The sequence below is a fragment of the Bradyrhizobium sp. USDA 4474 genome, from assembly GCF_054057515.1.
Genome location: NZ_JBSRZJ010000002.1, coordinates 7,146,035 through 7,260,445 on the forward strand (window position 1 = coordinate 7,146,035; position 114,411 = coordinate 7,260,445).

Below are 114,411 nucleotides of genomic sequence, written 5' to 3' on the forward strand. Positions count from 1 at the left end.
TAACGGCGGCAGGATGATCGGCGCGGTCATGAGAATGATCGAGACCGGCGGCAGGAAGAAGCCGAGCACGACCACCATGACGAGGATCGCAAACAGCAGCCCCCAGCGCGGCAGGTGCATCGCGACGACGGATTCGGCCGCCGATTGCGAGATGTGCAGATAGCTCATCACGTAGGAATAGAGCAGCGACATGCCGATGATCATCATCAGCATGGTCGATTCCCGGATGGTCGATTTCATGATGGGCGCAAGGTCGCTCGGCCGCCAGACGCCGTAGATCGCAGCGATCAGCCCCAAGGCGAGAAGCCCGCCGAGGCCGGCCGTCTCCGACGGGGTGGCGTAACCGCCATAGAGTGCAGCCATGACGCCGGTGAGCAGCAGCACGAACGGCATCACGCGCGGCAGCACGTTGAAGCGTTCGGCCAGCGTGTACTCGTCACGGCTCAGGATGGCCGCTTGCGGCCCCCCTGTCCTGTAAGCGGCTTCGGCCGCGGCATATTCTTGCCGGAAGCGGACCACGGCGTAGCCGCCGAACAGCGAGACCAGCAGCAGGCCAGGGCCGATGCCGGCGAGAAACAGCCGTCCCAGCGACTTTTCAGCAGCGACCGCAAACAGGATCATGGTGATCGAGGGCGGCAGCAGGATGCCGAGCGTGCCGCCGGCCGCGATGATGCCTGCGGCAAAGCCGCCGGAATAGCCGCGCTTGCGCATCTCGGGAATGCCGGCCGAGCCGATGGCCGAGCAGGTCGCGGGCGAGGAGCCCGCCATCGCCGCAAACAGCGCACAGGCGAAGACGTTGGCGACGCCCAGGCCGCCGGGCACCCGGTGCAGCCAGGCGTGCAGTGCCGAGTAGAGATCCTGGCCGGCGCGCGACTTGCCGATCGCCGCGCCCTTCAGGATGAAGAGCGGGATCGAGAGCAGCGTGATCGAGGCCATTTCCTCGTAGACGTTCTGCGTCACCGTGTCGAGCGAGGCCGAAGGCATATAGATGCCCATGAACACGACCGCGACCGCACCCAGCGCGAACGCGATGGGCATGCCCGAAAACATCACGACCAGCGTCGCGACGCCGTAAGCGATACCGATGCCGAAAACGCTCATGGACGCCTGGCTCCCGCGAATGGCAGCGCCAACTGCACGAGGATCTGGATGCAGAGGAGGCTCATGCCGAGCGCCATCAGGGAATAGGGAATGGCGAGCGGCGGCGACCACATCGAGTTCGAGACCTGGCCGTCGACGTAAGCTTCATGCGTCAGCGTCCAGGATTTCCAGGTGAAGAACGCGCAGAACAGGAGCGTCAAGGCATCGACCAACCAGAGTCTGATCCTGTTCGCCTGCGGTGACAGCAGGCCGACAAAGGCCTCGATGCCGATATGGCCGCGGTTCTGCTGCACGTACGCCGCCGTCATGAAGGTGGCGCCGACCAGCAGGAACACGGCGGCCTCGTCCTGCCAGTAATTGGCGGCCTTGAACAGCGCGCGGCTGAGCACGCTATAGCTCAGGATGGCGCAAGCCGCGACCAGCGCCAGCGCGGCGAGAACGACGATCATGCCATTGAGGATGGCGAGGCCACGATCAAGCGCTGCCGCAAGGCCGGTCCTTGCGGCAACATTGTTCGTGTCCTCACGATCCGGAAACGGACCGTGGCTCATGCGGCGACGTCGGAGGCGAGCTTGAGCAGGTTCGCAGCGGTCGCAGTCTTGGCGCCATAATCCTTCCACGCGGTGTCGCGGGCGATGTCGCGCCATTTGCCGACGGTGGCGGCATCGAGCGCGCTCACCTTTGCGCCGGCCTTCTCATAGACCTTGGCGACCTCGACGTCGTCATCCTGCGCGCCCTTGCGGCCGAAGGCCTCCAACTCCTCGCCGACGGCGAGGAGGATGTTCTGCTGGTTCTTCGGCAGCTTGTCGAAGATCGCCTTCGACATCATCAGCGGCTCGAGCATGAACCAGTAGGAGGCGCCGGCGCCCGAGGTCAGCGATTTCGCGACCTCTTCGAGGCGGAACGAGATCAGGCTGGTGGAGGACGTGATGCCGGCGTCGCACGCGCCGGTCTGCATCGCCGCGTAGATTTCGTTCGAGGGCACCGACAGCACCGAGGCGCCGGCGGTCTGCAGCACCATGTCCATCTCGCGCGAGCCGCCGCGCACCTTCATGCCCTTGGCGTCTTCAGGCGATATGATCGCCTTGGAGCGGCTGGCAACGCCGCCCGCCTGCCAGACCCAGCTCAGGAGGATAATGCCCTTGTCGGCGAGGAAGTCCGTCAGCGCCTTGCCGACCGGCTCCTTCTTCCAGCGCATGCCCTGGTCGTAGGTGGTGACGAGGCCCGGCATCAGGCCGATATTGGTCTCCGGCAATTCGCCGCCGGCATAGGGCATCGGATAGAGCGAGATGTCGAGCGCGCCCTTGCGCATCGCGGAGAACTGCGCGTTGGTCTTGATCAGCGAAGAGTTCGGATAGATCTCGGCTGCGATGTCGCCATTGCTGCGCTTCGCAACTTCGGCAGCGAACATGCGGCAGAGCCGGTCGCGGAAATCGCCCTTGTCGATGGTGCCGCCCGGAAATTGGTGCGAGATTTTCAGCGTGGTTGCGGCGTGCGCGGTGCCGAGGCCGAAGCGCAAGATGGCGGGTGCGGCGACTGCGGTCGCGAGCAGATGACGGCGCGTGAACATGGATGATCCCTTGAGCGGTTCTTCGAAGCGGTTCTTGTTTGACGTGATCTGGGCGGGTCATGAGACCGGCGTGAGGGCCCATCCTAGCCGGTCTTCGACGTCGAGTTCTCTCAATCTGATAGTTCGAGACGGAATGCCGCGGCAAGGGCTGGCCTTGCTGCGCTGCACACCGGGCCTCCCTGTTTCAATCGTGAAGGCTGCGTCTCGGGCGAGGATCGCGCGAGACGCGCCCCATCCGAAAAAATCTACAGCCTGGCGTAACAAGAACGGGCGTCGATCCGTCGAGATTGTGTAGCGGCACACGTCGCTGACATACACCATCTCGAAGGGATTATTTCTCATGACCATTCGCACCCGCATCGTGCTCGGCGTCTCCGCTGCCGCACTCTCGCTTGGCCTCGCGCTGTCGCCGGCCGCCTTCGCTCAGGACAAGATGGGCAAGGACGACGGCATGATGAAGAAGGACACGATGTCCAAGGACGGCATGAAGAAAGACACCATGTCCAAGGGCGACGGCATGAAGAAGGACACGATGTCGAAAGACGGAATGAAGAAAGACGACGGGATGATGAAGAAGAACTGATCTTCCACCGGCGTCGCCGCGTTTAGGGAAGCCAGGCGTTTACGAACGTTCCGGGGCGGCATATCGGCCGCCCCGAACGTGATGTCTCGGCTCAAATTCAATTGAACGTGATGCGTTACTTCCGCTTGGCCTTGCGCGCGGCGTAGCGGGCGTCGCGCTTCGCCTTCTGCTCGGCTTCCAGCTCAGCCTGCCTGGCGATCGCTTCTTCCGCCTCCCGGGCGATCCGCGCCGCCTCCGCGGCAGCAGCTTCTTCCGCGATGCGCTTCTGCTCGGCCTTTTCAGCCTCGCGCGCAGCCTTTACTTCGGCGCGCTTGGCCGCAAGCGCCTCGCGCTCGGCACGACGTGCCGCGACCGCAGGGTCGTCGTGCCCCGGCTGCGACTTGAATTTGTTCAAAAGATTTTTGCGTGCTTCCTGAGCGGCCTTTTGCCGGTCGGAGAATCCTGGTTCCCTGAAACTCATCTAACGAACCTTGTCATCCTCGCTTTCGATCCTACATCACTGCTGTTGGTACGTCGGCTGGGCACAAGCAGGCGCCACGCGACGCAGAAGCGTGTACATCGCCGCGCGCCGCGAAGCCACCCATAATCGCAGCCGATCAGGTCAACGAAATCGCTTATCCAGCCGATCCTTCGTAGCCCGGAAAAACTGCCGAATTGTGATGCCCCTCATAAGGGCACCCAGCGGCGGCGCCTAGCGTCCGCCCAGCGAGAGACGGAGCACGGGCATGATTATTTTCCGGCTGAGCCTGAAGGCCCTTGCAATCACGGCCACGGCAGCGGTTGTCGCGGGTGCGGTGCTGTTGGCCGCCCGCCCACAACCGATCGAGAGCACCGCTCTCGGGGCTGCATGGGAGTGCACCCAGACCGCGTTCATCCTGACGAGCTGCGCGCCGCGCACTCAGCACGCCGCCCCGGCGGTCGAGAGCCTGCGCAAGGAAGCGCTGAGGCGTCCGACGAGCGGGTGAGGGCCAGGAATCGCGCGGGATGTGACGCGTGGCCGCACAGGTGGTAAACCGCCTCACCAAGCGATAGCGTCCCCATGTCCGAGCCCGAATCCAAGCGTTCTAAGCCTTCCAAGTCCAACCCTTCGCCGAGACCGCAATCCGGCGACAGTCGTCGCGGGGCGATCGCGGGCCTGATCATCGCTGCGGTCATTCTGGCCATCGGCCTGTGGCTCGCCCGCGACCTCACTGCCGCCAGCAAGATGCAGGATTGCGTGATGTCGGGGCGCAGCAATTGCAATGTGATCGAGCCGGCACGCTAGACCCGCTCGGTTCGCAGGGCCCAAAAATTGCCGCGATCTCAAACGTCTGCTGCGGGACCCAGCCGACTCGGCAGGTCAGTTATGTCAGCCGGCACCGGCCGGGCGCGATCCGAATCGTCTATGGCGCTTGGACCACGGCGATTTGCGAAAGTTGAGGGGGTAGGCACCGATGAGTGCGTTCAGCCGCATGAAGATCATTATTCCCATGGTTTCGGCCATATCGTTGCTGGCGATGTCCGCGCAAGCGCAGGACGCAGCGCCGCCGAAGGGAGCTGGCCAGCCGCCAGGGCAGGATGCCGGTGCGCCGCGCAAAGGCCCTCCGCCGCAGGCAGGGCGGACCGGGCCGCAGCCGGGCGGGCAGGCCCATGTGGCTCCTGCACCCGGAGCAGGTCCCGGCCCGCATGGCCCTGGCCCGCGCAATGCCGGTGGGCCATCCCCGGGACCACATCGTGCCATGGCGCGCGGTCCGGCGCCCATGCACGATTGGGGCGGTCACTCCTATCGCGGCAATCTGGCCTGGGACGGCGGACGCTGGCGCCACGAGGTCCACAACGGCCGCGCCGGCTGGTGGTGGGACGTCGGCGGCGTCTGGTACTATTATCCGCAGCGGATGGAGGGCCCGCCTGCCTACATCTCCGAAGACTATATCGACGACGTGCCGGTGGCCTATGCGCCGCCGGGACCGCCGGTCGCCTACGAACCTCCGCCGCCTCCACCGCCGCCCGCGGATCCCGGCGCCAGTGCGCTGGGCGGAGCCATCGTCGGCGGTCTGCTGGGTGGCCTGATTTCTGGCAACGCCTCGGGTGCGGCCGCAGGCGCCGTGATCGGCGGTGCGACCGGCGCCATCGCCGGCGCCACCGCCGCGTCGCGCCCCGGCTACTATCTGGCCCAGGGCAACTGCTATTACCGCTATCCCAGCGGCCAATATGTGCAGACCGATCCCCGCGCCTGCTACTGAACTTCTCTCGCGCAAGAGCCGATGTGAATGATGGATGAGGCGGGCCCGGTGCCCGCCTCGTTGCGAACCGGAACCCGGCTGTGATTGCAATTTCACGGCAACGAAACCTGGTCTCACTGCTTTGTGCGCGCGGCGTTTAGAACGATCGCGCGGCGGCGCGTTTAGCCCCTCTGCGAGCAAACGATCAGAGGATTATTTCATGAAACTTGCAGCGATCACCCTGGGGCTTGCGTTGGCCGTTTCGTCGACGGCTGCTTTTGCACAAGGTGCCGGCGGCTCTGCTGGCGGCGGTGCTTCGACAGGCGCGTCCCCGGGCGGCGTCGGGACGTCCGGCGGCGTGTCATCCGGCACCAGCGGAACGACGACCGGGACAGGGACGGGCGGCGCAACCGGCGCCACAGGCGGGATGAACACGACGATCAACCCGTCCGGCAACACCTTGTTGCCAAGCGGACAAAATCCGTCACAACCGGCGACGGGTCCGAACAACTCGACGGGTCGCTAGGGCTCGCCGGACCGAGTACACAGAATACGAAGACCGGCCCGATCGATTCCGTCGCGGCCGGTCTTCGCGTATCTGCCAACACGGCTCTCTTTGCGCGCAAATTCCATTCCGGTAACATCGTGTTGGGTTGCGCGAAGGCCCGACTTTCGTCCTCCGCAATCATACGGACGAAATTGCCACGCACTTGTCCTTATCGGCCGGCTAAAATTGGCCGCATGTGTACGCCCTACGACCCACAGCACGAGGCCGAGGCTGCGATGAAGCGCGCCGCGGCATCCGAAGGTCCCGACCGGCAGCGACTCATCGAATTGGCGCTGGCTTGGCATCAGCTTGCGCGCGATCGTCGCGAAACGAGCGGACGCGCTGATTTCTGCCTGACAGAAGAGACCGCGCGGTTCGGGCCTGGTCGCCGGCCATGAGAAAGCCCCGCGCTCGCTGGACAAGCACGGGGCCTTTCAAAGCCGCCCCGGGGCTGGCGGGTCGGCACCACTCTATTTCGTCGCAGACAACATGGTGGCCGTGATCTTGTTCCGCGCGGCCGTCGCCTTTGTGCGCGCCGGATTCGGCCCTGGCTCATATTGTTGAATGCATGAACAATCCACGTCCGCGCAAGGCGGCGTTAAGACTTGCGCGGTTCTGCTTTGCGCGGCTGCGATTCGTGTTTCGGGAACGGACCGGAGTCGGACCGTGAACAAACGAATCGCGGGTCCGTTCAAGATCAGCTCTTGAGCATTATTCGATCGCAGAGGGCGATCGCTTCTGATGGCCTCGATGCGCCAACGCATGAACTGCGGCGGCGAGTTGATGCCGGCTCATGGCGACCTCCGCAATCGAGGCCTGCGCCACCTCGATCCGCTTTGCGATCAGGCCTGAGTTGACGTCCACGAACGCGTCGAGTGCCACAAACGACATCGCGACGATCGCGATCGCACAGGCGATTGCCATTTTCGTCAGCTCGGCTCGCGGCATCGGTTGTCCGTTATCATGGGCGCAATTCGCCCGCCGCCGCTAGATAGGGTGAATCTGTCTGCTTCAAAGCCGGCGCCGAGGGTTACCCACGCGTTCGTGAGAGATGACAGAGTCATGATGAACGCCGGGGCATTCGGCAGGATCGAGGCTCTGGCGATCCCGGCAGGAATCGAACCTGCAACCCTCAGAGTAGAAATCTGATGCTCTATCCAGTTGAGCTACGGGACCGTCCTGTGCCACCCCGTTTGGGAGGCTGATCGTTCATACCACATGCCAATAAGAAAAATCTGGCCGTTCGCCAAGTCTGAACCGAACCGTTTTCCTCTGAGCCGCGACAAACCGGAACGGTGGAGTGTCAGGGTGCCGGGTTGAGCGGCAGCGGACCGGACGACGGATCACGTCGCCGGCAACGCTGAGGAGCTTCCGGGACACGGCCGCCGGTCGATCGGTCCGATATTGCTGCGCCCCAGGACGGCGTGCGCGGCGGTAGCGCGATTGGTCTTCTCTGGGCGTGGCTTGCCATGACGAATGCGACGTTTTGCACCTTGTGGTTCCATCGCCACGAGTCCGTCACCTTTCCGCACACTTTATCGCCGCCGCGGCGCTCGTCCGCGATTTCCGGGAGTCCATTCATGATTGGTCTGGTTCGCGCCTTTGCTCTCTGCGCCACGCTGGCGTTTGGCCTGAGCGCAGCACAAGCCGCAGACAAGGCGTTCAAGCGCGATGATCTCGCCGATTCCGCGGTCAAGTTGGAGGCGCAGATCAAGAGCGAGGCCGGACCGGTCGCCAAGACCGGTACGAGCCTGCGCAGCGACGCGGATTCTGCCTTCAGGCGCAATGACTTCCGCACCGGGCTTGCCGTCCTCGGCCAGATCGCCGCCACGACGCCTGATGATGCGGGCAACTGGCTGCGGCTCGCAAAGGCCATCTTCCAGATCACGCCGAAGAGCTCGAGCGAGCAGACCTTCCTGCTGGAACGCGCCTCGACCGCCGCCTACATCGCCTACCAGCGCGCCGGTAATCCCGGCGAGGAGGCGGACGCACTCGCCGTACTCGGCAGGTCGCTCGCGGAGCGCAGGCTCTGGCGTCCGGCGCTGGACGCGCTGCGGCTGTCGCTCGACATGCGCGAGGTCGCCGACGTCCGCGGCCAGTATGAGAAGATGCGCGACGAGCACGGTTTCCGGCTGCTCGACTACACCGTAGATTCGGATTCGGCGAGCCCGCGCGCCTGCTTCCAATTCTCGGAAGAGCTCGCCAAGCGCACCGACTTCGCGCCTTTTCTCGCGCTTGCAGGCCAGGACAAGCCGGCGCTGTCGGCCGAGGGCAAGCAGCTCTGCGTCGACGGGCTGAAGCACGGCGAGCGCTACAACATCATTCTGCGCGCCGGGTTGCCGTCGACCGTAAAAGAAGGCCTGCCGAAATCGGCCGAGTTCAACATCTATGTGCGCGATCGCAAGCCGTTCGTGCGCTTCACCAGCCGGGCCTATGTGCTGCCGCGCACCGGCCAGCGCGGCATTCCCGTGGTCAGCGTCAACACGCCGGCGGTCAATATAAACGTTTACAGGATCGGCGATCGCAATCTGATCAACACGGTGGTCGACAGCGACTTCCAGAAGACACTGTCGAAATATCAGCTCAGCGATCTCGGCGACGAGCGCGGCGTGAAAGTGTGGTCCGGCGAGCTCGCGACCGCGATGAACCTGAACCAGGACGTCATCACTGCATTTCCGGTCGACGAGGCGCTCGGTGAGCTTCAGCCCGGCGTTTACGTGATGACCGCAGCGGCCAAGGGGCCGGGCGCGGACGATGACTACCAGCTCGCCACCCAATGGTTCATCGTCTCCGATCTCGGCGTATCGGCATATTCCGGCAATGACGGCATCCATGTCTTCGTCAATTCGCTGGCCTCGACCGAGCCGGTCGGGAAAGCCGAGGTCAGGCTCGTTGCCCGCAACAACGAGATCCTGGCGACGCGCAAGACCGACGACGCTGGCCATGTGCTGTTCGAGGCGGGCCTGGCGCGCGGTGAGGGCGGTCTGTCGCCGGCGATGCTGACGGTGACCGGTGAGAAAGCCGATTACGCTTTTCTCAGCCTCAAGACCTCGGCGTTCGATCTGTCCGACCGCGGCGTTGCCGGCCGCGCAGTGCCTGCGGGCGCCGACGCCTTCGTCTATGCCGAGCGCGGCGTGTATCGCTCCAACGAGACGGTCTATCTCACGGCACTGCTGCGAGACGGGCAGGGCAATGCCGTCAATGGCGGGCCGCTGACCCTCGTGATCGAGCGTCCTGACGGCGTCGAATTCCGCCGTGCCGTGCTGGCTGACCAGGGCGCCGGCGGCCGTACGCTTGCGGTGCCGCTCAACTCGGCTGTTCCGACCGGAACATGGCGGGTGCGCGCCTTCACCGATCCCAAGGGCTCTTCGGTCGGCGAGACGACGTTCATGGTCGAAGACTATGTCCCGGACAGAATCGAATTCGACTTGTCGGCCAAGGACAAGCTGATCAAAGCCAACGCGCCTGTGGAGCTAAAGGCGGATGGCCATTTCCTCTATGGCGCGCCTGCATCCGGCCTCAGCCTGGAAGGCGACATGCTGATTGCTCCGGCCGCCGAGCGGCCGGGTTTCGCCGGCTACCAGTTCGGCGTTGATGACGAGCAGACCACCTCGAACGAGCGCTCGCCGCTCGAGAACCTTCCCGAGGCCGATGCCAATGGCGTTGCGACCTTCCCGGTGACGCTGGAGAAGCAGCCGGCCTCGACCCGTCCGCAGGAGGCGCAGATCTTCATCCGCATGGTCGAAACCGGCGGCCGCGCCGTCGAGCGCAAGCTGGTGTTGCCGGTCGCGCCCGCGACCGCGCTGATCGGCGTCAAGCCGCTCTTCGGCGACAAGAACGTCGCGGAGGGCGACAAGGCCGAGTTCGACGTCGTGTTCGTCTCCCCCGATGGCAGGACGATTGCCCGCGACGGCCTGCGCTACGAACTCCTGAAGATGGAGTCGCGCTATCAGTGGTATCGCCAGAACAATTACTGGGAGTACGAGCCGGTCAAGTCGACCTCGCGCGTCGCCGACGGTGATGTCACCATCGCTGCCGACAAGCCGTCCCGCATCTCGCTGGCGCCGCGCCCCGGCCGCTACCGGCTCGATGTGAAGTCGAACGATGCCGACGGCCCGGTGACCTCGGTGCAGTTCGACGTCGGCTGGTATTCCGACGGCAGCGCCGACACGCCGGACCTGCTGGAAACCTCGATCGACAAGCCGCAATATTCCTCAGGCGACACCATGACGGTGTCAGTCAATGTCCGCGCCGCCGGCAAGCTCACCGTCAACGTGGTCGGCGACCGGCTGCTGACGACACAGACGATCGACGTCAAGCAAGGCACTGCGCAGGTGAGACTGCCGGTCGGCAGGGACTGGGGCACCGGCGCCTATGTGGTGGCGACGCTGCGCCGTCCGCTCGATGCCGCCGCGCAGCGCATGCCGGGCCGTGCGATCGGGCTGAAGTGGTTCGGAATCGACAAGCAGGCCCGCACGCTTCAGGTCAAGCTGACGCCGCCCGATCTGATCCGGCCGAATTCCACGTTGAAGATCCCGGTCAAGCTCGACGGGCTCAATCCGGGCGAGGACGCCAAGATCGTCGTCGCCGCGGTCGATGTCGGCATCCTCAACCTCACCAACTACAAGCCGCCGGCGCCGGATGATTATTATCTCGGCCAGCGTCAGCTCAGCGCGGAGATCCGCGATCTCTATGGGCAGCTGATCGACGGGATGTCCGGTACGCGCGGCCAGATCAAATCCGGCGGCGACGCCGGCGCGGCCGAACTGCAAGGCTCGCCGCCCGCGCAGAAGCCGCTCGCGCTCTATTCCGGCATCGTCACGGTGGGCGCCGAGGGCACTGCGGAAGTCAGCTTCGACATTCCGGATTTCGCAGGCACCGCGCGCGTCATGGCGGTGGCATGGACCGCTACAAAACTCGGCCGCGCCAACACCGACGTCGTGATCCGCGATCCCGTCGTGCTGACCACCACGGTGCCGCGCTTCCTGCTCAATGGCGACCACGGCACGGTCAATCTCGAGATCGACAATGTCGAGGGGCAGGCCGGCGACTACGTCATCAACGTCAAGACCGGCGGCCCGGTGAAGATGTCAGGCAATCCCGCCACCACGGTCAAGCTCGCCGCCAAACAGCGCAACGCGTTCTCGCTGGCGCTCGATGCGACCGCGGCGGGGCAGGCGACGCTCGACGTCGACATCAGGGGACCGGACGGACTTGCGCTCGCAAGGCACTATGCGTTCGACGTCAAGGCGGCGCAGGTGTTGGCGCGGCGCTCGATCCGCACGTTGGCGAAGGGCGAGAGCCTGACGCTGACCTCGGACATGTTCTCCGACCTCGTGCCGGGCACCGGCAGCGTTTCGGTTTCGGCCAGCCTGTCCACTGCGCTCGACGCGGCGACGATCCTGAAAGCGCTCGACCGCTATCCCTATGGCTGCTCGGAGCAGATCACGAGTCGCGCCATGCCGCTGCTCTACGTCAACGACCTCGCGGCCGGGGCGCATCTTGCGATGGACACCGAGGTCGATCAGCGCATCCGCGATGCCATCGAGCGGCTGTTGGCCCGTCAGGGCTCCAATGGCTCGTTCGGCCTGTGGTCGGCGGGCGGCGACGATGCCTGGCTCGATGCCTACGTGACTGACTTCCTCACCCGCGCCCGCGAAAAGGGCTTTGTGGTGCCTGATGTGTTGTTCAAGAACGCGCTGGATCGTATCCGCAATTCCGTCGTCAACGGCAATGAGCCAGAGAAGGACGGCGGGCGCGATCTCGCCTATGGGCTCTACGTGCTGGCCCGCAACGGCGCGGCACCGATCGGCGATCTCCGTTATCTCGCGGATACCAAGCTGAACAATCTGGCGACGCCGATCGCCAAGTCTCAGCTTGCAGCGGCGCTCGCTCTGGTCGGCGACCGCAACCGCGCCGAGCGGGTCTATGGCGCGGCGCTGGACTCGCTTGCGCCCAAGCCGGTGCTGGAGTTCGGCCGTAGCGACTACGGCTCGCAGCTCCGCGACGCCGCTGCTCTGGTCTCGCTCGCGAGCGAAGGCAACGCACCCAAGGCGACGCTGACGCAGGCCGTCGCACGGGTCGAGACCGCGCGCGGACTGACGCCCTATACCTCCACGCAGGAGAATGCGTGGCTGGTGCTCGCGGCCCGGGCTCTGGCCAAGGAAAACCTCTCGATCGAGGTCGATGGCCAGCCGATCAAGACGGCGCTCTATCGCAGCTACAAGGCGGACAGCCTGAGTGGCAAGCCGCTCAAGATCACCAACACCGGCGATGCGCCTGTGCAGGCGGTGGTCTCGGTGTCGGGCTCGCCGGTGACGCCGGAGCCGGCCGCGTCCAACGGCTTCAAGATCGAGCGGAACTACTTCACGCTCGACGGCAGGCCCGCCGACATCAGCAAGGTCAAGCAGAACGATCGCTTTGCCGTGGTGTTGAAGATTACGGAGGCGAAGCCTGAGTACGGCCACATCATGGTGTCCGATTATCTGCCTGCGGGTCTGGAGATCGACAATCCCAAACTGGTGTCGTCGGGCGACAGCGGCACGCTGGACTGGATCGAGGACGGCGCGGAGCCCGAGGATACCGAGTTCCGTGACGACCGCTTCACGGCGGCCGTGGACCGCGCCGCGGACTCAAAGGCGGTGTTCACCGTCGCCTATGTCGTGCGCGTGGTTTCACCCGGCAAATACGTGTTGCCCCAGGCCTATGTCGAGGACATGTACAACCCCTCGCGCTATGGTCGCACCGGTACAGGCACAGTCGAGGTGCGGGCGGCGAAGTGAGTGGTGAGATGAGCGAGGCGCTGAGCAAGAACGTGGATGGCCGGGCCAAGCCCGGCCCTGACGGAACGAGGAGCAGGGGGCATCGTGCCCTCTCCATCGCCGCCTTCGCGTTCATCCTCGCCGTCATCGGTTTCGTCGGCTGGGTCTATTCACTCGGCCCATTGCCACTCGACGAGGCGCGCCGCGTGTCGACCACAATCGTCGACCGCAACGGCAGGCTGCTGCGCGCCTATGCGATGGCCGACGGGCGGTGGCGGTTGCCGGTCGACGCCGAAGCCAACATCGATCCGACCTATCTCAAGCTGCTGTTCGCCTATGAGGACCAGCGCTTCTACGCCCATGACGGCATCGATCCGCTGGCGCTCGGCCGTGCGGTCTTGCAGCTTTCGACGCGCGGCCACATCGTGTCCGGCGGCTCGACTATCTCGATGCAGCTCGCCCGGCTGATGGAGCCGCGGCGGCAGCGTTCGCTCTACGCAAAACTGCACCAGATCGTGCGCGCGATCGAGTTGGAGCGGACGCTCGACAAGGACGAAATCCTCAACCTCTATCTGGCGCTTGCGCCCTATGGCGGCAATCTCGAAGGCATCCGCGCCGCCTCGATCGCCTATCTCGGCAAGGAGCCGAAGCGGCTGTCGCTGGCGGAAGCAGCGCTTTTGGTCGCGCTGCCGCAATCGCCGGAAACACGCCGGCTCGACCGCTATCCCGAAGCCGCACGCCTCGCCCGCGATCGGGTGCTCGACCGCATGGTCGAGGAGCATGTGGTCAGCCTCGATGACGCGAAGCAGGCCAAGGCCGTGCCCGTGCCGAAACTGCGCAAGCCGATGCCGATCCTGGCACCGCATGCCTCCGATAACGCGCTGGCGACGGTCAAGGACGTCCCTGTCATCAAGCTGACGCTGGATTCCAATCTGCAGAAGGTGCTGGAGCCGCTGGCGCGCGACCGCGCCATTGCACTGGGGCCGAACATCTCGGTCGGCATCATCGTCATCGACAATGACAGCGGCGACGTACTCGCCCGCGTCGGCTCGGCCGACTATTTCGACGACATCAGGGCCGGGCAGGTCGACATGACCCGCGCCATCCGCTCGCCTGGCTCGACGCTCAAGCCGTTCATCTATGGTCTCGCGTTCGAGGACGGTTTTGTCCATCCCGACAGCCTGATCGACGATCGCCCGGTGCGCTTCGGCTCCTACGCGCCGGAGAATTTCGACCTGACGTTCCAGGGCACGGTGCCGGTTAAGAAGGCACTGCAGCTGTCGCTGAACGTGCCGGCGATCGTGCTGCTCGATCGTGTCGGCTCGAGCCGGCTGGCCTCGCGGCTACGGCAAGCCGGCGGCAATCTGGTTTTGCCCAAGGATGAGGCACCGGGGCTCGCAATGGGTCTCGGCGGCGTCGGCGTGACGCTTCAGGACCTCGCCCAGCTCTATGCGGGTTTCGCCCGGCTCGGTACCACCAAGCCGCTGCGTGAGATCATCGCAGGCAAGGACGATCGCGAGCCGCTGCGGCTGCTGGATCAGGTGGCGGCCTGGCAGGTCGGCAACGTGCTGCTGGGAACCCCGCCGCCGGAAAATGCCGCCCATAACCGGATCGCCTTCAAGACTGGCACCTCCTACGGCTATCGCGATGCCTGGTCGGTCGGATTCGACGGCCGCATGACCATTGGCGTCTGGGTCGGCCGGCCCGATGGTGCGCCGGTTCCCGGCCTGATCGGCCGCGTCGCCGCTGCACCCATCCTGTTCGATGCCTTCGCGCGGACGGGCAAGACGCTGGTTCCGCTGCCGAAGCCGCCCAAGGGAACCCTGGTGGCCGGCAACGCCAAGTTGCCATTGCCGCTAAAGCGGTTCCGCCCGGTCGGAGAGCTGGTGCGGACCGGCGGCGAGCAGGCGCTCCACATCCAGTTCCCCCTCAACGGCTCCCGGATCGACGTGGACCGTTCAGGCGGAACGGAAGCGGCCGCGATGCCGGTCAAGGTCGCGGGCGGGGTGCTGCCGATGACGGTCATGCTCAACGGAACGGCTCTCGGCGAGATCGACGGGCGGCGCCAGCGGCTGATCGATCCGCCCGGCCCAGGCTTTGCACGGCTCACCGTGATCGATGCCGTTGGCGCAGCAGACACAGTCGTCATTCGAATTCAATGAGAGCGGCTTAAGCGGTTGTGGCGACGGCGGTTTCAGCGTAAGCGGAACCAATGGCCGAGACCTATCCAACTCCCCGTTTTGGAGCACCCCGAGAGCCGAAAACGCCCGTGAATCCGGGCAGCCGGCTCGTGCTGATGCTCGACTTTGTCACCACCAGCCACGCGCGCGCTGTGGGCTTCCTGGTGCTGTGCGCACTGTTGCTGTTCTTGCCCGGCTTCTTCACCATCCCGCCGGTCGATCGCGACGAGGCGCGCTTCGCGCAGGCGACCAAGCAGATGGTCGAGAGCGGCGATTATGTCGACATCCGCTTCCAGGAGGACGTCCGCTACAAGAAGCCGGTCGGCATCTACTGGTTGCAATCGGCGGCCGTCGAAGTCGCGACGGCGCTGAAGCTGCCCAAGGCCGAGCTGCGGATCTGGGTCTACCGGCTGCCCTCGCTGATCGGGGCGATCGGCGCAGTGCTGATGACCTATTGGACGGCGCTCGGCTTCGTGACGCGGGCGCGCGGCTGTGCTTGCCGCGCTGCTCATGTCCGCCTCCGTGCTGCTCGGCGTTGAAGCGCGGCTCGCCAAGACCGACGCCATGCTGCTGTTCTGCGTGACCGCAGCCATGGGCGCCATGGCGCGGGCCTATCTGTCCTGGCAGCGCGCCGAGGACGAGACCCATCCGCCCTGGAGCTGGCCCGCGATCTTCTGGACCGCGCTCGCCGTCGGCATCCTGATCAAGGGCCCGCTGATTCTGATGTTCGCAGGTCTGACCATCGTCGCGCTCGCGATCCAGGACCGCGATTCCTCCTGGCTGTGGCGCTTGCGCCCCGTCTGGGGCTTGATGTGGATGTTGGTGCTGGTGTTGCCCTGGTTCATTGCGATCTTCTGGCGCGCCGGCGATGCCTTCTTCGCTGATTCCGTCGGCGGAGACATGCTGAGCAAGCTCAGTGCGCAGGAATCCCATGGCGCGCCGCCCGGGGTTTATCTGGCGCTGTTCTGGATCACCTTCTGGCCGGGTGCGCCGCTCGCGGCGATGGCGGCGCCTGCGGTGTGGCGGGCGCGACGCGAACCCGGCGCGCAATTTCTGTTGGCCTGGCTGATCCCGTCCTGGATCGTGTTCGAAGCGGTTCTGACCAAGCTGCCGCACTACGTGCTGCCGCTCTATCCGGCGATTGCGATCCTCACGGCCGGCGCGCTGGAGCGGAACGTGCTGTCGCGCTCGTGGCTCGCGCGCGGCTCGGCCTGGTGGTTCCTGATCCCGGCAGGCGGCTCGATCATTGCGGTGGTCGGCGCGGTGATGCTGACACGCCAGCCGGCGTTCGTCGCCTGGCCGTTCATCGCGGCTTCGCTGATCTTCGGCCTGTTCGCCTGGTGGCTGTTCGACACCAACCGCGCCGAGCGTTCGCTGCTCAACGCGCTGGTCGCGGCGCTGATGCTCGCCGTCGTGGTCTACGGCATCGTGCTGCCATCGCTGACGCCGCTGTTTCCGAGCATCGAGATCGCACGCGCGCTGCGCAACGTCACTTGCGTTGGGCCAAGGGCGGCCTCCGCCGGCTATGCCGAACCGAGCCTCGTGTTCCTGACCGGCACCCAGACGCTGTTGACGGACGGGTCGGGCGCTGCCGATTTCCTCAGGCAGGGAAGCTGTCGCTTCGCGCTGATCGAACAGCGCTCGGAGCGCAGCTTCGTGCAGCGCGCCGAGGCGATCGGACTGCGTTACAAGGTCGGGGCGCGCATCGAAGGCTACAATTTCTCGCAGGGACGCGCGATCTCGATCTCGATTTTCCGCTCCGAAGGCACCGAATAGGATGGCCGGCTCGACCACCCTCGCGCCGCGCGCGAGCTATCCCGCGCAGCTGCTTGCCGTCGCGGGGCACGCGCTGGCGCAGCTCGCGCGCTCACCCTCGCATTCGCGCCGCGCTGCGGCTGCGCGAACTCTGGCGCGGCATTCGCTGTGGCTCGGCGCAGCGGGTGCAACGCTCGTCATCGTGCTGATGCTCGCTTTCGACCGGACCGAAATCCAGCTGATGCCGGCGCGTGGCACGCCGGCGCTCTGGCCGATCCGAATCCTCACCGATTTCGGCAAGGATGTGAATGTGCTCACGGCGCTGGGCGTTGCACTGGTGATCGTCGCGCTTCTGGCTGCCGGAACGCACGGTACGCGCCGCGCGCTCCTGCTCGGGTTCGGCACAAGGCTGCAGTATCTGTTTCTGTCCGTAGCCCTGTCGGTGTTCGTGGCCGAAATCCTGAAATATCTCATCGGCCGCGGACGTCCCTTCGTCGGCGGCAAGGCCGATCCGTTCAACTTCATGCCCCTTGATGGCTCGGGGGCATATTCCAGCCTGCCGTCGGGACATGCGGTGACGGCGTTTGCACTGGCATTTGCCGTCGCGGCGCTGTGGCCGCGCCTGCGCGTGGTGATGTTCACTTACGCGATCGTGATCGTGCTGACCCGCCTGGTGCTGCTGGCGCACCACCCGAGCGACGTCACGGCCGGTGCTCTGGTCGGCATGGTCGGCGCCATGGCGGTCCGTTACTGGTTTGCGGCGCGCCGGCTGGCCTTTGGCATCAGCGCCGACGGCACCATCGTGCCGCTTCCGGGGGCGCTTCCCGGTCGGCTCAAAAGGGTTGCCCGCGGGGCATCCGCCCCATAAAAGCGGCTGCTTCCCGGGAAGCGGGTTCCCAGGATGCAAGGCCAAATCCAACCACGAGCTTTCGATTTGTCGTCGTCCCAGCCTTCGGTTTCCATCGTCGTTCCCGTGCGCAACGAAGCCGACAACATTGCACCCCTGATCGAGGAGATCGCGGCCGCGCTCGATGGCCGCTGGGCCTATGAGATCATCTATGTCAATGACGGCTCGACCGATGCGACCGGCGAGCGGCTCGTAGGCATCATGGCGCAGCGGGACAATCTGCGGCAGTTGCGTCACGCCAAATCCGGTGGCCAGTCGGCGGCGGTGCGCAGCGGCGTGCGGGCGGCGCGCGGCGCGATCGTGGCGACGCTCGATGGCGACGGCCAGAACAATCCCGTCTTCCTCCCGGACCTGATCGCGGCGGTCGAGAAGGGGGCCAATATCGGCCTCGCCGCGGGACAACGCGTCGGGCGCAAGGACACCGGCTTCAAGAAACTCCAGTCGCGGGTGGCCAACAAGGTCCGCAACGCAATCCTGCAGGACGGCACGCGCGACACCGGCTGCGGACTGAAGGCGTTCCGGCGCGAGGTCTTCCTGTCGATGCCCTATTTCGACGGGCTGCACCGTTTCCTGCCGGCGCTGGTCCGCCGCGAAGGCTTTGACATCGCCTATGTCGACGTGATCGACCGGCCACGCCATTCCGGCGTGTCCAATTACGGCTTCTTCGACCGGCTGTGGATCGGGATCATGGATCTCGCCGGCGTGTGGTGGTTGATCCGCCGCAAGAAGCCCACTCCAGACGTGACTGAGGTAAAGGCATGATCATTCAATTCGGTCAGGCGTTGCACAACTATTTCTACGACGTCTTCGTCGCCAAGTTCGATTTCTGGCTCGCCTTCGGCCTGGTCGCGCAATTGTTCTTCACCGCGCGTTTCCTCGTGCAGTGGATCGCGAGCGAGCGCGCCGGCAACAGCGTGGTGCCGATGGCGTTCTGGTTCTGCTCGATGGGCGGCGGCCTGATGACACTGGTTTACGGCGTCGTGAAGCGCGAGCCCATCATCATCCTCGGACAGGCGCTCGCGACGATCATCTATGTCCGCAACATCATGCTGATCATCAAGAACCGCGGCCGGACGTCGAAGACGCTGGAGCGCTGATCAAGGGGCGCGTGGACATGCAAATCTCCGCATGCGCAAGCTACCGGTAATTCTGGTCGTATCGGTCCTTCTGGTCGGGCTGATCCTGCTCGGGCTCGGCCTTTTCGATCTCGGCAGCACGGTTGCGTTCCTCGCGAGAGCGGAGCAGACCGAGGCGCGCTTCGCCGGCGCCATCGCGCGAAGCGGGGGAAATCATGGCGGGACCTTTCTCTATCCGACGTTTCAATTCGTGACGCGTGACGGACGCGCGATAACCATCACGTCCTCATCGGGCTCGACGGCACAGCCCTATGCCGATGGCGAGCAGGTCAGGATCGCCTACGATCCGCAGCAGCCCGAAGGTGCGCGCCTGCTCTCGTTCCTGACGCTGTGGATCGCCCCGACGCTGCTTTGCGCGGCGGGGCTCCTGCTTTCGGGAGGAGCGGTTCTGGTTCGCGCGGCCCTAACGCGGCAGCGCCGTCGCGCCTGAGGCGGGCAGGGCGGCTTCCGCCTCGGTCCGGCGATAGGGCTCGCCGGCCGCATCCAGCACGGGATAGGCGACCGAGCAGATGTGCGAATGGATGCGGCGCAGATCGCGCAGCACGTCCAGATGCAGCGAGGTGGTCTCGATCGTCTCCGGGCGGCCCTCGCGCAGGCGGTCGAGATGGCGTTCGACGGCAGCGAGCTCGGTGTTCTTCAGCGCGGTCTTTTCCACCAGCAGCTTCCGGGCCTCGTTGGCATCGCCCGACATGAACACGCCGAAGGCGATCCGCAGCGAATCCATCGTGCGCTTGTGGAACGCGGCCAGCTCCTCGGCGCCCTCGGCCGAGAACTGGAAGCGCCGCTTGATCTTCTTGGTGGCGAGCTCGCTCAGATTCTTGTCGATGATGTCGCCGATATGCTCCAGATTAATCGCGAAGGAGATGATCTCCATCGCACGCCGGCCCTCGCTCTCGTCGAGGCTGCCGCGGGTCAGCTTCGTGACATAGAGCCTGATGGCCTCGTCGAGGCTGTCGACGATGTTGTCGGTCTTCGAGACCTGGTCGACCAGGGAGCGATCGCCGGTCATCATCGCGGCCATCACCTTGCGCAGCATGGTTTCGACGAGGTCGCCCATGCGCAGCGTTTCGCGCGCGGCATCGGCCAGCGCGAGCGACGGTGTCTCCAGCGCGCTTTCGTCGAGGTAGCGCGGCCGGGCTGGGTCGGTTTCCTCCACGCGATCAGGCAACAGGCGGGTCAGCAGGCGCGACATGATGTCGAGCAGGCCGACGAAGAGGATGGCCGTGCCGACGTTGAAGGCGGTGTGGAAGGCGGCCGTCATCCGGGCGAGATCCGGCTGCCAGGCATGCATGAGCTGCGTGATCGTAGCCAGGAACGGCAAGACCAGCGCAATGCCGACCACGCGGTTGATGAGATTGCCGATCGGCAGGCGGTAGCTCGCGGGATCGTCGCGCTTTGCGCCTTCGAATACCGGGTTGATGGCGCTGCCGAGATTGGCCCCGAGCACCAGGGCGAGCGCCGCGGAGGGCGTGATGAACTGCGAATAGGCCAGCGACATGACCAGCAGCACGCTGGCGACGCTCGAATGCACCGCCCAGGTCAGGAGTGCGGCGACGACGATGCACAGAATGGGGTCGCCGGTAATGGCCGACATCACGACGCGTACGCCGGGAGCGTTCTCCGCCGGCGCCAGCGTGTCGAGCAGGATGTGCAGCGACAGCAGCATCAGGCCGAGACCGATGCAGACGCGGCCGATATCCTTGATCCGCGAGCGGGGACCGGCGCGGAAGGCGACGAGGCCGAGCACGAACAGCACGGGAGCAACGGCTGCGATGTTGAACGACAGCGCCTGCACGATCAGCGTCGTGCCGACATTGGCGCCCAGCATGATGGCGAGCGCGGCGACGAGGCTGAGCAGGCCCTCGGCGGCAAAGGAACTGGTGAGCAGCGCGGTCGCCGTGCTGCTCTGGAGCAGCGCGGTGAGGCCGAGGCCCGCGGCAAACGCGCTGAAGCGGTTGCCGAGTGCCTTGCCAAGCACACGTCGCAAGTCGGGACCAAAGGCGCGCAGAATGCCGCTTTGGACCATATGCAGGCCCCACAGCAGCAGCGCTACGCCGCCCATCAGATCGAGCAGAACCAACGTTCCCATGCTCCGTGTCCGGATCAGAGTCGACTGGTGAGGCTAGCGCCAAATGATCGGGGATCAAACCCTTTGTTGGCACGTCGGCGTCAACGTCTCCGCGGAGTGCTCGTTCCCCCGCGGCGCGGCTGCGCGTCCCCCGCGGCGCGACTGCGCGTCCCCGCGGCGCGGCTGCGCGTCCGCCGCGGCGCGTCTTGGTGCGTCCGCAGGCGCATTGCCTCGTAACAGAGTCACATTGCCGCTTTGAGGGCAGCAAAGCCGCGATCGAGATCGGCCCTGAGATCGTCGACGCTCTCGAGTCCGATGTGAAGTCGCAGCGTCGGGCCGCCCGGCGCCCACCTGGTCGCGGTGCGATAGGTATCGCAATCGAAGGGAATCGCCAGGCTCTCGAACCCGCCCCATGAGAAGCCCATGCCGAACAGCTCGAGCGTGTTGAGCATTGTGTCGACGGCGCTCTGCGGCGCCGGCTTCAGCACGATGCTGAACAGGCCGGAGGCGCCGGTGAAATCGCGCTTCCAGATCGCGTGGCCCGGATCGGTCTCGAGCCCCGGATGCAGGACGCGCGCGACTTCGGGACGCGCCGCAAGCCAGTGCGCCATGTCGAGGCCGGAGCGATAGTGCTGCGCGAGCCGCACCGACAGCGTGCGCAGGCCGCGGAGCGCCAGGAAGACGTCATCGGGGCCGGCGCAGACGCCGAGCAGGCGGATGCCTTCGGCAATCTGCGGCCAGGCCTTGGCGTTGGCCGAGATGGTGCCGAACATGATGTCGGAATGGCCGCCGATATATTTTGTGGCGGCCTGCATGCTGATGTCCACACCCTGCTCGAGCGAGCGGTGATACAGCGGCGTCGCCCAGGTGTTGTCGTCGATGACGAGCGCGCCACGCGCATGCGCCACTTCGGCAATGGCGCGGATATCAGGCATCTCGAACGATTGCGAGCCCGGCGCCTCGACCAGCACGGCACGGGTGTTGGGCTTGAGCAATTTTTCGATGCCGGCGCCGATCAGCGGATCAAAGTAAGTGGTCTCGACCCCGTAGCGGGCGAGCATGCCGTTGCAGAAATTGCGCGAGGGTCGATAGATGTTGTCGACGACCAGTAGATGGTCGCCGGTCTTCAGCACCGAGAGCAGAGTGGTGGAGATCGCCGACAGGCCCGACGGTACGATGCCGACACCCGCGCATTGCGGTCCTTCCAGTGCCATCAGCGTGTCCTGGAACGCACGCGTGGTCGGGGTGCCGTGGCGGCCATAGGTGAACTCGCCCCGATGGGCGTGCAGGTCCTCGGCGGTCGGATAGAGCACGGTGGAGCCGTGGAACACCGGCGGATTGACGAACCCCTTCTGCGCCTTGGTGTCGCGGCCGGAGGTGACCAGCCGGGTATCGGCATGCTGCTGTGCGGGGTGCGAGGAATCCATGCGTCTGCTTTCAAAACAGCGTTTCCGCCGGGCGCGGATCGCACGGCCGGGGCGGCCCGGAGGCCGCGGACGTTAATAACAGAACACAGAAGAGTCCCGTCAACCCCTTGACCCGGCTCGCCAGTCGTTCTGTGATGCGCAGGTGCTATTCAGTCGCCGCATGTTGAGGGGCCTGCCGCGACCTTCGATCCATCGTTTGACCGAACCTTGCGTCACAGCCACAACGGCGGGCGCCTTCGGCGGGGATTAAGGTATGGCCTCCCAGGATCGGCGAGTGTTCGGCAAGGTTTTCCAGCATGACTCTTGCAAGGCAGATCCCAAGTAGGATTGCCCTGGCGGAGACGATCCTGAGACAACGTTCCTGACCTTGAGACGACTTTGAAAGGCCTGAAACCATGAAACGCGTAACCCTGGCTCTCTCTCTTGCTCTCGCCGCCGGCCTCTCTGCCCAGGCCGCCAACGCGCAAACGCTCAAGACCGTCAAGGATCGGGGCATGCTGTCCTGCGGCGTCAGCCAGGGCCTGCCGGGCTTCTCGTCGCCAGATGACAAGGGCAACTGGACCGGGCTGGACGTCGACGTCTGCCGCGCCGTTGCCGCCGCGATCTTCAACGACCCGACGAAAGTGAAGTTCGTGCCGACCTCGGCCAAGGACCGCTTCACCGCACTGCAATCTGGCGAGATCGACGTGCTCTCGCGCAACACCACCTGGACCCTCTCGCGCGACACCTCGCTCGGCGCCAATTTCACCGGCGTGACCTATTATGACGGGCAGGGCTTCATGGTGAAGAAGTCGCTCAAGGTGAATTCCGCGCTGGAGCTCAACAGCGCATCTGTTTGCGTGCAAACCGGCACCACCACCGAGCAGAATCTGGCCGACTACTTCAAGGCCAACAACATGAAGTACGAGGTGATCGCGTTCGGCACCAACGACGAAACCGTCAAGGCCTACGAAGCCGGGCGCTGCGACGTCTTCACCACCGACCAGTCCGGCCTCTACGCCAACCGTCTGAAGCTCGCCAACCCCAACGACCATATGGTTCTCCCGGAAATCATCTCGAAGGAGCCGCTCGGACCGATGGTACGCCACGGCGACGACCAGTGGTTCGACCTCGTGAAATGGACGCTATTCGCCATGGTGACCGCCGAGGAACTCGGCATCACCTCGAAGAATGTCGACGAGAAAGCCAAGATGGAGAATCCGGAGCTGAAACGCGTCCTCGGCACCGACGGCAATTTCGGCGAGCAGCTCGGCGTGACCAATGATTGGGTGATCCGTATCGTGAAGGCCGTCGGCAATTACGGCGAGATGTTCGATCGCAATGTCGGCTCCGGCTCGCCGCTCGCCATCAACCGTGGTCTGAACAATCTCTGGAACAAGGGTGGTCTTCAGTACGCGCCGCCGATCCGCTGATCCCGCTCGATCAGCCGGCACACGGCAATGAGCACCGAGGCTCGTAAACCGCCGCTCCAGATCGCCCTGAAGATCAGGCGCCTTCTGGGTGGCAAGGCAGGCTGGAACGGCGTTGCCGTCCAGTTTGCTTTTGCGGCGGTGTTGGGCTGGGTCGCCTACGAGATCATCTCGAATGCGCGAGCCAACCTTGAAAAACAGCACATTGCAGCCGGCTTCGGCTTCCTTGCCAACAACGCCGGCTTCGACGTCAACCAGACCCTGATTTCCTACACCGGCTCCGACACGTTCCTGCGCGTGTTCGTGGTCGGGCTTCTGAATACGGTCGTGGTCTCGGTGGTGGGCATCGTGTTCGCCACCTTGATCGGCTTCGTCGTCGCGCTGTGCCGGCTCTCGCCGAACTGGCTGGTGTCGCGCGTCGGCGAGATCTATGTCGAGATCATCCGCAATTTGCCGCTGCTGTTCCAGATCCTGTTCTGGTACCTGGCCGTGCTCGCGGCGCTGCCCAATCCCAGGCAGAGCATTTCGTTGCTGGGCATCGCCTTCATCAGCAATCGTGGCCTCGTCATTCCTCAGCCGATTGGCCAGCCCGGGCTGGAGCCGTTCGTGGCGGCCCTGGTGTTCGGCATCGTCGCGGCGCTGGGCTTGCGCATCTATGCGCGCCGGGCGCTGTTCCTGCGCGGGCAGTTGATCCGCATCTGGCCTTACGTGCTGGGCCTGTTGATCGGGTTGCCGCTCGTCACGATGGCGGTGTTCGGTCTGCCCTTCACGGTCGAGCTGCCGCAGCTCAAGGGTTTTAATTTCGCCGGCGGCGCGCGCATCATTCCGGAATTCGTGGCGCTGACGCTGGCGCTGTCGACCTACACGGCTGCCTTCATCGCCGAGATCGTGCGCGCCGGTATCCTGTCCGTCCACACAGGGCAGATGGAGGCGGGAGCCTCGCTCGGCCTTTCCCGTGGCAACACGCTGCGGCTGATCGTGGTGCCGCAGGCCATGCGCGTGATCGTGCCGCCGCTCACCAATCAGTACCTCAATCTCACCAAGAATTCCTCGCTCGCGGTCGCGATCGGCTATCCCGACCTGGTATCGGTATGGGCGGGCACGTCGCTGAGCCAGACCGGGCAGGCGATCGAGATCATCGCCATGACAATGGGCGTCTATCTCCTGATCTCGCTCTTCACCAGCGCCCTGATGAGTATCTATGGCTGGCGACTTAGCCGGAGTCTCGGCGCATGAGCGACATCACCGCCTCGTCCTTCGTCCGCCAGGACCTGGTCACCGAGCGTCCCGCGCCGATCAAGACATCAGGGCTTGTCGGCCTGCTGCGCACCCGCCTGTTGAACTCGCCGACCAATATTCTGCTCACCATCGTCGGCCTCCTGCTGCTCTGGTTCACGATCATTCCGTCCGTCCGATTCCTTGTCGTCGATGCGGTCTGGACCGGCAGCGACCGCGGCGCCTGCCTGACCGAGAACGCCGGTTCCGCGGTCGGCGCCTGCTGGCCCTACATCCAGGCCAAGCTGCCGCAGCTGATCTACGGCTTCTATCCCGAGGCCGAGCGCTGGCGGGTCAATCTTGCACTGATCTTGGCTGCAGCCCTGCTGCTGCCGCTGCTGATTCCGCGGCTGCCGGCCAAAGGCCTCAACGCCGGCCTGTTCTTCCTGGCCTTTCCTGCCGTGGCGTTCTTCCTGCTCCATGGCGGCGGCATCACCGGATTCGGCCTGAGCTGGACGGCCGGCCTGCTTGAATTGTTCGATGACAGCATCGTCAGCGCCGGGCAGGTCGTGCTCGGCCTGAGTGGGACGTCGGCCATCGCGCCGCTCCTGTGGCTCGTTGGTCATCTCATCGCGCTGCTCGGAATCGCGTTTCACTGGCTGATCTTCCCGCTGAGCTGGCTGCGCGACCAGATCCAGCAGACAGGCCAGCCGGTCTGGGTCGACCTCGTCCTCACGGCCGCATTCGTCTCGCTGACCGGCTTTGTCCTCGGTGGCGGCATGCGCGGCGGCTGGCGCGCGCTCGGGTCCTGCATCGCCACCTTTGTCGCCGTCGCGATCATCATCAAGCTGATGGGCCTCGACCGCGGCGGGCTGCCGATCGTCGCCACCAATCTCTGGGGCGGCCTGCTGGTGACACTGGTGGTCTCGGTCACCGGCATCGTCACCTCGCTGCCGATCGGCATCGCGCTGGCGCTCGGCCGGCGCGCTTCCATCCCCCTGATCCGAATCTTCTCGATTGCCTTCATCGAGTTCTGGCGCGGCGTGCCGCTGATCACCGTGCTGTTCTTCGCCACCTACATGCTGCCGCTGTTCCTGCCGGGCAATTTCTCCGTCGATGGTCTGGTGCGCGCGCTGATCGGCATCGCATTGTTCACCGGGGCCTACCAGGCCGAGAACGTTCGCGGCGGGCTCGCTGCGATCCCGCGCGGGCAGAGCGAGGCGGCGGCGGCGCTCGGGCTGTCGTGGTGGAAGACGACCTCGCTGATCGTGCTGCCGCAGGCCCTGCGTCACGTCATTCCGAACCTCGTCAACAGCTTCATCTCGCTGTTCAAGGACACCTCGCTGGTCTCGATCGTGGCGCTGTTTGACCTGTTGGGCTCGCTCCGGGCCTCGTTCTCGGACCCGAAATGGGCGACGCCGTCGACGGCGTTCACCGGCTTTGCCTTCGCCGGCATCATTTATTTCCTGTTCTGCTTCGGAATGTCGCGCTACTCACTTTTCGTCGAGCGCCGTCTCAACGCCCACCGCCGCAACTGATCGAGGCCGTCATGCCTGCTGACCCCATCGTCAACATTTCCGGCCTCAACAAATGGTACGGCGAATTTCACGTGCTGCGTGACATCGACCTCGAGGTCGTCAAGGGCGAGCGCATCGTGATCTGCGGCCCGTCAGGCTCGGGCAAGTCGACCCTGATCCGCTGCATCAACGCGCTGGAGGAATTTCAGGAGGGCCAGATCGTCGTTGACGGCATCGAGCTCGGCCCGAACTTGAAGCATGTCGATGCCGTGCGGCGCGAGGTCGGCATGGTGTTCCAGAGCTTCAATCTGTTCCCGCACCTGACCGTGCTGGACAATTGCACGCTGGCGCCGATCTGGGTGCGCAACATCCCCAAGAAGGACGCCGAAGAAACCGCGATGAAATTCCTGGAGCGGGTGAAGATCCCGCACCAGGCCAACAAGTTTCCCGGCCAGATGTCGGGCGGCCAACAGCAGCGCGTCGCCATCGCGCGCGCCCTCACCATGAATCCGAAGGTGATGCTGTTCGACGAGCCCACCTCGGCGCTCGATCCTGAAATGGTCAAGGAGGTCCTCGATACCATGGTCGATCTTGCCGGGGAGGGCATGACCATGCTGGTCGTCACCCACGAGATGGGCTTTGCCAAGGAAGTCGCCAACCGCGTCGTGTTCATGGACGCCGGCCAGATCATCGAGGCCAACACGCCGAACGAATTCTTCGCCACCCCGCAGCACGCCCGCACGAAGCTGTTCTTGAGCCAGATCCTGCGCTGATCTCGCAGATTTCCGCAGGCGGTCGTGACGACCGCGATCTGCCTTGCGATCGCAATGGCGCAGAGCGAGCGCCTTACACCAACCCCTTTCGAGCCGCCCGTGCGCGCCGCCAACAAGAAGTCCACGTCGGACCACCGCCTTGCACGCGTCTCGCAAGGCAGGGCGCGTCCGACCTGGAGCCGGCGCCTGACTGTCCGGACCTAGACGAACGGCAATTTGATGTTGCTGCGCTTCTCCAGCCATTCCGGCACAGGAAGGTTCTTGGCGCGCATGAAGTCGGCGTTGAACAGTTTTGACTGATAGCGGCTGCCGGAATCGCAGAGAATGGTGACGATGGTCTTGCCCGGCCCGAGCTGCTTGGCGAGGCGCATCGCGCCCACAATGTTGATGCCAGTCGAGCCGCCGAGGCACAGGCCTTCGTGCTGGAGCAGCTCGTAGATCACCGTAACAGCTTCGGCATCGGGAATGAGGAAGGCATCATCGACCTTCGCACTCTCGACGATTGCGGTCGCGCGACCGAGGCCAATGCCTTCCGTGATGGAGTCGCCGGGGCTCGCCTTGGCGGTGCCGGTCTTGAAATATTCGAACATGGCGGCGCCGTGCGGATCGGCGCAGGCAATCCGGACGTCCTTGTTCTTCTCTTTCAGATAGCGGCTGGTGCCGGCGAGCGTGCCACCGCTGCCGACTGAGCAGACGAAGCCGTCGACCTTGCCGCCGGTCTGCGCCCAGATCTCGGGGCCGGTCGACTCATAATGCGCCTTGGCGTTGTCGAGGTTGTTCCACTGGTCGGCGAACAGGACGCCGTTCGGCTCGGTCTTGCGCAGCTCATCGGCAAGGCGGCGGCCGACATGCTGGTAATTGTTCGGGTTGGAGTAGGGCAGCGCGGGCGATTCCAGCAGCTGGGCGCCGCACAGCTTCAGAAAATCCTTCTTCTCCTGGCTCTGCGTCTCCGGGATCACGATCAGCGTGCGATAGCCGCGCGCGCTCGCCACCACCGCGAGGCCGATGCCGGTGTTGCCGGCGGTCGCTTCCACCACGAGGCCGCCCGGCTTCAGCTCGCCGCGCTTCTCGGCTTCCTGAATCATCCATTTGCCGGCGCGATCCTTGACCGATTGGCCAGGATTCATGAACTCGGCCTTGCCGAGGATCGTGCAGCCGGTCAGTTCGGACGCGCGCTTGAGCTTGATGAGCGGGGTGTTGCCGATGGCTTGGACAACGTCGTTTTTGATGGTCATGTCAGGCAATACCGGCTGGTTCGCGATTGGACGCGACCCTAAAGTAGGGTCGCAGGACACACAAGGCGAGGGCGCACACTCATATTGCTGAATTGCGAAGGTGGCTTGCCCCAACGGATCGGCTTCGTCCCACCGGATCGAAGGCGACGATCGAAAGGCTCACAATCGCAGGATAGCGAAGCGGGCGAGAACGATGTGGCTGCAATACCACATGAAATCTTCGTAAGCTTGGTTGTGTTTCTGAGCCTGTTGGAAGCTGAAAAAAGTCTGCAAGACAGGCACTTCTTACATTTCGAGAGCCCCTGCGCCGGCGCGTTCGGCTGTGCGTTTCGCAGGTGCGGGACTGTCCCGCGGTTCCGCGCCCGGCTAGTATTGCTTCCAGGTTCTGCAGAAAGCATCACGCTGTGAACGAGTTGGATCAACGCCTCCTGCCGTCTGCCCGCGAATCGGCTAATCCGGCCGCGCGGCGGCGGCATGTTCTGCCCGGCGGGGGGTGGATGTGACACAGCGGGTTCCGGCCGTTGCCGTCAGGCAATTCCTTGGTCGCGCGTTCCGCACGCTGCGAGCGGTCGCAGTCGTGTGCCTGGCGTCGAGCTCGGGCGCCTGCGTGCTGACCCAGGACCTTCCCGATCCCGCGCTCGATGTCCCCGCGCAATACAAATATGCCGGCAAGACGGATGCGCCGCCGACTCTGGATTGGTGGCGCGGCTTCCGCTCGGCGGAGCTGACACAGCTGATGGAGGAGGCGCAGACCGTCAACCTCGATATCGCAGGCGCGGTCTCGCGCATCGTCGAGGCCGACGCCCAGGCGCGGCAGGCCGGCGCGGCGCTGCTGCCGAGTTTGTCGGGCAGCGGGCAGGAAACCTATTCGCGCACCTCGGGCTCGAGTTCGTCGGGCCTGACCAACGGCGGCCGCGAGGTCGTCAACTACTCCGCGTCGCTCAGCGCCAGCTACCAGCTCGATTTCTGGGGCCAGAACCGCGACGCCCTCCAAACGGCGGAGGAGACCGCCAAGGCCAACCGCTTCGACCGCGACACCGTCGCGCTGACGACGCTCGCAGCGGTCGCCAATGCCTATTTCCAGGTGCTGTCGTCGCAGGATCGGCTGCGCACCGCCCAGCGCAACATCGCCAGCGCCCAGCGCATCCTCGATGCCATCCGCGAGCGCCGCAAGGCCGGCACGGGTACCGATCTCGACGTCGCCCAGCAGGAGAGCGTGCTGGCCAATCAGAAGGCGCTGGTGCCGCCGCTGCGCCAGACGCTCGACCAGAACAGCAACGCGCTCGCGGTGCTGGTGTCGCGTCCGCCCGAGAGCGTCCGCCTTGCGGGTGGCTCGCTGGACAGGATCGCCATCCCGCGCGTGACGCCCGGGCTGCCGTCGGAGCTGCTGACGCAGCGGCCGGACATCCGCCGGCAGGAGGCGCAGCTGGCCTCCGCCACCGCCAATATCGGCAACGCCCGCGCGCAATTCTTCCCGACCATCCAACTCACCGGCAATGGCGGCTACCAGAGCTCGGCACTGGTCTCACTGTTCCAGCCGCACGCAGCGTTCTTCCAGCTTGTCGGCAGCGCGACGCAACCGATCTTCGACGGGGGCAAGATCCTCGGCAATTTCGAATATGCCAAGGCGCGGCAGGAGGAATTGCTGCAAACCTACCGCAAGACCATCGTCCAGGCCTTCACCGACGTCGACAACGCACTATTTTCAATCAAGCAGACCACGATCAAGCTGCAACTGCAGCGCGATGTCGTCAACGCCTCGCGGCGCGCCTTCGATCTTGCCGAGCAACAGCTGCGCGCCGGCACGGCCGATATCGTGACCGTGCTCAACACCCAGCTGACGCTGTTCCAGGCCGAAGACACACTGTCGCAAGCGCAGCTCGCACGCCTTCTCGCCATCGTCAGCCTGTATCAGGCACTCGGCGGCGGCTGGGAGCCGCGAATGGAGAAACCGGTCAATGCTCTTTAAGCCGGATATGAAGGTCAACGCGAAAGACGGGACGGCGAAGAAGTCGCGCGGCCGCGGCTTCGTCATGACGCTGATCACGCTCGCGATCCTCGGCGGCCTCGGTTATCTCGGCTGGTCCGTGATGCATCAGCAGCCGCAGCAGCAGGCGAACGGACGCGGCCAGCAGCGCCCCGATCTGCCGGTGCCGGTGCTGGCGGCGACGCCCAAGGTTCAGGACGTGCCCGTCTATCTCGACGGCGTCGGCGCGATCCGCGCGCTCAACACCGTCACTGTCCGCTCGCAGGTCGACGGCAAGCTGATCGCGGTGAATTTCACCGAAGGCCAGGACGTCAAGAAGGGCGACGTGCTGGGTGAGATCGACCCCGCGCTCTACCAGGCGACCTACGACCAGGCGGTCGCCAAGAAGGCGCAGGACCAGGCCCAGCTCGCCAACCAGCGCATCGACCTGACGCGCTACGAGCAGCTGGCTGCCTCCAATGCCGGCTCCAAGCAGCAGGCCGACACCCAGCGCGCGGCGGTCGCGCAGACCGAGGCGCTGGTCAAGGCCGATCAGGCCGCGATCGACAATGCGGCCGCGACGCTGAGCTATACCAAGATCGTGGCGCCGCTGTCGGGCCGCGTCGGCCTCCGTCAGGTCGACCAGGGCAACATCATCCACGCCTCCGACACCACCGGCCTGGTCGTCATCACCCAATTGCAGCCGATCGCGGTGTGGTTCAGCCTGCCGCAGCAGCAGATCATGCGGGTCAATGCCGCCGCGGCGAAGGGCGCGCTGTCGGTCGACGTGTTCGGCAATGACGGCGTGACCGTGATCGACACCGGCAAGCTCACCGGCATCGACAACCAGGTCGACCAGACCACGGGCACCCTCAAGCTCAAGGCGGAATTCCCCAACGCCAACTACCAGCTCTGGCCGGGCCAGTTCGTCAATGTCCGCCTCAAAGTCGAAACGCTGAACCAGGCGCTGGTGGTGCCGACTTCTGCGGTGCAGCGCGGACCGATCGGCACGTTCAGCTATGTCATAGGCGAGGACAACGTGGTTACGGCCAAGCCCGTGACGGTGACGCAGCAGAACGAGCATGATGCAGTCATTGCGAGCGGCCTGACGGCGAACGACAAGGTCGTTACCACGGGCTTTGCCAATCTGTCCGATGGCTCCAAGGTCATCATCGGCCGCGACGAGCAGACGCCGTCGGCCGACCTCGCCCCGCGCAAGCGCACGCGCGCTCCGCAGGCTGACGGGAAGGGCGGTCAGGCCAAGGATGGCCAGAAGGATGGCCAGAAGGATGGCCAGAAGGACGGACTGGGCAGGGACGGTGATTTCCGCGCCAAGCGGAAGAGCAGCGAGGGCGATCAGAAGGGCCAGACTGGGCCTGCGCCGGGGCCGGGGGCTCAACCATCGGGGGCTCAACCATCCGGATCTGGAGCCAAGCAGCCATGATCCCGGCAACAGCCGCCTGAGCGGCAGGCGCATCACATGGGTGTCTCCGAACCCTTCATCCGCCGTCCGATCGCGACCTCCCTTCTTGGCATAGCGCTGCTGATCGGCGGGCTGCTGGGTTATTTCGCGCTGCCGGTCTCGGCGCTGCCGCAGGTCGACTTTCCCACCGTGCAGGTATCGACGCAGCTGCCAGGCGCGAGCCCCGACGTGATCGCCTCGCTGATCACGGCGCCGCTGGAGCGGCAGCTCGGCCAGATCCCGTCGCTGACGGCGATGAACTCGACGAGTTCGTTCGGCGTCAGCCAAATCTCGCTCCAGTTTGATCTCAACCGCGACATTGACGGCGCCACCCAGGACGTGCAGGCCGCGATCAACGCCGCTGCCGGCGTCTTGCCAAAGACGCTGCCTTATCCGCCGACTTACGCCAAGGTGAATCCGGCCGACGCGCCAGTGATGACACTGGCGCTGCGCTCGGACACGATCTCCCTGCGCGCGATGAGCGACATCGCCGACACGCTGCTGGCACAACGGCTCAGCCAGATCTCCGGGGTGGGGCGCGTCTCGGTGCTTGGCGGGCTGAAGCCGGCCGTGCGCATCCAGGCCGATCTGGCGCGGCTTGCCGCCTACGGCATCGCGATGGAGGACTTACGGGCCGCGATCGCCAACGCCAACGTCTCCGGTCCGAAGGGCTCGCTCGACGGGGCGCAGCAATCCTACATCATCGCGGCCAACGACCAGATCGCCGCCGCCGACGCCTACAGGCCTGTTATCGTCGCCTACCGCAACGGCTCGCCCGTGACGATCGGCGACGTCGCGCAGATCGTCGACGGGCTCGAGAACGACCGCACCGGCGGCTGGTACCAGGGCACGCCGGCCGTCATCATCGACATCCAGCGCCAGCCCGGCGCCAACGTCATCGATGTCGTCAGCCAGATCCGCGCCGAGATCCCGAAGGTGCAGCGGGCGATTCCGGCCGGCGTCAAACTGACCATCGTCTCCGACCGCACCGTCACCATTCGCGCTTCCGTCCATGACGTGCAGTTCACGCTCGTGCTTGCCGTCGTGTTGGTGACGCTGGTCGTGCTGCTGTTCCTGCGCTCGCTGCGCGCAACGGTGATTGCCGGCGTGGCGCTGCCGCTGTCGCTGATCACGAGCTTTGGCATCATGTATTTTGCCGGGTTCAGCCTCGACAATCTCTCGCTGATGGCGCTGACGATCGGCACCGGATTCGTGGTCGACGACGCCATCGTGATGATCGAGAATATCGTCCGCCATATGGAGAACGGCGACAATGCGATGCAGGCGTCGCTGAAGGGCGCCAGCGAAATCGGCTTCACCGTGATCTCGCTGACGGTGTCGCTGATCGCGGTGTTCATCCCGCTATTGTTCATGTCGGGCCTCGTGGGACGCATGTTCCGCGAATTCGCGTTGACCTTGACCATCGCGGTCGTGACCTCGGCGGTGGTGTCGCTGACGCTGACCCCGATGATGTGCTCGCGGCTGCTCAAGCACGCCCACGAGGAACTGGCGGTGCCGGGGCTTGCCGCCATCAGCCGCTTCATCGACCGCACCGTCGAATTCTATCGCCGCACGCTGCTCGTGGTGCTGCGCCACCAGCGCACCACGCTGGTCGTCACTTTTGCGACGCTGGCGGCAACCCTCGTTCTCTACGTCGTCGCGCCAAAGGGGTTTCTGCCGCTGCAGGATACGGCGTCGATCACGGCGGTGACCGAAGCCGGGCCCGACGTCTCCTTTGCGGAGATGCAGAAGCGGCAGGCCGAGGCTGCCGACGCGATCAAGGCTGATCCTGACGTCACAGGCGTGGTCTCGGTCATTGGCGCCGGCTCGGTCAATCCGACCACCAATGTCGGGCGCCTCGTCATGACGCTGAAACCGCGCGGCGAGCGCGTCGACGATGTCGGCGTGGTCATTGCGAGGTTGAAGGACAAGGTCTCCGGCATTCCCGGCATGACCGTCTATTTCCAGCCGGTGCAGGACGTGCAGATTTCGACCCAGTCGAGCCGCTCGCAGTACCAGTATACGCTGACAGGTACCGACGCGACGCTGGTGTCGGAATGGGCCCGCAAGCTCGTCGACGAGATGCGGCGCGATCCCTTGTTCCGCGACGTCTCCTCGGAAGCCCAGGAAGGCGGCCTGCGCGCGCAGCTGGAGGTCGACCGCACCCGCGCCGGCCAGCTCGGCGTCAGCCTGCAGGCCATCACCGACACGCTCAACGACGCCTTCGCGCAGCGCCAGATCTCGACTATCTATGGCCAGGCCAACCAGTACCGCGTGGTGCTGGAGGCGTTGCCGATGTACCAGCGCGATCCCTCGATCCTGTCGAAACTGTACTTGCCGGGCGGCGCCAGCTCCTCCGCGGTCGGTGCGCCCAATGCCCAGGTGCCGCTCGACGCGGTGGCGACGTTGAAGCGCACCACGGCGCCGCTGGCGATCTCGCACCAGGCCCAATTCCCGGCGATCTCGCTCAGCTTCAATCTCGCGCCGGGCGCGGCGCTCGGCGATGCCGTCGATGAGGTGAAGTCGATCGAGACTCGCATCGGCATGCCCAACAGCATCGTCGGCGTCTATGCCGGCGATGCCGCCGAGTTCGCCAAGGCGCTGGCCGGCCAGCCCTGGCTGCTGCTCGCCGCAGTGATCACGATCTACATTGTGCTGGGCGTGCTCTATGAGAGTTACATCCACCCGATCACGATCCTCTCGACGCTGCCGTCGGCGGGCGTCGGCGCCATCCTGGCGCTGATCCTGTGCGGGCAGGATCTCTCGGTGATCGGCCTGATCGGCATCATTCTCTTGATGGGCATCGTCAAGAAGAACGCGATCATGATGATCGACTTCGCACTCGAAGCCGAGCGCGGTCAGGGCATGCCGGCCCACGAAGCCATCGTGCAGGCCTGCCTGTTGCGCTTCCGTCCGATCATGATGACGACGCTGGCCGCGCTGTTCGGCGCGCTGCCGCTCGCGATCGAGAGCGGCACGGGCGCCGAGCTGCGCTTCCCGCTCGGCATCTCCATCATCGGCGGCCTGCTGCTGAGCCAGTTGCTGACGCTCTACACCACGCCCGTGATCTATCTCGCGCTCGACCGCATCAACCGCCGCCTCGAGCAGGCGCTGCCGCCGCCCGAGCCCGAGGCGCCGACGGCCGGCGCGACCGAGGGGATGCAGTGATGGCGTCGATCTCGGAGCCCTTCATCCGCCGCCCGGTCGCGACCACGCTGCTGTCGATCGGTCTGTTCCTGCTGGGGGCCGTCGCCTACGAGTTCCTCCCCGTGGCCTCGGTCCCGAACGTCGATTTCCCCGCCATCTTCGTCTCGGCGAGCCGCCCCGGCGCCGATCCTTCGGTAATGGCGGCAACCGTCGCCGCGCCGCTGGAACGGCGGCTCGGCGAAATCGCGGGGATCAACCAGATCACGTCGACGAGCTCGCTCGGCACGGCGAACATCCAGCTCCAGTTCGACATCGGGCGCAACATCGACAAGGCGGCGCGTGACGTGCAGGCCGCCATCAACGCCGCGCTGGTGGATTTGCCCAGCGATCTGCCGGCGCTGCCGCGCTTTCGGAAAGCGAACACGGCCGGCGCGCCTGTCTTCGTGCTGGCGCTGACATCCAAGACACTGTCCGCCAGCGCGATCTACGACGTCGCCGACACCGTGCTGGCGCAGCGCATCTCGCAGGTACCCGGTGTCGGCGACGTGACGGTATCCGGCGCGGACCAGCCGGCGGTGCGGATCCAGCTCAATCCGGTGGCGCTGTCGAATGCGGGAATCGCGACCGACGACGTACGGACCGCGATCATCAACGCAAACCCGCTAGGTCCGGTCGGAATCTTCAACGGCGAACGCCAGAGCGAGACGCTGTCGCTGAACAAGCAGATGCGCACCGCGCAGGAATTCCGCGACATCGTCATCAAGAGCTCGGGCGGCAACTTCGTCAAGCTCTCCGACGTTGCCGAGATCGAGGACGGCGTCCGCAATGCGCGCTCGATCGCCTGGTTCAACAAGCAACCGGCGGTGCTGATCCAGATCACCAAGCAGGGCGACGCCAACGTCATCGACACCGTCGACCGGGTGAAGGCGCTGATCCCCGAGCTGAAGCAGTGGATTCCGGCCGGTGTCGACGTTTCCACGCTGGTCGACCGCACCTCGACGATCCGCGCCAGCGTCATGGACATGCAGTGGACGCTGCTGGCGACCGCAGTTCTCGTGATGGTCGTGGTGTTCGTGTTCCTGCGCCGGGTGACGCCGACCATCGCCGCCGGCATCTCGGTGCCGCTGGCGTTGGCCGGCACTTGCGCCGGCATGTGGGTCGCCGGCTTTTCGATCGACAATCTGTCGCTGATGGCGCTGGCGATCTCGGTCGGATTCGTGGTCGACGATGCCATCGTCATGATCGAGAACATGTTCCGCAATCTCGAGCACGGCATGCGGCCGATGCAGGCGGCGCTGGAGGGCGCCAGGCAGATCGGCTTCACGGTGGTCTCGATCAGCCTGTCGCTGATCGCGGCGTTCACCCCACTGATCTTCATGGACGGCATCGTCGGCCGCCTGTTGCGCGAATTCTCGCTGACGCTGACCTTCGCGATTCTGGTCTCGACCCTGGTGTCGCTGACGGTCACGCCGATGATCTGCGCCCATTATGTCAGGCAGACCACGTCGGGGTCCGCCACGCTGTTCGACCGCCTGATCGAAGGCTCGCTGTCGCGTGTCGTCGCGTTCTACACCCGGACCTTGCGCGCCGTGCTCGAGTTTCCGCTGCTGACGCTGCTGGTGTTCTTCGCCACCATCGCCCTGACGGTGGTGCTCTACATCAAGGTGCCGAAGGGCTATTTCCCGACGGATGATTCCGGCTTCGTGATCGGCGCGACGCGGGCCTCGGCCGACATCTCGTTCCAGTCGATGCTGACGCTGCAGCAGCGCCTCGCCGACATCGTGATGCAGGATCCGGCCGTGGCCGGCATCGGCTCGACGGTCGGCAGTGGCGGTGGCCCGGGCGGCGCGACCTCGAACCGCGGCGTCATGTACATTAGCCTAAAGCCGCCCGAGGAGCGCGACCACGTCTCGACGCAGGTCGTGATCGACCGGCTGCGGAAGGCACTGTTTCCCGTGCCCGGCATCCGTCTCTTCATGTTCGCCGCCCAGGACGTCCGCGCCGGCGGCCGGCAGAGCGATTCGAACTATCAATACACACTGTCGAGCACCGACCTCGACCTGCTGCAGAAATGGGCGCCGATCGTGGCCAAGCGCATGGAGACGGTCGAGGGCATCACCGATATTTCCAGCGACCGCGATCCCGGTGGACTTCAGCTGACATTGAACATCGATCGCCGCAAGGCCGCAGCACTCGGCGTCAAGGTCCAGGACATCGACAATGCCTTGAACAACGCCTTCTCGCAGCGGCAGATCTCGATCATCTACACCCAGCGCAACCAGTACATGACCGTGCTGGAGATCGATCCGAAATTCCAGGTCGATCCCTCCAACCTCGAGCGCATTTACGTCGCCGGCGCGGGTGACGTGCAGGTGCCACTGTCCGCCGTGGTGCATGCGAGCCGCGGGCTCGCTGCGCTCGCAGTCTATCATTCGCAGTCGGTGCCCTCGACCACGGTGTCGTTCAACACCTTGCCTGACGTGGAGCTCCAGGCTGCCACGCAGAACATCCAGCGCGCGGTCGACGAATTGCACATGCCCGAGGGCATCCGCGGCAGCTTCGACGGCAACGCCGGTGATTTCGCCAAGACCAGCGGTCGACAGCCGCTGCTCATCCTTGGCGCGCTGGTGGCGATGTATATCGTGCTAGGGGTGCTCTATGAGAGTCTCGCTCATCCGCTCACGATCATCTCGACGCTGCCCTCGGCCGGTTTGGGCGCGCTGCTCGCGCTGCAGATCACCACTACGCCGCTGACGGTGATCGCCTTCGTCGGCATCATCCTCTTGATCGGAATCGTCAAGAAGAATGGCATCATGATGGTCGACTTCGCGCTCGATGCCGAGCGCCAGCGCGGCCTGTCCTCTGCAGAAGCCATCTTCGAGGCCTGCCAGGCGCGCTTCCGCCCGATCCTGATGACGACCATGGCGGCGCTGTTCGCCGGCATTCCGCTGGTCATCGCGACCGGACCGGGCACCGAGCTGCGGCGCCCGCTCGGCATCACCATCATCGGCGGTCTGTTCGTGTCGCAGGTCCTGACGCTCTACACCACGCCCGTGATCTACCTCCTGATCGATCGCCTGCGCCGGAGATCCGAGCCACGCGCGCTGGCAGCGCCGGCGGAATAGGCGGGTTGTTGAACCACCATACGAAGCGTATAGCGGCGATCATGTCGAACCCTGAAACCACGGCCGCCGTGGCCGAGCCGATTCCCGAATGCCCGCACTGCCGGAAGCCGATGCCGCTCTGCATCTGCGACAGTATCACGCCCATCGAAAACAAGCTCTCGCTCCTGATCCTGCAGCATCCGCAGGAGCAGGACAGGGCGCTCGGCACGGCGCGGCTGCTGGCGAAGCATTTTGAGGATGCCACCGTGCGGGTCGGCCTGTCCTGGCCGAGCCTGTCCAAGGCGCTCGGGCATCCGATCGAGAACGCCTCGCACTGGGCCGTGCTGTATCTCGGCTCGGCCCGCGCGGCCGACCTCGATGTCGACGGCGAGATCGTCGCACTCAACCGCAAGGGCGAGGTCGCGGACAACCAGCGGGCCATTCTGGGAAAGCTCGAAGGGGTGGTGCTGCTCGACGGCACCTGGAGCCAGGCCAAGGCGCTGTGGTGGCGCAATCCCTGGATGCTGAAATGCCGGCGCGTGATCCTCAATCCGGCGCACCCGTCGCGCTACGGTCGCCTGCGTCGCGAGCCACGCAAGGACGGGTTATCGACCATCGAGGCGGCGGCGACATTGCTGGCCGGGCTCGAGCGGCGCCCCGATATCGCCGAGACGCTGAACGCCAGCTTTGAGCGGCTGTTGACACGCTACCGCGAGGTTCAGGCCGAGATGCCCGAACTCGCGCCGAAGCCGGCACCGAAAGGCCGCCGGCGCGATTTCCGCCGTGGCAAGAAGGGTTGAGCCGCGCGGCTGGTTCTCGACGCTTTCCTCGCCTGCGGAACCGCATTGGCGGCGGAGGGCGGGAAGACGCTGTCATAGATCGCGCGCGCCTCGCGAATGAGGCGAGCCCGTTCCAACTCGGATTTGGGGGTAAATCGGACGATCTCGCCCACGTGCTCTCTCCGGCGCTCGTTTGTCGGGACTGCATCCTCGGCTGAAGCGACGATTATGCCAGACGACCTGAATCAGGAGTTTCCGCGGGCCCAGAGGTAAACACGGTGACACCACCCGCGCGGCAGAGTTCCGGCGGCACGGCGAGGCCGGTGCAACGGTTGATTTTATGCTGGCATATCAGGGAGTTGTGATGGAGGCCACGACCAGAATTGAACTGGTGTACACGGTTTTGCAGACCGTTGCGTAACCACTCCGCCACGTGGCCTCAACGAGGGCGGAGCAATATAGGGGATCAACAGTTTAGGCAACCCCGCAGGCCTCGCGCTTGACGCCGAGGCCTCAGCCGGCGGCGTGCCAGCCTTCCGGAAAGGGCAGCAAAGGCCAGGCGCCCTCATTGTCGTTCGCGGCTTTGAGAGTTTTCTTGAGCATCGCATCGAAGCTCCACCAACGGTGCACCAAGTCCTCCTCCGGCGCGGGCGCAAAATCTTCATGAATCATGGCGTTGCGCACTGCATCCAGCATCAGGTTGAATTCGGCTTCGCTCATCGCACCCTCCGGAACGCGGATGGCGCACGGTCGCAAAGCCGGCTTGTGTCCCGATTGAGCCGATCGTTCGCTTTTTAACGATCGGACCATCACGCCCGTTTTGGTTAGCGATTTCTGAAAGATCCCCGGGAAACGCGGGAGTCCCACGGGAACTCCAGGAGGCCTCCAGGTGACGGCCAGTGTGAAGGAGATCACATCGCCCGCAATTCGTTCCTACTACCTCTGCCGTACCGGCCAACGCGGGCCCGGCGGTCAGGAGGAGAGTGGTCATGAAGGCGAGATTCTTGCGGTCTGCAGGTGTGAGAAGCCGGGCGCGTCGTGCCTCGACCGTTGGGCTGTTCCTGACACTGTTCGCCAGCACCGCCCAGGCACAGCAGGGCACGCCGGAGCAGCGGCGGGCTTGCACCCCCGACGTCTACCGGCTCTGCGCCGGCGAAATCCCGAACGTGCGTGCCATCACGGCCTGTCTGCGGCGTAACCGCTCGAGCTTAAGCGAAGCTTGCCGCACCGTGTTCGACCAGGCCGGCGGTTGAGCAGCCCCTGTGGATTTGTGCGCAGCAAGTGCTTTGCTCGATCGGCACAAATTCATCCGGAAGCGGCTGTGGATATGCTGCGGACAAGCTGTTGAGCGGCGGGTACCAGGCGCAGATCGGACAAACCATCTGATCACATCAGACGAATTCACGACGGCGCGCGCGCCGTGGATCGTCTTGCGGCGAAACCAACCCTTTGTTCGGAAGAACCGCGGCGTCCTGGTTTCGGCCGACCGTCTACTTTAGCGCTTGCCGAACCACTCCTCGTAGATCCGCTGGTAGGTGTCGCGCTCGCGCAGCCCCAGAAGTGCTTCGTTGACCTGCTTGCGCAACGGACTGCCGGTCGGAAAGACGATGCCGTAATCTTCCCGGTGAAACACCTCGCCTACGATCCGTGCCGAACTCTGGCCGTCGTGGGTCGTGTAGTAGAGCAGGGCGGGTGCATCGAACACGACCGCGTCGATCTGTTGCTTCAACAGTGCATCGTAGAGGTCGTCGACTTTCTCGAACTCGACCATGTGAGCACTGACCTCGTTCAGATAGGCCGTCGCGGTGCTTCCTCGGGTCGTGCCGACGGTCTTGCCGACGAGATCCTGCGGACCGTTGATCGGGCCCCTGATCTGCTGGACCGTCAGTGAAGCGGTCAGCTGCGCCGTATAGAAGGCGACGAACACCACGCCGGTGAACATCCACAGCACAGCGACGATCCGGGCCATCCAGTGCCGGGGCATCTGGTCGGCCTGAGTGGCCAACGTGCCCGCAGCCCAAAACATCGCATGGAAGATTCCCGGGAAATATTTCCGGGTCGGAATGATTCCGCTGTGATGCGTTCGCTCGACCAGGAACATCAGATGAGCCGGCACGAGGATGAGCAGAAGCGCAATGCCGAGCCAGACCAGCAGGGTCCGTGAGAAGAACAGTTGCATCAACTCGCGCAACGGATTGGCTTGGACATTGACGGCCGTGCCACGCACCATAATTTGCAAACCCGAGTTCATGATCGGCAGAGAGAAGTCGAATTTGTCCTCCCGCTCCGACGTGATCGAGATGGCTGCGATGGCGAGATCGGCCCGTCCATTTCCCACGGCGTCAAGCAATTCGCTCACATCGGGCAACACGAGGTATTCGGTCTCGCGGTTCAGCCGTTTGCCGATGCTGTTCCAGAGCTCGATACTGAAGCCGCTCAGCGTGCCGTTCTTCTCGACGACCATCGGCGGCACTATGCGGGTCGCCACCCGGAGCTTGGCAGTCTCGGCTTGAGCAGCGGACCAGGTCAGGCAGAAGAGCAGTGCCAACGCCAGCCCTCGGGCGGCCTCGGCCGCAAGCGCCCAACGCAGTCGAGCGGTTCGAGCGCGAGAGCTGGTCGCCGGTTGCGGACGAGTCATCGATGGTTGTTTCCCGGTGCTCGAACCGCCCCGTCGGGGACAGTCCCGTTGGGATTGATGGCCCAGTCCAATATAAAACACCATCCACTGCGTTGCCCGACCCACGAAACACCCGATCCGCGGATCAGTCGTCGCGCGAAATATCCCGATTTACCGAATTTTGGATTCCCGGGTCAGAGCCTGCGCCGACGTCAGGAGCCGGGGGCCGATTTCGATCGGGGATTTCGAATGAAGTCTTGGCCCGCCCTGACTTAGGCCGGAGGAGGGCCCCGGTAGGCCCTTTCTCGATGCTTTGCGAGTGATCACGAATTCGTCCTTTGCAAGCGCAACCGGCTTTGTTATACGCAGCCGCGCGCGAACGAACGGTTCGCCTTTTCCTCGGTAGCTCAGCGGTAGAGCATCCGACTGTTAATCGGATGGTCGCTGGTTCGAATCCAGCCCGGGGAGCCATTAGCTTGTGTCCGTGGTTGTCTTTAGTGGTCCGCGGACGTTCACTTCCCCCGCCAAAGCGTTGAAGAAACAGCCTTTTCGGCCCAAGCTCGGATTTGGGACCGTTCGGCTCTGTTCGGCCCTGACCGTGGCCAACCACCCGAAATGACAGTATCGAAACAGAACAGACCGAGTACGATACTGTCATGGGCGATCTTCGATACTGTCATTTGGAACCGAGGGATCATCCATGGCGCTCACCACCACCAAGCTCGACTCCCTGAAACCCAAGGCGGCCGACTACCGAATCGCTGACGGTGGCGGCCTCTACGCGCTGGTGCGGCCCACCGGCTCGGTGCTGTTCCGGTTCGACTATCGTCTCACCACCCCGGACGGGATCGTCGTCCGTCGCACCCTGTCGATCGGCGAGTATGCCAAGGACGGCGACGGGGCCCACCGCTTCACCCTGAAGCAGGCCCGCGAGGAGCACGAGACCGCCTGCGCCGCCGTGGCCCGGGGCGAGCACCCGGTCAGCCCGGCCCAGCGCGCGGCCGATGCCAAGGCCAAGGCTGAGGCCGAGGCGGTGGCCAAGGCCCAGAGTGAGGCCGAACAGGCCGACCAGAGCTTCGCGGCGCTGGCCGACATCTGGCTCAAGGCCCGCAAGGCCAACAACTCCGTCAAGACCTACGCCCGCGATGGGCGCAGCGTCAGCTACCTCAAGACCGGCTATCGCGGCGCCAAGGGCTTTGGCCATCTTCCCGTCGCCGAGGTCGAGGCCGCGCACCTGTCCGACCTCGCCGAGAAGTTTAACAAACCGACCCGCGTCCGGATCATCTCGGCGGCGAAGAAGATCATGGCGGTTGCCAAGCGCAAGGGGTTGATCAAGCACAGCCCTTTTTCGGACATCGATTTCAATGATGGACTGCCCAAGCATCGCGAGCGCAAGCGCCCGGCGATCATCGAGGACAAGGCGTTCGGCGAGTTGCTGCGCCGAATCGACGGCTATGAAGGGCGCGGCCACAACCTGACGCGGTACGGGCTGCAGCTGCTGGCCCTGACCTTTGTGCGGCCCGACACCATGGCGAAAGCCGAATGGGTGCATTTCGATCTGCGCAAGGCGCGATGGATCATCCCGTTCGCCACTCTCAAGATGGAATGGCTGCGCACCGAGACCGGCGAGGCGGTGGAGGACTTCGTGGTGCCGCTGTCGCGGCAGGCGGTCGCGCTGCTGCGCGAGCTGCATGAGATCACCGGCAAGGGCCGCTATCTCTTCCCGGCCTGCGGTGTCGGTGCCAATCCCGGCGAGGTCATGAGCGAGAACACGCTGAACTTCGCCTTGCATGCGCTCGGCTACAAGGCCCGCCACTGTGCGCACGGCTTCCGCTCCGCCGCGTCGACCATCTTGAACCGGCAGCGTACCGAGGCGGGACGGCGCCGGTTCGAGCGCTCGCTGGTCGAGCTGCAGCTTGATCATCAGGACAGCTCGACCCGCGCGATCTATGACCGCGACGATTGCATGCCGGAGCGGATCGAGCTGATGCAGTTCTGGGCCGACCTGATCGACCAGCTACGCCACGAGGGCGCCGCGCAGGATCGCACTTCCGAAAAAAGGAAGGCGGCATAAGCCCGGCATCCGCGTCGTGTCAGTTCATTTGAACTGACAGACCCTGTCGTAAGTCACTGCACCGTCGTGAGATTTGGCCGCGCAAATTTTGTCAGGAAAACTGAACTAAGCATCTGATTTTACAAGTAAATTTCTCTTGCTCGGTTTCAGGGCGAACACTAGGCTTTGGCCCAGGATCACCCCGAACAGCCGAGCACCGGACATGATCAAGAAGAACGCCTCGCCGAAGCCGTTCCCGCCTCGTGCCGATGGTACCTCCGCGCCCGCGCTGCGGCTCGCCACGCCGCGCGAGGCCTGCGCCTATGGCCATTTCAGCCACACCAAGCTGTACGACTACATCAACGAGGGCAAGGTGGATGCGTACAAGCGCGATCGGAGCACCATGATCGATCTCGACTCCATCGATCGCATGCACGCGGCACTCCCGAAGATCGAACCGAAGCGCGCCGCCCGCGACCAAGCATCCACATCCTGACCACCACCCAGCCCGGCCGAGCGCCGGGCTTTTGCGTTCTGAGATCGGGGCCGAGGGCACAACACCGAGAGCGAGAGGGAGAAGAGCAGCATGACCGAACTCGATATCGCCAACGAACTTCTGGACCTCTGGGAACGGGAGCACGCAAACGATCAGCCGAACTACGAGCGGCTAAAAAAACAATTCGTTGTCTTTGTAGGCGAGGCAGTCGATGACGCCGCGTTGTACCGTTGCCTTCACGAAGGTCGGAAGTCGCGAGGCTGGCCCGATCCCAAGCCGCATACGATCGAACCATCGATTGAAGGTGCGATCATGACTTTATGGAGTATTGGCCTTCGGCAGCTGCTGATGCGTACGGAAACGGTGAGATAGCAGTACCGCCGGGCGGCATCTCAAACCGTCCGGCGGGATCACTTCAGGAGCAAAGAGGTTTCGATCTACCGAACCGACAACGGAGATCAGGATGGATGATAAGCCAAGCACCGGCAAAATTCTAGACTTCAATCTCGCCAAGCGGCAGGACGAGGTGGTCGCCGAATTGCTGGCATCGGCGCTGCAGGGCCCAGGTCCGGAGGCCGGGGAGCCAACATTCAGTAGTAGCGTCGTGTCTAATGATGAAATCCTAAAATGCCTGAAATCGCTCATACACGTGCGACGATACTGTCGAGATCACGGCCTGCCTAACGCGGATGAGGTAGCTGACATGGTCAACAGCGGTGATTACCAAGAACCGGAGATGCCTGCCGCAACTAAGCACCAAATTGAGTCCGTTTGGCACCAGTTATCCGACGACGAGCAAGACTTGCTCGCGGCTTGGCGTGAAAAGCATGTGATCGGCGGGCCGGAGATCGGAGAGCCGAGCACCGGCAAGATTATTGATTTCAACCGGGCGAAGCCGCAATGCGACGGCCTCCGGAGGGAGGTCGATTTCGACGACGTCAAGGCGCGGCTCAACGCGAAGGCCCGTGAATTCGTCGGGTGGATGTATTCCGGACGCGCGGTGATCAAGCATGGTGGAGCCGAGGCCCGCATTGGCAACGCCGAGGGCGAAGCCGGATCGTCGCTGGCGATTGAGCTGATCGGGCCAAAGGCGGGTCTGTGGAACGACCACGCCACCGATGAGGGCGGCGATCTGATCAGCCTCTACATGGCGTACATGAACTATGCCGACACCAAGGACAATTTTGTGTTCGCGGTGAAAGAGATCGCGCGCGACTTCCTGCATGATCGAATCGACTTCGAACGTCCGTTGTGGACGCCCACACCGGAGACGGTGATCAGAACCAAGAAGGAAAAGTTTGGCGACAAGCCGCGTGATGAGGATTTGGAGCAGCTCGGTGCACCGGTTGCGACCTATCATTATCTCGACGTGAGCGGCAACATCGTCGCCGACGTGAAGCGCTATGATCTGGATGCCGTTGACGAGACCGGCAAGCGCAAGAAAACCTTTGTGCCGCATTGCTTCCGTGACATCGACGGCAAGATGACATGGGTCGCTGGCGCCCCGGAGAGCAACCGGCCGCTGTACCGGCTGCCGCAGATCAGCAGAACGCAGATCGTCGTTCTGGTCGAGGGCGAGAAGTGTGCCGACGCACTCGCCAGCGTCAACATCGAGGCGACGTCCGCGATGAGCGGCGCGAAGGCACCGAAAGAGAAAACCGATTGGTCGCCGCTGGCAGGCAAGACGGTGATCGTCTGGCCTGACAATGATCAGCCAAGCTGGGACTACGCCAACGAAATCTCCGCCTATCTGCTCTCGCTTGGCTGCAATGTGCTCGGCGTCAGCGCCCCTGCGGGCGCACCGCCGAAATGGGACGCGGCCGATTGCGTTGAGAGCCAGGGTGATCCACGTGTGCTGATCAATGCGGCGTTGCCGTGGACTGGCGCCGTGATTGTGTCCCGTAAGGCGACTGCGCCTGGAATTGTTGCCGCCCCGTACATATGGAAAGACCCTGAGACCATTGCGCCGCGCCAGTGGCTGTACGGTCACCGCCTCATTCGCAAGTTTGCCACGGTCACCATCGCACCGGGAGGCGTCGGCAAGTCGTCACTGGAGATCGCCGAGGCATTGGCGATGGTGTCCGGCAAGGCCTTGCTCGGTGTCAGGACAGCGGAGTTGCTGCGGGTCTGGCTGTGGAATCTCGAAGACCCGCGCGAAGAAACCGAACGTCGCATTCAGGCGACGGCGAAATACTACAATCTCAAGCCCGACGACCTCGATGGTCTGTTCCTGAATTGCGCTGACGAGCAGCCGCTGGTGATTGCGGAGACAAACCGGAATGGCTTCTTCATCTGTCGGCCGGTAATCGATGCACTGGTGGCGCAGATCAATCAAAACAAGATCGACGTTGTCATCATCGATCCGTTCGTGTCCTCGCATCACGTCCCGGAGAACGACAACAATGCGATCGATGCGGTGGTCAAGGAATGGGCGCGGGTCGCCAAGATCGCCAATTGCAGCATTGAGCTCGTGCATCATGTCCGCAAGGGAGAGCAGGAGATCACGGTCGAGAGCGCGCGCGGCGGCGGATCGTTCGGCGACGCGGCCCGCATGGCACGGGTGATCAACCGGATGACGAAGGAAGAAGCCGCCAACGCCGGGATCACCGACAACCGGCTGCTGTACTTCCGGGCCTTTATCGACAAGCGCAACCTCGCACCACCGGCCGACGCGTCGGACTGGTTCAAGCTGGTCGGTGTCGATCTGCACAACGGTCCATTGGGACCGGCCATGCCGGGCGACAGCGTCGGCGTGGTCATCTCATGGGAGTACCCGAAGGCGCTCGATGGCATGACCAGTGCGGACTTCGCGAAGGTCGCCGCCGTGATCCGGTCCGACCATTGGCGCAAGGATAGTCAGGCGGCATCGTGGGTCGGCTACGCGATTGCCAAGGCGCTGGGGCTCGATGTGACCAACCCGGTCGATAAGGCCAAGGTGAAGCGTCTGCTCAAGGCATGGCTCGGAACCGGCAGTCTGGTCGTGGTTCCGCGTCTCGATCCGGGGCAGCGCAGGCCCAAGGATTTTGTCGAGGTGGCCGACGATGAGTAGGCATTTTGCGTCACCTTGTAACTGTCACCTCGACCTGCGTTGCGTCACCCTTACCCCTTAGGGAAAAGGGGTAAGGTGACGCAGCCACATTGCGTAACCTGCGTCACCTTTGCGTCACCCTAGGTAACGCAGGTGACGCAACCATCACGGAAGGGATCACACCGTGCCCGGCCACAAGCTCGACGCCCGTACCCGCCGCGCCCTCGCACGCGGTTTGAAGGTCCAAATCCGGCGCGGCTTCCGCCGTCCCGATCCGCCGACGCAGGCCGGGCCGGTGCGCCGGATCGATCCGGTGAGTGGTTCGGTGATCGCCGTCGTTCACCCGCTGGCAGCCGTGCCGATCAGGCCCGGAAGGCCACGGCTCGGATGGCCGTGGATCGGGCCGAGGGGCGATCAATCGCCACCATCAGGCCCGGACGGAGCGAGCGGACCGCGCGAGCCTGAATTAGTTTCCTTTGGTCCGGAGGGCCCGCCATGTTGAGCCGGGCCAGCGCCCATGAGCTGGCCGGGATCGCCCGTGCCTTGGACACCCCGGCGCCGGACGCGCACCACGGGGCTTGCCACGAGCTTGGCGCGATGGATTTGATGCTAGGCGTGGTGATCGGCAGGCCGGAGCTGGTGCGCTTTCGAGTGCCGCCCGCCGGTCCCGAGGATATGCGCAAGCGGCTCCTCAATCGCGGCGCCGTTCGCCGCCACCGGGAGCGCCGCAAAGGCCGCAACAAGCGGGCCGTGGCACCAGTCGAGTATGACGGCGCCGTGGTGGATGCGCTGGAGGACTGGGGGTATCTCCCGCGCAACGAGGCCCACAGCAGCAAGGACGTCGGGCAAGCCATCGCGAGGGCGATCAGCGAGGCGGCGCGGTCGGGCAAGTAACACTTCCGCCGAAACCGGCGGGAGTGTTTTTCCTGTCATGCATGACATCGGCTTGTTTCGGCCGGGCGCATGGTCGCGCCATGCGTATACCCGTCCCCCTTCGCCCGGCCTATGCCGAGGCCTTTGCCACCGAGCGCAACGCTCGCGCTGTCAGCATTACCCGTGGCATCCGCACACTCGGCCGCCGCGCGCTCTATGGCGGCAAGCAGCCCGATGAGGATTTGAGCGACAGCGTGGTCCGCGACATCGTCGAGAAGGGTGTGGTGACACCGGCCAGCACCGGCACTGTGGCCACGCTGCGGCAGACGACCATCGACACGCTGCACGCGATCGTGGGGCCGAAGAGCGCAATCGGGCAATTGTTGCCGCTCATGCTCAACGCTTCGCTGCAAGGTTTGTATGGCGTGAGTCTTCCAACCGTCACCGCTGATCCCGACGCGGTGGGCTGGATTACCGAAGGCAGTCCGGCTCCGGTCAAGCAATTCACGTTCAACGCGGGCGTGACGCTTTCGACAAAGAAGATGGCTGCGATCACCGTCGCCAGCCGTGAGCTGTTCGAATATTCCAGCGGCGAGGCCGTGTTGCGCGATCTGATGGCGCGCAATTTCTCACTCGGCTTCGAGAAGAAGTTCTTCAGCACGGACGCAGCAACGTCAGCCGCTCCAGCGGGCTTGCTCAACAACATCAACGCGACGGCTGCGACAAGCGGCGGCGACGACTTTGCGATGATCACCGACCTCGGCAATATCGGCGCGAGCGTTGCGGCGATCTCCAGCGATCTGTTCTATGTCGCCGGTCCCGCTGCGGGCATCAAGATTACTTTGCGACAGCCGTGGTTTCGATATCCGCTCGCGATCTCAACTGCGCTGGCCGACGATCAGGTGGTGTGTCTTTCGCCGAGCTGCGTTGCCATTGCGGGTGGTCTCGATCCGCCGCGCGTTGACGTCAGTGATCAAGGGGTTCTTCACATGGAGGATACGACACCGCTGCCGCTGAGCACCGCCGCGACGGTGAGCTTTCCTGTGAGAAGCCTCTACCAGACCGACACGATGGCAATCCGACTCCGCGCGGACGTGGATTTCGCGTTGAGATCGAGCACAGCGTTGGCGTGGGTCGACAATATTTCGTGGTGATCGCGATGGATCGATTCGAACGACAACAATTGATCGACCGTCTGCAGGCCGAAATCGTCGAGGGCGAGATCGCCATCGCCGAGCGCCGTCAACGCCGCGAATTGCATGGTGCGCCTGAAACGTGGCAACTGCCTCCTGAGCGCGAAATGGTGCGGAAGCATGGGCCGTCATCGTCGCTGATATTCAAGACAGTCGAGGACGCGCTGGTCGAGACGCCGCCACGCCTGATCAGTGACCACATCCAGCACGCGCTCAACAGGACGTCCGACGTGATCGGCGAAGAAGTCGCTCTTATTCATCGTCAGATCAACGACACAATCAGAGCACTGACCGAACGTGTCGATGCACTCGAAACCCAAGTGGCCGATCTGCAAGATCAGGTGAATACCCTCGCGGGCGATCTCGCAGACGTCGAACGTGATGGCGGATCAAAGGTCGTAAGGATGAAGCCTAATGCAGCATGACGAAGCCCATCGTGCCATGTGGGCGCTGCCGTTTTATGAGCGCGCCGCGATGCTGATCGCGTCCATGGTCGAGCAGGATAGCGACGGGCTGCGGTTCGTGGCGCGCACAGCATGCTTGGCGGCTTACGTAGCGGAGCAGTTGTCAGAGACATACAGGCAGGCCTGCATCAAAATCTTGAAGGACGTCACGGCACGGCTGGAAGCAGGTCTGGATGCGCGCTCACCTGAAGCGTCACACATCATCCATGGTGATCGAATCCTGCATTGAAATGGCCGACCTGTCTCCCGATGTCGGTCGTTGCTGCGGTCGGTAATGTGAAGACGCCCATGTTGCCGACCGCATCATCAAAGAAAGGTTACGTGATGGAAGAAGCGAGAGCTATACAAGATCGCCCGCTGCTCAAGCTCGCTGCCTGCCGGACATCTTTGCGCGGCGCCTTGAACCACGTGATCCGTTTGCAAGCGAGCGCATACGAGGCGGCCGAATTCGCGGAGATCATGACGCAGCGTGCAGCAGAGGCGCGCGCGAAGAAGCGGTGATGGCCCTACAACTTGCGCGGGAGGGGGGCGGTGAAGAATGCTTTTCCGGGTCCTTCGTCCGAACCGCCCGCAGCCCCAAAGTTGAATTGTGTCCAGCGATTTTCGGTTTTCGGAACAGGGCCCAGCGTCGATGGATTTTCACCGGATCGTGCATGCGTTGCTGACGGCCTTCAGACGGCGCGGTGGTCAGGGGATGGTGCTCGGTGAGATCGAGGAGATCGCCAGACAGGCCGAGGTGAGCCGGGATGATTTTCGCTGTGTCGCCTATGATGGCGCGACCGGATGTCCGGTTCTCTACTTCGATGGCAAGGTGCTGTATGATCGGACGCAATGCCGGTTCTATCGCGGTGACAACAGCACGGCGATCTACGGCTATGACGGCCGGGTGGCCTACACCATCGATCCCGAAATGGGCTACTTCCACCCTGCCGCCGGGAGCGGCCACCGGCCGCTCTATCTCGACGTCGCCGCGCGAACGGAGTTTGAAAACCGATGGGCGCAAGAGGAAGGGCGAGCGCTGCAGCGCTTGAAAGAGACCGTCTTCCCGGAGTGCGAAGACATCGATCTGTCCGACTCCGGGCTCCGTCGTCTCTCGGCAAGGCGGAGCGCGCGCTCTTCATCGAGATAGTCGGCGCCTGCAGCGAGACGCATTTCGTCCGCGCCGATCTGCCGATGCTGGAATCCTTCGTCAAGGCGACGCTGCTCGCCCGCGCCATGGCCGACGATCCCGATCAATTCACGAAATGGGAGAAGGCGACGCGGCTGCAGGCTTCGCTGGCCACACGGCTGCGCCTGACGCCTGCGAGCCGCAGTGATCCCAAAACCATCGCGCGCAATCTGCCCTATGACGGGCCGCGCCCGTGGCTGCGCGACAACCAAGAGGAGGACTGAATGACTACCATGCGCAAGAGCAGGATCACGCGCGGTGAACGCAACGCCGCATGGATCGAAACTTTTTGCAGAACGCCGTCCGGTCCGATGCGCGGCGAAAAGGTGCAGCTCTCGCAGGCACAGCGCGAGATCGTGCGCAAGCTGTACGACGGCGGCGACGAGGTCGAGCCGGTCACCGGACATCTGGCGAGTTATGTCACGCTGTTGCACGTGTGTGGTCCGGAAGCTGTCGCACAGCGCAGCACGTTCCCGCTGGTCGAGGCCGACGCGTTCAGCGTTTGGGCCGCGACGAGCGAGAAGCTGCGCGAGGTGCTGCGCAGGGATGGCGAACGTGTTGTGTGCCCGGAATTGGGGACGTCGTTTCCGAGGGCGGCGTGAGTGACGCTGTATCCGCGCCTTGAGCGATGTGTATGCGAATTGTCTGTGGTACTGGACCAAGCCGGGTGATCTTGTCGTAGCGCCGATGGCAGGTAGCGGACAGATCAAACGATCCAACTGATGCAAATGTTTCCGTTGCAACTCCCTACTGCTCAAGCGCGGGTTTTTTGTCCTTCGCTGCTGCACACGGTTGATCCGGCGAAGCCAACCGCACCCGCTCCAGAGATTATATTATAATCTTTGGAAGCGGGCAGATATCGGCCTTTCTTGTCACGAGCGGCCGATCGCGACGGAGACGGGCGAGTGTGTAGCTGACGGCGGTGCCACCTTTCGGAGAATTCAAGTTTATATTATCAACTTGATTTCTCTCCGGCCGCCCGGAGCCTTCCCGTTCTCCGCCGTTGTCGTCCAAGCTCAAGCGACGGCGACTTGGGGCCTGCGGAGAACAAGGGCCGGGCAACCGTATCGCATGAGTTACAGTTGATCCCGCGCCATGCTGACCGGGCCGGTCGGCATGCGCCATCAGCGTGGCGGGTTCCTCCGACGCTGCTTGAGGAGTTCAAGTGTCTTGCCGGATCGATTCAAGACGGCGGTGCTTCTGGCGAGGACCGAGTAGCTGGTCGCAAGCGCTTCGAGCTGTGAGCGTGAGATGGGGTCCCTAGCGACTTCCGCAGCGCGGGCGAAGTGATCGGCCTGTTCCAGATATTCCGCTGACGTCATCATGCCGGGCAACAATACGCCCGACCGGCCGTTCCAAAAAAAAATAGCAAGGGACGCCTGCAAGGCGCGCCGCGTTGCCCGCACGCCTTGAGGTGAAGGGCTGGGCTCGTGGGGGCGAGTAACGAAAGCAAATCAGGCCCGGCAGTCGTAACACCCCTACGACCACCGGGCCTGAGCGCCAGCCAATATTATTACGGCATCAAACATTGTCAGTGTTGCTGACAGGGCGCCCGCTGCTCTGTCCATTTTCCGACTCTAGGCGATCCGGAAGACTACGGTACGGTGTCTATTGAAAAGCACGCTTCTCTTGACTTAACTCAACGGCCTTGTCTGTCCCTCGCGATCATTTCGGACCATGCCAAAGGCCGATGACGATAAGCCGCCCCCGTCAAAGGCGCATCCATGGCCCGTGGACGAGGCGCTGAAGAACATCGAGGAATACGCGGCTACTCTGCGGGAGCTGGTGCGCAAGCTCAAGGCGCGGTTGCTGCACTGAGCGCGCGGCGGCGCGCGGAGGGGCTTTTTTAGAGCACATTGTCCGGGAAGTGACAGTATCGAATGACAGTATCGAAGCCCGTTTTGCCCCGTCACCTGCCGCAAACCCCTCTAAATATAGAGGCAAATAAAATGGTTTGACTCCAGCCCGGGGAGCCAAATTCCGCTTTATGTTCAAGAAGTTGCGATCGCCGCTGATGCGCGCGCGATATTGTTCGATCGTTCTCTCGGCGTTCTCGCGCGGCAAGCCAGCGCAGGATCGTCGCGCGGATGTGTGCGGCGGCGGCACGATCGCCGCGCGGGCAGCACCAAATCGACTTAATTCAAATCGAGCTTGGCATGGCCGGACTCTTATGGAGCTGATTCCCATGCCCGACATCGAGATCGACCGCGCCCATCAGGCCCCCTCGACTCCGCCGGCCGCTATCCCCGAGTTGAGCGACGACGAATGCCTGGCCTGTCTCGCCCGGGCGGTCGAGACGCCCGATTCGGCACGGCTGGGCGAAGTGGCGGCGCTGATCGGGCGCCTTGCCGTCGCGATCGAATAGCCCAATCATCTCCGATGAGTGCGTTGCCTGGCCGTTGGCTGGCAGGCCAACGGACGTGTTGCGTTTTCGCGGTGCCTGTTCCAAAGATGCCGCCAATTCATTCCCGCGGCATCGTCCGCCATGCAGGGTTCCGCAAATGTCCGGTTTTTCGACCGCGCGCCAAAAAATGGTCGATGGCCAGGTGCGCACCAATGATGTCACCGATCGCCGCATTCTCGATGCCATGCTCACGGTTCCCCGCGAGGCGTTTGTGCCGGCGAGCCGCCAGGCGCTGGCCTATCTCGACCTCGATCTCGACGTCGGCGAGGGTGCTTCCAAGCGCTATCTGCTCAAGCCGCAGCTGATCGGCAAATTGCTCCAGGCCGCCGAGATCGGCGAAAGCGACAACGTGTTGGTCGTCGGCTGCGCCACCGGCTACCTCGCCGCGCTGACCGCGAAGCTTGCGCGCCAGGTCACTGCAACGGAATGCGATTCGGCGCTGGTGGCAAAGGCCAGGGATGCCCTTGCCGCCAGCGGGCTCACCAACGTCACCTGCAAGGCCGCGCCCTGCGCCGAGGGCGACCCATCTGCCGCGCCCTATGACGTGATCGTCCTCAATGGCGCCACCCAGGTGACGCCGCATGGTCTGTTCGGCCAGCTCAAGGAGGGGGGGCGCCTGGTGGGTGTCTCGGCCGAATCCCGGCCGTCGCGGGCCATGATTGTGACGCGCTCCCACGGCGAATTCGGCTACCGGCCCCTGTTCGACGCCGCAGCCCCGGTGCTTCCCGGGCTGGAACGGGCTGCCGCGTTCGTCTTCTGACGGCCGAAACCCCGTTAAAATCCCGTTCCGAATCAGAAGTGTGGCCGGGATGCTGCACGTGAAGAGTTTCCGCTGAGAACCACCCTGAGGTAGTTCCGTCGCGCTTGACCCCGTCCTATGTTGCGACGGGGCCACGAGTCCACTCGGATACGGTAACCAGGTTTGCGGGCACGGGCCTGGCGTGAGAATGAACGGAATTTCAGGGATGCATGGGGTGAAGCTTTTCACCGGAGCAGCGGTTTCGGTCCTCCTGACGGCGTTAGCCGGACCGGCGCCTGCGTTGGCGGATACGATCGAGGCAGCGCTGGTGCGCGCCTATCAGAACAATCCGCAGCTCAACGCGCAGCGCGCGCAGGTGCGATCGACCGACGAGAACGTGCCGCAGGCGCTTTCGGGCTATCGCCCCAAGGTCGCTGTCACGGCGAGCGCTGGCGTTCAATACACCGATACGAACACCACGGCCGGCGGATCGCCGACTGCGATCGTGCGGACCGAAACCCACGGCACCAACGCGCCGCGCAGCGTCGGTGTGACGGCGACGCAGAACCTGTACAACGGCAACCAGACTGCCAACCGGACCCGTGCCGCCGAGAGCCAGGTCTCCGGTGCGCGTGAAGCGTTGCGCGTGCTGGAGCAGACCGTTCTGCTGCAGGCGGCCACCGTCTACATGGATTATCTGCGCGATGCCGCGACCCTGGAAGTCCAGCGCAGCAACGTGCGCGTGCTGGAGCAGACACTGAAGCAGACGCGCGACCGCTTCAACGTGGGTGAGGTGACCCGCACCGACGTCGCGCAATCCGAGGCGCAGCTGGCGGCCGGCAATACCCAGGCGTTGACGGCCGAATCGAACCTGACCACGACCCGCTCCAACTTCCGGCGCATCATCGGCAACGAGCCGAGCAATCTCGCGCCGGGCTCGCCTGTCGATCGTTATCTGCCGGGCTCGCTCGCGGCCGCGGTCAGCCTGAGCCTGATCGAGAACCCGAACGTCACCGCCGGAATGTACGGCATCGACGTCAACTACCTTCAGGTGAAGATCAACGAGGGTGCGCTGCTGCCGACGATCAACTTCCAGGTCGCGGCGACGCAGTCCTACGAGCAGACCATGTCGATTTTCCGCTCGTTCGGCGCCTCGGCGGTCGCCTCGATCAATGCGCCGATCTATCAGGGCGGTGCCGAATATTCGTTGATCCGCCAGTCCAAGGAAAACCTGGCGCAGCAGCGCCTCAACCTCGAAACCACCCGCGACCAGACCCGTGCCAACGTGGTGACCGCGTGGGGTCAGCTGCAGGCGGGCAAGGCGCAGGTGCAGTCGGCGCAGGCCCAGGTCACGGCGTCCGAGATCGCGCTGAACGGCGTGCGCGAAGAAGCAAAGGCAGGCCAGCGCACCACGCTCGACGTGCTCAACGCCCAGCAGGCGCTGGTCAACGCGCGCGTCGCACTCGTCACTGCGCAACACGACCGCGTGGTCGCGTCGTACTCCGTGCTGAGCGCGGTCGGCCGGCTTGCACCGCAGGTGCTCGGTCTCAACACCACGGTCTACGATCCCAGCGTGCATTACCAGCAGGTCCGCGACAGCTGGGCTGGCGTGCGCACGCCTGACGGACGCTGATTGCCTGGTTCTCCGGTCGGCCTCGCAAACAGACGAGGCTGACCGGCGCCTTGCTTGCATTCATCAAAATCCCTGACATAGCCTTGCCTGGAAGCTGCGGGTCGATTCGCCCTGCATTTGGTGTTGCGTGCGTGATGCTTGGGTGGCGGGGCAGGGGCGCACCGCCTCACGTTGAGCCGTGATCTGGGGACAAGTCTGACTGTCGCGACGAAAATGTCGTGGCACACGTCCGGAACAGGCCAATCCTGTCGTGCTTGGTGTAAAACAACGCATGCGAGGGCGTTGATGATGTGGAGTCGGAGATGACGCAGCCTGCAAAGGTCACAGAACCCTCCATGGAGGAGATTCTGGCCTCGATCCGGCGCATCATTGCCGATGACGAGGCCAAGCCGCCGCCAGCGGAGACAGCAAAGCCTTCGCCGGCTGCTGCGCCCGCACCCAAGCCGCAGGCGATGGCTGACGTTCCGCCATCCAAGATCGCAGCCGCAAAACCTGCTGCTGAAAGGCCGGCGCCACCGCCGGTGGCAAAACCTGCGCCGCCGCCACCATCACCGCCTCCCGCAGCGGATGCCGGCCCCAACAGCCAGGACGACATCGACGCGCTGCTGGCGGGGCTCGATACGGCCGCCGCGGCGCCCGAAATCCGCGCGCCGGAACCCGAGCCCGAAGCTGAAGGCGACGTGCTCGAATTGACTGACGATATGGCGATGGACCCGGAGCCGACACCAGCGCCGCCGCCGCCGAGCTTCCACAAGGTCGAGCCGCGCGATGATCTCGAATTCGCGGAGGCGCCGCCGCCCCGTCCGACACCTGCGCCGTCCTATGCACCGGTGGATTTCGACGCGCCGCCGCTGCCGCCGCAGCAGCCGATTCTGGCTCAGTCGACCGTGTCGGCGGTCGAATCCGCCTTCAACTCGCTGGCCCACACGGTGCTCAGCAGCAATGCGCGGACGCTGGAGGATCTGGTCAAGGAGATGCTGCGTCCGATGCTGAAATCCTGGCTGGACGACAATCTGCCGGGCCTGGTCGAACGCATCGTGAAGGCCGAAATCGAGCGGGTCTCGCGCGGCGGCCGTTGAGGCAAGCCGCACGGCCGCGATAAAGCCCTGCTCCTGTGTCATATTTGACCTGCCGGTCGGGCCGGAAAGCCCTTTTGCCGCTGAGCTTTCCGTTGACTTGAACCCCGCGCGCGGCTTTCTAGCAGCCCCATGATCGAGAAAAACTACCAGCCCGCCGATATCGAAGCCCGCATGTCCGTGGTGTGGGAGGACAGCCTTGCCTTCAAGGCCGGCCGTCCCGACCGCCGCGACGCAGTGCCCTTCACCATCGTGATCCCGCCGCCGAACGTGACGGGCTCGCTGCATATGGGCCACGCCCTCAACAACACCCTCCAGGACATCCTGTGCCGTTTCGAGCGGATGCGGGGCCGCGACGTGTTGTGGCAGCCCGGTACCGACCATGCCGGCATCGCCACCCAGATGGTGGTCGAGCGCCAGCTGATGGAGCGCCAGCAGCCTGGCCGCCGCGAGATGGGCCGCGAGAAGTTTCTGGAGCGAGTCTGGGAGTGGAAGGCCGAGAGCGGCGATACCATCATCAACCAGCTCAAGCGCCTGGGCGCCTCCTGCGACTGGTCGCGCGAGCGCTTCACCATGGACGAGGGCCTGTCGAAGGCCGTGGTCAAGGTGTTCGTCGAGTTGCACCGCGATGGCTTGATCTACAAGGACAAGCGCCTGGTGAACTGGGACACCAAGCTCTTGACCGCGATCTCCGATCTCGAAGTGCAGCAGACCGAGGTCAAGGGTCACCTCTGGTATCTGCGCTATCCGATCGAAGGCAAGACCTTCAACCCCGAGGATCCCGCGACCTTTATCGTGGTTGCGACGACGCGTCCTGAGACCATGCTCGGGGATACCGGCGTGGCCGTGCATCCCGAGGACGAGCGCTATCAGAAGCTGATCGGCAAGAACGTTGTGCTGCCGCTGGTCGGCCGCAAGATCAAGATCGTCGCGGACGAATATTCCGATCCTGAGAAGGGCTCGGGCGCTGTGAAGGTGACGCCGGCACACGACTTCAACGATTTCGAGGTCGGCAATCGCCACGGCCTGCGCCGCATCAGCGTGCTGGACAAGGAAGGTCGCCTCGATCTCCTCGACAACGAGGACTATCTGCGCGGCTTGCCGGAAGGCGCATTGCAGTTCGCCGAGGAGTTCAACAAGGTCGACCGCTTCGCGGCGCGCAAGCGCATCGTCGAGCGGCTGGAATCGTTCGGTTTCGTCGAGCGAATCGAGCCGCACACCCACATGGTGCCGCATGGCGACCGTTCCAACAGCGTGATCGAGCCGTACCTGACCGACCAGTGGTACGTCGACGCCAAGACCCTGGCAAAACCCGCGATCGCGGCGGTGCGTTCGGGCGAGACGTCGTTCGTCCCGAAGAACTGGGAAAAGACCTATTTCGAGTGGATGGAGAACATCCAGCCCTGGTGCATCTCGCGCCAGCTGTGGTGGGGGCACCAGATCCCGGCCTGGTACGGTCCTGATGGCAAGGTGTTCGTCGCGGAGACCGAGGAAGAGGCCGTCAGCCACGCGCTGGGCTATTACGTCGAGCAGGAAGTCATCACGGTCGAGCAGGGCCGCGAGATGGCGCTCGATCGCAACAAGCGTGAGGGCTTTATCACCCGCGACGAGGACGTGCTCGACACCTGGTTCTCCTCGGCGCTGTGGCCGTTCTCGACCCTCGGCTGGCCCGAAGACGCGCCCGAAGTGCAGCGCTACTACCCGACCAACGCGCTGGTGACCGGATTCGACATCATTTTCTTCTGGGTCGCCCGGATGATGATGATGGGCCTGCACTTCATGAAGGAGGTGCCGTTCTCGACGATCTACATCCACGCCCTCGTTCGCGACGAGAAGGGCGCCAAGATGTCGAAGTCGAAGGGCAACGTCATCGACCCGCTCCACCTGATCGACGAATATGGCGCGGACGCGCTGCGCTTTACGCTGGCTGCAATGGCGGCGCAGGGGCGCGACATCAAGCTCGCCACCAGCCGCGTCGAGGGCTACCGCAATTTCGCGACCAAGCTGTGGAACGCCTCGCGCTTCGCGGAGATGAACCACTGCGCGGTGCCCGAGGGGTTCGAGCCGGCCAAGGCGAAGGAAACGCTGAATCGCTGGATCGCGCATGAGAGCGCCCACACCACGCGCGAGGTGACCGAGGCCATCGAGGCCTATCGCTTCAACGATGCCGCAGGCAGCATCTATCGCTTCGTCTGGAACGTCTATTGCGACTGGTATGTCGAGCTCGCCAAGCCCGTGCTGCTCGGCCCCGACAGTCCTGCCAAGGATGAGACCCGCGCCATGGTCGCCTGGGCACGCGACGAGATTTTGAAGCTGTTGCATCCCTTCATGCCCTTCATCACGGAAGAGCTGTGGGAGGTCACGGCCAAGCGCGACGGCCTGCTCGCACTGGCGCCCTGGCCGCTGAAGCCATCCGGGCCGACGCCGGAGCAACTCGCGATGCTCGCGGCTGCGGCCGGACCGACTGATCCGCTGATCACGCCTGCGTTCGTGATGCCGATCTTCGATCATGCCGATTTCACCGATCCCAAGGCGGAAGCCGAGATCGGCTGGGTCATCGACCTCGTCACGCAGATCCGCTCGGTGCGCGCCGAGATGAACATCGCACCGGCGACGCTGACGGCACTGGTGCTCGCGGGCGCCTCGGCCGAGACCAGGGAACGAGCGCCGCGCTGGACCGACGTCATCAAGCGCATGGCGCGGCTGTCGGATATCTCCTTCGCAGATCGTGCGCCTGACGGAGCCGTTCAGTTGCTGGTCCGCGGCGAGGTGGCCGCGCTGCCGCTCAAGGGCGTCATCGACGTTGCCGCCGAGCGTACGCGGCTCGACAAGGAAATCGGCAAGGCCGAGGCCGACATCAAGCGTGCCGAGTCGAAGCTCGCCAACGAAAAGTTCGTCGCCAACGCGGCCGAGGAGGTCGTCGAGGAGGAGCGCGAAAAGCGCGAGGCGGCGCTGGCCCGCAAGGCCAAGCTGCTCGAGGCGCTGGAGCGGCTCAAGCAGGCGTCGTAGGCCTACTTCGGAAACGGCTTGCTCAAGAATTTGGAGCCCCTGACGCCATAGCGCCAGGGCAGCTCGACTGCCTTGGTGATGCCGATGCGGATGCCGGTCGCGACCTCGACGTCCGCCGTTCGCGCATGCAGTGCGATCGGTGGGCGATCCAGGGGCAGGGTGTTGTGCGCGATCGTGATGCCGAGCGCCTCTGTCAGCTTGCCCGGGCCCGAGCACAGTGCGTGCACGTCCTGGAGATGGCGACGGCGGCGCATCGCCGCGATCCCATGCGTCGGCTCCAGCGCGCGGATCAAGACGGCGGCGGCCGACCCGGCCCGCTCGCAGACGAAGTTCACGCACCAGTGGATGCCGTAGGAACGGTAGACATAGGCAAAGCCCGGTGGACCGAACATGATCTGGTTCCGCGGGGTCGGGCCGTTGTAGGAGTGCGCAGCCGGCTCGGTATGATGATAGGCCTCGACCTCGACGATGATGCCGCCGACACCGTCGACCAGCATGGTCGCGCCGATCAGATCGGGCGCGACCTCGCGGACATCGCGGTCGAAAAAGGACCGCTTCAGGAGCTTGCCCAGCCGTGGTGTGGAAGTCTTCGAAACTGGAGCCATTCGGGGTGAGAATCGCCTGAGAACAGAGCAGGATATTGCCCATATCTGCCATGTTCCCTGAAGCGGCGCGAGCCGGGTTGCGGCAGGCAGCCAGACCGACTAGGTAGGACCTGAACAGACCGGACAGATCATGGTCGTTATTGTCGATACCATCACGAACCCGCTGCGCCCACGACACCCCGAAAAGGTGAACCGACCTGATTCCGCTTCGCCGGCGAAGCCGGACTGGATTCGCGTGCGCGCGCCTAACACCCGCGGCTATGCCGACACCCGCAACATCGTGCGCGCCAACGGCCTGCACACGGTGTGCGAGGAGGCGGGCTGTCCGAACATCGGCGAGTGCTGGGACAAGAAGCACGCGACCTTCATGATCATGGGTGACACCTGCACCCGTGCCTGCGCGTTCTGCAACGTCAAGACCGGACTGCCCAACGCGCTGGATTCGGCCGAGCCGCAGAATGTCGCCGAGGCCGTGGCCAAGCTCGGCCTTGCGCACGTCGTCATCACCTCGGTCGACCGTGACGACCTCGCCGATGGCGGCGCCGGGCATTTTGCCCAGACCATCCGCGCGATTCGGGCCGCGTGCCCCTCGACCACGATCGAGATCCTGACGCCGGACTTTTTGCGCAAGGAGGGCGCGCTCGAAGTCGTGGTCGCGGCGCGGCCCGACGTCTTCAACCACAATCTCGAGACGGTGCCTTCGCATTACCTGACGGTGCGGCCGGGCGCGCGCTACTTCCACTCGATCCGGCTGCTGCAGCGGGTCAAGGAGCTCGATCCCGGCATCTTCACCAAATCAGGCATCATGGTCGGCCTCGGCGAGGAGCGCCACGAGGTGCAGCAGGTGATGGACGATCTGCGCTCGGCCGACGTCGATTTCCTGACCATCGGGCAATACCTCCAGCCGACCCGCAAGCACCACGCCGTGATGCGCTACGTGCCGCCGGACGAGTTCAGCTCTTACGAAAAGGTCGCCTACACCAAGGGCTTCCTGATGGTCTCGGCGAGCCCGCTGACCCGTTCGTCGCACCACGCCGGCGAGGACTTTGCGAAACTGAAGGCTGCGCGGGCAGCTAACGCCCGCTGAACTGCCATGCCAAGATTTTCGAGCAAGCGCCGTGTCAATCACAGCGCATCCAAGATGTTCGATCTGGTCGCCGACGTCGAGCGCTACCCGGAATTCGTACCGCTGTGCAGCGCGCTGAAGATCCGCCAGCGCATGGCCAAGCCTGATGGTACGGAGGTGCTGGTCGCCGACATGACGGTGTCGTTCAAGCTGGTCAAGGAATCGTTCACCAGCCGCGTGACGCTCGACCGCGCGAATCTGAAAATCCTGGTCGAATATCTCCAAGGTCCGTTCAGCAATCTCGAAAACCGCTGGACGTTCGAGCCCAGGGGCGACGACGTCTGCGACGTCGGTTTCTTCCTTGCCTACGAATTCAAGAGCCGGATGCTGGCGATGCTCATGGGCTCGATGTTCGACGCAGCCTTCGCGCGGTTTTCCACCGCATTCGAAAAGCGCGCCGACGCGATCTACGGCCGGCCGAAGCTGGCGTCGTCCTAGCCGTCCGCGTTGCGCGCAAGCGCAGTACCGACCCGCCTGCGAAGCTTGGAGGGCGCTCACCCCCGCGGGGAGCGCGGCGGTCTGCGCTTCACGGCATGTCGTCGCGGTGAGCGCGTCGCACGAGGACGCAGCCTCGTCGCTGCAGTGGCGCGGCGCGGCTTGGCCGCGGCTTGCGGGCCTCGGGCAAGCTCCATCAGCATGCGGAGCGCTTCGACCACCGAGCGCTGGCGCACGGCCGTGCGGCCGATCGCGCCAAAACGCTGCTCACGATGGATGATGCGGCCGTCGCGCGCGGCGGCGGCGAAATGGACGAGACCGACCGGCTTGCCGGGGGTAGCACCGCCGGGGCCCGCAATGCCGGTGATGGCAACCGCGAGATCGACATCCGCCCGCTCGAGCGCGCCGACTGCCATCGCGGTTGCGGTTTCCCTGCTGACGGCGCCGAAATTGGTGAGCGTTGAGACCTCGACCCCGAGCATCGCGCGCTTGGCGTCGTTGGAGTAAGTGACGAAGCCGCGATCGATCACATCAGACGAGCCGGGGATGTCGGTCAGCGCGCCGGCGACGAGGCCGCCGGTGCAGGACTCGGCGGTCGCGATCGTCAGCTTGCGCATCCGGCACAGATCGAGCAGCGAGCGGGAGAGGGCGCGTGCGTCGCTGCCGCCCATGACCTTACGCGCTCCAGGGAAGGCGGAGTGTGGCGCTCGCGGTGGCCGCGATGCCTTCCTCGCGGCCGGTGAAGCCGAGCCGCTCGCTGGTCGTCGCCTTCACGGCCACGCGGGAGATGTCGACGCCTGATATCTCGGCGATGCGCGCGCGCATGACGTCGCGCAGCGGGCCGATCTTCGGCCGTTCGCAGATCATCGTGACTTCGAGATTGGCGATGCGGCCGCCGCGCGCGGTCACGCGCTCGATGGCATATTTCAGGAACTGGTCGGAGGATGCGCCCTTCCACTTGGCGTCGCTCGGCGGGAAGTGCGAGCCGATGTCGCCGTCGGCAAGCGCGCCCAGGATGGCATCGACCAGCGCATGCAGGCCGACATCGCCGTCGGAATGGGCAAGAAAACCCTTCGCATGCGGCACGCGCACGCCGCAGAGCATGAGGTGGTCGCCTTCGCCGAAGGCGTGCACGTCATAGCCGGTGCCGGTCCTGATATCGCCGAGCAGGCTGGCCAGGCGCGCTTCCTCGCGCACGAAATCTTCGGGAGTGGTGAGCTTCATGTTGGCAACATCGCCTTCAAAGGTCGCAACCGTCAATCCCGCCCATTCGGCGATCGCGGCGTCGTCGGTGAAATCTGAGCGTCCGTCCTTGGCCGCGCGACGATGCGCTTCGAGGATGACATCGAAACGAAAGGATTGCGGCGTCTGCGCGATCCGCAAGCTTGCCCTGTCAGGCGTGTCCTCGACTTCGCCGTTCGCACTCGTGACCTTGATGGTATCGGTGACGGGGACGACGGGGATGGCAGCGCCGGTGCGGCTTGCCGCCTCGATCGCGCGCGAGATCACGCCAGAAGAGACGAAGGGACGCGCGGCGTCGTGGATCAGGACGATGTCGGGCTTGTGTTTTGCGAGAGCTTCGAGGCCTGACAGCACCGAGGCCTGGCGCGTCGCGCCGCCGCTGGCCGGCGCCTCGTGGTTGAGGCCTGCGACCGCTGCCGTGAACATGGCGCCGTCGTCGGGGTTCACCACCGGCTGCACGGCGAAGACGTCAGGGTGGGTGCTGAAGGCTTCCATGGCGCGGTAGATCACGGGCACGCCGCCGATTTCGCGATATTGCTTGGGGCCACCGGCGCCTGCGCGCAGGCCACGTCCGGCCGCGACAAGAACGACTGCAGTGCGCTGTGATTTCGCCATGGGACTCGAATATTTTGTTGCCTGGGGTGATTGACGCATGCCTCTAGCACGGTAGGCCCGCAAAAAAAGGGGTTTCCCTGAATGTGGGACAGCGCATTTTGCTGCGCTGCACTTGAAAGATCTACAGAACTGTCTAAACTGTAGGCATGATGCTTGACTGCACAAGAATTGTGCGCAAGATAAGCCACGGCAGACGCGATGAGGCCCTGCCTACTCAACGGGACCACTGTGACCGGCTCGGCAGGATCAGGCTCTAAGCCGTTGAAAATAGGCGACATCGAGGTCGCAACCTCGGTTTTCCTGGCACCAATGTCGGGCGTAACCGATTCACCCGTTCGCAAGCTCGCCGCCGAGCTGGGAGCGGGTCTCGTCGTATCGGAAATGACTGCCAGCGATGAATTGGCCAAAGGCCACCGCATGTCGCGATTGCGCTGCGAAGCGACCGGCGTAGGGCCGCATGTGGTCCAGCTCGCTGGCTGCGAGGCGCGTTGGATGGCGGAGGGGGCCCGGATCGCCGAGGCCGAGGGCGCCGACATTATCGATATCAACATGGGCTGTCCCGCCCGTCACGTCACCGGCGGTCAGTCCGGCTCGGCCCTGATGCGCGATCTCGATCATGCCCTCAGCTTGATCGAGGCGACCATATCAGCCGTAAAGGTGCCGGTGACGCTGAAGATGCGGCTCGGCTGGGACGACCGCACCCGCAACGCGCCAGAGCTTGCGCGCCGCGCCGAGGCCGCCGGCATCAAGCTCGTGACCGTCCATGGCCGCACCCGCTGCCAGTTCTACAAGGGCGAGGCCGATTGGGAGGCAATCCGCGCGGTGCGCGAGGCCGTCTCCATTCCGCTCGTCGTCAACGGCGACATCACCACTTACGAGAAGGCGCGCGCGGCGCTCCAGGCCTCCGGCGCCGACGCCGTGATGATCGGCCGCGGCGCGCAGGGCCAACCGTGGCTGCCCGGCGAGATCGGCCGACGCCTGAACGGCGGGGCCGCCGAGGCCACACCGTCGCTCGCGACGCAGCTGCATTACGTCCGCACGCTCTATGAGGGCATCTGTGCACTCTACGGCCTGCGCGTCGGCCTGAAGCATGCGCGAAAACATCTCGGCTGGGCACTCGACGTCGCGGCGCAAGCGAGCGGCGCGCCGATCGAGACGTTGAAAGGCTGGCGTCAGAAGATCCTGACCTCCGAGGATTCTGACCTCATCCACCGGTCGCTGCAGGATGCGTTCGATGACTTCGCATGGAGCGCTGCTGCATGACCTCAGCCGCCGACCATCGCCAGCCAGCCGATAGTGACGCAATCCTCGATGCCTTGCCCAATCCCGTTCTGATGATCGGGCCGGACGGCAAGATCGTCGGCGCCAATATCGCGACCGAAGCCTTCTTCGAGATATCGACGCAGTTCCTGAAGCGGCAGTCACTCAAAGAGCTGGTGCCGTTCGGCAGCCCGCTGCTGGCGCTGATCGACCAGGTGCGCTCGTCGAACGCGCCGGTCAACGAATACAAGGTCGATCTGGGCACGCCGCGCATGGGCGGCGACCGCCAGGTCGATCTCCATGTGGCTCCGCTCACCGAGCGGCCCGGCCATATCGTGGTGATGCTGCAGGAGCGCTCCATCGCCGACAAGATGGACCGCCAGCTCACCCATCGCAGCGCCGCGCGCTCGGTGATCGCGCTCGCTGCGATGCTCGCGCACGAGATCAAGAACCCGCTTTCGGGCATCCGCGGCGCAGCGCAGCTGCTGGAGCAGCAGGCCTCGACCGAGGACCGCATGCTGACACGGCTGATCTGCGACGAGGCCGACCGCATCGTGACGCTGGTCGACCGCATGGAGGTGTTCGGCGACGAGCGGCCCGTGGTGCGCGGCCCCGTCAACATCCATTCCGTGCTCGATCACGTGAAGCGGCTGGCGCAGTCGGGCTTTGCCCGCAACATCCGCTTCGTCGAGGATTACGATCCGTCGCTGCCCCCGGTGCTGGCGAACCAGGACCAGCTGATCCAGGTGTTCCTCAATCTGGTGAAGAATGCCGCCGAAGCGCTGATCGACGTGCCCGATGCCGAGATCCAGCTCACCACCGCGTTCCGCCCCGGCGTGCGCCTGTCAGTCCCCGGTCAAAAAACCCGGGTATCCCTGCCGCTGGAATTCTGCGTGAGGGACAATGGACCAGGCGTGCCGGACGATCTTCTGCCCAATCTGTTCGACCCCTTCGTGACCACGAAGCAGACCGGCTCAGGCCTTGGTCTTGCGCTGGTCGCCAAGATCGTCGGCGATCACGGGGGCATCATCGAATGCGAGTCTCAGCCGCGCAAGACCACCTTTCGCGTGCTGATGCCGATGTATTCCACGTCGGTCAAACACGCTGATCACAGCAGTCGCGACGGCTCTGCCGGGAAGTCGTCGTCTGCATCACAGGGCGCAAGATGAGGATTAACGATGCCCGCAGGTAGCATTCTCGTAGCTGATGACGACACCGCCATCCGCACGGTTCTCAACCAGGCACTTTCCCGGGCCGGGTACGAGGTCAGGCTGACCGGCAACGCCGCGACGCTGTGGCGCTGGGTCAGCCAGGGGGAGGGCGATCTCGTCATCACCGACGTGGTGATGCCGGACGAAAACGCCTTCGACCTGTTGCCGCGGATCAAGAAGATGCGGCCGAACTTGCCCGTCATCGTCATGAGTGCGCAAAACACCTTCATGACGGCGATCCGCGCCTCCGAGCGCGGCGCCTATGAATACCTGCCGAAGCCCTTCGACCTGAAGGAGCTGATCGCGATCGTCGGCCGCGCGCTGGCGGAGCCCAAGGAGCGGGTCGCAACGGCCGACGAGGACGGCGAGATGGAGGCGATCCCGCTGGTCGGCCGCTCGCCCGCGATGCAGGAAATCTACCGCGTGCTCGCACGCCTGATGCAGACCGACCTCACCGTGATGATCACGGGCGAGTCCGGCACCGGTAAGGAACTGGTGGCGCGCGCGCTGCATGATTACGGCAAGCGCCGCAACGGGCCGTTCGTCGCGGTCAACATGGCGGCGATCCCGCGCGACCTGATCGAGTCCGAATTGTTCGGCCATGAGCGCGGCGCCTTCACCGGCGCCAACACGCGCGCGTCCGGCCGGTTCGAGCAGGCCGAGGGCGGGACGCTTTTCCTCGACGAAATCGGCGACATGCCGATGGAGGCGCAGACCCGTCTGCTGCGCGTGCTGCAGCAGGGCGAATACACCACGGTCGGCGGCCGCACCCCGATCAAGACCGACGTGCGCATCGTCGCGGCCTCCAACAAGGACCTGCGCGTGCTGATCCAGCAGGGCCTTTTCCGGGAAGACCTGTTCTTCCGCCTCAACGTCGTGCCGCTGCGACTGCCTCCCCTGCGCGAGCGCATCGAGGACTTGCCGGATCTCGTGCGGCACTTCTTCGCGCTCGCGGAGAAGGACGGCTTGCCGCCGAAGAAGCTCGACGCGCTGGCGCTCGAGCGGATGAAGCAGCACCGCTGGCCCGGCAACGTGCGCGAGCTGGAAAATCTCGCCCGTCGTCTCGCGGCCCTCTATCCGCAGGACGTGATCACCGGCTCCGTCATCGACGGCGAGCTGGCGCCGCCCACGGTCAGCCCCGGGGCCGCGGTCCAGCAGGGCGTCGACAATCTCGGCGGCGCGGTGGAAGCCTATCTCTCGTCGCACTTCCAGGGATTCCCGAATGGCGTGCCGCCGCCGGGCCTCTATCACCGCATCCTCAAGGAGATCGAGGTGCCGCTGCTGACGGCCGCGCTGGCCGCCACCCGCGGCAACCAGATCCGCGCGGCCGATCTGCTCGGCCTCAACCGCAACACGCTGCGGAAGAAGATCCGCGATCTCGATATCCAGGTGTACAGGAGCGGGGGGTAAGGCTCTCAGAACGGACGAATGGCTCAGCTCCCCCTACCAGAGCGGAGCTGAGCCTGTCCGGATCGCGCTGGCCCTTGTGGCTGGCGCGGTGAGCAGAAGTCCTGACAGGGCTGAAATGTTCCGCGGGAATATCGCAATTTTGCCGTGGACCGCCGGGCCTGGCGCCGCACCTATCTGATCAGGCGGGCCATGACCGGCTGAATGTTGGCGAATTCCGCCGTCTGCTCCTGCCTGCTGGGGCCGTTGACCAACAGGTCGGAGGCCACAATCAGCAGCAGCACGGCCGATACCATAATGCCCAAAAAAATGCGATCCATGCCGGGTCAAGCCCGAGGGCGCTGATTCCGTTCCGGGGTAAACTCGCAAGAAGCCCATCCCTGTGGATGCGCCCGTCCATTGCGGGAAACACGCCGCGGATTTGTCGCAATTCGGCAACAATGTGGTAGGAATACATCAGTATCCGCCACGCGGACCCCGTTTTCAGCACCCATTGCCGGAATGACCAGCGCAGATACCTCAGCCGCATCCTTTGACTCGGCCCCAGCGGAAGAGCCCCGGCGCTGGTCGGTGCGGCGCTGGCTGGCGCCGTTTGCGGTCGCACTGGCGCTGTTGTCGGCGTTCCTGACGTTCATGGTCCTGACCGGCCTGACGAGCATCGAGCCGACGCCGGAAGTGGTTCGCTCATTCTATCTCATCAATGCGGGCACGATCCTGCTGCTGGTCGGGATCATCGTCCGCGAGCTCTGGCAGCTGATCCTGGCCCGCCGGCGCGGACGAGCGGCGGCACGCCTCCATGTCCAGATCGTCAGCCTGTTCTCGATCGTCGCCGTGCTGCCCGCGGTGCTGGTCGCCGTCGTGGCCAACGTCACGATCGAGCGCGGCCTCGACCGGCTGTTCTCGGGTCCCACCAAGGAAGTCATCCAGAACTCGCTGACGATCGCGCGGGCCTATATGCAGGACCACGCCCAGTTGATCCGCGGCGACATTATCGGCATGGCCAACGATATCGCCCATGCCAGGCCGCTCTACGACCAGGATCGCCGCTCGTTCCGTGAATTGCTGACGTCGAGCGCCGCTTCGCGCAATTTGCCGGGCGCGATGATCATCGACAAGGACACCAACATCCTCGAATCCGCCGACACCGGCATGCGGCTGGCCTATTCGCCGCCGGCGCCTGATTTCCTCAGTAACGTCAACGAGAATGAGCCGGAGATCGCGGTCCTCCCGGATGCGAGTTACGTCGCCGCGGTGATCCGCCTGCGCGCTTTCAGCGACACCTTCCTCTATGTCGCGCGTCCGCTCGATCCGAACGTCGTCGCCCAGCTGAAGCAGACCGAGCTCAGCGTCGCCGAATATGCCCAGATCGAATCGCGCCGGCTCGGGATCCAGGTCGCGTTCGCGCTGATGTTCGCGGTGATCGCGCTGACCATCCTGATGGCCTCCGTGTTGATCGGTCTGAACTTCGCCAACTCGCTGGTCTCGCCGATCCGGCGGCTGATGAACGCGGCCCACACCGTCTCGACCGGCGATCTCCACGTGAAGGTGCCGGTGCATCAGTCGGAAGGCGATCTCGCCCAGCTCGGCGAGACCTTCAACAAGATGACGCAGGAGTTGCGCAGCCAGCGCGACGAGCTCGTCAACGCCAGCGATCTCATCGACAGCCGCCGCCGCTTCATCGAGGCCGTGCTGTCCTCAGCAAGCGCCGGCATCATCGGCGTCGACACCTCGGGCAGCGTGGGCATCCTCAACCGCTCCGCCGAGAAGCTGATCGGGCACTCCGAGGCGGAGACACTCGGCCATCCGCTCTCCGACGTGTTGCCCGAACTCGAGGAGATGATGCAGACGGCGCGGGAAGGGACCCAGCGCCTGGTCCAGGGCCAGATCACGATCACGCGCGACGGACAGGAACGCAATCTGTCGGTCCGTGTCAGCGCCGAGAAGAACCAGCCGCACGACAGCTACATCATCACGCTCGACGACATCACCGAACTCGTCTCGGCGCAGCGTACCTCGGCCTGGGGCGACGTCGCGCGGCGCATCGCCCACGAGATCAAGAACCCGCTGACGCCGATCCAGCTCTCGGCCGAACGCATTCGCCGCAAGTTCGGCAAGGACATCACCGAGACCAAGGACAAGCAGATCTTCGAGCAATGCACCGACACCATCGTGCGCCAGGTCGACGATATCAGGCGGATGGTCGACGAATTCTCGCGCTTCGCGCGGATGCCGAAACCCGTGATGGAAGGCGAGGACGTCGCCGACACCGTGCGGCAGGCGGTGTTCCTGATGAAGGTCGCCCATCCCGAGCTCGATATCGACGCCGAGTTCAAGGATGATCCGCTGCGCGCCCAGTTCGACCGCCGGCTGATCTCGCAGGCGGTGACCAACATCGTCAAGAACGCCACCGAGGCGATCGAGCAGGTCCCGCCGGAGGAGCTCGGCAAGGACGGCGGAAAGGGCCGCATCGACGTCGTGGTGTCGCGGGAAGGCGAGGACGTGCTGATCGACGTCGTCGACAACGGCATCGGCCTGCCCAAGGTCGCGCGCTCGCGGCTGCTGGAGCCCTATGTGACGACACGCGCCAAGGGCACCGGCCTTGGCCTTGCGATCGTCGGTCGCGTGCTGGAAGACCATGGCGGCCGCATCGAGCTGAAGGATGCCTCCGACTTCCGCCAGGGCCAGCGTGGCGCGTGGATGCGGATGCGGTTTGCGATCTCCGGCGAGGCCAAGAAGGCCCAGGGAGCCGCCGAGCAGGCGCCGGCAGCCAAGGACGCGGCCGCGGCGGATCCCCGGCAAACCGCTGCGGATTCCGCCCCGACGCAGGAAACAAAAGTGCCGGCGCCTGAAACCAGAGAGCCGGCTGAAAAGACCAATGATGATTCAACGAAAATCGAAGCCTCGACAGGCAGCTGAAAAGGCAGGCGCGACCCATGGCAAGTGAAATTCTGATTGTCGATGATGAGGCCGATATTCGGGATCTCGTCGCGGGTATTCTCGAAGACGAGGGTTTCGTCACAAGGACCGCGCGCGACAGCGACTCGGCACTCGCCGAGATCGCCAACCGCCGGCCGCATCTGGTGTTCCTCGACATCTGGCTGCAGGGCTCCAAGCTCGACGGCTTGCAGCTGCTGGAGCAGGTCAAGAAGGACAACGCCGACCTTCCGGTCGTCATGATCTCCGGCCACGGCAACATCGAAACCGCGGTCGCCGCGATCAAGCGCGGGGCCTATGATTTCATCGAGAAGCCGTTCAAGGCCGATCGCCTGATCCTGGTCGCCAACCGCGCGCTGGAGAACTCGCGGCTCAAGCGCGAGGTCAAGGAGCTGAAGCAGCTCGCGCCGAGCGCCAGCTCGCTCGTCGGCCGCTCGCCCAGCATGAACCAGCTGCGCCAGACCATCGAGCGCGCGGCGAAGGCCAACAGCCGCATCCTGATCGTCGGCCCCGCCGGCGCCGGCAAGGAATTGACCGCACGCACGCTGCATATGGCTTCGGGCCGCGCCGACGGTCCCTTCGTCGTCATCAACGCAGCAGCGATCACGCCGGAGCGGATGGAGCATGAACTGTTCGGCATCGAGCAGTCCAACGGCGAACATCCGCGCAAGCCCGGCGCGCTCGAAGAGGCCCATGGCGGCACGCTGTTCATCGACGAGATCGCGGACATGCCGCGCGAAACCCAGAACAAGATTCTGCGCGTGCTGGTCGAGCAGTCGTTCCAGCGCGTCGGCGGCACCGCCAAGGTGCAGGTCGACGTGCGCATCATCTCGTCCACCGCGCGCAATCTCGAAGAGGAGATCGCGGCCGGTCGTTTCCGCGAGGACCTCTATCACCGGCTCTCGGTGGTGCCGATTCGCGTGCCTGCACTCTCGGAGCGGCGCGAGGATATCCCCGAACTGATCGACTACTTCATGGAGCAGATCTCGGCCGGCAGCGGTTTGCCCAGGCGGCAGATCGGGCAGGACGCGATGGCGGTGCTGCAATCGCACGTCTGGCCCGGCAATGTGCGTCAGCTCCGCAACAATGTTGAGAGAGTCATGATTCTAGCCGCCGGCGGTCCGGAGGTGATCATCACCGCCGATATGCTGCCGCAGGATGTCGGCTCGATGGTCCCGGCGATGCCGACCAGCAACAATGGCGAGCACATCATGGGACTGCCGCTGCGCGAGGCGCGCGAAGTCTTCGAGCGCGACTATTTGATTGCACAGATCAGCCGTTTCTCAGGAAATATTTCTCGTACGGCCGAGTTTGTTGGCATGGAACGTTCGGCGCTGCACCGAAAATTGAAGGCGCTCGGCGTCGGCTAATGCCCGACGTCGCGCCCAGACCTTGGGGATACCAGAGGAAAAACAACTATTTCCGTAGTTTTTCGGAGAAGACGGACGTCGCCTGCCGCGTGAAGCGGCTTGCCTAATAAGCCGTCCTGTCCTCTAATCGATTGGCGGTTCCTCCGAGGGGGATCTCATGAGGAACGGCAACCGGACGAAGGCCCGATTTTGAAAACGGGGCCGCGACCGGCGCAATAAAAAGAAACTCAAAGCGAGAAAAAAACAATGGCGGCAGACCGCGCACAAAACCTTCAGGACACCTTCCTTAATCACGTTCGCAAAACCAAGACGCCACTGACGATCTTTCTGGTCAACGGAGTGAAGCTCCAGGGCATCGTGACCTGGTTCGACAATTTCTGTTTGCTGCTTCGGCGCGACGGTCATTCGCAGCTCGTCTACAAGCACGCGATCTCGACCATCATGCCGGGCGCTCCGATCCAGCTGTTCGAAGGCGGCGAGGATCAGCCGGCTTGAGAGTGATCTGATTGGACCCCCGGAGTTTCGACGGGGATGCCGACCGTTCGCGGCCGGCAGGGGCTAAGCAGACGGGGCGGGTGCTTGTCATCGGCCCCTATTTGCGCGCGCGCGCGGGAAGTGCCGACGCGCAATCGGAGAGTCATGTTCAGCGCGACGCCGAGGCCAGGCTCGATGAAGCCGCGGGTCTCGCGCGCGCGATCGACCTGGTCATCGCCGATGCCATCATCGCACCGATCAGCCAGATCCGGCCGGCGACCTATATCGGAAAGGGCAAGGTCGAGGAGATCGCCGCGCTCGCCAAGAGCCTCGACGTCGAGCTCGTCGTGATGGATTGCGCGCTTGCGCCGATCCAGCAACGCAATCTCGAGAAGGAATTGCATGCCAAGGTGCTCGACCGCACCGGCTTGATCCTGGAAATCTTCGGCCGCCGCGCCAAGACGAAGGAAGGCTCGCTCCAGGTCGAGCTCGCGCATCTGAATTACCAGCGCTCGCGCCTGGTGCGGTCGTGGACCCATCTCGAGCGCCAGCGCGGCGGTTTCGGTTTCATGGGCGGTCCCGGCGAGACGCAGATCGAAGCCGACCGCCGCCTGATCCAGGAGCGCATCACCAAGCTGGAGGGCGAGCTGAAGAAGGTGCAGGCGACGCGCCGGCTGCACCGCGCCGGCCGCCAGCGCGTGCCGTATCGCGTCGTCGCGCTGGTCGGCTACACCAATGCCGGCAAGTCGACGCTGTTCAACCGCCTGACCCGCGCCGACGTGCAGGCCGCCGATATGCTGTTCGCCACGCTCGATCCGACGCTGCGCGCGCTGACCCTGCCGCATGGCGGCAAGGCGATGCTGTCTGACACCGTCGGCTTCATCTCCAATTTGCCGACCCAGCTCGTCGCCGCCTTCCGCGCCACGCTGGAGGAAGTGCTTGAGGCCGACGTCATCCTGCACGTCCGCGACATCTCGCATGAAGACGCCGAGGCCCAGCAGAGCGACGTCGACGCGGTGCTGCGCCAGCTCGGTATCAATCCAGATGACAGCGGTCGCATCATCGAGGTCTGGAACAAGATCGACCGCTACGAGCCTGACAAGCGCGAAGAGCTTCTGAATATCGCCGCGCGCCGGCCCGAGGATCATCCGGCGATGCTGGTCTCCGCCGTGTCAGGCGAGGGGATCGATGCGCTGCTCGCCGCGATCGAGGAACGCCTCGCCGCCAAACGCACCACGCTCGATCTCTCGATCGACGCCGCCGACGGCGCCGGCATCTCCTGGCTGCACCGCAATTCCGAGGTGCTGGTGAAGGAGCTGCACGACGGCCGTTTTGATATGACCGTGCGGGTGGACGAGACCAAGCGGGATATCGTGGTGAACAGGTTCGACGCGGTGCCGCATCTTGCGACCTAGACGGCGCGGCCCTGCCGCGTGAGTTGCGCAACTTCTTTCTCAACGGACAGCGCAGTTAAGGACGGCCTTGATTGCCTTCCTCTTGTAAAAGCTTGTCCTTCCCCTTCGCCGCATTCCACAGCGTGTCCATCTCCGCCAGCGTCGCCTGTTCCAACGTGCGCCCCTGCGCTTCCAGCGCGCGCTCGATATAGGCAAAGCGCCGTTCGAATTTCGCATTCGTCGCCCGCAACGCGGCCTCCGGATCGGCATCGACATGACGGGCGAGGTTGACGAGCGCGAACATCAGGTCGCCGGTCTCTTCCGCGATCTCGTCCTTGTCGTTGCGATCGAGTGCGGCCTCGATCTCGTCGGCTTCCTCGCGAATCTTTTGCAGCACCGCGCGCGGATCGTTCCAGTCGAAGCCGACGGTGGAGGCCTTGCGCTGCAGCTCCATGGCGCGCGTCAGCGCGGGCTGTCCGGCTTTTACGCCCGAGAGTAGCGATTTTTGCGGTGGCGTTGGCTCCGGCGGGCGGCGTGCGGCGCGTTCGGCCTTCTCTTCGGCCTTGATGCGATCCCAGACTTCCTTGACGTGGGAGGAGGCGAGATTGCCGTCCTTGTCAGCGAAGACGTGCGGATGGCGCCGGATCATTTTTCGGGTGATGGCCTCGACGACGTCGCCGAACGCGAAAGCGTTCTGCTCCGAGGCCATCTGGGCATGGAACACGACCTGCAGCAGGAGGTCGCCGAGCTCCTCGCGGAGATCGTCGAGATCGCCGCGGTCGATGGCGTCGACCACCTCATAGGCTTCCTCGATCGTGTAGGGCGCGATCGTCGAAAAATCCTGCTCGAGGTCCCAGGGGCAGCCGGTCACCGGCGTGCGCAGCGCCGCCATGATCTCGATCAGGCGGGAAATATCGCGGGAAGGGGTCATTGCGGGGCAGTCTCCTGGATCCAAAACCTTATGCCAAAAGCGGGCCTCCGTTCCCAGCGGCACCCTCGGGAACGGGCCGATTTCCACCGATTGGCTGATACGTTCAGCAGTGCTAAAGCGCGGGCCATGAGCGACGCATTTGCTTCACAAACCGCGCTGGTGCTGTTCTCCGGCGGCCAGGATTCCACCACCTGCCTTGCCTGGGCGCTGAGCCGCTTCGCCCGGGTGGAGACGCTGGGGTTCGAGTATGGCCAGCGCCATGCCGTCGAGCTCGACTGCCGCGACCGGCTGTTCGAGGGCATCAAGGGCTTGCGCGCCGATTGGGCCGCAAAGCTCGGCGAGAGCCATACGCTGTCGATCCCGACGCTCTCGGCCGTGTCCGAGACGGCGCTGACGCGCGATGTCGCGATCGCGATGGGTGCTGACGGTCTGCCGAACACTTTTGTGCCCGGCCGCAACTTGGTGTTCCTGACCTTCGCTGCGGCGCTGGCGTATCGGCGCGGCATCACCCACATCGTCGGCGGCATGTGCGAAACCGATTATTCCGGCTATCCCGATTGTCGCGACGACACCATCCGCGCGATGCAATCAGCGCTCTCGCTCGGCATGGCGAGGTCCTTCGAGCTGCATACGCCGCTGATGTGGATCGACAAGGCCGCGACCTGGAAGCTGGCGCATGACCTTGGCGGCGATGCACTGGTCGACCTGATCCGCAAGCAATCGCACACCTGCTATCTCGGCGAACGCGGCGCGCAGCATGACTGGGGCTATGGGTGCGGCGAGTGCCCGGCGTGCAGCCTGCGGGCGAAGGGCTGGCGGGAGTTTGTCGGGAGGCGGTGAGGCAAACTCGGTGTCGTCACCCGCGCAAGCGGGTGATCCAGTATTCCAGAGCCCGTCCTTGAGCCGAAAGGCCGCGGCGTACTGGGTCGCCCGGTCAAGCCGTGCGACGACAGAGGAAAAAATCCGGCCTCTCTCCGCCGTCGTTGCGAGCGAAGCGAAGCAATCCAGAGTCCTTCCGCAGGGGCAGTCTGGATTGCTTCGTCGCACCAGCGCAAAATTGCTTCGCAATTTTGTCGCGGGCTCCTCGCAAGGGAGGAAGCAGCACGCGCTACCCAAAATCCTCCGGCCGAAGCTCAATCGGCTTGCCATGCGGGGTGCGATCGGCGGCATGATCCCAGGCATCGCGATAGCGATGCAGCGTGTCCATCGACGCGACGCCCTTGCGAGCGACGAGGCCCTCCAGCGTGGCAAGCCAGTGCAGATAATAGGTTTCGCCCGTGTCAGGATCGCCGGCGGCTTTCGCGCGCTTGATCTCGTCGGCCAGCGCCGCGGCCCATTCCGGCCAGGTGAAGACGCCGCGCTCGTGCAGGCTCAAGGCCATTGCAAAGGCCTGCGCTTCCCAGGGGGCGCGGAACACCGGGCCGTCGTCGTCGCGCGGAATGCTCGGGATGGCCGCCGTTGCGGCAGCCGCAGCAATGCTGCTCGTCATGCCGGGTCCAGATAGGGCTCGAACGCGTCGATCGAGACCTTCAGGGTCGGATCAGCGCCGGCACCCCAGAGATCGCGGCCCTCGAATACGACCGTGTAGAGCCATTGCGGATCCTCGCCGCGCTCCATCGCGGCCGTATCGGGAAATACATGGCAACCATGGTTCAGCTCGACCACGCCGACATGCCCGCGCACATAGCGCGGCAGCCGCGTATGCGTGGTCGGATGAATGTTTTTCGCGCGGACACGGTCGCCGATGTTGAACTTGGCAGGGGCAGGCGCAGGGCGGGCGAATTTGCCGCGCACCATGACGCGCTCGACATTGGCGAGATCGAACTTGCCGTGCTTGAGCGCTTTGCCGGGCTGCATCGCGCGGCCGGCGGCGACTTCCTCGCGGGTGAGGTAGCCCTTCTCGATCAGCAGCTCCTCGAGGCCGAGGAACCACTTCTTGTAGTAGGAGCTCGAGAGATAGACATGCGGCGGCAGCGTCTCGCGATAGAAACGCGAGGTGTCGATGTTGAACGCGCCGGCTGCGCCCATCGCGCGCACCATCGCCAGCACGCGGGCCTCCCACGCCTCATGAAACATCGGCTCGTTCGGCTCGGGCTCGACCTTGCCGAACCCGTCCATGCCGCCCATGTCGTGCACGCCGTTCAAGACGGCGCTCCGGGCGTCCTGGGAAAGCCGGTTCCGATCATCGAATCGCGGGTGACGAGTTCGGCAAGCTGCTCCTCGCTCCAGCCTTCGGTGCCCGCGGGCCGCATCGGCAGCACCAGGAAGCGCGTCTCGGCGGTGGAATCCCATACCCGGATTTCCGTGTCCTTCGGCAGTGTGACGTCGAATTCGGCGAGCACGCCGCGTGGATCCTTCACCGCGCGCGAACGATAGGGCGACGCCTTGTACCAGACCGGCGGCAGGCCCAGCATTTCCCAGGGGTAACAGGAGCACAGCGTGCACACGACCATGTTGTGACGCTGCGGTGTGTTCTCGACCACGACGAGATGATCGCCGACGCGGCTGACATGGCCGAGCGTGCCGATCGCCTTGCTGCCGTCCTCCAGCAGCGCCTTCTTGAAATCGGCATCAATCCAGGCTTTTGCGACGACGCGGGCGCCGTTATGCGGGCCGATCTTGGTTTCATAGGCCTGGATGATGGCGTCGAGCGCGGCTGGCTCGACGTAGCCTTTTTCGGTCAAGATCGTTTCGAGCGCGCGCACGCGCAACTCGGTTTCCGACAGTTCCGAATGATCATGGTCGTGGTGATGGTGGTCGTGATCTTGGCTCATGGCGGCGAAAGATTAAGCGCAACGATCCTGTCCTGTCGAGCATTCGTTGCGGCGCAGCTGGTCCCATGTTCCTGACGCCTGATGTGCGCTACGATGGAGCAAAAATCGGCTTCGGAGGCGCCCGTGAAAGAGTTCGTCAAGATCGAGAAAGGCCTCGGTCCCGAGGGGCGGATTGCCGTAGTGCGGTTCGATCGTCACGACGGCATCAACGCATTGTCGCCGGAGGCGCTGCGCCAGCTCACCGCGGCGGCACGTAGCTTCGAGGATGATGCGGCGACGTCGGTCGTTGTGCTGACCGGGAATTCGGGCGCGTTCAGCGCCGGCTTCGATTTGAAGGACCCCGAAGGGCGCTCGCGCAAGGAGATGGATATTGGCACGCTGAGGCGGCATCTCAGGCTGGGCCCGCGCCTGACACACGCCTGGCACGAGATGGAGCAGATCACCATCGCCGCGATCGAAGGCTTTTGCATCGGCGGCGGCGTGGCGTTGGCGGTCGCGCTCGACTTCCGCGTCATGGGCCGCGATGCGCATCTGCGCGTGCCCGAGATCGGGCTCGGCATGAACATGAGTTGGCAGAGCATCCCGCGCATGCTGCATCTGATCGGGCCGGCCCGCACCAAGCAGGCCGTGGTCCTGGCCGATGAGCGCATCTCGGCGGACGACGCCTATCAATGGGGCCTGGTCGAGCAGGTGGTCGATCCCGGCCATGCCTTCGATGCCGCCATGGAACTGGCCCGCAAGGTCGCCGCCCAGCCGCCGCTCGCGGTCGCCATGACCAAGCTGACGGTCAACCGGCTCGCGCATGCGCTGGACGATCTCGCCAGTCACATGGACGTCGATCAGTTCGCGCTGGCGAGCCTCAGCGAAGACCACAGGGAGGGCGTCGAAGCGTTCCTGACTCGGCGCAAGGCTAAGTTCAGAGGAAGGTAGCCAACGGATTCCTTACCGCCTTGAGCAGGAGAGGCGCGGCTATTGAATCGCCGGCGCGCGGCAACGGCTCGGTCAATGGGTCAACCAGCCCGGAGACTGCCCCGTGGCAAAGGAATTTTCTTCCCGTGAGGCGGATTGGGAAAACTTCGCCCAACGCCTCGCAAATATCTGAAATTGCGCAGACGGCCGGAAAAGGCGATATGTTGCAGCGCAGCGTCGCCGGCGCCTGCCATTGTTCCACCTTCTGCCGTTTGGAACGACCTTGACCTTGTGCGCCTGTCGGGCGGGCGAGCTAAACATCGTGCATGAAAGCCGCTTCCATGAATGCGCAGCCATCGCTGGTGGTCGGAGACCCGATCGAAATCCTGGACGCCGCGGCCAAGCCGGATGCCATGGTCCGTTTCGAGAACATCTCGAAAACCTATCCGGCTTATCGCGGCAAGCCCGGTGTCGTTGCGCTGCGAGGCATCGATTTCGCCATCGCGCGAGGCTCCATCACCGGCGTGATCGGCCGCTCCGGCGCCGGCAAGTCGAGCCTGGTCCGCCTCATCAACGGGCTTGAGAAGCCGACCGCCGGCCGCGTCGTCGTCGACGCCAGAGACATCTCGGCGCTAACGGGGCGCGACTTGCGGCTGGCGCAGCGCTCGATCGGGATGATCTTCCAGCATTTCAACCTGCTGTCGTCGCGCACTGCCGCCGACAACATCGCGCTGCCGCTGGAGATCGCCGGCTGGTCCAAGGCCGACATCCGCGCCCGCGTGAGCGAGCTGCTTGCGCTGGTCGGCATCGCAGACAAGCACGATCGGTACCCGTCAGAACTCTCCGGCGGCCAGAAGCAGCGTGTCGGCATCGCCCGCGCGCTGGCGACGCGGCCGGATGTGCTGCTCTCGGACGAGGCGACCTCCGCGCTCGATCCGCAGACCACGCGTGCGATCCTTGACCTGCTTGCGAATATCAACCGCGAGCTCGGCGTGACCATCGTGCTGATCACCCACGAAATGTCCGTGGTGCGTCAGCTCGCCAAGGAAGTCGTCGTGCTCGATGCCGGTCACGTCGTCGAGCGCGGCCACGTCGCCGACATCTTCACCCATCCCAAGCATCCGATCACGCAGTCTTTCCTGGCCGAGGTCACAGGCGACAGCCTTCCGGTCTCGCTGGCCGGTCGCATCGTGCAGGAGCCCGGCGGCCACGCCGTGATCCGCGTCCAGGTGCGCGGAGCAGGGGCCGGCGCCACGCTGATCGCGCGGCTTGCCCGCGAGCTCGGCCTCGACGTCTCGCTGCTGTCGGCCCGCATCGACGAGATCGGCGGCCAGCATGTCGGCTCGCTGGTGCTCGGCATTCCCGGCGGCGAGGGCGCCGCGGCGCGCACGCTGGCATGGCTCTCACAATTTCAGATCTCGGCGGAGCGTCTCGGCTATGTCGCCTGAACTCATCAAACTGATCATCCAGGCCACCTTCGAAAGCCTGTACATGGTCGGCATCGCGGCGCTGATCGGCACCGCGTTCGGCCTGCCGCTCGGCGTGTTCCTCGCCACCAGCCGGAAGGGCGAGCTGTTCGCGGCGCCCACCGTCAATCGCGTGCTGGGCATCGTCGTCAATGCGACGCGTTCGACGCCCTTCATCATCCTGGTCGTCGCCATCATTCCGTTCACCCGAATGGTCGCCGGCACGTCGATCGGGTCGACGGCCGCCATCGTGCCATTGACCATCGCCTCCGCACCTTTCATCGCGCGTCTCGTCGAAGGTGCGATCCGCGAGGTCGACGGCGGCCTGATCGAGACCGCATCCTCGTTTGGGGCCTCGCCGGTCCAGATCGTGTTCAAGGTGCTGATCCCCGAGGCGCTGCCCGGCCTGCTGCTGGCGCTGACGCTCGCGGTCGTCAGCCTGCTCGGCTATTCCGCCATGGTCGGCGCCGTTGGAGGCGGGGGCTTAGGCGATCTCGGCATCCGTTACGGCTATCAGCGCTTCATGCCTGAGATGATGCTGGCGGTGGTCGTCGTGCTGATCGCACTGGTGCAACTCGTGCAGAGTGCCGGCGATTATCTGGCGCGCCGGGTCAACCGGCGGCTGCGTCACCGCTGATCGACCTCACGCCGCCGGCCAGCCCGCGCCGCAGCGTCTCCTGAGGGAGCCCGGAAGGAGACCGGATGCGGCGTTCTCCAGTCGACCGCTTCTACCGAATGGCCGATCCAGAACCGGCCGTCGCCACATCACCGACATGCGTTGACGCGAGCGCCAATGAAACCCGCGGAGCGGGGTATTTGGAGCCACGGATCTGGTTGCTTCAAAATCCACATGGACACATCCGTTGTCGGGGCAAGGCAGAAATGACACCCGGCGTGCAAAGTAGAAATGTCACCCGAACTGACAGCAACCGGGGCGCATGGACGTTATTTTTGGCCTGAAGACGCGCCTGCGCTCGTTAGAAATGTCACCAGGAAATCGGTGAGGAGGGCGCGCGGACGCGGAGCTGGCCGGGGTTGCGCAGCGGCCGCGCGACCGGATGGTACGCCCTGGAAGGTCAGGTTGGCTTGAACATGTGCCGCTCGGCCTGGCCTCGACGGCGTGGCGCCTTGGCTGAGCGCGACATGTCCAGCTGCTTCTGCTGCTCGGCAATGTAGGCCAAGACCTCGCCCAGCCGCTTGTTCTCGACGATCGCCGCCTGATTGACCTTCTGCAGCTTGTCGAACGTTCGGTAGGGCAAATCCCGCCCGTTGTGCCGGATCGCCAGATGGCCATCCGGATAGTCGATGATCGTGACGCGCTGGCGGGCAAGCCGCCGCGTGACCTCGTTGTTCTCGAGCATGAACAGGATCTTGTCGTACTGAATCGTCAGATTGTTCGTCAGCGTGCGCTCTTCCTTCCAGGCAAAGACGTCGCTCAGCGGCGCCAGGTCCTCACCGGGGCGATGGGCATCCTGGTCCGACTTCGCAGTCTTGCCAAAGCGAGCATTGTAGCTCGCCATAAACGCCGGCAGGAACGCGTTGCCGGCCGCGATCGTCGAGATCCCGGCAAGCCGCATCTCCTTCACCAGACGATCCTGCAGCGTTCCGAATGAGCGCTCCACCCGACCTTTGGCCTGAGGGGAGTTGGCACAGATGATATCGATGTTGAGTTCGCTCAGAGCGCGGCCGAATTGCGTCATCCCGTTGCCACCGGCCGCCTCGCGATGGTTGACCCGGAAGATCGAGTGCTTGTCCGAGTAAAACGCAACCGGGCGGCCATAACGCTCCACATAGACCCTGGTCTCGCGCAGATAATCCAGCGTCGATTCCGAAGGTACGAACGCCGCATGCAGAATCTGGCTGGTCGCATCGTCGATATAGGCCAGCAGCGAGCACTCCGGGCCACGTCCTTCGAACCAGTAATGCTTCGAACCGTCGATCTGGATCAGCTCACCAGTCCGTTCACGCCGGTTGCGCGGCTGATGCACCGAGGGCAGGCGGCGCTTCCGATCAATCCATAGCCCGTCCGCCAACATCCACTTGCGCAGCGTCTCCCGCGACACCAGGCAGGCGTGGTTCTCTTTGAGCTTCTCTGCCGCCAGCGTCGGGCCGAAATCCGCATAACGCGCCTTCACCAGCGACATCGTCAGCTCGCGCACCTGCGCCGGCATCCGGTTGTTGCTGGGCTTGCCACGACGCTTGGAGGCCAAGCTTGCCGCTCCATGCTCGCGGAGCGAACGGAGCAGCCGGAACACCTGTCGCCGTTGCAACTGAAGCACCGTGGCGGCTTCTGACACCCGCAATCGCCCGGCTTGTACCTCCATCAAAATATTGAGCCGCGAAAACTCCTTGTCGCTCATAGACACCACCACGATTGCCGTCCCCCGCAACTGCATTCCAACCGCGGAGTGCCATCTCAACTTTGCGGAGGGGTGTCATCTCTATATTGCGCTTACATCCGTAATTCGCATAAGGTATATTATGGAATATATTTATATTCAATTCGATCAATTATTTAGCTGGAATTGCTGCCATGGCGCTTTCGCTCAAGCGCCATATCCAGCTCCGGGCTCGCCGGACGCCCCAGCCCTTGACGGCTACTGTGCATGGGGTTGTTTTTCAGATTTGGATCGGATCGAGGCCTCCGAAAGCCGATATTGCCGCGACCTTGTCCGGCTGCAATAAGCGAGCTTCGCGAGATCGCAGATGACCTTCGAGCCGTCGGTCCGTATAGGTTTGCATCTCACAACAAGAACAAACTTTCGAGGAAGCAGACCCATGAGTTTCTCCCGCCGCACGCTTCTCAAGGCCTCCGCCGCGACCGCCGTCTTTGGTGGCTTCAGCGCGCCCCATGTGGCCCGTGCCCAGGCTGCCGAGTTCTCGTACAAATACGCCAACAACCTGCCGGACAGCCATCCGCTCAACGTGCGCGCCAAGGAGATGGCCGCGGCCATCAAGAGCGAGACCAACGGCAAGTTCGACCTCCAGATCTTCCCGAACAACCAGCTTGGGTCCGACACCGACATGCTGAGCCAGATCCGCTCCGGCGGCGTCGAGTTCTTCACGCTGTCGGGCCTGATCCTGTCGACCCTGGTGCCGGCGGCCTCCATCAACGGCATCGGCTTCGCGTTTCCGGACTACGACACCGTCTGGAAGGCCATGGACGGCGATCTCGGCGCCCATGTCCGTGGCGAGATCCGGAAGGCCGGCCTCGAGGTGATGGACAGGATCTGGGACAACGGATTCCGGCAAACCACGTCGTCGACCAAGCCGATCACCGGTCCGGACGATTTCAAGGGCTTCAAGATCCGCGTGCCGGTGTCGCCGCTGTGGACCTCGATGTTCAAGGCGTTCGAGGCCGCGCCCGCCTCGATCAATTTCGCCGAAGTCTATTCCGCGCTCCAGACCAAGATCGTCGAGGGGCAGGAAAACCCGCTGGCCATCATCTCGACCGCGAAGCTCTACGAGGTGCAGAAGTTCTGCTCGCTGACCAACCACATGTGGGACGGCTTCTGGTTCCTGGCCAATCGCCGCGCCTGGGAAAAGCTGCCGGAGGACGTGCGCGCGATCGTCGCCAGGAACATCAATGCCGCCGCGGTCAAAGAGCGTGAGGATACCGCCAAGCTGAACGCCGGTCTCCAGCAGGAGCTCGCAACCAAGGGCCTGGCGTTCAACCAGCCCAGCATCGCGCCGTTCCGCGACAAGCTGAGGGCTGCAGGCTTCTATGCGGAGTGGAAGGGCAAATACGGCGAGCAGGCCTGGGACCTGCTGGAAAAGGCCGTCGGCAAGCTGTCGTAACGCATTGGGGCCGTCATGGCTCATATCGAAGTCGAGGCGAACGGAGTGGCGGGCGAGGCGACTGTTGAGTCCCCTCGCCGACCTTCGCTGATTGCGTCGCTCGAGCGCGTCCTCGGCTTTGCCGTTGAAATCCCGGCGGCGATCCTGGTGGTCGCCGAAATCGGGATCCTGTTTGCGGGCGTCGTCGCGCGCTACGGCTTGCACCGGCCGCTGATCTGGTCGGACGAGCTCGCCTCGATCCTGTTCCTGTGGCTGGCCATGCTGGGCGCAGCGGTGGCGTTCCGCCGTTCAGAGCACATGCGCATGACCGCGCTCGTCGGAAGCGCAGGCCCGGCGGTGCGCGCCTATCTCGATCTGTTCGCGATCTGCGCGGCGCTGGCGTTCCTCGCGCTGATCGTGTGGCCGTCCTGGGACTATGCGTACGAGGAAAGCTACATCACCACGCCGGCACTTCAGATCTCGAACATCTGGCGCGCCGCCGCGCTGCCGGCCGGCATCTGCCTGATGGCGGTGTTCGCCCTGCTGCGGCTGCTGCGCGCGGCGGACTACCGGATGGTCGCGGCCGCCATGCTGTCCGTTGCCGTCGTGATCGGCCTGTTCTGGCTGGCAGAGCCCTCGTTGCGGCCGCTTGGCAATCTCAACCTCGTCATCTTCTTCGTCGGCGTCGCCGGCTTCTGCGTCTTTGCCGGCGTTCCCATTGCATTCGGCTTTGGCCTCGCAATCTTCGGCTATCTGGCGCTGACCACCCGCACGCCGGTCGTGGTGCTGGTCGGGCGGATGGACGAGGGCATGAGCCATCTCATCCTGCTCTCGGTGCCGCTATTCGTGTTCCTGGGATTGCTGATCGAGATGACCGGCATGGCGCGGGCCATGGTGTCGTTCCTGGCGAGCCTGCTTGGCCATGTCCGTGGCGGCCTGCATTACGTGCTGGTCGGCGCGATGTATCTGGTCTCCGGCATATCAGGCGCCAAGGCCGCCGACATGGCCGCGGTCGCGCCCGTGTTGTTCCCCGAGATGAAGCAGCGCGGCGCCCGGCCCGGAGATCTCGTCGCGCTGCTTGCGGCCACCGGTGCCCAGACCGAGACCATTCCGCCGAGCCTCGTGCTGATCACGATCGGATCGGTCACCGGCGTCTCGATCGCGGCGCTTTTCACTGGCGGACTCCTGCCCGGCGTCGTGCTCGCGATCACCCTCTGCACGCTGGTGTGGTGGCGCTATCGTGGCGAGGACATGAGCCATGTCCGCCGCGCGACCGCGGCCGAAATCGGCAAGACCTTCGTCATCGCCCTGCCCGCGCTCGCGCTGCCGTTCGTGATCCGCTACGCCGTGGTCGAGGGCATCGCGACCGCTACCGAAGTCTCGACGATCGGCATCGTCTATGGTGCGCTGGTCGGTCTTCTCGTCTACCGCCGCTTCGACTGGCGGCGGCTGTTTCCAATGCTGGTCGAGACCGCAGCGCTGTCGGGTGCGATCCTGCTGATCATCGGCACGGCCACCGGCATGGCCTGGGGCCTGACGCAGTCGGGCTTCTCGCGCTCGCTGGCATCCGCCATGACCGGATTGCCGGGCGGAGCCGCGACCTTCATCGCCGTGTCCATCCTGGCTTTCACGGTGCTCGGCAGCGTGCTGGAAGGCATCCCCGCGATCGTGCTGTTCGGGCCGCTGCTGTTTCCGATCGCGCGCCTCGTCGGCGTGCACGAGGTGCACTACGCCATGATCATCATTCTGGCGATGGGTATCGGCCTATTCGCCCCGCCATTCGGAGTCGGCTATTATGCCGCCTGCGCCATCGGAAGGGTCGATCCAGCCGAGGGCATCAGGCCGATCTGGGGTTATCTGCTGGCGCTGATGCTGGGATTGATCGTCGTCGCGGTCTTCCCCTGGATATCGATCGGATTCCTGTAACCCGCGCGACGTGAAGGAGGGGTCGATGAGCGACCGGCACAACCAGTACAATATCGGCCTCGACAAAACCCCCGCCAATTACGTGCCGCTGTCGCCGCTCAGCTTCCTCGCACGCAGCGCTGCCGTCTATCCCGATCACATCAGCACGGTCTATGAGGCGCGCAGCTTCACCTGGGCCCAGACGCATGAGCGCTGCAAGCGCTTTGCCTCCTGGCTCGCCGGCAAAGGCGTCGGCGTCGGCGATACTGTTGCTGTGATGCTGCCCAACATCCCAGCGATGAACGAGGCGCACTTTGCCGTTCCGATGACGGGCGCCGTGCTCAACGCGCTCAACATCCGCCTCGATGCGCCCTCGATCGCATTTCAGCTCGATCATGGCGGCGCGAAAATCATTCTGGTCGACCCCGAATTCTCGCGCGTGATCACCGATGCGCTCGCGCAAATGAGCGGCCCGAAGCCTTTCGTGATCGACGTCGACGATGCCGCCTTCACGGGCGGCAAGCGCATCGGCGAGATCGAATACGAAGCCGCCGTCGCGCAAGGCGATCCGAACTTCACGGCGATCCCGCCGCAAGACGAATGGGATGCGATCGCACTGAGCTACACTTCAGGCACAACAGGCAATCCCAAGGGCGTCGTCACCCATCATCGCGGCGCCTACCTCAACGCCGTCAGCAACATCCTCGCCGGCAATCTCGGTCAGCATCCGGTCTATCTCTGGACGTTGCCGATGTTCCATTGCAATGGCTGGTGCTTTCCCTGGACCCTTGCGGCCGCCGCCGGCATCAATGTCTGCCTGCGCAAGATCGAGCCGACCAAAATCTTCGAGCTGATCAGGCAGCACGGCGTCACCCACATGTGTGGCGCGCCGATCGTCTACAACACGCTGATCAATGCGCCCGATGCGCCGAACGGCGACGCTGCACCCCGCGTCGTCGGGCTGATCGCCGGCGCCGCACCGCCGGTCGCCGTGCTCGAAGGGGCGGAGAGCATCGGCATCAAGCTCACGCATGTGTATGGCCTCACCGAGGTCTACGGCCCCGCTTCCGTCTGTGCCGAGCAGCCCGGCTGGGACGATCTCCCCGCCGCGGAGCGCGCGCGCATGAAGCGGCGGCAGGGCGTGCCCTACCCGCTCGAGGAAGCTGTCACCGTCATCAATCCGCAAACCATGCACGAGGTGCCGCGCGACGGCGAAACCATCGGCGAGGTGATGTTCCGCGGCAACATCGTGATGAAGGGGTATCTGAAGAACGAGAAGGCCACGAAGGAAGCGTTCGAGGGCGGCTGGTTTCACACCGGCGACCTTGGCGTGCTTGACGAGCACGGCTACGTCACGATCAAGGATCGCTCCAAGGACATCATCATCTCCGGCGGCGAGAACATTTCCTCCGTCGAGGTCGAGGACATTCTCTACAAGCACCCGGCCGTGCTGTTCGCGGCCGTCGTCGCCAAGCCCGATCCGAAATGGGGCGAAGTGCCCTGTGCTTTCGTCGAGCTCAAGGACGGCGCCAGCGCGACCGAGGCCGACATCATCGCGTTCTGCCGCACGCAGATGAGCGGCTTCAAGACGCCGAAGGCCGTCGTGTTCGGACCGATTCCGAAGACATCGACGGGAAAGATCCAGAAATTCCTGCTGCGCAATGAGGTCGGTTCGACCAAGGCGATTACTGCCTGAGTTGAACGCGCACCTAATTTAGTGCGTCTCCAGCCGCATCCCGTCGTAAGCCGGCACCACGCCCGCGGGCAGCGTCTGCCGGATCACCTCGTAATCGACGTCGGCCGTCATGTTGGTGATGACGGCGCGCTTCGGCTTGAAGCGTTCGATCCAGGACAGCGCGTCGTTGATGCTGAAATGGCTGACATGCTGGGTGTAGCGCAGGCCGTCTACGATCCAGAGATCGAGGTTTTCCAGGGCACCCCAGCTCTCGCGCGGGATGTCGTTGAGGTCGGGCGTGTAGGCGGCGTTGCCAATGCGATAGCCGAGCGCGGGGATCTGGCCGTGCTGGACCAGGAAGGCGGTCATGGTCACGTCCCCGCCCTTGCCGATAACGATTTGGCTCCCGCCGGCCTCGATCGAATGCCGCGTCAGGATCGGCGGATAGTCGCTGCCCTCCGGCGAGATGAAGCAGTAGGAGAACCGCGCCATGATGTCCTTCGCAGTCGACTGATTGAAATAGGTCGGAATGCGCTTGCGCATGTGGAGAACGACGGAGCGCAGATCGTCCATGCCATGGGTCTGGTCCGCATGCTCATGGGTCAGGAACACCGCGTCGATGTGGTCGACATTGGTATCGATGAGTTGCTCGCGCAGATCCGGCGAGGTATCGATCACAATGCGCGTGGTGCCGTGGCTTGACGTTTTCTCGACCAGCAGCGAGCAGCGGCGGCGGCGGTTCTTGGGATTGCTGGGATCGCAGGCGCCCCAGCCGAGCGCCGGGCGCGGCACGCCGGCGGAGGAGCCGCAGCCCAGGATCGTCAGCGTCAGTGTCATGCGGCTCCCAATCTCAAGCTTTCACCTTGGAGAACAGGCGGAAGAAGTTTTCGCTGGTCTGGCGTGAGATTTCGTCAAACGACACGCCGCGCGTCTCGGCCAGCACCTTGGCGACCTCGACCACATAGGCCGGCTCGTTGCGCTTGCCACGGAACTTGCCCGGCGCAAGATAGGGCGAGTCGGTTTCAACCAGAATACGGTCGGGCGGCAGCTCAGCCGCGAGCGCACGCAAGGTGTCCGACTTCTTGAAGGTCAGGATGCCCGTGAAGCCGATGTACAGCCCGAGCGATACCGCCTTCAGCGCCAGCTCGCGCCCGCCCGTGTAACAATGCAGCACGGCGCGAAACGATCCCTTGGCCGCCTCCTCTTCGAGGATGCGGGCGCAGTCCTCATCCGCTTCGCGGGTGTGGATCACCAGCGGCAGGCCCGTGGCGCGCGCGGCGGCAATATGAGCACGAAAGCCCCTCGCCTGCGCTTCCGGCGAGCCGTCGTCGTAGAAATAGTCGAGCCCGGCCTCGCCGAGCGCGACGACCTTGGGATGCTGCGTCAGGGCGATCAGCTCGTCCGCCGAAATGCCGTCTTCCTCATCCGCGTTGTGCGGATGGGTCCCGACCGAGCAATAGACGTCGTCATAACGCCCGGAGATGGCGAGAAGCTGATCGAGCTTTCGCACCCGCGTCGAGATCGTGACCATGCGGCCGATCCCGGCCGTGCGGGCGCGCGATACGATCCCGTCGAGGTCTTCCGCAAACTCCGGAAAATCCAGATGACAGTGACTGTCGACCAGCATCGTTATGTCCGCCTCAGGCCGCGGGCTCGATGTAGCGCGGGAACGCCGGCGTCGGCGCCGGCAGCATCGAGCCGGGCGCGATCCGCTTGTCACCGCCGAGCATCGCGAAGTTGCGCTCTCCTTCGGGGATGGCGAGGCTGTCGAGCAGGAGGCTGGAAGCAGTCGGCATTGCCGGCTGAGCCAGAATCGCGATCTGCCGGACGACTTCGGCGGTGACGTAGAGCACCGTCTTCTGCCTGACAGGATCGGTCTTGGCGAGCGCCCACGGCGCCTCGCCCGCGAAATAGCGGTTGGCTTCCGCAACAACGGCCCATACGGCGTTGAGCCATTGATGGATCTGCTGCGTGGCCATCGCCTCGCGCGACGCTCCGACCATTCCGTCGGCCATCGCCAAAATCGCTTTGTCGTTGTCGCTGAACGCGCTGGGCTCGGGCAGCACGCCACCGAGCTGCTTTGCAATCATCGACAGCGAGCGCTGAGCGAGGTTGCCGAGATCGTTGGCGAGATCGGCGTTGATGCGCGCCACGATGGCTTCATGGTTGTAGTTGCCGTCCTGGCCGAACGGCACCTCGCGCAGGAAGAAATAGCGCATCTGATCGACGCCATACTGGTCGGCGAGATTGAAGGGATCGACGACGTTGCCGACCGATTTCGACATCTTCTCGCCCCTGTTGAACAGGAAGCCATGGGCATAGACGCGCTTCGGCAGCGGGAGCCCGGCCGATAGCAGGAAGGCCGGCCAGTACACCGCGTGGAAGCGGATGATGTCCTTGCCGATGATGTGCACATCCGCCGGCCAGTAGCGCCAGTTCTTGTCAGTCTCGTCGGGGAAGCCGACGCCGGTGATGTAGTTGGTGAGCGCGTCGACCCACACATACATCACGTGTTCTTCGTCGCCGGGCACTTTGACGCCCCAGTCGAACGTCGTGCGCGAGATCGAGAGATCGCGCAGGCCGCTCTTGACGAAGCTCATCACCTCGTTCTTGCGGGAGTCCGGCCCGATGAAATCGGGCTGATCCGCATAGAGCTTCAGCAGCTTGTCCTGGTAGGCCGAGAGGCGGAAGAAATAGCTCTTCTCCTCGACCCATTCGACCGGCGTGCCCTGCGGCCCGAGCCGTACGCCGTCCTCGTTCAGGCACGTCTCTTCCTCGGCGTAGTAGGCCTCGTCGCGCACCGAGTACCAGCCGGAATAGGTGTCGGCGTAGATGTCGCCGTTCGCTTCCATACGACGCCAGATCTCCTGGCTGGAGCGATGGTGTTGCTCCTCGGTGGTGCGGATGAAGCGGTCGAACGACACGTTGAGCCGCTCGTCCATCTCCTTGAAGCGTCCGGCGTTACGGGACGCCAGCGCGGAGGGAGTCACACCCTCGTTCTGCGCGGTCTGGACCATCTTCAGACCGTGCTCGTCGGTGCCGGTCAGGAAGAACACGTCCTTGCCGTCGAGCCGCGCAAAGCGCGCCAGCACGTCGGCGGAGATTGCCTCATAGGCGTGGCCGATATGCGGGACCCCATTGGGATAGGCGATCGCGGTGGAGATGTAGAAGACGTTGTCGCGCGCGGGGGCGGCAACGGCCTTTGGCGCAGGCGGCGCTTTGGGTTTTGCTGCCTTGGTATTCGAGACTTTGGGCTTCGATACCTCGGGCTTGGAGACCACGGGGGGCACGGCCTTCGACGTCTTGGCAACAGCAGCTGGGCGCGGCGGTTACGGCAGATGCGGTCACCTTCGCCCTCTTGGCTGCCTTGTTCGATGGAGCTTTGGCGGACTTTTTTGCGACCTTCGTCGTGGCGGCCTTCTTGGCGACGGCCTGCTTCTTCGCGGCTTTCTTGCCCGCCTTCTTTGCACTCTTCGCGGCGGTCTTCTTCACGCCTTTCTTGGCAGAGGCCCGTTTGGTCTTCTTGACCTTCTTGGCAGCCTTGCGGCCGAGTGCCTTTGTCGACTTTTTCGCGGCGTTGTTCGCAGCCTTCTTGCTACCCTTGGCCTTGGCCGTTTTCTTAGCTCGTGCTGCCACGACGAATTCCTCTACCGGATTCTCGAAATTTGGAAACGAAATTGCGTTGTTTGCGCATGATCTTTTCGGAAAACCGCTCCGCACTTTTCCGGATCATGCTCTAGCGCGTTGCGTCCGCCAGCCAGCCGAACACCGAAAAAACCAAGGGCTTTCGCTCCAGATTGTAGGTTTCAGTGTCGCGCGCGGCGCGGACGATCTTTTCCCATACCTGGGCTAGCCGCGCAAGGCGCGGCAGGTTCTGGTTGGCATTGGCTTCGTTCGCATGCAGGCTTTCCGCGATCCAGCGATCGATGCCATCGATGAACGCCGCAAGCGCGACCCGGTCGTTGGTGGGAAGCGAATCGCCAAGCGTATGCAGCTCCCGCGGATCGAGCTGCGGCAGGCGCGCCAGCAGCGCCGCCGTGCGCTGCTGGAGCTTGAGCGCGTCGCCGCCGAGCAGCGTCAGCGCGCGCGCGACGCTGCCTTCGGAGGCCTCTGCGGCCTCGCGTAGCGCCTGATCCGTCGGCGCAAGGTCGCCGGCCGCAGCCGCCGCTCCGATCACCTCGTCGATTGTGAGCGAACGCAGGCGCAGCTTGCGACAGCGCGACTGGATCGTGGCGAGCACACGTGCCGGTGCGTGGCTCACCAGGAGGAACAGCGATTGCTGCGGCGGCTCCTCCAGGATCTTCAGCAACGCGTTCGCCGCATTGGGATTGAGCTCGTCGACGGTGTCGACGATGCAGACGCGCCAGCCTTCAGCCGCCGCCGTCGAGCCGAAGAACGAAATGGTCTCGCGCGTCTCGTCGACGGTGATGACGGTACGCATCACGCCGCGGTCATTCGCGGTACGCTCCAACGTTAGCAACCCGCCATGCGAGCTCGCTGCAACCTGCCGCGCCACGGCATCGTCAGGATCGATCGCGAGGTCTTCGGCGCCCTGCACGGCGGGAGCCTGCGGCTCTCCGTGGGCGAGCACGAACCGCGCCATCCGGTAGGCCAGCGTCGCCTTGCCGATTCCTTGCGGTCCGCCAATCAGCCAGGCGTGCGGAATGCGCCCGCTGCGATAAGCCGTCAGCAGCGCGGTCTCGGCCTCGCGGTGGCCAAACAGCAAGCTGGTCTCGCGCGGATGTGGAATCGCGCTCTCGCGCTCGACGTGACGCCGGCTCATGCCGAGACCACCGATGCTGAGGTCGCCAGGAGGCGGTCGCGCAGCGCAGTCCACACCCGCCCGGCGACCGTGTCCGGGTCGGAATTGGCGTCGATCAGAACGCAGCGCGAAGGATCATCCGCCGCAATCTTGCGATAGGCCTCGCGCAGACCCTGATGGAAGGCGAGCTGCTCGCCCTCAAATCTGTCAGGCGTGCCACTGCCCCGCCGCGCCGCCGCGCGTGCCAGGCCGATTTCAACAGGCAAATCGAGGATGATGGTGAGATCAGGCTTGAGATCACCGATCGTGACCCGCTGCATCGCATTGATCAGCGCGGTGGGCACGCTGCCGAGGCTGCCCTGATAGGCCCGGGTCGAGTCGGCGAAGCGGTCGCACAGGACCCAGATGCCCCGGTTGAGCGCAGGCTGGATCACGGTGCGGACATGGTCGTCGCGCGCGGCCGCAAACAGCAGCGTCTCCGCTTCGGGCCCGAGCAGCTTGCCCATGCCCGACAGCACCAGATGCCGCATGATCTCTGCGCCCGGCGAGCCGCCCGGCTCGCGCGTGACGAGGATGCGCATCCTTGCCGCCTTGAGACGATCGGCGAGTTTCTTGATCTGGGTCGACTTGCCCGTCCCCTCGCCGCCTTCAAAGGTGACGAAGCGCCCGCGTCCGGACGGCCATGTTACCGCGCTTTCACTCATGATCAGAGCTTCTCGGCGCCTGCGCGGAACATGCCGATGACGAGCTCGCTGGCGCCATCGATCGCGCGCCGCATGGTCGAGCCGGTGCCAATAGCCTCGGCCGCGTAGACCGGCGTCTCGACGGCGATATTGCCGCTGCGCCAGACCTTGGCCACGCCGACCTGCTGGCCCGCCTGGACCGGCGCGCGCACCGGGCCGTTATAGACAACGCGCGCGATCAGCTTGTCGCCGCCGCTCTTGTGCACCATCACCTTCACCGGCTCTTTCGCAATCAGCTTCACCGAGCGGCTGTCGCCGCCAAAGACCTTGGCGTAACCGAGGGGCTGGTCAGCTGCGATCAGCGTGCGGGTCTCGAAATTGCGAAAGCCCCATTCCAGCATCTTCTTGGCTTCGGTGGCGCGGTCTTCGGAGTCTTCCAGGCCGTTGACGACGACGATCAATCGGGTGCCGTTCTGCACGGCCGAGCCGACCATGCCGTAGCCGCCCTCCTTGGTGTAGCCGGTCTTTAGCCCGTCTGCTCCTTCCATCGAATTGAGCAGCGGATTGCGGTTGGGCTGGCGGATCTTGTTCCAGGTGAACTCCTTTTCGCCGAACAGTTTATAGAATTCGGGAAAGTCCAGGATGATGTGCCGGGCAAGCATGCCGAGCTCACGCACCGTCATCTTGTTGCCGGGGTCGGGCAAGCCGTTGGAATTGGCAAAGGTCGATTTGGTCATGCCGAGCTCCCGGGCGCGCTTGGTCATGAAATCGGCGGCAAAAATCTTCTCGCTGCCGGCAATGCCTTCTGCGAGCGCTATGCAGGCGTCGTTGCCGCTCTGGATGATGGCACCGTGCAGGAGGTCATCGACCGAGACCTTGCTGTTGATGGCAGCGAACATGGTCGAGGTGCCGGAAGGGGCGCCGCCCTTGCGCCAGGCATTCTCGCTGATCCGGTATTCGTCGGTCAGCTTGACGTCGCCCTTCTTGATCGCGTTGAACACGACCTCGGCGGTCACCAGCTTCATCATGCTGGAGGGTGCGCGCAGCTCGTCGGCGTTCTTCTCGAACAGCACGCTGCCGCTCGAAGCCTCGATCAGGATCGCGGTGGGGGCATCGCCGTCGAAGCCGGTATCCTCGGTCTTCTTGGCGCCCTGCACGCTCTGGTTCGCGGCATAGAGCACCCCGCCCCAGCCGAGGCTCACCGCAAGCGCCGCCGCAACCAGCCCGCGCGCCAGGGCTCCGGCTGTGAAGCCGGTATGACGAAGCGAGATGAGATGAAATGCCATGGCGAAGCCCTGAGAGCGCCGTTCTAACAAATGGAACAGGTGCGAACAACACGAGGGTCGTTGCTGCCCCCGAGATTGCACGATTCTCATTGCGCCCCTATCGTGGCACCTGATGTTTTTCAACCAAACCCCTGAAACAAGGCGGAAAAGCGATGTCCATGACCCGAGGGATCAAGGCCAACGGGATCGACCTCTTCGTCCGCGAGGCCGGTCAGGGACCACTGGTGGTGCTGTGCCATGGCTGGCCGGAACTGTCCTACTCGTGGCGACACCAGATGCCTGCCTTAGCAGCGGCCGGGTTTCATGTCGTGGCCCCCGACATGCGGGGCTACGGCCAGAGCGCGGCGCCGCCCGAGGTGGCAGCCTATTCGATCTTCGATCTGGTCGGCGACGTCGTCGGCCTGGTCCGGGCGCTCGGCGAGACCAAAGCCGTCGTCGTCGGCCATGACTGGGGCGCGCCGGTCGCCTGGCACGCGGCACTGTTCCGCCCGGATATATTCACGGCCGTCGCAGGGCTGAGCGTGCCCCCGCCGTTCCGCGGACGCGGTAAGCCGCTCGAGCTGCTGCGCCAGGGCGGCATCACGAATTTCTACTGGCAGTATTTCCAGACGCCGGGTGTCGCCGAGGCCGAGTTCGAGCGTGACGTCGCCCGCACCATGCGCATTGTGCTCGGCGGCCGCGGACTTGCCGATCCGAACGCCGCGATGTTCGTCCAGGAGGGCAAGGGCTTTCTCGGCCATGCAGCAGCCGACGAGCCGCTGCCGTCGTGGCTGAGCGAGGCCGATCTTGCTCATTTCACCGAGAGCTTCCGCTCTTCCGGGTTTCGTGGCGGGCTGAATTGGTATCGCAACATCGACCGCAATTGGGAGCTGACCGCGCCCTGGCAGGACGCGCAAATCCACCAGCCCTCCCTGTTCATCGCCGGCGCGCAGGACGCCGTCATCACCGGCCTGATCGGCGCCAAGCGGGTCAACGATCTGGAGCGCGTGCTGCCCAATCTCACGAGAAAGCTGATCATCGACGGCGCTGGTCATTGGGTGCAGCAGGAACGGCCCGACGAGGTCAATGCCGCGCTTTTGCGGTTCTTGCGCGAAGCGCATCAGGCTAGCTAGACGAGATCCTTCCTCATTGCGGTGTGGGCGGCGCCCACAGACCCGGTCTCGGCAAAGCTGTCGCGGCTTGCCTAGTACAGGCCGCGGCCGGTCAGAATGCTGCGTGCCTCGGCTGCGCCGTCATCGGAGGTCGCCGGACCGCTATCTCCGGCGTAGCGGCCGCTCTCGTCATAAGACACTTGCCGGGCGTTCTGGAGCACCCGGCCCCGGCTGCGGCTCGAGGCCGACATCTCGGACGTCGCGTCGATCGAGGCGAGGTCGGCCGACGTGTTGCCCAGGCTGTAGGGCCGCCCTTCCGGCATCGGGACTTCGCCCCTGAAGGCGCTGCGGCTTGATGACACCTCCGGCACGAACGGCCTGGCCGAAGCGACCCGGACCATCGAGGGTGACGGCGCCGGAACGCCGGTGCGCAAGGTCGCCATCAGCTGGCGGTCGTCGGAGCCTTCCAACGGCGCCCGGCCGACATATTCGACGCGGACCCTGGCAACACCATTGCCTTTGAATTCAAGCAGTTCGGCGGCTTTGTTCGAGACGTCGATGAGGCGGTTGCCGTGATAGGGCCCGCGGTCGTTGACGCGGACGATCAGCGACTTGCCATTGGAGAGATTGGTCACCCGCGCATAGGACGGCATCGGCAGGGTGGGATGCGCCGCGGTCAGCGAGCTCATGTCGAACACTTCGCCGTTGGCGGTCAGGCGACCATGGAAGTCGTCGCCATACCAGGAGGCCGTGCCCTCGGCGCGATAATTGACGTCCTCCTCCGGTACGTAGGTCCGGCCTGCAACGACATAAGGCTTTCCGACGCGATAGGTGCCGCCGCCCTTGGGGACGGGTTCGCCGAAGCCAACGACCCGTGGGCTCGACGACACGCCGTATTTGGGATCCACCCGGCTGGCGAACTTGTTGGACGAGGCGCAATTGGCAAGCGCAAGGCAACCGGCCACCACCGCAACGCACCGCGCAGCCCGCACCACCGAATCTGATCGTCGGATCCCCATTCGCCCCAAATACCATTTCCCCGGAGACGGCCCCAACCCGCTTGCACACGGGAATCGCCTTCCGGTCCTCAAGCCCGAGGCGGCCCACCACCGTCTCGGAGACGGTAACGATAACGCAACCCGAACACGGCGGAAATGGGGAGCCCACAACGTTCGCGTCGGCATGGTAAACAGGACGTTCGGCATTCTCGTTGATAAATGGGGCGCAATGGCCTCTCAGCCGCCTCTGATGTGCCAGTCCCGCACAAGCTGTTGCGCCAAAACCTCACTCCACCCCCGATATCGTCGGCTTCACGGGAATTCTTTTGACTGTGCAAGGCCGCGCGCGTTTTCTCGCGTGCAGGGGCGGGATTGGAATTTAACGATGATCGAGACGGTTTCGGCACTGATGGGTCTGGTAAGCGCGGGAATCTTCCTGGCCCATGCGTTTGAAGGCTACCGCACGAGGGCCTGACGGCGCTCGCGCGGTTGACATTGCATCACCTCTTCAAGGCGGTACGTTCGGACAATTTTAATCAATCCGATCGAGCATCGAAGGCAAGAGCAGCAGGTGTCCCATGCGCAAACATGACTTCGTATCCGATGGCTTTCTGGCACTGACCGCAGGCGGCCTCGTGCTGCTCTGCTCGAGCCTCGTCGCCCTGGCCTTCGGCTGATCTCACACCACCCGTTTCGAATTTTCAGAGCGCCGCGCGTCTGCGGCGCAGCACGCCGAATCACCCCGCTCCCGTTGAGTTGATTGAATTTCCGCGTTCGGCGCCTCGACCTAATTTCAAGAGGCCACGCCAACGCAGGTGACGCACATGCTCGCCGAAAAATTTCTACTGGTCCTGGAATCGCTGATCCGAAGCAGCCGGACCTACCCCGACGGAAGCCCCCGGGTGATCAGCAGCTCCGCCCACGTCCCCGTGACGCTGCCGAACCAGAAATAGCGGCGCTTGACCACGGGGGCTCAGCGCAAGCCCAACGGCGAGCTCCGGTACAGGCTGTCACGCGCTTCGGACAGGCAGACGAAGCTGCCATCAAATCCCTGGCCGTAGAGCTTCTGCCCTTTGCGGTAATAGACGCTCTTCCTGAAATCCAGCCAGACCACCTTGTCGCCTGGGCAATGGCGCTGCGCTTGCGCCTCATTGCGGAAGGGCGTCAGCGGGGTCGCCAATACCGCAGTGGCGCCGCCCACCGCACTTGCAAGTACGATGTGCCCGAGCCATCGGCCAAAGCCACTGCGCATAACTATCGGCCTCCCGATCCCCGCCACCCCCGCCGGCGGCCGTCCTGCACGTTAGCATGAGACGGCGCGATCCACACCCGATGAACCGGGCGGCGTGTCTTCCACCGGCCAGCTTGGCGGGGTACATGATGACGAGACGATCTCAACGCGCGGATGCAATGTGAATGTCGGCAGAGCTTGAACCCACCGGACGCCGCCCGCGGCTCGGGCTGTTACCGATGATCATCTTCGGTTCGCGCTGGCTGCAATTGCCGCTCTATCTCGGGCTGATCGTGGCGCAATGCGTCTACATCGCGCTGTTCCTGAAGGAGCTCTGGCACCTCTCCTCGCATGTGCTCGATCTGACCGAGCAGGAGATCATGATGAGCGTGCTGGCGCTGATCGATGTCGTGATGATCTCAAATCTCCTGGTGATGGTGATCGTCGGCGGCTACGAGACCTTCGTGTCCCGGCTCGATCTCCAGGGCCACCCCGACGAGCCGGAATGGCTCGGCCACGTCAACGCCAGCGTGCTCAAGATCAAGCTTGCGATGGCCATCATCGGCATCTCCTCGATCGCGCTGCTGCGCACCTTCATCGAGGCCGGCAATCTCGGCTCGAGCCGCGCCAGCTTCACCGAGAGCGGCGTGATGTGGCAGGTGCTGATCCACCTCACCTTTATCGTCTCGGCGATCGGAATAGCCTTTGTCGACAGGTTCAGCGACATGACGGCGCGCAAGCAGACAGAGTGATCAACCGCTCGCCTTTCCCCTCGTTACGCGCAAGGGGGCTGACGCGCGGGCGTCCACCGGCCGGCACTGAAGCGGCACCTATTGAGAAGTCAGTCTTTGCCTGCGGCCGCCTCACGGGCCAGCCGCTCGGCCTTGAGCCGTTCGCGATTGGCGTAAAACGCCTTCTGCGCTTCCTCATGGTCGCGCATGGCCTTTTCGGCCTCGAGGCGGCGCGCCGCATCGCGCGCCTGGCGCTGTTCGGGGGTCAGGGGTTTACGTCGGAAGGAAAGGTCTTCAGTCATGCCGAGGTAACGCGGCGGTGAGGAAAAGGTTCCGCCCGGTGGTCCGCATGGGGGACCGGTCAACACAAATCCCTGACCATTCAGGCTCTTGGGCGCTCGGCCGGTGCCATCGCAGACCGCCACGCGCCACATAGCGAAAACAACCCCATGCACAGTAGGCCACGTCGGATCGAGGACGAACCGGCTTGTCCCGCAAAGGCCTCTTGACCCGTCGGGCAAAACAGGCGCACAATACGATAATTCCGAAATCAATGATCATCGCCTTAGCGAACGCGCCGCCGCCCGGGGACCGGCGAGCCTGGACGTTGCGACCGATGCCTACCTCGTACTCCAGTCGTGACGATGCACTGAATTGGCCACATCGGACCGGCCCCGGAGATGCCCGGGACCATTCGGCAATTCAGAATCTCAGAACTAAGACACCTCGATTCACATTTGTTGTGGCGGGAACCGGGATCACCGGGAAGATTCGGCAAACCGGGGCTGGCTCCATACTTCACTAGCTTCTTTCACCCGGTCGATTTGCAAGTGGCGCGGGCCGCAGCGGGTGAGTTCGCTGCGGCCTTCGTCGTTTTTAAAAAGCCCTGGCTAAGCCGATCCGGGACAAAAGAACGCTGCAGTTGGAGCTATTCAAGGCGCCCCACCCGCGGTTGCGGCTCGACGGACTCAAACAACGCGATTCCGACTTCGCTCGGCGATGAAACACTGCCGACCCCTTGCTTACCGGAAGGGAACACAGCAGGCGTATTCGCTCCACGCCATTCACCGAAGATCAAGGATTCTTCTCTAGTCAGAACGGCCTGCTCGGTGGCCAAGGTGGGACGGTCGATGAGTGAGGGAGAACAACCAAAGGACAAGCGCGTCGCGTTCGAACGACCGATCGAAGCGCGCTTGATGGCGATCGACGGTACCTGGCAGCGCGGCTGCAAGATCCACGACGTCTCTGAAACGGGCGCAAAGCTGGTGAGCGACGGTGCGGTGACGGATATCGGCCAGAAGGAATTTTTTCTTGTGTTGTCACCGATGGGTCTGGCTTACCGACACTGCGAACTCGCCTGGGTCAATGGTGAGTTCGTCGGCGTCCAATTCATCAACCGGGGCCGCGCCTCGAAGAGAGCGCGACGGGGCGAAACGCTGGTGAGTTGAAGACCCGGGTTCTTTCGGCTTGCGGGTTTTTCCACAGTAGATTGCGGAATCATCGTATCCGTCGGGCGCAGGGCCGCACTCCCTCCGGTGAGGTGCGGTTATGCGATGCTGCGTGTCCTGATTGCGCAACAAAGATTTGGATGTCCCCGATTGCATCGGCTTGAGGTTCGAGCCGGCTGGACGAATGCTGACGCGTTTAAATCTGTTTTCGACTGTTCCGTGACTGCGACTTGCCAACGCCTGGGTTGATCGGCAGCGCCGTGCCGGCGGCGCCTCCGGCGTCATAGGCCGTCGTCGAGACCATCCGGCCAGAGCTCCGCTGGGTCCGGAGCTTGAGGCCGAGCTTGTCGAATTCCGCATCGACCACCGAGGTCTTGAGAACCACCAGCTCGCGGCCGGTGCCTTCGTTGACCTGATCGCGGCTTGCCTTGATCGCCAGCAGCCTGTCGGCGATGGACACCACCATCCCGAGCGTGAAGGAGGCATTGGCCAGATGCCGCTGCTGGTGCCGGAACCTGCTGTACTCGATCGAGGTCTTGAAGCGGCCAAGTTCGGCGCGCACGGCGCCGTCAATCAATTCGGCCAGGTAATGGGCGACCTCGACATCCGCGCCGAGGCCAAAGAACACGTAGCTGCTCTCGCGGGCCGCGTTCTTCTCGCGCCAGACCCGACAATCGCAGAAATGGGCGATCGCGCCGATACAGTCGTCCAGAGGAATTCGCTTCTTGCGATGGGTCTCAAAGACCCGCCGCTCGCACGACGAGGCGCGCAGCTCGACGTCAGAAAGCGACAAATCGTGGCGATCCAATAGTTCGGCGACCTTGGCGGCGGCAGACAGCGCCTCGTCCTCGGTGCAGCCATTGGCGATCGTCTTGGCGCGCAACGCCTGAATGCGGAGCTTCAGCTTGTCGAGCCCGGCCGGATTAAACGCCTGATCCACCGATCACCTGCTCGACCGGCGGATCCGGGCCGGGCTCGTTGAGCGACCCGAAAGATAGGTGACAGAACGTACCGGACACATGGGTTCGACTTTCCGTTTTCGACTGGCGGAATGATCTTACTCGCACTTTCTCCGTTTTGGCGACAATTGCTAAGGTGTTTGCAACGGTCACCTCATCGCCAACATCGCGAAGAGCCTTTCGATTGAAGCCGGGGACCTTGTCACCCCAGCGCGTCAAAAAAAGCCTCCACGTCACGCTCCAATTTCTGTTTGAACGAAACTTCGCTCGGTAATCTTGATCGTCCGCGATCTGTTCATCTCGCCGACCTGTTTCGCCGATCCGACAGGGAACAACTCGCTTTCGCAAAGCAATGTGTGGCGCGTCTCACAGAGTTTACTGGCTCTGGCGCGATATCAATTCATCGCTCCGCTTGCCCCAGGAGCCATGTTGAAGCAAGGGCTTCCACCAAACCTGACAGAGAGGAATCAATCCATGTTGCGCAAATTTTCGGTTATTGCAGTTGCCGCAGTTTCCTTGGGTGCCGCTGCTCTGGCCCCAACCTCCGCATCCGCCTATGAGTTCGGCGGCTACCACGGCGGCGGCCATCGGAGTGGTGTAACCATCGTCCTCGGCGGACCCGGCTACTATGGCTACGATGACTGCGACCGCGACTACGATTACTACCACCACCATCCGCGTCGCTGGAGGCCGCTGTGAACTGCTTCTGACCTCAGTCGTCGTGAACGGTCCCAAAGGCGCGCGAATTGCGTAAATCCGCGCGCCTCTTCCAAGCCTTCTGCAGTCGCCACGAGCTACATCCTGATCCCGATGCGCGTGTCGGCGTAGTCGCTCTCGCGAAAGTGCCGATGCTCCTGAGACCGGCCTTGTTGCTCGGTTTGTTGCTGATACTGAGCCGCTCGGCATCGACGCGGTTTGGCCGGGGCAATCAAAGATATTTCGCGGCGGATCACACTGTGGCCCTTTGCTGATCCGACCCTGTCAGTCGCTCGAACCAAACCATTCCCTCGCCCGCAGCACGTCATTCGCCAAGGGGCAATCCCGGCCCGTTCGAGCTGGCGCAGGGGCATCCGGCAGCAACGGCGGCCAGCGTGATCGGCAATGTCACGGCGCCGCATTCATGGGCGAACGCCACGGCTTCGGTGCGACCTCGAGCGATCTCAGCTAAGCAAAGAGGTTTGCCCGCCATCAGCCTTGACCTGCGCATCGCTTTTGTTTTGCGGGGCTGGAGCGTTGGTGGTTTGGACCGCTAGAAATCCAGGGCGCGTACTCATAGACTCGTCGACAGCGGTCCGAGACGCCTCAGCCTCTATCTATCATCCAGCGATTCACTGCTTGATGAAAATTAAGAGGACCTGGAACGGTCATGTGCGTCTTAACGTACTTGAACCCTGCCTTTTGTAGAGCGCGGTTCGGTGCCACATTGAAGGCATTGGGCTCACAGAAGAGCTGCTTCAGCTTTAGACTCTGAAAATAGAGTTCGACGGTCTGCCTGACACAATCTACGCCGATCCCCTGATTGCGCAGTGAGGGATCCGTGATGTGAAGGTGCATATTTGCTTGCTGGCCAACGCGGATCTTGTCAGCAGTCGAGAACCCAAAAAACGTGTCATCGCTAAGCCAACTTACCAAGACGCTGCCTCTCTGCTCGACAGGATGGTCGAACATCTGCTCATAGAGTCGTTTCCATTGTGACGCGGGCGGCAGTCGCGTCGGATCGACCCCGAGCATTTCCAAGTGCTCTGGCGTTGCTGCGTGGAAGTACTCAATGATCAGTGTGGTTTCCTGCAAAGTCATTGGACGAACGGTGACTGCCATTGGTGCCTCTGCGAACGAACAGCGGTGCTCCACTAAATCGGAAATTGAAAATATTGCAGGCGCTCGACCATTGGCAAGTGGCAGGTGGCTGGATTCATCGTATCCGTCCGGTGAAGGCCGCCTTGCCGAATGAGGCGTGTTGTTGAGTACTGTCCTTATGGACGGTGATAGGCGCAGTGCCCAAGTCGAACGGCTTGAGGTGGTGGACACGGGCCGGCGACGGCGCTGGTCCGAGGATGAGAAGCTCAAGATCGTCCTTGAGAGCTTACAGTCGCCGCGTCAGGTCGCGGCAACAGCGCGGCGGTATGGCGGTTTCGCGCTCATTGCTGCTGCGATGGCGACGCTCGTTTCGGCCTGAGCCGAAGGATGCCGCCGATCCACCTGGCTTCGTACCTGCGATGGTGGTCGCGGAAGCAGGACCGACGCCCTGTCCAGTCGCGCCGGCCAGCAGCGGCGGGTCGATCGAGATCGAGTTTGCGGCCGGGGCTCGGATGCGGATCACGGGCGCGGTCGACGCGGCGACGCTGAAGGCCGCCGTGGCGGCACTGGCAGATGGACGGCCGCGGTGATCCCGAAGCGTCGAGCGTGCGGGTGTGGATTGCGACCGGCCACACCGATATGCGCCGCGGCATGAACCCGCTGGGCTTGCTGGTGCAGGAAGCCTTCAAGCGAGACCCGCACGGCGGCGACCTCTATGTGTTCCGTGGCAGGAGCGGCAAGCTAATCAAGATCCTTTGGCACGATGGACTGGGCATGTCGCTCTACGCCAAGCGGCTGGAGCGCGGCCGCTTCCTGTGGCCGTCGTCGGCTGATGGCGTGGTGACAATCACCCCAGCCCAGCTTGGCTACCTGCTGGAGGGCATCGACTGGCGGATGCCGCAACAGACCTGGCGACCACAGGCGGCTGGTTGATCGCTGGGATTTGAATCGGTGACAGGATCAGCGGTTCGGACAGAGATCGCGTCTTGTGATTCTCTGGTCGTCGATGAGTGCCGATGATTCTCTTCCCGACGATGTGACCACGCTGCAGGCGATGCTGCGCGCCGAGCGAGCGGCCCGGTTGGCCGCGCAAGCCGAAGCCCAGGCGGGAACATTGCTGATCGAGAAGCTCAAGCTCACGATCAAGAAGCTGCGGCACGAGCAGTTCGGACAGTCCTCCGAGCGAGGCGCATTGCTGGACCAGCTCGAGCTACAACTCGCCGACCTGGAGGAGAACGCGGCTCAAGCTGAGACCGCGGCGCAGATGGCAGCCGAGAAGATTGCGGTGCCATCGTTCGAGCGCCGCAAGCCAGCCCGCCGGCCGCTGCCGGAGCATTTGCCGCGGGAGCGCATTGTCTATCCCGTGCCGACCACCTGCCCATGCTGCGGCGACAGCCGATTGCGCAAGATTGGCGAGGACGTGACCGAGACGCTGGAGCTCGTTCCGCGACAGTGGAAGGTGATCCAGCACGTGCGCGAGAAGCTCGTCTGCCGGGCCTGCGAAGCGATCACCCAGCCGCCGGCTCCTTCGCATCCGATTGCGCGCGGGCGTGCAGGGCCAAAGCTGCTGGCCCATGTCCTGTTCGCCAAGTACGGCCTGCACCTACCGCTTCATCGTCAGAGCGACGTCTACAAGCGTGAAGGCATCGACCTTGACTTATCGACGCTCGCGGACTGGGTAGGTGCCTCCGCGGCAACCCTGATGCCTCTGGTCGATGCGATCCGGAGCCATGTCTTCGCAGCCGAGCGCATCCACGCGGATGACACCACGGTGCCGGTCCTTGCCAAGGGCAAGACCCGGACCGGCCGGCTATGGACCTACGTTCGCGGCGACCGTCCGTTTGCCGGCCCAGATCCACCGGCGGCCGTGTTCTTCTACTCGCCCGATCGTGGCGGTGCGCATCCGGAGCAACATCTGGCGGGTTATGCCGGACTGATGCAGGCCGACGCCTACGCCGGCTTTGGCAGGCTCTACGAGACCAATCGCAAGGGCGGCCCGATCATCGAGGCCGCGTGCTGGGCGCACGGCAGGCGCAAGTTCTTTGACCTCGCGCGGCTCACCAAGGCGCCGATCGCGGCGGAGGCGGTCAAGCGCACCGATGTCCTGTTCGCTATCGAGCGCGAGATCAACGGTCTTGCTGCGCAGGAACGTTTGCGTGTGCGCCAGGAGCGTAGCCGCCCTCTGATCGTCGAGCTGGAGGCGTGGTTGCGCGAGCAGCGCGCCAAGCTCTCCAGGAACAACGACACGACCAAGGCGATCAATTACTGCCTCAGCCGCTGGGATGCATTTACCCGCTTCCTTGATGACGGACGGCTTTGCATGTCGAACAATGCTGCCGAGCGTGAGCTACGGGCGGTCGCCGTGGGACGAAAAAATTGGACCTTCGCCGGCTCCGATGAGGGCGGCCGGCGAGCGGCGGCCATCTACACCCTTGTTGCTACCTGCAAACTCAACGACATCGATCCACAGGCTTGGCTCGCCGACGTGCTCGCGCGCATCAATGATCATGCTATCCAGAGGCTGGATGAGCTTCTGCCGTGGAATTGGCGAAAGCCAATGCCGAGCCATATCGAAGCAGCGTGAGCCGAGGACACATGAGAGCAAGCGGTCTGTCCGCGGCAGATAAATCGGCGGTGACGGCCGCCTGCCAGCAGCTGATCGACGACTTTCTGAAGCCCCGCTTCCTGCCCACTATCCGACCGACGCAGTTCAACTACCCCATCGATATCCTGGGAAAGTGGCACGGCACCAAATATCGCTTCGTTCAACGCTACCGCTCCGGCTTCCCCGAGAGTCTCGGCGAAGAGTTTGACGCCCCCTTCGCTCGCCTCGACTGGATCAGCCGCAACCGCTTCGATATCCAGTGGCACCGGCACACTGGAGAGTGGTTCTGCCGGCATCGCGGCCTCACCCTCGACGAAGCGATTGACACCCTAAGATCTGACGGATTGCTCCATCCACCTTAAACACCGGAACTCCGCAAGCTCAGCTGCCCGGGGTCCTCGCCGGACGGAGCCGATTCATCCGGGCGGACGCGTTGCGTTTGACCAAACCCATGTGATTCAAACTCCCGAACAGGGCGCAAAATCATGCGGTGGTCGATGGCATTGGTCTGCCGGTACGGCTGGCGCTGAGCCCCGGTGAGGCCCACGACGTTCGACTTGCCGGAAAGCTGCTGTCCCGTCTCAAGTCTCGGGCAATGCTGCTTGCCGGCCGTCGCTATGATGCGGACTGGATCAGAGAGCGTGGGCCAACATCCCGCCGAAACACAGGATCAAGCAGTGTCGTCAGGTGGCGACGCGTTACGATAAGCTTGCCGCCAACTACCTCGCCTTCGTTTCAACTCGCGTCCATCAGGCTGTGGCGCGCGCACTTATGAGTCCACGCCCTAGACACCACGCCGATTTGGGACTGCAGGATTTCTAGTTTACCGCGTAGCGCTGCTCTCTCTTCCGCGAGAGCTTGCAGCGGGAGCCGCATGTCGGCCGGACGGGACGCGGATACCTGCATCGACGCAATGCATCAGGTCGTGCTGGAGATCAACGCGCGCCTCGACTGATGAAGAAGCGTCTAGGATGCGCCCCGTCCGGCTCTTGGTCCTGCGAGGCGCGCGTCACGCTCGCCTGCTGGGCGATCAAGGGCAGCCTCTGGCTCGCGAATCTCTACAGCGTCTTGATGCCGGAGGAGCATCGTTGAAAGCAGGGGCGCTGCCGGGCTCGAAATCCCTGTCCCCCCGGCAGCGTCCTGGTTTTCAAGACTGGGCACTGAAATCCCAGTCCCTTTCGAATATGCAATGGTCATGCCATAGATTTATGACAGGCCGCCAGTTCACGCAGAAGGGCCTGCCCCGGGGAAATTACGGGTGCTCGGTAGGCTCCAACCACGCACCAGGCTAATTCGCCCAGCCTTCGATGATCCCACGCATGATCCGGGCGAACATCCTCGCCCGATCAAATGCTTCCTCGCGAGGCACCTGCCCTGGACGCAGCCGTCGCGACGGCAGGTCGTCAAAGTAGAGGTACATGCTCCGGCGCCCATCAGCGAAGCGCACCTCGAAGCTTCCAGTCCCCGGCACCGTTTCGTGCTTGATCAGGCGGACAGTCATACCGGCATCGAAACCCGGCGCAGCCGAGAGTCAAATTGTCGATTCCTAGCGGCTCGGAACGCTGCCGAGCCACCGCTAATCGATAGTGCCGGAGTCACCGAAACTATCGACCTCAGCGGCCGGCGCGACCAAGCCGACGAAAGCGAGCACGAGCAGAAGCGACAGGCCACCGACGATCCAGAGACCGACCACAGGCTGCCTCAAACCGCTGTACGTTCGTTTGTGCGCTGGATCTTTATATTCCAGCTAACCACCTGATTTTTCTGTTTTTCTGGCGGAAGGAGCGTCCTGTCAAATCTGCCGGAATCGCTCACCTTTTCCGCCTGCGCTGCAAACTCATCTACGGTCCTAGCTACGGGATGTGTCGTATTGTTGCGACCGTAGTTCTCAGTCATCGCCTGCCGCGCTCGAACCTCCCTGCCCTCGATCTCTTCCGGGACTTACATCCAGTGCAGTGCCAGGTCGGGGTCCTGGCAGTGGACGAAATGGAGGCCATGAATTCTGCTCCGGCAGCCTCTCATCTCTGCCGGAACGACTGGTTGAATGACATCACCAGCGGGCCGACGAGGTATTCAAATGCGGTGCGTTGCGCGGTCGGAATCATGACCGTTGCGGGCATGCCGGGATAGAGCCGGATATTGGGCATGGCCGCCAGCTCGTCCTGATCGATGCGGACAAAGGCCGTGTAGTACGGGCTGTTGGTCTTGGGATCAGTCAAACGATCCGCCGAGACCTGAATGACGTCGCCATGAATGATCGGCACGATACGCTGCTTGTAGGCCGTGAGATGGACCTCGGCGCGCGTGCGCGGATGCACGTCGCTGATGTCGTCCACCGCGACCTGGGCCTCGATGGTGAGTGAGTCCTCGTCGGGCACGATGTCCAGAATCTTGTCGCCGCGCTGGATCACGCCGCCCACCGAGAACACGTTCAGTCCCACGACCCGTCCGGTATAGGGCGCCCGGATCTCCATGCGGCCCAACACGGCCTTGGCGCTCAACGCCTTCGGGATCACCTCCAGCAGTCTGGCCTGGGTATCACGCAAATCCTTGGTAACTTCAGTCATGCGATCGTTGTCGAGCTGGGCGGTCTGTTGCTCCTGCTCGGAAATCGCCTGGCGAGCCTTGGCGATATTGGCGTCAGTATCAGCGATCTGGCCCTCCAGACCGTAGGCCGTGCGCTCGAGTTGCAGAATTCGCGGCCGTGCGATCAAGCCGCGCTCCACGAGTGGCGCAATGTCCTTGGCCTCACTGCGGACCGAGTTGATCTGATCCGTAAATGATTTGACTTGTGCCTTCGAGCCAATAATTTGCGAACCGAGCTGATTGATCTTTTCCCGGATCACGCTGCGCTGGCCTTCAAGCGCCGCGCGGCGGCTTTCGAACTGGCTGACCTGGCCATTCCAGACGCTCTTCAGGTACGGATCGTCGGACCGTGCCTTGAGATCGTTCGGCATGACGAGCTGGGATCCGTGACCGAGCTCGGTCAATAGCCGCACCTCGGTTGCGCGAAGCACGGCATATTCCTGGGTCAGCACATCATACTCGGCCCGCGCCTGCGTCTCGTCGAGCACGATCAGGAGATCACCTGCGAGCACACGCTCGCCCTCCTTGACGTGCAGTTCCTTGATGATGCCGCCGTCGAGGTGCTGGACGCTCTTGCGGTTGCCGTCGACCTTGACGACGGCGTTGGCGACCACGGCGCCGTCGAGCGGTGCGGTCAGCGCCCCACGTACCAATGCCGCCGAAAAACAAAGCAATAATCAGCCATCCCGCGAACGCTACACGACCGATTGAGTCGTTCAGTTCGCCGGCGCTCGCGTTGTCGCGGGCCCGGTTCGGGACCGCACCTGGACGCCTGGTTCGAGTTGCAACATCCAGTATTGCCATCTCAAATGTCCTAGCTTGCCGCTCCCTGGACGGCATGGACCGGTACCGGCCGCGTCAGTCGAGGCAGGATTTCGCTCCGCGGTCCAAACATTTCGGCCACGCCTTCGCGCAGCACCAGTATTTTGTCGACTACGCTGATGGTCACAGGCCTATGAGAAATGATGATCACCGTCGTTCCGCGCTTCTTCAGCTCCATGATGCAGTCGGCCAGCGCGGCATCGCCCTCCGCATCAAGATTTGAGCTCGGCTCATCCAGCACTACCAGGCTGGGATTGCCATAGACGGCGCGGGCAAGACCGATGCGCTGGCGATAGCCGCCAGACAGGACCGCACCGCCTTCTCCGACTTCCGTGTCATAACCCCGGGGGAGCCGTACGATCATCTCGTGCACCCCGGCCATGCGCGCCGCCTTGATGATCTCCTGGTCCTCGTCGGCGTTGAAGCGGCAGATATTGGCCGCGACGGTATCGGCGAACAGCTCGATGTCCTGCGGCAGGTAACCGAGATGCTGGCCGAGCGAGGATTCGATCCAGGTCGAAACGTCGGAGCCGTCAAGACGAACAGCACCAGCCGATGGTACTTGCACGCCCACGATATGACGCGCGAGGGTGGATTTGCCGGCCCCGGAGGGACCGATGATGCCCAGCACCTCCCCCGGCTCGATCCGGAACGTGACGCCACGCAGAACGGGCTTGATAGCGCCTGGCGGAACAGAGGAGAGCGCTTCGACCGACAAGCGACCTTCGGGTCGCGGCAACATCAATCCACGTTCGTGCGGCGAATTTCCCGACAGCACCTCGCGCACGCGCCGGAATGCGCCGCGGGCGGCAACCAAGCTGCGCCATGATCCAACGATCTGCTCGATCGGTTGCAACGCGCGGCCAAGCAGAATGCTGGCGGCAAACATCGCTCCGGCGGTCGTCAGCCGTTCGATGACGAGATAGGCGCCAAGACCGAGGATCAGGGATTGCATCGCAAGCCGCAGGAGACGGATCAGGCTCTGCATCGCAGCCGCGCGGTCGCTTGCGGCAACCTGGCGCTCAAGCATGCGATCGCGGTCCCGGCTCCAGCGCCTCAACAGACCAGCGGTCATCCCCATCGCGCGCACCACCTCGGTGTTGCGCAAGCTCATCTCGGTGAAACTGTAATTGCGGCTGGCTGCGTCGTTGGCTTCCGCGAGCGGCGGCTTGACGATCCATTCATTGAGAAAAGCCATCGTGACCAGAACGATCGCGCACGCCAGCGCAAACGCGCCGAGGAACGGATGCAGACAAAAAATCACCGCGATATAGATCGGCGACCATGGCAAATCGAAGATGGCATGAACTCCGGCGCCGGTGATGAACTGCCGGAAGCTGTCGAAATCGCGGAGCAACTGACTGCGCGCACCACCGAGCCTGGCCGAACGATCAATGATGGCGGTCATGACTCGCGGGGCGATGTCGCGATCGAGGCGGATGCTGGTGCGCGTCAATACGCGGGCGCGCACTGCGTCGAGGCCAGCGAGCGCGACAAATGCCAGCAACAGCGCGATCGTGAGCATCAACAGGGTGATCTCGCTGGCGCTCGATATGACGCGGTCATAGACCTGCAACATATAGAGTGGGCCGGCCAGATAGAGCAGGTTGATCGCAAGGCTAAAGATGGCCGCAGTGACGAAATACCCTCGGGACCTCCGAAAGAATTGCCTAAACCCGTCTGTTCTTTTGTCTACCCTACTCAAGCCAGTGACCTCAATTGTGCAAAAGGAAATTCACAAGTCACGACCCTCAAACGATGTGGTGCGGGTCATAGCTGATCAGCGTTCCGTTCGTTGTGTCGGCCTTCTCGGTAAAGCCAGTCGGGTCATATTGCCCAAGCAGGACGATGTTCGCTGCGTGTGCGCCGTCCGAAACGGTCAAAGTGCCACCGGTCCCGGCTTGATTTTCAATGAAGCTCACCGTCGTGCCGGCGCCGAAGCCGATGCCCTTGATATCGATGTCGTCGTTACCGGTGAGACCGCTCACCGTGCCGGAGAAGTGGAAGGCGTCGTCCAGGATCAGGTGTCCGGCAGCAGTCGTGTCGAAGGCGACGCCTGCCGTAGAACCTGCCCCGAACTCGATAGTACCGGCCCCGCTGATCAAGGCGTTGCCGTTGCCGGTCACCTCGCCCTCGGCTGTGACGTTGCCGCCATTGGCCCAGATCTGACCGTTGTTGGCGACCGCGCTCTCTAGGACGAGCCCACCCGAACCGGCCGCCTCCAGCGTACCGGCGTTGGCGATCACGTTGGCACCGGTATCGATCACCAGGGCATGGGTCCCGGTGGCGTCGATGGTGCCCTGGTTGCTCAGCATCAGGCTGCCCTGCCCGATCTGGCCCGCGCCCGAGATCACGTTGTCGACGTTGTCGAGCGTGACGTTGGGAGCCGTGCCGGCAATGACGTTGTGGTCATCGTCGGACAGGACCACCTGGCCGCCGCCGTCGAGCGTGATCCCGGTCTGGATCAGCTGCAGCAGCGTGTCGTCACCGGAGGCGTGAAGCTCGATCGTCCCGGTGTTGTGGATGATGCCAGACAACGGCAGCATCGCGCCATCGCCGATGGTCATTGCGCCTGGATTCTCGACCGTCGGCGTCACGTCGAACTCGAAATTCGCCGCGGTCAGGTCCGCCGCATGCACGCCATCGAGCGTGATCGTCTGGCCATCGGCAAGCGTGATCAGGGCATTGCCGTTGGCGTCGTCCGCGGTGTGAGCCTGAACGTCGGCAAAGCTCTGCCAACCGTAGCTGATCAGGTCGATCACATCCGACGATACGTCGAAGCTGTGCACGACATCGTTGCCAATCGGCTGGGAGAAGACGAACGTATCGTGGCCGCTCGAGCCAGTTAAGGTGTCGTTGCCAGACCAGGCGAAGATAGGAGTGCCGGGCGCGTAAGCTTCAACATTGTCTAACAGATGAATGTCGAAAGTATTTCCATTCGGATCCGTCCAGCTTTGGACTATTGAGAGTAGTTGTGCTCCGACGAAGGTTGTCGGCGTAAGGGTTGTGACGCTGCCCGGATCGGTCGTTAGAATACTCCAATTGCCTTGGCTATCTTCAATTCCTCCGCTCAATGCCCAGCCGATCGGAACGCCATGGAGCTCGAGCGTCACAGGCTGCTGTGAGCCAACGTTCTCCAGACCGAGATCGATGGGACTGCCCGAAACACCTGCTGGCTGAACGGTGATTCCGATGGTACTTGTAGCTGAAAGGCTTCCATCTGAAGTCTGAATTGTCAGACCACCAGAGCCGGCTTTTCCGTTCTGTGGGTCCCAGTGCATGCCCGATAGCGCGTTGTTAATAGCCGTATCGGTACCACTCAATGTAACCGCTGACGTACCATTGCCTGTTACGGAGCTTAGTCCTGTTGTACTTCCAAGAGTGATCGTGAACGATCCTCCTGAAAAGGTCCCGCTCAGGGTTACAGTATGACTGGCGTTATCTACGTCGGAAATGCTGATTTGGTTGTGGTTTGACGAACTGAATACCAAGCTACCGTTCTTGTTCATTGACTGATTGCTTGGGACCGTGTTCACTGGAGCATCATCTGTCCCGGTGATGGTCACCACCACGTTCTGGCTGGTGGTGCCGCCGTGGGTATCGGCCACCTGCACCGTGTAGGTCAGCGTGACCGTCTGACCGGCCGCCAGATAGTCGAAGCTCTTGTCCTGGGCCGCGAAGCTCCAGTTATCCGAGCCGGTCACACCGCCCGTGGCGTCGCTCAGTGCGCCGAGCGACAGCCAACTCAGAAGCGTGGCGTTCGTCGGCAGGCCGGAGGTCGTGCCGGAGGTGGTCACCCCGGTCACCGTCGCGGTGTGGGTATCGCTGAGATCGGCATCGGTGAAGGTCACCGCGCCGCTCGCGGTATCGTTGGTGGTCGAGCCGGTCTGGCCCGCCACCTCCGTGATCGCGCCGGTCTGTGCGCCGCTGGTGATCACCGGAGTGTCGTTGGTCCCGGTGATGGTCACCACCACGTTCTGCGACGTGGTGCCGCCGTGACCGTCATTGATGCTGACGGCATAGGTCGCTGTCAGGGTCTGGCCGGCCGCCAGGAAGTCGAAGCTCTTGTCCTGGGCGCTGTAGCCCCAGGCCACGCTGCCCGAGCCGGAGCCGGTGCTGTCGGTCTGGGTCAGCGTCAGCGTGCTGGCCGCGGTCAGCGCGCTGATCTGGCCTGCGGTCAGGCTGCCGCCCGACCAGGCAAAGCTGGGCGTGCCCTGGCTGACCGTGTGGCTATCCGACAGATCGACGTCGGCAAACGCGATCGAACCCGACGCACTGTCCGCCGTGGTCGAGCCGGTCTGCCCACTCAGCTCGGAGAAGGCACCGGTCGCCGTGGTGGAGCCGGCCACAATGCTCGGCGCGTCGTTGGTCCCGGTGATGGTCACCACCACGTTCTGCGACGTGGTCCCGCCATGGGTGTCCGCCACCTGCACCGTGTAGGTCAACGTGACCGTCTGACCGGCCGCCAGATAGTCGAAGCTCTTGTCCTGCGCCGCGAAGCTCCAGCCATCCGAGCCGGTCACGCCGTTGGTCGAGTCGGTGAGCGTTCCCAACGTCAGCCAACTCAGAAGCGTGGCGTTCGTCGGCAGGCCGGAGGTCGTGCCGGAGGTGCTCACCCCGGTCACCGTCGCGGTGTGGGTATCGCTGAGATCGGCATCGGTGAAGGTCACCGCGCCGCTCGCGGTATCGTTGGTGGTCGAGCCGGTCTGGCCCGCCAATTCCGTGATCGCGCCCGTCTGTGCGCCGCTGGTGATCACCGGAGTGTCGTTGGTCCCGGCGATGGTCACCACCACGTTCTGGCTGGTGGTCCCACCGTGACCGTCATTGATGCTGACGGCATAGGTCACCGTCAGGGTCTGGCCGGCGGCCAGGAAGTCGAAGCTCTTGTCCTGGGCGCTGTAGCCCCAGGCCACGCTGCCCGAGCCGGAGCCGATGCTGTCCGTCTTGGTCAGCGTCAGCGTGCTGGCCGCGGTCAGCGCGCTGATCTGGCCCGCAGTCAGGCTGCCGCCCGACCAGGCGAAGCTGGGCGTGCCCTGGCTGACCGTGTGGCTATCCGACAGATCGACGTCGGCAAACGCGATCGAACCCGACGCACTGTCCGCCGTGGTCGAGCCGGTCTGCCCACTCAGCTCGGAGAAGGCACCGGTCGCCGTGGTGGAGCCGGCCACAATGCTCGGCGCGTCGTTGGTCCCGGTGATGGTCACCACCACGTTCTGCGACGTGGTCCCGCCATGGGTGTCCGCCACCTGCACCGTGTAGGTCAACGTGACCGTCTGACCGGCCGCCAGATAGTCGAAGCTCTTGTCCTGCGCCGCGAAGCTCCAGCCATCCGAGCCGGTCACGCCGTTGGTCGAGTCCGTGAGCGTTCCCAACGTCAGCCAACTCAGAAGCGTGGCGTTCGTCGGCAAGCCGGAGGTCGTGCCGGAGGTGCTCACCCCGGTCACCGTCGCGGTGTGGGTATCGCTGAGATCGGCATCGGTGAAGGTCACCGCGCCGCTCGCGGTATCGTTGGTGGTCGAGCCGGTCTGGCCCGCCACCTCCGTGATCGCGCCGGTCTGTGCGCCGCTGGTGATCACCGGCGCGTCGTTGGTCCCGGTGATGGTGATCACCACGTTCTGGCTGGTGGTGCCGCCATGCGTATCGGCGACCTGCACCGTGTAGGTCAGCGTGACCGTCTGACCGGCCGCCAGATAGTCGAAGCTCTTGTCCTGCGCCGCGAAGCTCCAGCCATCCGAGCCGGTCACACCGCCCGTGGCGTCGCTCAGCGCGCCGAGCGACAGCCAACTCAGAAGCGTGGCGTTCGTCGGCAGGCCGGAGGTCGTGCCGGAGGTGCTCACCCCGGTCACCGTCGCGGTGTGGGTATCGCTGAGATCGGCATCGGTGAAGGTCACCGCGCCGCTCGCGGTATCGTTGGTGGTCGAGCCGGTCTGGCCCGTCAGCTCGCTCAGCGAGGCGCCCTGCGCGCTCGAGGTGATCACCGGCTGATCGTTGGTCCCGGTGATGGTCACCACCACGTTCTGGCTGGTGGTGCCGCCGTGGGTGTCCGCCACCTCAACCGTGTAGGTCAGCGTCACGCTCTCGCCCTGGGCCAGATAGTCGAAGCTCTTGTCCTGCGCCGCGAAGCTCCAGCCATCCGAGCCGGTCACACCGCCCGTGGCGTCGCTCAGTGCGCCGAGCGACAGCCAGCTTTTCACGGTGGCGTTGTCGGCAAGCCCGCTGGTCACCCCGCTCGACGTCACACCCGTGATGGTCACGCTGTGCGTGTCGGATAGATCCGCGTCGCTGAACGTCACCGTGCCCGTCGCG

96 protein-coding genes, 3 tRNA genes and 3 pseudogenes (2 of these 102 only partly in view) are annotated in these 114,411 nt (G+C 64.0%); 66 read left to right on the forward strand and 36 right to left on the reverse strand.

The features are described 5' to 3' along the window. The 3 genes in view from ACVW16_RS35295 to ACVW16_RS35305 are tightly spaced (each overlapping or abutting the next) and all read right to left on the reverse strand, a layout consistent with a single transcriptional unit that may run on beyond the window. Positions 1-1,101, reverse strand: the 5' portion of a protein-coding gene (locus tag ACVW16_RS35295) for a TRAP transporter large permease (protein ID WP_456735071.1). The gene continues 258 nt to the left of window position 1, outside the view; the window shows 1,101 of its 1,359 coding nt (coding positions 1-1,101); the start codon lies at positions 1,099-1,101; its stop codon lies beyond the left edge, outside the window. Then, positions 1,098-1,652, reverse strand: coding sequence for a TRAP transporter small permease (locus ACVW16_RS35300; protein WP_456735072.1), 555 nt, complete (start codon positions 1,650-1,652; stop codon positions 1,098-1,100). Before ACVW16_RS35300 ends, ACVW16_RS35295 begins: the two co-directional genes overlap by 4 nt. After that, positions 1,649-2,671 (reverse strand): TRAP transporter substrate-binding protein, encoded by a 1,023-nt coding sequence (locus ACVW16_RS35305; RefSeq protein WP_456703511.1) that lies wholly within the window; start codon positions 2,669-2,671, stop codon positions 1,649-1,651. The genes ACVW16_RS35300 and ACVW16_RS35305 overlap by 4 nt, the downstream gene beginning before the upstream one ends. Positions 2,672-3,011: 340 nt before the next feature. Here ACVW16_RS35305 and ACVW16_RS35310 point away from each other — a divergent pair, with 340 nt between their 5' ends. Then, the gene (locus tag ACVW16_RS35310; RefSeq protein WP_092232808.1) at positions 3,012-3,254 is read left to right on the forward strand and encodes a pentapeptide MXKDX repeat protein; all 243 of its coding nucleotides are present in this window, start codon (positions 3,012-3,014) and stop codon (positions 3,252-3,254) included. Between the two features lie 115 nt (positions 3,255-3,369). On the opposite strand, the gene ACVW16_RS35315 is transcribed toward ACVW16_RS35310, so the two are convergent. Continuing rightward, positions 3,370-3,714 carry a DUF6481 family protein gene (locus tag ACVW16_RS35315; protein ID WP_092232811.1) on the reverse strand — a complete coding sequence of 115 codons (345 nt, stop codon included), beginning with the start codon at positions 3,712-3,714 and terminating at the stop codon, positions 3,370-3,372. A gap of 265 nt (positions 3,715-3,979) precedes the next feature. Here ACVW16_RS35315 and ACVW16_RS35320 point away from each other — a divergent pair, with 265 nt between their 5' ends. The 4 genes from ACVW16_RS35320 to ACVW16_RS35335 all read left to right on the forward strand — a co-directional run bounded on the left by ACVW16_RS35320 (position 3,980) and on the right by ACVW16_RS35335 (position 5,981). Beyond that, positions 3,980-4,219, forward strand: a complete 240-nt coding sequence (locus ACVW16_RS35320; protein ID WP_456703512.1) for a hypothetical protein — start codon at positions 3,980-3,982, stop codon at positions 4,217-4,219. 74 nt (positions 4,220-4,293) lie between these two features. Next, positions 4,294-4,518 carry a DUF2273 domain-containing protein gene (locus ACVW16_RS35325; protein ID WP_456735073.1) on the forward strand — a complete coding sequence of 75 codons (225 nt, stop codon included), beginning with the start codon at positions 4,294-4,296 and terminating at the stop codon, positions 4,516-4,518. 169 nt (positions 4,519-4,687) lie between these two features. Then, positions 4,688-5,476, forward strand: coding sequence for a hypothetical protein (locus ACVW16_RS35330; RefSeq protein ID WP_456735074.1), 789 nt, complete (start codon positions 4,688-4,690; stop codon positions 5,474-5,476). A gap of 199 nt (positions 5,477-5,675) precedes the next feature. Further along, positions 5,676-5,981, forward strand: a complete 306-nt coding sequence (locus ACVW16_RS35335; protein WP_456703515.1) for a hypothetical protein — start codon at positions 5,676-5,678, stop codon at positions 5,979-5,981. Between the two features lie 732 nt (positions 5,982-6,713). Here the strand turns inward: ACVW16_RS35335 and ACVW16_RS35340 are convergent. Together ACVW16_RS35340 and ACVW16_RS35345 are read right to left on the reverse strand one after the other, a co-directional pair. After that, positions 6,714-6,950: a hypothetical protein gene (locus tag ACVW16_RS35340; protein ID WP_456735075.1), complete on the reverse strand. Its 237-nt coding sequence runs from the start codon at positions 6,948-6,950 to the stop codon at positions 6,714-6,716. Positions 6,951-7,101: 151 nt separating this feature from the next. Further along, a tRNA-Arg gene (locus ACVW16_RS35345) sits at positions 7,102-7,178 on the reverse strand. A gap of 404 nt (positions 7,179-7,582) precedes the next feature. Here ACVW16_RS35345 and ACVW16_RS35350 point away from each other — a divergent pair. The 7 genes and pseudogenes from ACVW16_RS35350 to ACVW16_RS35380 all read left to right on the forward strand — a co-directional run bounded on the left by ACVW16_RS35350 (position 7,583) and on the right by ACVW16_RS35380 (position 19,171). Beyond that, positions 7,583-12,784 (forward strand): alpha-2-macroglobulin family protein, encoded by a 5,202-nt coding sequence (locus tag ACVW16_RS35350; protein ID WP_456802601.1) that lies wholly within the window; start codon positions 7,583-7,585, stop codon positions 12,782-12,784. Positions 12,785-12,792: 8 nt separating this feature from the next. Then, a complete protein-coding gene (gene pbpC, locus ACVW16_RS35355; RefSeq protein WP_456735077.1) occupies positions 12,793-14,925 on the forward strand; it encodes a penicillin-binding protein 1C in 2,133 nt (710 codons plus the stop codon). A 50-nt stretch (positions 14,926-14,975) separates the two neighbouring features. Next, positions 14,976-16,719 (forward strand): annotated as a pseudogene (locus ACVW16_RS35360) (ArnT family glycosyltransferase). A gap of 1 nt (position 16,720) precedes the next feature. Further along, on the forward strand, positions 16,721-17,566 hold the full coding sequence (locus ACVW16_RS35365; protein ID WP_456735078.1) for a phosphatase PAP2 family protein: 846 nt from the start codon (positions 16,721-16,723) through the stop codon (positions 17,564-17,566). A 66-nt stretch (positions 17,567-17,632) separates the two neighbouring features. After that, on the forward strand, positions 17,633-18,367 hold the full coding sequence (locus ACVW16_RS35370) for a glycosyltransferase family 2 protein (protein ID WP_456735079.1): 735 nt from the start codon (positions 17,633-17,635) through the stop codon (positions 18,365-18,367). Next, the gene (locus tag ACVW16_RS35375) at positions 18,364-18,702 is read left to right on the forward strand and encodes a lipid-A-disaccharide synthase N-terminal domain-containing protein (RefSeq protein ID WP_456703522.1); all 339 of its coding nucleotides are present in this window, start codon (positions 18,364-18,366) and stop codon (positions 18,700-18,702) included. Before ACVW16_RS35370 ends, ACVW16_RS35375 begins: the two co-directional genes overlap by 4 nt. A 31-nt stretch (positions 18,703-18,733) precedes the next feature. Then, positions 18,734-19,171, forward strand: coding sequence for a DUF3592 domain-containing protein (locus ACVW16_RS35380; RefSeq protein ID WP_456703523.1), 438 nt, complete (start codon positions 18,734-18,736; stop codon positions 19,169-19,171). Here ACVW16_RS35380 and ACVW16_RS35385 read toward each other — a convergent pair. Continuing rightward, positions 19,145-20,830 carry a Na/Pi cotransporter family protein gene (locus ACVW16_RS35385; RefSeq protein WP_456735080.1) on the reverse strand — a complete coding sequence of 562 codons (1,686 nt, stop codon included), beginning with the start codon at positions 20,828-20,830 and terminating at the stop codon, positions 19,145-19,147. The genes ACVW16_RS35380 and ACVW16_RS35385 overlap by 27 nt on opposite strands. Before the next feature lie 221 nt (positions 20,831-21,051). Beyond that, positions 21,052-22,236, reverse strand: a complete 1,185-nt coding sequence (gene metC / locus ACVW16_RS35390) for a cystathionine beta-lyase (protein WP_456735081.1) — start codon at positions 22,234-22,236, stop codon at positions 21,052-21,054. Positions 22,237-22,631: 395 nt separating this feature from the next. Between metC and ACVW16_RS35395 the strand changes: the two genes are divergently transcribed. Genes ACVW16_RS35395 through ACVW16_RS35410 form a run of 4 tightly spaced genes read left to right on the forward strand, consistent with a single transcriptional unit; the run spans position 22,632 to position 27,150 of the window. Continuing rightward, positions 22,632-23,648: an amino acid ABC transporter substrate-binding protein gene (locus ACVW16_RS35395; protein WP_456703526.1), complete on the forward strand. Its 1,017-nt coding sequence runs from the start codon at positions 22,632-22,634 to the stop codon at positions 23,646-23,648. Between the two features lie 27 nt (positions 23,649-23,675). Further along, positions 23,676-24,881: an amino acid ABC transporter permease gene (locus ACVW16_RS35400; protein WP_456735082.1), complete on the forward strand. Its 1,206-nt coding sequence runs from the start codon at positions 23,676-23,678 to the stop codon at positions 24,879-24,881. Beyond that, complete coding sequence (locus tag ACVW16_RS35405; protein ID WP_456735083.1) at positions 24,878-26,398, forward strand: amino acid ABC transporter permease; 1,521 nt, start codon at positions 24,878-24,880, stop codon at positions 26,396-26,398. The genes ACVW16_RS35400 and ACVW16_RS35405 overlap by 4 nt, the downstream gene beginning before the upstream one ends. An 11-nt stretch (positions 26,399-26,409) precedes the next feature. Continuing rightward, on the forward strand, positions 26,410-27,150 hold the full coding sequence (locus tag ACVW16_RS35410; protein ID WP_092232907.1) for an amino acid ABC transporter ATP-binding protein: 741 nt from the start codon (positions 26,410-26,412) through the stop codon (positions 27,148-27,150). Positions 27,151-27,350: 200 nt separating this feature from the next. On the opposite strand, the gene ACVW16_RS35415 is transcribed toward ACVW16_RS35410, so the two are convergent. After that, positions 27,351-28,385: a cysteine synthase A gene (locus tag ACVW16_RS35415; protein WP_456703529.1), complete on the reverse strand. Its 1,035-nt coding sequence runs from the start codon at positions 28,383-28,385 to the stop codon at positions 27,351-27,353. Between the two features lie 493 nt (positions 28,386-28,878). Between ACVW16_RS35415 and ACVW16_RS35420 the strand changes: the two genes are divergently transcribed. From ACVW16_RS35420 to ACVW16_RS35440, 5 genes are read left to right on the forward strand one after another with little or no spacing between them, the layout of a single operon-like run. Further along, positions 28,879-30,354, forward strand: a complete 1,476-nt coding sequence (locus ACVW16_RS35420) for an efflux transporter outer membrane subunit (protein WP_456735084.1) — start codon at positions 28,879-28,881, stop codon at positions 30,352-30,354. Next, positions 30,344-31,795 carry an efflux RND transporter periplasmic adaptor subunit gene (locus ACVW16_RS35425; RefSeq protein ID WP_456735085.1) on the forward strand — a complete coding sequence of 484 codons (1,452 nt, stop codon included), beginning with the start codon at positions 30,344-30,346 and terminating at the stop codon, positions 31,793-31,795. Before ACVW16_RS35420 ends, ACVW16_RS35425 begins: the two co-directional genes overlap by 11 nt. A 36-nt stretch (positions 31,796-31,831) precedes the next feature. Next, positions 31,832-34,981: an efflux RND transporter permease subunit gene (locus ACVW16_RS35430; protein WP_456703532.1), complete on the forward strand. Its 3,150-nt coding sequence runs from the start codon at positions 31,832-31,834 to the stop codon at positions 34,979-34,981. After that, a complete protein-coding gene (locus ACVW16_RS35435; RefSeq protein WP_456735086.1) occupies positions 34,981-38,085 on the forward strand; it encodes an efflux RND transporter permease subunit in 3,105 nt (1,034 codons plus the stop codon). The genes ACVW16_RS35430 and ACVW16_RS35435 overlap by 1 nt, the downstream gene beginning before the upstream one ends. A 41-nt stretch (positions 38,086-38,126) precedes the next feature. After that, positions 38,127-38,864, forward strand: coding sequence for a tRNA-uridine aminocarboxypropyltransferase (locus ACVW16_RS35440; protein WP_456735087.1), 738 nt, complete (start codon positions 38,127-38,129; stop codon positions 38,862-38,864). Positions 38,865-39,208: 344 nt separating this feature from the next. On the opposite strand, the gene ACVW16_RS35445 is transcribed toward ACVW16_RS35440, so the two are convergent. Beyond that, a tRNA-Cys gene (locus ACVW16_RS35445) sits at positions 39,209-39,282 on the reverse strand. 74 nt (positions 39,283-39,356) lie between these two features. Continuing rightward, positions 39,357-39,563 carry a hypothetical protein gene (locus ACVW16_RS35450; protein WP_456735088.1) on the reverse strand — a complete coding sequence of 69 codons (207 nt, stop codon included), beginning with the start codon at positions 39,561-39,563 and terminating at the stop codon, positions 39,357-39,359. Between the two features lie 269 nt (positions 39,564-39,832). On the opposite strand from ACVW16_RS35450, the gene ACVW16_RS35455 reads away from it, so the two are divergent. Next, positions 39,833-40,096, forward strand: coding sequence for a hypothetical protein (locus tag ACVW16_RS35455; RefSeq protein ID WP_456703536.1), 264 nt, complete (start codon positions 39,833-39,835; stop codon positions 40,094-40,096). Positions 40,097-40,338: 242 nt separating this feature from the next. Here the strand turns inward: ACVW16_RS35455 and ACVW16_RS35460 are convergent, their stop codons facing one another. Next, positions 40,339-41,586 (reverse strand): transporter substrate-binding domain-containing protein, encoded by a 1,248-nt coding sequence (locus ACVW16_RS35460; RefSeq protein ID WP_456735089.1) that lies wholly within the window; start codon positions 41,584-41,586, stop codon positions 40,339-40,341. A gap of 270 nt (positions 41,587-41,856) precedes the next feature. On the opposite strand from ACVW16_RS35460, the gene ACVW16_RS35465 reads away from it, so the two are divergent. The 19 genes from ACVW16_RS35465 to ACVW16_RS35555 all read left to right on the forward strand — a co-directional run bounded on the left by ACVW16_RS35465 (position 41,857) and on the right by ACVW16_RS35555 (position 59,596). Next, positions 41,857-41,931, forward strand: a tRNA-Asn gene (locus ACVW16_RS35465). Between the two features lie 229 nt (positions 41,932-42,160). Beyond that, complete coding sequence (locus ACVW16_RS35470) at positions 42,161-43,534, forward strand: tyrosine-type recombinase/integrase (protein WP_456735090.1); 1,374 nt, start codon at positions 42,161-42,163, stop codon at positions 43,532-43,534. A gap of 202 nt (positions 43,535-43,736) precedes the next feature. Continuing rightward, entirely contained in the window at positions 43,737-44,009 is a 273-nt protein-coding gene (locus ACVW16_RS35475; RefSeq protein WP_456735091.1) for a helix-turn-helix domain-containing protein, read from the forward strand. 90 nt (positions 44,010-44,099) lie between these two features. After that, positions 44,100-44,381, forward strand: coding sequence for a hypothetical protein (locus ACVW16_RS35480; protein ID WP_456735092.1), 282 nt, complete (start codon positions 44,100-44,102; stop codon positions 44,379-44,381). Positions 44,382-44,472: 91 nt separating this feature from the next. Beyond that, positions 44,473-47,058 (forward strand): AAA family ATPase, encoded by a 2,586-nt coding sequence (locus ACVW16_RS35485; protein WP_456735093.1) that lies wholly within the window; start codon positions 44,473-44,475, stop codon positions 47,056-47,058. Between the two features lie 474 nt (positions 47,059-47,532). Continuing rightward, the gene (locus ACVW16_RS35490) at positions 47,533-47,931 is read left to right on the forward strand and encodes a hypothetical protein (protein WP_456735094.1); all 399 of its coding nucleotides are present in this window, start codon (positions 47,533-47,535) and stop codon (positions 47,929-47,931) included. Between the two features lie 80 nt (positions 47,932-48,011). Then, positions 48,012-49,064 carry a phage major capsid protein gene (locus ACVW16_RS35495; protein ID WP_456735095.1) on the forward strand — a complete coding sequence of 351 codons (1,053 nt, stop codon included), beginning with the start codon at positions 48,012-48,014 and terminating at the stop codon, positions 49,062-49,064. Between the two features lie 5 nt (positions 49,065-49,069). Continuing rightward, the gene (locus ACVW16_RS35500) at positions 49,070-49,528 is read left to right on the forward strand and encodes a hypothetical protein (protein WP_456735096.1); all 459 of its coding nucleotides are present in this window, start codon (positions 49,070-49,072) and stop codon (positions 49,526-49,528) included. Beyond that, positions 49,518-49,796 (forward strand): hypothetical protein, encoded by a 279-nt coding sequence (locus ACVW16_RS35505; protein ID WP_456735097.1) that lies wholly within the window; start codon positions 49,518-49,520, stop codon positions 49,794-49,796. The genes ACVW16_RS35500 and ACVW16_RS35505 overlap by 11 nt, the downstream gene beginning before the upstream one ends. 59 nt (positions 49,797-49,855) lie before the next feature. Beyond that, entirely contained in the window at positions 49,856-50,068 is a 213-nt protein-coding gene (locus ACVW16_RS35510; RefSeq protein ID WP_456735098.1) for a hypothetical protein, read from the forward strand. A gap of 130 nt (positions 50,069-50,198) precedes the next feature. Next, positions 50,199-50,696, forward strand: a complete 498-nt coding sequence (locus ACVW16_RS35515; protein ID WP_456748997.1) for a hypothetical protein — start codon at positions 50,199-50,201, stop codon at positions 50,694-50,696. 44 nt (positions 50,697-50,740) lie between these two features. After that, positions 50,741-50,959 carry a hypothetical protein gene (locus ACVW16_RS35520; protein ID WP_456735100.1) on the forward strand — a complete coding sequence of 73 codons (219 nt, stop codon included), beginning with the start codon at positions 50,741-50,743 and terminating at the stop codon, positions 50,957-50,959. Next, entirely contained in the window at positions 50,960-51,337 is a 378-nt protein-coding gene (locus ACVW16_RS35525; RefSeq protein WP_456738575.1) for a hypothetical protein, read from the forward strand. Between the two features lie 1,075 nt (positions 51,338-52,412). Next, positions 52,413-52,553 carry a hypothetical protein gene (locus ACVW16_RS35530; RefSeq protein WP_456735102.1) on the forward strand — a complete coding sequence of 47 codons (141 nt, stop codon included), beginning with the start codon at positions 52,413-52,415 and terminating at the stop codon, positions 52,551-52,553. A 367-nt stretch (positions 52,554-52,920) separates the two neighbouring features. Beyond that, complete coding sequence (locus ACVW16_RS35535; protein ID WP_456738172.1) at positions 52,921-53,100, forward strand: hypothetical protein; 180 nt, start codon at positions 52,921-52,923, stop codon at positions 53,098-53,100. Positions 53,101-53,236: 136 nt separating this feature from the next. Continuing rightward, the gene (locus ACVW16_RS35540) at positions 53,237-53,899 is read left to right on the forward strand and encodes a protein-L-isoaspartate O-methyltransferase family protein (RefSeq protein ID WP_456735103.1); all 663 of its coding nucleotides are present in this window, start codon (positions 53,237-53,239) and stop codon (positions 53,897-53,899) included. 205 nt (positions 53,900-54,104) lie between these two features. Then, positions 54,105-55,511, forward strand: a complete 1,407-nt coding sequence (locus ACVW16_RS35545; protein ID WP_456705281.1) for a TolC family outer membrane protein — start codon at positions 54,105-54,107, stop codon at positions 55,509-55,511. A 302-nt stretch (positions 55,512-55,813) separates the two neighbouring features. Continuing rightward, a complete protein-coding gene (locus ACVW16_RS35550; RefSeq protein WP_456735104.1) occupies positions 55,814-56,590 on the forward strand; it encodes a PopZ family protein in 777 nt (258 codons plus the stop codon). A gap of 129 nt (positions 56,591-56,719) precedes the next feature. Next, a complete protein-coding gene (locus ACVW16_RS35555; protein WP_456735105.1) occupies positions 56,720-59,596 on the forward strand; it encodes a valine--tRNA ligase in 2,877 nt (958 codons plus the stop codon). Between the two features lie 2 nt (positions 59,597-59,598). Here ACVW16_RS35555 and ACVW16_RS35560 read toward each other — a convergent pair whose 3' ends face one another. Further along, positions 59,599-60,201 (reverse strand): DNA-3-methyladenine glycosylase, encoded by a 603-nt coding sequence (locus ACVW16_RS35560; RefSeq protein WP_456735106.1) that lies wholly within the window; start codon positions 60,199-60,201, stop codon positions 59,599-59,601. A gap of 130 nt (positions 60,202-60,331) precedes the next feature. On the opposite strand from ACVW16_RS35560, the gene lipA reads away from it, so the two are divergent. Then, positions 60,332-61,288 (forward strand): lipoyl synthase, encoded by a 957-nt coding sequence (lipA, locus tag ACVW16_RS35565; protein WP_456735107.1) that lies wholly within the window; start codon positions 60,332-60,334, stop codon positions 61,286-61,288. A gap of 6 nt (positions 61,289-61,294) precedes the next feature. Further along, positions 61,295-61,765 carry a type II toxin-antitoxin system RatA family toxin gene (locus ACVW16_RS35570; protein WP_456735108.1) on the forward strand — a complete coding sequence of 157 codons (471 nt, stop codon included), beginning with the start codon at positions 61,295-61,297 and terminating at the stop codon, positions 61,763-61,765. Between the two features lie 56 nt (positions 61,766-61,821). Here ACVW16_RS35570 and ACVW16_RS35575 read toward each other — a convergent pair whose 3' ends face one another. Together ACVW16_RS35575 and ACVW16_RS35580 are read right to left on the reverse strand one after the other, a co-directional pair. Further along, positions 61,822-62,433, reverse strand: coding sequence for a CinA family protein (locus ACVW16_RS35575; RefSeq protein ID WP_456735109.1), 612 nt, complete (start codon positions 62,431-62,433; stop codon positions 61,822-61,824). A gap of 4 nt (positions 62,434-62,437) precedes the next feature. Continuing rightward, a complete protein-coding gene (locus ACVW16_RS35580) occupies positions 62,438-63,619 on the reverse strand; it encodes a bifunctional 2-C-methyl-D-erythritol 4-phosphate cytidylyltransferase/2-C-methyl-D-erythritol 2,4-cyclodiphosphate synthase (RefSeq protein ID WP_456735110.1) in 1,182 nt (393 codons plus the stop codon). Between the two features lie 261 nt (positions 63,620-63,880). On the opposite strand from ACVW16_RS35580, the gene dusB reads away from it, so the two are divergent. The 3 genes from dusB to ntrC are packed head-to-tail and all read left to right on the forward strand — an operon-like array spanning position 63,881 to position 67,500. After that, a complete protein-coding gene (gene dusB, locus ACVW16_RS35585) occupies positions 63,881-64,882 on the forward strand; it encodes a tRNA dihydrouridine synthase DusB (RefSeq protein WP_456735111.1) in 1,002 nt (333 codons plus the stop codon). Beyond that, a complete protein-coding gene (locus ACVW16_RS35590) occupies positions 64,879-66,048 on the forward strand; it encodes a two-component system sensor histidine kinase NtrB (protein WP_456703547.1) in 1,170 nt (389 codons plus the stop codon). Before dusB ends, ACVW16_RS35590 begins: the two co-directional genes overlap by 4 nt. Positions 66,049-66,057: 9 nt before the next feature. Beyond that, a complete protein-coding gene (gene ntrC / locus ACVW16_RS35595) occupies positions 66,058-67,500 on the forward strand; it encodes a nitrogen regulation protein NR(I) (protein WP_456735112.1) in 1,443 nt (480 codons plus the stop codon). 170 nt (positions 67,501-67,670) lie between these two features. On the opposite strand, the gene ACVW16_RS35600 is transcribed toward ntrC, so the two are convergent. After that, positions 67,671-67,817, reverse strand: coding sequence for a hypothetical protein (locus ACVW16_RS35600; protein WP_456703549.1), 147 nt, complete (start codon positions 67,815-67,817; stop codon positions 67,671-67,673). A gap of 181 nt (positions 67,818-67,998) precedes the next feature. On the opposite strand from ACVW16_RS35600, the gene ACVW16_RS35605 reads away from it, so the two are divergent. From ACVW16_RS35605 to hflX, 4 genes are all read left to right on the forward strand, one after another. Continuing rightward, a complete protein-coding gene (locus ACVW16_RS35605; protein WP_456735113.1) occupies positions 67,999-70,413 on the forward strand; it encodes an ATP-binding protein in 2,415 nt (804 codons plus the stop codon). A 17-nt stretch (positions 70,414-70,430) separates the two neighbouring features. After that, positions 70,431-71,801, forward strand: a complete 1,371-nt coding sequence (ntrX, locus tag ACVW16_RS35610; protein WP_456703551.1) for a nitrogen assimilation response regulator NtrX — start codon at positions 70,431-70,433, stop codon at positions 71,799-71,801. A 246-nt stretch (positions 71,802-72,047) separates the two neighbouring features. Continuing rightward, positions 72,048-72,296: an RNA chaperone Hfq gene (hfq, locus tag ACVW16_RS35615; RefSeq protein WP_007591126.1), complete on the forward strand. Its 249-nt coding sequence runs from the start codon at positions 72,048-72,050 to the stop codon at positions 72,294-72,296. Between the two features lie 11 nt (positions 72,297-72,307). Next, on the forward strand, positions 72,308-73,690 hold the full coding sequence (hflX, locus tag ACVW16_RS35620; protein ID WP_456703552.1) for a GTPase HflX: 1,383 nt from the start codon (positions 72,308-72,310) through the stop codon (positions 73,688-73,690). Between the two features lie 55 nt (positions 73,691-73,745). On the opposite strand, the gene mazG is transcribed toward hflX, so the two are convergent. Further along, entirely contained in the window at positions 73,746-74,600 is an 855-nt protein-coding gene (mazG, locus tag ACVW16_RS35625; RefSeq protein ID WP_456735114.1) for a nucleoside triphosphate pyrophosphohydrolase, read from the reverse strand. A 126-nt stretch (positions 74,601-74,726) separates the two neighbouring features. Here mazG and queC point away from each other — a divergent pair, with 126 nt between their 5' ends. After that, on the forward strand, positions 74,727-75,440 hold the full coding sequence (queC, locus tag ACVW16_RS35630) for a 7-cyano-7-deazaguanine synthase QueC (protein ID WP_456735115.1): 714 nt from the start codon (positions 74,727-74,729) through the stop codon (positions 75,438-75,440). A gap of 268 nt (positions 75,441-75,708) precedes the next feature. Here queC and ACVW16_RS35635 read toward each other — a convergent pair whose 3' ends face one another. Genes ACVW16_RS35635 through nthA form a run of 3 tightly spaced genes read right to left on the reverse strand, consistent with a single transcriptional unit; the run spans position 75,709 to position 77,374 of the window. Continuing rightward, positions 75,709-76,089, reverse strand: coding sequence for a nitrile hydratase accessory protein (locus ACVW16_RS35635; protein ID WP_456735116.1), 381 nt, complete (start codon positions 76,087-76,089; stop codon positions 75,709-75,711). After that, positions 76,086-76,745, reverse strand: coding sequence for a nitrile hydratase subunit beta (nthB, locus tag ACVW16_RS35640; protein WP_456735117.1), 660 nt, complete (start codon positions 76,743-76,745; stop codon positions 76,086-76,088). The genes ACVW16_RS35635 and nthB overlap by 4 nt, the downstream gene beginning before the upstream one ends. Next, complete coding sequence (gene nthA / locus ACVW16_RS35645) at positions 76,742-77,374, reverse strand: nitrile hydratase subunit alpha (protein ID WP_456705282.1); 633 nt, start codon at positions 77,372-77,374, stop codon at positions 76,742-76,744. Before nthA ends, nthB begins: the two co-directional genes overlap by 4 nt. A 123-nt stretch (positions 77,375-77,497) precedes the next feature. On the opposite strand from nthA, the gene ACVW16_RS35650 reads away from it, so the two are divergent. From ACVW16_RS35650 to ACVW16_RS35660, 3 genes are all read left to right on the forward strand, one after another. Further along, the gene (locus ACVW16_RS35650; RefSeq protein WP_456735118.1) at positions 77,498-78,304 is read left to right on the forward strand and encodes an enoyl-CoA hydratase/isomerase family protein; all 807 of its coding nucleotides are present in this window, start codon (positions 77,498-77,500) and stop codon (positions 78,302-78,304) included. A 305-nt stretch (positions 78,305-78,609) separates the two neighbouring features. Continuing rightward, positions 78,610-79,731, forward strand: a complete 1,122-nt coding sequence (locus tag ACVW16_RS35655) for a methionine ABC transporter ATP-binding protein (protein WP_456703558.1) — start codon at positions 78,610-78,612, stop codon at positions 79,729-79,731. Continuing rightward, on the forward strand, positions 79,721-80,386 hold the full coding sequence (locus tag ACVW16_RS35660; protein ID WP_456735119.1) for a methionine ABC transporter permease: 666 nt from the start codon (positions 79,721-79,723) through the stop codon (positions 80,384-80,386). Before ACVW16_RS35655 ends, ACVW16_RS35660 begins: the two co-directional genes overlap by 11 nt. Positions 80,387-80,825: 439 nt before the next feature. On the opposite strand, the gene ACVW16_RS35665 is transcribed toward ACVW16_RS35660, so the two are convergent. After that, positions 80,826-82,109, reverse strand: a complete 1,284-nt coding sequence (locus tag ACVW16_RS35665) for an ISNCY family transposase (RefSeq protein ID WP_456703560.1) — start codon at positions 82,107-82,109, stop codon at positions 80,826-80,828. A 418-nt stretch (positions 82,110-82,527) separates the two neighbouring features. On the opposite strand from ACVW16_RS35665, the gene ACVW16_RS35670 reads away from it, so the two are divergent. The 3 genes from ACVW16_RS35670 to ACVW16_RS35680 are packed head-to-tail and all read left to right on the forward strand — an operon-like array spanning position 82,528 to position 87,127. Beyond that, on the forward strand, positions 82,528-83,547 hold the full coding sequence (locus ACVW16_RS35670) for a TRAP transporter substrate-binding protein (RefSeq protein WP_456735120.1): 1,020 nt from the start codon (positions 82,528-82,530) through the stop codon (positions 83,545-83,547). A gap of 15 nt (positions 83,548-83,562) precedes the next feature. Beyond that, positions 83,563-85,452 carry a TRAP transporter large permease gene (locus tag ACVW16_RS35675; RefSeq protein WP_456735121.1) on the forward strand — a complete coding sequence of 630 codons (1,890 nt, stop codon included), beginning with the start codon at positions 83,563-83,565 and terminating at the stop codon, positions 85,450-85,452. A gap of 25 nt (positions 85,453-85,477) precedes the next feature. Next, on the forward strand, positions 85,478-87,127 hold the full coding sequence (locus ACVW16_RS35680; RefSeq protein ID WP_456703563.1) for an acyl-CoA synthetase: 1,650 nt from the start codon (positions 85,478-85,480) through the stop codon (positions 87,125-87,127). Between the two features lie 18 nt (positions 87,128-87,145). Here ACVW16_RS35680 and ACVW16_RS35685 read toward each other — a convergent pair whose 3' ends face one another. From ACVW16_RS35685 to ACVW16_RS35710, 6 genes and pseudogenes are all read right to left on the reverse strand, one after another. Further along, complete coding sequence (locus ACVW16_RS35685) at positions 87,146-87,943, reverse strand: MBL fold metallo-hydrolase (protein ID WP_456703564.1); 798 nt, start codon at positions 87,941-87,943, stop codon at positions 87,146-87,148. 13 nt (positions 87,944-87,956) lie between these two features. Further along, positions 87,957-88,733, reverse strand: a complete 777-nt coding sequence (locus ACVW16_RS35690; protein ID WP_456735122.1) for a TatD family hydrolase — start codon at positions 88,731-88,733, stop codon at positions 87,957-87,959. 13 nt (positions 88,734-88,746) lie between these two features. Then, positions 88,747-90,742: pseudogene (gene metG, locus ACVW16_RS35695) on the reverse strand (methionine--tRNA ligase). A gap of 100 nt (positions 90,743-90,842) precedes the next feature. Next, positions 90,843-91,889: a DNA polymerase III subunit delta' gene (locus tag ACVW16_RS35700; protein ID WP_456735124.1), complete on the reverse strand. Its 1,047-nt coding sequence runs from the start codon at positions 91,887-91,889 to the stop codon at positions 90,843-90,845. Beyond that, a complete protein-coding gene (tmk, locus tag ACVW16_RS35705) occupies positions 91,886-92,572 on the reverse strand; it encodes a dTMP kinase (protein WP_456735125.1) in 687 nt (228 codons plus the stop codon). Before tmk ends, ACVW16_RS35700 begins: the two co-directional genes overlap by 4 nt. Before the next feature lie 2 nt (positions 92,573-92,574). Further along, a complete protein-coding gene (locus ACVW16_RS35710; protein ID WP_456735126.1) occupies positions 92,575-93,837 on the reverse strand; it encodes a D-alanyl-D-alanine carboxypeptidase family protein in 1,263 nt (420 codons plus the stop codon). A gap of 152 nt (positions 93,838-93,989) precedes the next feature. On the opposite strand from ACVW16_RS35710, the gene ACVW16_RS35715 reads away from it, so the two are divergent. Beyond that, positions 93,990-94,949 (forward strand): alpha/beta fold hydrolase, encoded by a 960-nt coding sequence (locus ACVW16_RS35715; RefSeq protein ID WP_456735127.1) that lies wholly within the window; start codon positions 93,990-93,992, stop codon positions 94,947-94,949. Between the two features lie 71 nt (positions 94,950-95,020). Here the strand turns inward: ACVW16_RS35715 and ACVW16_RS35720 are convergent, their stop codons facing one another. Beyond that, entirely contained in the window at positions 95,021-95,947 is a 927-nt protein-coding gene (locus ACVW16_RS35720; protein WP_456735128.1) for a septal ring lytic transglycosylase RlpA family protein, read from the reverse strand. A gap of 952 nt (positions 95,948-96,899) precedes the next feature. After that, the gene (locus tag ACVW16_RS35725; protein ID WP_456703572.1) at positions 96,900-97,178 is read right to left on the reverse strand and encodes a hypothetical protein; all 279 of its coding nucleotides are present in this window, start codon (positions 97,176-97,178) and stop codon (positions 96,900-96,902) included. Between the two features lie 164 nt (positions 97,179-97,342). On the opposite strand from ACVW16_RS35725, the gene ACVW16_RS35730 reads away from it, so the two are divergent. Then, positions 97,343-97,909: a TIGR00645 family protein gene (locus ACVW16_RS35730; RefSeq protein ID WP_456735129.1), complete on the forward strand. Its 567-nt coding sequence runs from the start codon at positions 97,343-97,345 to the stop codon at positions 97,907-97,909. An 89-nt stretch (positions 97,910-97,998) separates the two neighbouring features. Here ACVW16_RS35730 and ACVW16_RS35735 read toward each other — a convergent pair whose 3' ends face one another. Next, complete coding sequence (locus ACVW16_RS35735) at positions 97,999-98,190, reverse strand: hypothetical protein (RefSeq protein WP_456703574.1); 192 nt, start codon at positions 98,188-98,190, stop codon at positions 97,999-98,001. Positions 98,191-98,718: 528 nt separating this feature from the next. Here ACVW16_RS35735 and ACVW16_RS35740 point away from each other — a divergent pair. After that, positions 98,719-99,336 carry a PilZ domain-containing protein gene (locus ACVW16_RS35740; RefSeq protein WP_456802602.1) on the forward strand — a complete coding sequence of 206 codons (618 nt, stop codon included), beginning with the start codon at positions 98,719-98,721 and terminating at the stop codon, positions 99,334-99,336. Positions 99,337-99,532: 196 nt separating this feature from the next. Here the strand turns inward: ACVW16_RS35740 and ACVW16_RS35745 are convergent, their stop codons facing one another. Further along, entirely contained in the window at positions 99,533-100,276 is a 744-nt protein-coding gene (locus ACVW16_RS35745; protein ID WP_456735131.1) for a DUF7168 domain-containing protein, read from the reverse strand. 295 nt (positions 100,277-100,571) lie between these two features. Here ACVW16_RS35745 and ACVW16_RS35750 point away from each other — a divergent pair, with 295 nt between their 5' ends. Continuing rightward, positions 100,572-100,994 (forward strand): hypothetical protein, encoded by a 423-nt coding sequence (locus ACVW16_RS35750; RefSeq protein ID WP_456735132.1) that lies wholly within the window; start codon positions 100,572-100,574, stop codon positions 100,992-100,994. 603 nt (positions 100,995-101,597) lie between these two features. Here the strand turns inward: ACVW16_RS35750 and ACVW16_RS35755 are convergent. Further along, positions 101,598-102,113, reverse strand: coding sequence for a GNAT family N-acetyltransferase (locus ACVW16_RS35755; RefSeq protein ID WP_456703578.1), 516 nt, complete (start codon positions 102,111-102,113; stop codon positions 101,598-101,600). Between the two features lie 257 nt (positions 102,114-102,370). Between ACVW16_RS35755 and ACVW16_RS35760 the strand changes: the two genes are divergently transcribed. The 5 genes and pseudogenes from ACVW16_RS35760 to ACVW16_RS35780 all read left to right on the forward strand — a co-directional run. Further along, positions 102,371-102,682, forward strand: coding sequence for an IS66-like element accessory protein TnpA (locus ACVW16_RS35760; RefSeq protein WP_456802603.1), 312 nt, complete (start codon positions 102,371-102,373; stop codon positions 102,680-102,682). Next, a complete protein-coding gene (gene tnpB / locus ACVW16_RS35765) occupies positions 102,666-103,025 on the forward strand; it encodes an IS66 family insertion sequence element accessory protein TnpB (RefSeq protein ID WP_456735134.1) in 360 nt (119 codons plus the stop codon). The genes ACVW16_RS35760 and tnpB overlap by 17 nt, the downstream gene beginning before the upstream one ends. A gap of 73 nt (positions 103,026-103,098) precedes the next feature. Next, positions 103,099-104,676 (forward strand): IS66 family transposase, encoded by a 1,578-nt coding sequence (gene tnpC, locus ACVW16_RS35770; protein WP_456735135.1) that lies wholly within the window; start codon positions 103,099-103,101, stop codon positions 104,674-104,676. Positions 104,677-104,687: 11 nt separating this feature from the next. Beyond that, positions 104,688-105,059, forward strand: a complete 372-nt coding sequence (locus tag ACVW16_RS35775; RefSeq protein WP_456703580.1) for a DUF3024 domain-containing protein — start codon at positions 104,688-104,690, stop codon at positions 105,057-105,059. Between the two features lie 122 nt (positions 105,060-105,181). Next, positions 105,182-105,485, forward strand: a pseudogene (locus ACVW16_RS35780) (IS5/IS1182 family transposase); the annotation flags it as partial. A 500-nt stretch (positions 105,486-105,985) separates the two neighbouring features. On the opposite strand, the gene ACVW16_RS35785 reads toward ACVW16_RS35780, so the two are convergent. From ACVW16_RS35785 to ACVW16_RS35800, 4 genes are all read right to left on the reverse strand, one after another. After that, positions 105,986-106,198, reverse strand: coding sequence for a hypothetical protein (locus tag ACVW16_RS35785; RefSeq protein WP_456703581.1), 213 nt, complete (start codon positions 106,196-106,198; stop codon positions 105,986-105,988). Between the two features lie 517 nt (positions 106,199-106,715). Continuing rightward, entirely contained in the window at positions 106,716-107,957 is a 1,242-nt protein-coding gene (locus ACVW16_RS35790) for an HlyD family type I secretion periplasmic adaptor subunit (RefSeq protein ID WP_456802604.1), read from the reverse strand. 140 nt (positions 107,958-108,097) lie between these two features. Beyond that, positions 108,098-109,810 carry a type I secretion system permease/ATPase gene (locus ACVW16_RS35795; RefSeq protein WP_456735137.1) on the reverse strand — a complete coding sequence of 571 codons (1,713 nt, stop codon included), beginning with the start codon at positions 109,808-109,810 and terminating at the stop codon, positions 108,098-108,100. Between the two features lie 46 nt (positions 109,811-109,856). Further along, on the reverse strand, positions 109,857-114,411 hold the 3' portion of the coding sequence (locus ACVW16_RS35800) for a VCBS domain-containing protein (RefSeq protein WP_456802605.1). The gene runs 13,571 nt beyond the window's last position; only the last 4,555 of its 18,126 coding nucleotides appear in the window; the start codon falls outside the window, past its right edge; its stop codon occupies positions 109,857-109,859.

What these genes read in the sequence shown, in the direction of transcription:
- ACVW16_RS35300 (WP_456735072.1), bottom strand. Translation starts at nt 1,652, where the DNA reads ATGAGCCACGGTCCGTTTCCGGATCGTGAGGACACGAACAATGTTGCC.
- ACVW16_RS35305 (WP_456703511.1), bottom strand. Translation starts at nt 2,671, where the DNA reads ATGTTCACGCGCCGTCATCTGCTCGCGACCGCAGTCGCCGCACCCGCC.
- ACVW16_RS35310 (WP_092232808.1), top strand. Translation starts at nt 3,012, where the DNA reads ATGACCATTCGCACCCGCATCGTGCTCGGCGTCTCCGCTGCCGCACTC.
- ACVW16_RS35315 (WP_092232811.1), bottom strand. Translation starts at nt 3,714, where the DNA reads ATGAGTTTCAGGGAACCAGGATTCTCCGACCGGCAAAAGGCCGCTCAG.
- ACVW16_RS35320 (WP_456703512.1), top strand. Translation starts at nt 3,980, where the DNA reads ATGATTATTTTCCGGCTGAGCCTGAAGGCCCTTGCAATCACGGCCACG.
- ACVW16_RS35325 (WP_456735073.1), top strand. Translation starts at nt 4,294, where the DNA reads ATGTCCGAGCCCGAATCCAAGCGTTCTAAGCCTTCCAAGTCCAACCCT.
- ACVW16_RS35330 (WP_456735074.1), top strand. Translation starts at nt 4,688, where the DNA reads ATGAGTGCGTTCAGCCGCATGAAGATCATTATTCCCATGGTTTCGGCC.
- ACVW16_RS35335 (WP_456703515.1), top strand. Translation starts at nt 5,676, where the DNA reads ATGAAACTTGCAGCGATCACCCTGGGGCTTGCGTTGGCCGTTTCGTCG.
- ACVW16_RS35340 (WP_456735075.1), bottom strand. Translation starts at nt 6,950, where the DNA reads ATGCCGCGAGCCGAGCTGACGAAAATGGCAATCGCCTGTGCGATCGCG.
- ACVW16_RS35350 (WP_456802601.1), top strand. Translation starts at nt 7,583, where the DNA reads ATGATTGGTCTGGTTCGCGCCTTTGCTCTCTGCGCCACGCTGGCGTTT.
- pbpC (WP_456735077.1), top strand. Translation starts at nt 12,793, where the DNA reads ATGAGCGAGGCGCTGAGCAAGAACGTGGATGGCCGGGCCAAGCCCGGC.
- ACVW16_RS35365 (WP_456735078.1), top strand. Translation starts at nt 16,721, where the DNA reads ATGGCCGGCTCGACCACCCTCGCGCCGCGCGCGAGCTATCCCGCGCAG.
- ACVW16_RS35375 (WP_456703522.1), top strand. Translation starts at nt 18,364, where the DNA reads ATGATCATTCAATTCGGTCAGGCGTTGCACAACTATTTCTACGACGTC.
- ACVW16_RS35380 (WP_456703523.1), top strand. Translation starts at nt 18,734, where the DNA reads ATGCGCAAGCTACCGGTAATTCTGGTCGTATCGGTCCTTCTGGTCGGG.
- ACVW16_RS35385 (WP_456735080.1), bottom strand. Translation starts at nt 20,830, where the DNA reads ATGGGAACGTTGGTTCTGCTCGATCTGATGGGCGGCGTAGCGCTGCTG.
- metC (WP_456735081.1), bottom strand. Translation starts at nt 22,236, where the DNA reads ATGGATTCCTCGCACCCCGCACAGCAGCATGCCGATACCCGGCTGGTC.
- ACVW16_RS35395 (WP_456703526.1), top strand. Translation starts at nt 22,632, where the DNA reads ATGAAACGCGTAACCCTGGCTCTCTCTCTTGCTCTCGCCGCCGGCCTC.
- ACVW16_RS35400 (WP_456735082.1), top strand. Translation starts at nt 23,676, where the DNA reads ATGAGCACCGAGGCTCGTAAACCGCCGCTCCAGATCGCCCTGAAGATC.
- ACVW16_RS35405 (WP_456735083.1), top strand. Translation starts at nt 24,878, where the DNA reads ATGAGCGACATCACCGCCTCGTCCTTCGTCCGCCAGGACCTGGTCACC.
- ACVW16_RS35410 (WP_092232907.1), top strand. Translation starts at nt 26,410, where the DNA reads ATGCCTGCTGACCCCATCGTCAACATTTCCGGCCTCAACAAATGGTAC.
- ACVW16_RS35415 (WP_456703529.1), bottom strand. Translation starts at nt 28,385, where the DNA reads ATGACCATCAAAAACGACGTTGTCCAAGCCATCGGCAACACCCCGCTC.
- ACVW16_RS35425 (WP_456735085.1), top strand. Translation starts at nt 30,344, where the DNA reads ATGCTCTTTAAGCCGGATATGAAGGTCAACGCGAAAGACGGGACGGCG.
- ACVW16_RS35430 (WP_456703532.1), top strand. Translation starts at nt 31,832, where the DNA reads ATGGGTGTCTCCGAACCCTTCATCCGCCGTCCGATCGCGACCTCCCTT.
- ACVW16_RS35435 (WP_456735086.1), top strand. Translation starts at nt 34,981, where the DNA reads ATGGCGTCGATCTCGGAGCCCTTCATCCGCCGCCCGGTCGCGACCACG.
- ACVW16_RS35440 (WP_456735087.1), top strand. Translation starts at nt 38,127, where the DNA reads ATGTCGAACCCTGAAACCACGGCCGCCGTGGCCGAGCCGATTCCCGAA.
- ACVW16_RS35450 (WP_456735088.1), bottom strand. Translation starts at nt 39,563, where the DNA reads ATGAGCGAAGCCGAATTCAACCTGATGCTGGATGCAGTGCGCAACGCC.
- ACVW16_RS35455 (WP_456703536.1), top strand. Translation starts at nt 39,833, where the DNA reads ATGAAGGCGAGATTCTTGCGGTCTGCAGGTGTGAGAAGCCGGGCGCGT.
- ACVW16_RS35470 (WP_456735090.1), top strand. Translation starts at nt 42,161, where the DNA reads ATGGCGCTCACCACCACCAAGCTCGACTCCCTGAAACCCAAGGCGGCC.
- ACVW16_RS35475 (WP_456735091.1), top strand. Translation starts at nt 43,737, where the DNA reads ATGATCAAGAAGAACGCCTCGCCGAAGCCGTTCCCGCCTCGTGCCGAT.
- ACVW16_RS35480 (WP_456735092.1), top strand. Translation starts at nt 44,100, where the DNA reads ATGACCGAACTCGATATCGCCAACGAACTTCTGGACCTCTGGGAACGG.
- ACVW16_RS35485 (WP_456735093.1), top strand. Translation starts at nt 44,473, where the DNA reads ATGGATGATAAGCCAAGCACCGGCAAAATTCTAGACTTCAATCTCGCC.
- ACVW16_RS35490 (WP_456735094.1), top strand. Translation starts at nt 47,533, where the DNA reads ATGTTGAGCCGGGCCAGCGCCCATGAGCTGGCCGGGATCGCCCGTGCC.
- ACVW16_RS35495 (WP_456735095.1), top strand. Translation starts at nt 48,012, where the DNA reads ATGCGTATACCCGTCCCCCTTCGCCCGGCCTATGCCGAGGCCTTTGCC.
- ACVW16_RS35500 (WP_456735096.1), top strand. Translation starts at nt 49,070, where the DNA reads ATGGATCGATTCGAACGACAACAATTGATCGACCGTCTGCAGGCCGAA.
- ACVW16_RS35505 (WP_456735097.1), top strand. Translation starts at nt 49,518, where the DNA reads ATGCAGCATGACGAAGCCCATCGTGCCATGTGGGCGCTGCCGTTTTAT.
- ACVW16_RS35510 (WP_456735098.1), top strand. Translation starts at nt 49,856, where the DNA reads ATGTTGCCGACCGCATCATCAAAGAAAGGTTACGTGATGGAAGAAGCG.
- ACVW16_RS35515 (WP_456748997.1), top strand. Translation starts at nt 50,199, where the DNA reads ATGGATTTTCACCGGATCGTGCATGCGTTGCTGACGGCCTTCAGACGG.
- ACVW16_RS35520 (WP_456735100.1), top strand. Translation starts at nt 50,741, where the DNA reads ATGCTGGAATCCTTCGTCAAGGCGACGCTGCTCGCCCGCGCCATGGCC.
- ACVW16_RS35525 (WP_456738575.1), top strand. Translation starts at nt 50,960, where the DNA reads ATGACTACCATGCGCAAGAGCAGGATCACGCGCGGTGAACGCAACGCC.
- ACVW16_RS35530 (WP_456735102.1), top strand. Translation starts at nt 52,413, where the DNA reads ATGCCAAAGGCCGATGACGATAAGCCGCCCCCGTCAAAGGCGCATCCA.
- ACVW16_RS35535 (WP_456738172.1), top strand. Translation starts at nt 52,921, where the DNA reads ATGCCCGACATCGAGATCGACCGCGCCCATCAGGCCCCCTCGACTCCG.
- ACVW16_RS35540 (WP_456735103.1), top strand. Translation starts at nt 53,237, where the DNA reads ATGTCCGGTTTTTCGACCGCGCGCCAAAAAATGGTCGATGGCCAGGTG.
- ACVW16_RS35545 (WP_456705281.1), top strand. Translation starts at nt 54,105, where the DNA reads ATGCATGGGGTGAAGCTTTTCACCGGAGCAGCGGTTTCGGTCCTCCTG.
- ACVW16_RS35550 (WP_456735104.1), top strand. Translation starts at nt 55,814, where the DNA reads ATGACGCAGCCTGCAAAGGTCACAGAACCCTCCATGGAGGAGATTCTG.
- ACVW16_RS35555 (WP_456735105.1), top strand. Translation starts at nt 56,720, where the DNA reads ATGATCGAGAAAAACTACCAGCCCGCCGATATCGAAGCCCGCATGTCC.
- ACVW16_RS35560 (WP_456735106.1), bottom strand. Translation starts at nt 60,201, where the DNA reads ATGGCTCCAGTTTCGAAGACTTCCACACCACGGCTGGGCAAGCTCCTG.
- lipA (WP_456735107.1), top strand. Translation starts at nt 60,332, where the DNA reads ATGGTCGTTATTGTCGATACCATCACGAACCCGCTGCGCCCACGACAC.
- ACVW16_RS35570 (WP_456735108.1), top strand. Translation starts at nt 61,295, where the DNA reads ATGCCAAGATTTTCGAGCAAGCGCCGTGTCAATCACAGCGCATCCAAG.
- ACVW16_RS35575 (WP_456735109.1), bottom strand. Translation starts at nt 62,433, where the DNA reads ATGGGCGGCAGCGACGCACGCGCCCTCTCCCGCTCGCTGCTCGATCTG.
- ACVW16_RS35580 (WP_456735110.1), bottom strand. Translation starts at nt 63,619, where the DNA reads ATGGCGAAATCACAGCGCACTGCAGTCGTTCTTGTCGCGGCCGGACGT.
- ACVW16_RS35590 (WP_456703547.1), top strand. Translation starts at nt 64,879, where the DNA reads ATGACCTCAGCCGCCGACCATCGCCAGCCAGCCGATAGTGACGCAATC.
- ntrC (WP_456735112.1), top strand. Translation starts at nt 66,058, where the DNA reads ATGCCCGCAGGTAGCATTCTCGTAGCTGATGACGACACCGCCATCCGC.
- ACVW16_RS35600 (WP_456703549.1), bottom strand. Translation starts at nt 67,817, where the DNA reads ATGGATCGCATTTTTTTGGGCATTATGGTATCGGCCGTGCTGCTGCTG.
- ACVW16_RS35605 (WP_456735113.1), top strand. Translation starts at nt 67,999, where the DNA reads ATGACCAGCGCAGATACCTCAGCCGCATCCTTTGACTCGGCCCCAGCG.
- ntrX (WP_456703551.1), top strand. Translation starts at nt 70,431, where the DNA reads ATGGCAAGTGAAATTCTGATTGTCGATGATGAGGCCGATATTCGGGAT.
- hfq (WP_007591126.1), top strand. Translation starts at nt 72,048, where the DNA reads ATGGCGGCAGACCGCGCACAAAACCTTCAGGACACCTTCCTTAATCAC.
- mazG (WP_456735114.1), bottom strand. Translation starts at nt 74,600, where the DNA reads ATGACCCCTTCCCGCGATATTTCCCGCCTGATCGAGATCATGGCGGCG.
- queC (WP_456735115.1), top strand. Translation starts at nt 74,727, where the DNA reads ATGAGCGACGCATTTGCTTCACAAACCGCGCTGGTGCTGTTCTCCGGC.
- ACVW16_RS35635 (WP_456735116.1), bottom strand. Translation starts at nt 76,089, where the DNA reads ATGACGAGCAGCATTGCTGCGGCTGCCGCAACGGCGGCCATCCCGAGC.
- nthA (WP_456705282.1), bottom strand. Translation starts at nt 77,374, where the DNA reads ATGAGCCAAGATCACGACCACCATCACCACGACCATGATCATTCGGAA.
- ACVW16_RS35655 (WP_456703558.1), top strand. Translation starts at nt 78,610, where the DNA reads ATGAAAGCCGCTTCCATGAATGCGCAGCCATCGCTGGTGGTCGGAGAC.
- ACVW16_RS35660 (WP_456735119.1), top strand. Translation starts at nt 79,721, where the DNA reads ATGTCGCCTGAACTCATCAAACTGATCATCCAGGCCACCTTCGAAAGC.
- ACVW16_RS35665 (WP_456703560.1), bottom strand. Translation starts at nt 82,109, where the DNA reads ATGAGCGACAAGGAGTTTTCGCGGCTCAATATTTTGATGGAGGTACAA.
- ACVW16_RS35670 (WP_456735120.1), top strand. Translation starts at nt 82,528, where the DNA reads ATGAGTTTCTCCCGCCGCACGCTTCTCAAGGCCTCCGCCGCGACCGCC.
- ACVW16_RS35675 (WP_456735121.1), top strand. Translation starts at nt 83,563, where the DNA reads ATGGCTCATATCGAAGTCGAGGCGAACGGAGTGGCGGGCGAGGCGACT.
- ACVW16_RS35680 (WP_456703563.1), top strand. Translation starts at nt 85,478, where the DNA reads ATGAGCGACCGGCACAACCAGTACAATATCGGCCTCGACAAAACCCCC.
- ACVW16_RS35685 (WP_456703564.1), bottom strand. Translation starts at nt 87,943, where the DNA reads ATGACACTGACGCTGACGATCCTGGGCTGCGGCTCCTCCGCCGGCGTG.
- ACVW16_RS35690 (WP_456735122.1), bottom strand. Translation starts at nt 88,733, where the DNA reads ATGCTGGTCGACAGTCACTGTCATCTGGATTTTCCGGAGTTTGCGGAA.
- ACVW16_RS35700 (WP_456735124.1), bottom strand. Translation starts at nt 91,889, where the DNA reads ATGAGCCGGCGTCACGTCGAGCGCGAGAGCGCGATTCCACATCCGCGC.
- tmk (WP_456735125.1), bottom strand. Translation starts at nt 92,572, where the DNA reads ATGAGTGAAAGCGCGGTAACATGGCCGTCCGGACGCGGGCGCTTCGTC.
- ACVW16_RS35710 (WP_456735126.1), bottom strand. Translation starts at nt 93,837, where the DNA reads ATGGCATTTCATCTCATCTCGCTTCGTCATACCGGCTTCACAGCCGGA.
- ACVW16_RS35715 (WP_456735127.1), top strand. Translation starts at nt 93,990, where the DNA reads ATGTCCATGACCCGAGGGATCAAGGCCAACGGGATCGACCTCTTCGTC.
- ACVW16_RS35720 (WP_456735128.1), bottom strand. Translation starts at nt 95,947, where the DNA reads ATGGGGATCCGACGATCAGATTCGGTGGTGCGGGCTGCGCGGTGCGTT.
- ACVW16_RS35725 (WP_456703572.1), bottom strand. Translation starts at nt 97,178, where the DNA reads ATGCGCAGTGGCTTTGGCCGATGGCTCGGGCACATCGTACTTGCAAGT.
- ACVW16_RS35730 (WP_456735129.1), top strand. Translation starts at nt 97,343, where the DNA reads ATGTCGGCAGAGCTTGAACCCACCGGACGCCGCCCGCGGCTCGGGCTG.
- ACVW16_RS35735 (WP_456703574.1), bottom strand. Translation starts at nt 98,190, where the DNA reads ATGACTGAAGACCTTTCCTTCCGACGTAAACCCCTGACCCCCGAACAG.
- ACVW16_RS35755 (WP_456703578.1), bottom strand. Translation starts at nt 102,113, where the DNA reads ATGGCAGTCACCGTTCGTCCAATGACTTTGCAGGAAACCACACTGATC.
- tnpB (WP_456735134.1), top strand. Translation starts at nt 102,666, where the DNA reads ATGGACGGCCGCGGTGATCCCGAAGCGTCGAGCGTGCGGGTGTGGATT.
- tnpC (WP_456735135.1), top strand. Translation starts at nt 103,099, where the DNA reads ATGAGTGCCGATGATTCTCTTCCCGACGATGTGACCACGCTGCAGGCG.
- ACVW16_RS35775 (WP_456703580.1), top strand. Translation starts at nt 104,688, where the DNA reads ATGAGAGCAAGCGGTCTGTCCGCGGCAGATAAATCGGCGGTGACGGCC.
- ACVW16_RS35785 (WP_456703581.1), bottom strand. Translation starts at nt 106,198, where the DNA reads ATGACTGTCCGCCTGATCAAGCACGAAACGGTGCCGGGGACTGGAAGC.